The organism is Pseudomonas fluorescens (assembly GCF_001902145.1).
GTDB lineage: Bacteria > Pseudomonadota > Gammaproteobacteria > Pseudomonadales > Pseudomonadaceae > Aquipseudomonas > Aquipseudomonas fluorescens_BV.
Genome location: NZ_MRST01000027.1, coordinates 786,819 through 900,187 on the forward strand (window position 1 = coordinate 786,819; position 113,369 = coordinate 900,187).

General features: G+C 60.9%; 109 protein-coding genes and 1 riboswitch (2 of these 110 cut by a window edge). Of the genes, 54 read left to right on the forward strand and 55 right to left on the reverse strand.

The window, feature by feature from the left end; genetic code table 11:
- Positions 1-778: the 5' portion of a UDP-2,3-diacylglucosamine diphosphatase gene (locus BUE92_RS26750; protein ID WP_073527120.1), read on the reverse strand. 32 nt of this gene lie to the left of the window's left edge; the window shows 778 of its 810 coding nt (coding positions 1-778); it begins with the start codon at positions 776-778; the stop codon falls past the left edge of the window.
- A gap of 142 nt (positions 779-920) precedes the next feature.
- On the opposite strand from BUE92_RS26750, the gene BUE92_RS26755 reads away from it, so the two are divergent.
- Positions 921-1,805 carry a DMT family transporter gene (locus BUE92_RS26755; protein WP_073527121.1) on the forward strand — a complete coding sequence of 295 codons (885 nt, stop codon included), beginning with the start codon at positions 921-923 and terminating at the stop codon, positions 1,803-1,805.
- Between the two features lie 130 nt (positions 1,806-1,935).
- Complete coding sequence (locus BUE92_RS26760) at positions 1,936-2,217, forward strand: hypothetical protein (protein ID WP_073527122.1); 282 nt, start codon at positions 1,936-1,938, stop codon at positions 2,215-2,217.
- Positions 2,218-2,249: 32 nt separating this feature from the next.
- Here the strand turns inward: BUE92_RS26760 and BUE92_RS26765 are convergent, their stop codons facing one another.
- A complete protein-coding gene (locus BUE92_RS26765; protein ID WP_073527233.1) occupies positions 2,250-2,537 on the reverse strand; it encodes a SelT/SelW/SelH family protein in 288 nt (95 codons plus the stop codon).
- An 83-nt stretch (positions 2,538-2,620) separates the two neighbouring features.
- Here BUE92_RS26765 and BUE92_RS26770 point away from each other — a divergent pair, with 83 nt between their 5' ends.
- The gene (locus tag BUE92_RS26770; RefSeq protein ID WP_073527123.1) at positions 2,621-4,810 is read left to right on the forward strand and encodes a patatin-like phospholipase family protein; all 2,190 of its coding nucleotides are present in this window, start codon (positions 2,621-2,623) and stop codon (positions 4,808-4,810) included.
- A gap of 132 nt (positions 4,811-4,942) precedes the next feature.
- Here the strand turns inward: BUE92_RS26770 and BUE92_RS26775 are convergent, their stop codons facing one another.
- Positions 4,943-5,377 carry a MarR family transcriptional regulator gene (locus BUE92_RS26775; protein WP_003193007.1) on the reverse strand — a complete coding sequence of 145 codons (435 nt, stop codon included), beginning with the start codon at positions 5,375-5,377 and terminating at the stop codon, positions 4,943-4,945.
- A gap of 121 nt (positions 5,378-5,498) precedes the next feature.
- Complete coding sequence (recQ, locus tag BUE92_RS26780) at positions 5,499-7,628, reverse strand: DNA helicase RecQ (protein ID WP_073527124.1); 2,130 nt, start codon at positions 7,626-7,628, stop codon at positions 5,499-5,501.
- A gap of 276 nt (positions 7,629-7,904) precedes the next feature.
- Between recQ and BUE92_RS26785 the strand changes: the two genes are divergently transcribed.
- The 3 genes from BUE92_RS26785 to BUE92_RS26795 all read left to right on the forward strand — a co-directional run bounded on the left by BUE92_RS26785 (position 7,905) and on the right by BUE92_RS26795 (position 12,486).
- Positions 7,905-8,492: a UPF0149 family protein gene (locus BUE92_RS26785; protein ID WP_044268462.1), complete on the forward strand. Its 588-nt coding sequence runs from the start codon at positions 7,905-7,907 to the stop codon at positions 8,490-8,492.
- Positions 8,493-8,512: 20 nt separating this feature from the next.
- Positions 8,513-8,896 (forward strand): YbaN family protein, encoded by a 384-nt coding sequence (locus BUE92_RS26790; protein WP_019818414.1) that lies wholly within the window; start codon positions 8,513-8,515, stop codon positions 8,894-8,896.
- A gap of 119 nt (positions 8,897-9,015) precedes the next feature.
- Positions 9,016-12,486 (forward strand): hybrid sensor histidine kinase/response regulator, encoded by a 3,471-nt coding sequence (locus BUE92_RS26795; protein ID WP_073527125.1) that lies wholly within the window; start codon positions 9,016-9,018, stop codon positions 12,484-12,486.
- A 109-nt stretch (positions 12,487-12,595) separates the two neighbouring features.
- Here the strand turns inward: BUE92_RS26795 and rmuC are convergent, their stop codons facing one another.
- On the reverse strand, positions 12,596-13,960 hold the full coding sequence (gene rmuC / locus BUE92_RS26800; RefSeq protein WP_169918249.1) for a DNA recombination protein RmuC: 1,365 nt from the start codon (positions 13,958-13,960) through the stop codon (positions 12,596-12,598).
- A gap of 175 nt (positions 13,961-14,135) precedes the next feature.
- Positions 14,136-14,459, reverse strand: coding sequence for a hypothetical protein (locus BUE92_RS26805; protein WP_073527126.1), 324 nt, complete (start codon positions 14,457-14,459; stop codon positions 14,136-14,138).
- 458 nt (positions 14,460-14,917) lie between these two features.
- On the opposite strand from BUE92_RS26805, the gene BUE92_RS26810 reads away from it, so the two are divergent.
- The 4 genes from BUE92_RS26810 (at position 14,918) to BUE92_RS26830 (ending at position 18,076) form a co-directional block, all read left to right on the forward strand.
- Positions 14,918-15,223: a hypothetical protein gene (locus BUE92_RS26810; protein ID WP_073527127.1), complete on the forward strand. Its 306-nt coding sequence runs from the start codon at positions 14,918-14,920 to the stop codon at positions 15,221-15,223.
- A gap of 443 nt (positions 15,224-15,666) precedes the next feature.
- The gene (locus tag BUE92_RS26820) at positions 15,667-15,891 is read left to right on the forward strand and encodes a hypothetical protein (RefSeq protein WP_003193022.1); all 225 of its coding nucleotides are present in this window, start codon (positions 15,667-15,669) and stop codon (positions 15,889-15,891) included.
- Between the two features lie 279 nt (positions 15,892-16,170).
- Positions 16,171-16,653, forward strand: coding sequence for a hypothetical protein (locus tag BUE92_RS26825; protein WP_073527128.1), 483 nt, complete (start codon positions 16,171-16,173; stop codon positions 16,651-16,653).
- A 145-nt stretch (positions 16,654-16,798) separates the two neighbouring features.
- Positions 16,799-18,076 (forward strand): OmpP1/FadL family transporter, encoded by a 1,278-nt coding sequence (locus tag BUE92_RS26830; RefSeq protein ID WP_073527129.1) that lies wholly within the window; start codon positions 16,799-16,801, stop codon positions 18,074-18,076.
- Between the two features lie 65 nt (positions 18,077-18,141).
- On the opposite strand, the gene BUE92_RS26835 is transcribed toward BUE92_RS26830, so the two are convergent.
- The 13 genes from BUE92_RS26835 to cobO form a co-directional block, all read right to left on the reverse strand.
- Complete coding sequence (locus tag BUE92_RS26835; protein WP_073527130.1) at positions 18,142-18,690, reverse strand: glutathione peroxidase; 549 nt, start codon at positions 18,688-18,690, stop codon at positions 18,142-18,144.
- 150 nt (positions 18,691-18,840) lie between these two features.
- Positions 18,841-20,049 (reverse strand): MFS transporter, encoded by a 1,209-nt coding sequence (locus BUE92_RS26840; protein WP_014719382.1) that lies wholly within the window; start codon positions 20,047-20,049, stop codon positions 18,841-18,843.
- Positions 20,050-20,103: 54 nt separating this feature from the next.
- Positions 20,104-20,508 carry a MarR family winged helix-turn-helix transcriptional regulator gene (locus tag BUE92_RS26845; RefSeq protein WP_034128336.1) on the reverse strand — a complete coding sequence of 135 codons (405 nt, stop codon included), beginning with the start codon at positions 20,506-20,508 and terminating at the stop codon, positions 20,104-20,106.
- 42 nt (positions 20,509-20,550) lie between these two features.
- Positions 20,551-21,279 carry an adenosylcobinamide-GDP ribazoletransferase gene (locus BUE92_RS26850; protein ID WP_073527131.1) on the reverse strand — a complete coding sequence of 243 codons (729 nt, stop codon included), beginning with the start codon at positions 21,277-21,279 and terminating at the stop codon, positions 20,551-20,553.
- Positions 21,280-21,281: 2 nt separating this feature from the next.
- Complete coding sequence (gene cobC / locus BUE92_RS26855; RefSeq protein ID WP_073527132.1) at positions 21,282-21,857, reverse strand: alpha-ribazole phosphatase family protein; 576 nt, start codon at positions 21,855-21,857, stop codon at positions 21,282-21,284.
- A complete protein-coding gene (gene cobT / locus BUE92_RS26860; protein ID WP_073527133.1) occupies positions 21,854-22,909 on the reverse strand; it encodes a nicotinate-nucleotide--dimethylbenzimidazole phosphoribosyltransferase in 1,056 nt (351 codons plus the stop codon). Before cobT ends, cobC begins: the two co-directional genes overlap by 4 nt.
- Positions 22,906-23,427: a bifunctional adenosylcobinamide kinase/adenosylcobinamide-phosphate guanylyltransferase gene (gene cobU, locus BUE92_RS26865; RefSeq protein WP_073527134.1), complete on the reverse strand. Its 522-nt coding sequence runs from the start codon at positions 23,425-23,427 to the stop codon at positions 22,906-22,908. Before cobU ends, cobT begins: the two co-directional genes overlap by 4 nt.
- A 544-nt stretch (positions 23,428-23,971) precedes the next feature.
- Positions 23,972-25,423, reverse strand: coding sequence for a cobyric acid synthase (locus tag BUE92_RS26875; protein ID WP_073527135.1), 1,452 nt, complete (start codon positions 25,421-25,423; stop codon positions 23,972-23,974).
- Complete coding sequence (cobD, locus tag BUE92_RS26880) at positions 25,420-26,409, reverse strand: threonine-phosphate decarboxylase CobD (RefSeq protein WP_073527136.1); 990 nt, start codon at positions 26,407-26,409, stop codon at positions 25,420-25,422. The genes BUE92_RS26875 and cobD overlap by 4 nt, the downstream gene beginning before the upstream one ends.
- Positions 26,402-27,310 carry an adenosylcobinamide-phosphate synthase CbiB gene (cbiB, locus tag BUE92_RS26885; RefSeq protein ID WP_072447489.1) on the reverse strand — a complete coding sequence of 303 codons (909 nt, stop codon included), beginning with the start codon at positions 27,308-27,310 and terminating at the stop codon, positions 26,402-26,404. Before cbiB ends, cobD begins: the two co-directional genes overlap by 8 nt.
- Positions 27,307-27,957: a 5,6-dimethylbenzimidazole synthase gene (bluB, locus tag BUE92_RS26890; protein ID WP_073527137.1), complete on the reverse strand. Its 651-nt coding sequence runs from the start codon at positions 27,955-27,957 to the stop codon at positions 27,307-27,309. The genes cbiB and bluB overlap by 4 nt, the downstream gene beginning before the upstream one ends.
- On the reverse strand, positions 27,954-29,336 hold the full coding sequence (locus BUE92_RS26895) for a cobyrinate a,c-diamide synthase (RefSeq protein WP_073527138.1): 1,383 nt from the start codon (positions 29,334-29,336) through the stop codon (positions 27,954-27,956). Before BUE92_RS26895 ends, bluB begins: the two co-directional genes overlap by 4 nt.
- A complete protein-coding gene (gene cobO, locus BUE92_RS26900; RefSeq protein ID WP_073527139.1) occupies positions 29,333-29,944 on the reverse strand; it encodes a cob(I)yrinic acid a,c-diamide adenosyltransferase in 612 nt (203 codons plus the stop codon). The genes BUE92_RS26895 and cobO overlap by 4 nt, the downstream gene beginning before the upstream one ends.
- Before the next feature lie 79 nt (positions 29,945-30,023).
- A riboswitch (cobalamin riboswitch) is annotated at positions 30,024-30,270 on the reverse strand.
- A gap of 99 nt (positions 30,271-30,369) precedes the next feature.
- Here cobO and BUE92_RS26905 point away from each other — a divergent pair.
- On the forward strand, positions 30,370-31,683 hold the full coding sequence (locus BUE92_RS26905) for a PQQ-dependent sugar dehydrogenase (protein WP_073527140.1): 1,314 nt from the start codon (positions 30,370-30,372) through the stop codon (positions 31,681-31,683).
- 134 nt (positions 31,684-31,817) lie between these two features.
- Here BUE92_RS26905 and BUE92_RS26910 read toward each other — a convergent pair whose 3' ends face one another.
- The 5 genes from BUE92_RS26910 to BUE92_RS26930 all read right to left on the reverse strand — a co-directional run bounded on the left by BUE92_RS26910 (position 31,818) and on the right by BUE92_RS26930 (position 36,418).
- Entirely contained in the window at positions 31,818-32,357 is a 540-nt protein-coding gene (locus BUE92_RS26910; protein WP_073527141.1) for a C40 family peptidase, read from the reverse strand.
- Positions 32,358-32,501: 144 nt separating this feature from the next.
- Positions 32,502-33,131: a C40 family peptidase gene (locus tag BUE92_RS26915; RefSeq protein ID WP_073527142.1), complete on the reverse strand. Its 630-nt coding sequence runs from the start codon at positions 33,129-33,131 to the stop codon at positions 32,502-32,504.
- A 209-nt stretch (positions 33,132-33,340) separates the two neighbouring features.
- Entirely contained in the window at positions 33,341-34,045 is a 705-nt protein-coding gene (gene hda, locus BUE92_RS26920) for a DnaA regulatory inactivator Hda (RefSeq protein WP_073527143.1), read from the reverse strand.
- A gap of 204 nt (positions 34,046-34,249) precedes the next feature.
- Entirely contained in the window at positions 34,250-35,323 is a 1,074-nt protein-coding gene (locus tag BUE92_RS26925) for an AI-2E family transporter (RefSeq protein ID WP_003193054.1), read from the reverse strand.
- Between the two features lie 54 nt (positions 35,324-35,377).
- On the reverse strand, positions 35,378-36,418 hold the full coding sequence (locus BUE92_RS26930) for a DUF2066 domain-containing protein (protein WP_073527144.1): 1,041 nt from the start codon (positions 36,416-36,418) through the stop codon (positions 35,378-35,380).
- Between the two features lie 341 nt (positions 36,419-36,759).
- Here BUE92_RS26930 and purM point away from each other — a divergent pair, with 341 nt between their 5' ends.
- From purM to BUE92_RS26965, 7 genes are all read left to right on the forward strand, one after another.
- The gene (gene purM, locus BUE92_RS26935) at positions 36,760-37,818 is read left to right on the forward strand and encodes a phosphoribosylformylglycinamidine cyclo-ligase (RefSeq protein WP_014719398.1); all 1,059 of its coding nucleotides are present in this window, start codon (positions 36,760-36,762) and stop codon (positions 37,816-37,818) included.
- Positions 37,818-38,468 (forward strand): phosphoribosylglycinamide formyltransferase, encoded by a 651-nt coding sequence (gene purN, locus BUE92_RS26940; RefSeq protein WP_073527145.1) that lies wholly within the window; start codon positions 37,818-37,820, stop codon positions 38,466-38,468. The genes purM and purN overlap by 1 nt, the downstream gene beginning before the upstream one ends.
- A gap of 8 nt (positions 38,469-38,476) precedes the next feature.
- Entirely contained in the window at positions 38,477-39,190 is a 714-nt protein-coding gene (locus BUE92_RS26945) for a DUF3108 domain-containing protein (protein ID WP_014719399.1), read from the forward strand.
- A gap of 365 nt (positions 39,191-39,555) precedes the next feature.
- Entirely contained in the window at positions 39,556-39,744 is a 189-nt protein-coding gene (locus BUE92_RS26950) for a hypothetical protein (protein ID WP_003193064.1), read from the forward strand.
- 189 nt (positions 39,745-39,933) lie between these two features.
- Positions 39,934-41,859, forward strand: coding sequence for an IucA/IucC family protein (locus BUE92_RS26955; protein WP_073527146.1), 1,926 nt, complete (start codon positions 39,934-39,936; stop codon positions 41,857-41,859).
- Positions 41,849-43,069, forward strand: coding sequence for an MFS transporter (locus BUE92_RS26960; protein ID WP_073527147.1), 1,221 nt, complete (start codon positions 41,849-41,851; stop codon positions 43,067-43,069). Before BUE92_RS26955 ends, BUE92_RS26960 begins: the two co-directional genes overlap by 11 nt.
- A 2-nt stretch (positions 43,070-43,071) precedes the next feature.
- Positions 43,072-45,192 carry a TonB-dependent receptor gene (locus tag BUE92_RS26965; RefSeq protein WP_073527148.1) on the forward strand — a complete coding sequence of 707 codons (2,121 nt, stop codon included), beginning with the start codon at positions 43,072-43,074 and terminating at the stop codon, positions 45,190-45,192.
- A gap of 66 nt (positions 45,193-45,258) precedes the next feature.
- Here BUE92_RS26965 and BUE92_RS26970 read toward each other — a convergent pair whose 3' ends face one another.
- The 7 genes from BUE92_RS26970 to BUE92_RS27000 form a co-directional block, all read right to left on the reverse strand.
- On the reverse strand, positions 45,259-45,804 hold the full coding sequence (locus BUE92_RS26970) for a DUF2058 domain-containing protein (RefSeq protein ID WP_003193073.1): 546 nt from the start codon (positions 45,802-45,804) through the stop codon (positions 45,259-45,261).
- A gap of 25 nt (positions 45,805-45,829) precedes the next feature.
- Positions 45,830-46,663, reverse strand: coding sequence for a nucleoside triphosphate pyrophosphohydrolase (mazG, locus tag BUE92_RS26975; protein WP_073527149.1), 834 nt, complete (start codon positions 46,661-46,663; stop codon positions 45,830-45,832).
- Positions 46,664-46,816: 153 nt separating this feature from the next.
- Entirely contained in the window at positions 46,817-49,060 is a 2,244-nt protein-coding gene (gene relA / locus BUE92_RS26980) for a GTP diphosphokinase (RefSeq protein WP_005790193.1), read from the reverse strand.
- A 121-nt stretch (positions 49,061-49,181) separates the two neighbouring features.
- A complete protein-coding gene (rlmD, locus tag BUE92_RS26985) occupies positions 49,182-50,534 on the reverse strand; it encodes a 23S rRNA (uracil(1939)-C(5))-methyltransferase RlmD (protein WP_073527150.1) in 1,353 nt (450 codons plus the stop codon).
- Positions 50,534-51,436, reverse strand: a complete 903-nt coding sequence (gene cysM / locus BUE92_RS26990; RefSeq protein WP_003193080.1) for a cysteine synthase CysM — start codon at positions 51,434-51,436, stop codon at positions 50,534-50,536. Before cysM ends, rlmD begins: the two co-directional genes overlap by 1 nt.
- A 105-nt stretch (positions 51,437-51,541) precedes the next feature.
- Entirely contained in the window at positions 51,542-52,141 is a 600-nt protein-coding gene (locus BUE92_RS26995) for a tRNA-uridine aminocarboxypropyltransferase (protein WP_073527151.1), read from the reverse strand.
- 7 nt (positions 52,142-52,148) lie between these two features.
- Positions 52,149-53,042, reverse strand: a complete 894-nt coding sequence (locus BUE92_RS27000; protein ID WP_032895879.1) for a LysR family transcriptional regulator — start codon at positions 53,040-53,042, stop codon at positions 52,149-52,151.
- Between the two features lie 258 nt (positions 53,043-53,300).
- Here BUE92_RS27000 and speB point away from each other — a divergent pair, with 258 nt between their 5' ends.
- Both speB and BUE92_RS27010 read left to right on the forward strand, forming a co-directional pair.
- Positions 53,301-54,251, forward strand: coding sequence for an agmatinase (gene speB, locus BUE92_RS27005; protein WP_021490873.1), 951 nt, complete (start codon positions 53,301-53,303; stop codon positions 54,249-54,251).
- A gap of 162 nt (positions 54,252-54,413) precedes the next feature.
- Positions 54,414-55,796, forward strand: coding sequence for a sodium:solute symporter (locus BUE92_RS27010; protein ID WP_073527152.1), 1,383 nt, complete (start codon positions 54,414-54,416; stop codon positions 55,794-55,796).
- Positions 55,797-55,924: 128 nt separating this feature from the next.
- Here BUE92_RS27010 and BUE92_RS29160 read toward each other — a convergent pair whose 3' ends face one another.
- The gene (locus tag BUE92_RS29160; RefSeq protein WP_003193089.1) at positions 55,925-56,047 is read right to left on the reverse strand and encodes a PA1414 family protein; all 123 of its coding nucleotides are present in this window, start codon (positions 56,045-56,047) and stop codon (positions 55,925-55,927) included.
- A gap of 142 nt (positions 56,048-56,189) precedes the next feature.
- On the reverse strand, positions 56,190-57,083 hold the full coding sequence (gene ptrR / locus BUE92_RS27015) for a putrescine utilization regulator PtrR (protein WP_073527153.1): 894 nt from the start codon (positions 57,081-57,083) through the stop codon (positions 56,190-56,192).
- Positions 57,084-57,187: 104 nt separating this feature from the next.
- On the opposite strand from ptrR, the gene BUE92_RS27020 reads away from it, so the two are divergent.
- On the forward strand, positions 57,188-58,366 hold the full coding sequence (locus BUE92_RS27020; RefSeq protein WP_073527154.1) for an MFS transporter: 1,179 nt from the start codon (positions 57,188-57,190) through the stop codon (positions 58,364-58,366).
- A 95-nt stretch (positions 58,367-58,461) separates the two neighbouring features.
- On the opposite strand, the gene BUE92_RS27025 is transcribed toward BUE92_RS27020, so the two are convergent.
- Positions 58,462-59,298 (reverse strand): CvfB family protein, encoded by an 837-nt coding sequence (locus BUE92_RS27025; RefSeq protein ID WP_054897831.1) that lies wholly within the window; start codon positions 59,296-59,298, stop codon positions 58,462-58,464.
- A gap of 324 nt (positions 59,299-59,622) precedes the next feature.
- Here BUE92_RS27025 and BUE92_RS27030 point away from each other — a divergent pair, with 324 nt between their 5' ends.
- The 3 genes from BUE92_RS27030 (at position 59,623) to BUE92_RS27040 (ending at position 61,670) form a co-directional block, all read left to right on the forward strand.
- On the forward strand, positions 59,623-59,802 hold the full coding sequence (locus BUE92_RS27030; protein ID WP_003193095.1) for a hypothetical protein: 180 nt from the start codon (positions 59,623-59,625) through the stop codon (positions 59,800-59,802).
- A gap of 212 nt (positions 59,803-60,014) precedes the next feature.
- The gene (locus tag BUE92_RS27035) at positions 60,015-60,737 is read left to right on the forward strand and encodes a TorF family putative porin (RefSeq protein ID WP_073527155.1); all 723 of its coding nucleotides are present in this window, start codon (positions 60,015-60,017) and stop codon (positions 60,735-60,737) included.
- A 66-nt stretch (positions 60,738-60,803) separates the two neighbouring features.
- Positions 60,804-61,670: a DUF6279 family lipoprotein gene (locus BUE92_RS27040; RefSeq protein WP_073527156.1), complete on the forward strand. Its 867-nt coding sequence runs from the start codon at positions 60,804-60,806 to the stop codon at positions 61,668-61,670.
- A 13-nt stretch (positions 61,671-61,683) separates the two neighbouring features.
- Here the strand turns inward: BUE92_RS27040 and BUE92_RS27045 are convergent, their stop codons facing one another.
- From BUE92_RS27045 to BUE92_RS27055, 3 genes are all read right to left on the reverse strand, one after another.
- Positions 61,684-62,511, reverse strand: coding sequence for a copper resistance protein B (locus BUE92_RS27045; RefSeq protein WP_073527157.1), 828 nt, complete (start codon positions 62,509-62,511; stop codon positions 61,684-61,686).
- A gap of 10 nt (positions 62,512-62,521) precedes the next feature.
- Positions 62,522-64,279: a copper resistance system multicopper oxidase gene (locus BUE92_RS27050; RefSeq protein ID WP_073527158.1), complete on the reverse strand. Its 1,758-nt coding sequence runs from the start codon at positions 64,277-64,279 to the stop codon at positions 62,522-62,524.
- 126 nt (positions 64,280-64,405) lie between these two features.
- Complete coding sequence (locus BUE92_RS27055; RefSeq protein WP_073527159.1) at positions 64,406-64,795, reverse strand: transcriptional regulator; 390 nt, start codon at positions 64,793-64,795, stop codon at positions 64,406-64,408.
- A gap of 153 nt (positions 64,796-64,948) precedes the next feature.
- Here BUE92_RS27055 and BUE92_RS27060 point away from each other — a divergent pair, with 153 nt between their 5' ends.
- Positions 64,949-65,218: a hypothetical protein gene (locus tag BUE92_RS27060; protein WP_073527160.1), complete on the forward strand. Its 270-nt coding sequence runs from the start codon at positions 64,949-64,951 to the stop codon at positions 65,216-65,218.
- Between the two features lie 105 nt (positions 65,219-65,323).
- Here the strand turns inward: BUE92_RS27060 and BUE92_RS27065 are convergent, their stop codons facing one another.
- Entirely contained in the window at positions 65,324-66,670 is a 1,347-nt protein-coding gene (locus tag BUE92_RS27065; protein WP_003193110.1) for a DEAD/DEAH box helicase, read from the reverse strand.
- 192 nt (positions 66,671-66,862) lie between these two features.
- Between BUE92_RS27065 and BUE92_RS27070 the strand changes: the two genes are divergently transcribed.
- Positions 66,863-68,155 (forward strand): mechanosensitive ion channel family protein, encoded by a 1,293-nt coding sequence (locus BUE92_RS27070; RefSeq protein WP_073527161.1) that lies wholly within the window; start codon positions 66,863-66,865, stop codon positions 68,153-68,155.
- A gap of 16 nt (positions 68,156-68,171) precedes the next feature.
- On the opposite strand, the gene BUE92_RS27075 is transcribed toward BUE92_RS27070, so the two are convergent.
- On the reverse strand, positions 68,172-68,738 hold the full coding sequence (locus BUE92_RS27075; RefSeq protein WP_073527162.1) for a TetR/AcrR family transcriptional regulator: 567 nt from the start codon (positions 68,736-68,738) through the stop codon (positions 68,172-68,174).
- 125 nt (positions 68,739-68,863) lie between these two features.
- Between BUE92_RS27075 and BUE92_RS27080 the strand changes: the two genes are divergently transcribed.
- Together BUE92_RS27080 and BUE92_RS27085 are read left to right on the forward strand one after the other, a co-directional pair.
- Positions 68,864-69,652: an SDR family NAD(P)-dependent oxidoreductase gene (locus BUE92_RS27080; RefSeq protein WP_073527163.1), complete on the forward strand. Its 789-nt coding sequence runs from the start codon at positions 68,864-68,866 to the stop codon at positions 69,650-69,652.
- 62 nt (positions 69,653-69,714) lie between these two features.
- The gene (locus BUE92_RS27085) at positions 69,715-70,743 is read left to right on the forward strand and encodes an NADP-dependent oxidoreductase (protein WP_073527164.1); all 1,029 of its coding nucleotides are present in this window, start codon (positions 69,715-69,717) and stop codon (positions 70,741-70,743) included.
- Here BUE92_RS27085 and BUE92_RS27090 read toward each other — a convergent pair.
- The 3 genes from BUE92_RS27090 to BUE92_RS27100 all read right to left on the reverse strand — a co-directional run bounded on the left by BUE92_RS27090 (position 70,700) and on the right by BUE92_RS27100 (position 72,838).
- Positions 70,700-71,569 (reverse strand): carboxylate/amino acid/amine transporter, encoded by an 870-nt coding sequence (locus BUE92_RS27090; protein WP_073527165.1) that lies wholly within the window; start codon positions 71,567-71,569, stop codon positions 70,700-70,702. The two genes, BUE92_RS27085 and BUE92_RS27090, sit on opposite strands and share 44 nt — an antisense overlap.
- A 203-nt stretch (positions 71,570-71,772) precedes the next feature.
- Positions 71,773-72,372 (reverse strand): FMN-dependent NADH-azoreductase, encoded by a 600-nt coding sequence (locus tag BUE92_RS27095; protein WP_073527166.1) that lies wholly within the window; start codon positions 72,370-72,372, stop codon positions 71,773-71,775.
- A gap of 151 nt (positions 72,373-72,523) precedes the next feature.
- Positions 72,524-72,838: a 3-phosphoglycerate kinase gene (locus BUE92_RS27100; RefSeq protein WP_073527167.1), complete on the reverse strand. Its 315-nt coding sequence runs from the start codon at positions 72,836-72,838 to the stop codon at positions 72,524-72,526.
- Positions 72,839-72,887: 49 nt separating this feature from the next.
- Between BUE92_RS27100 and BUE92_RS27105 the strand changes: the two genes are divergently transcribed.
- The 5 genes from BUE92_RS27105 (at position 72,888) to aqpZ (ending at position 77,987) form a co-directional block, all read left to right on the forward strand.
- Positions 72,888-73,811: a LysR family transcriptional regulator gene (locus BUE92_RS27105; protein WP_003193120.1), complete on the forward strand. Its 924-nt coding sequence runs from the start codon at positions 72,888-72,890 to the stop codon at positions 73,809-73,811.
- Positions 73,812-73,825: 14 nt separating this feature from the next.
- Positions 73,826-74,638, forward strand: coding sequence for an alpha/beta fold hydrolase (locus BUE92_RS27110; RefSeq protein WP_073527168.1), 813 nt, complete (start codon positions 73,826-73,828; stop codon positions 74,636-74,638).
- On the forward strand, positions 74,632-75,195 hold the full coding sequence (locus BUE92_RS27115; RefSeq protein WP_014719428.1) for a peptidylprolyl isomerase A: 564 nt from the start codon (positions 74,632-74,634) through the stop codon (positions 75,193-75,195). Before BUE92_RS27110 ends, BUE92_RS27115 begins: the two co-directional genes overlap by 7 nt.
- 82 nt (positions 75,196-75,277) lie before the next feature.
- Positions 75,278-77,110, forward strand: a complete 1,833-nt coding sequence (locus BUE92_RS27120) for an ABC transporter ATP-binding protein (RefSeq protein ID WP_073527169.1) — start codon at positions 75,278-75,280, stop codon at positions 77,108-77,110.
- 175 nt (positions 77,111-77,285) lie between these two features.
- Complete coding sequence (gene aqpZ / locus BUE92_RS27125; protein ID WP_073527170.1) at positions 77,286-77,987, forward strand: aquaporin Z; 702 nt, start codon at positions 77,286-77,288, stop codon at positions 77,985-77,987.
- 124 nt (positions 77,988-78,111) lie between these two features.
- Here aqpZ and BUE92_RS27130 read toward each other — a convergent pair whose 3' ends face one another.
- The 3 genes from BUE92_RS27130 to BUE92_RS27140 all read right to left on the reverse strand — a co-directional run bounded on the left by BUE92_RS27130 (position 78,112) and on the right by BUE92_RS27140 (position 79,818).
- Complete coding sequence (locus BUE92_RS27130) at positions 78,112-78,360, reverse strand: BrnA antitoxin family protein (protein ID WP_073527171.1); 249 nt, start codon at positions 78,358-78,360, stop codon at positions 78,112-78,114.
- Positions 78,338-78,616, reverse strand: a complete 279-nt coding sequence (locus BUE92_RS27135; RefSeq protein WP_003193132.1) for a BrnT family toxin — start codon at positions 78,614-78,616, stop codon at positions 78,338-78,340. The genes BUE92_RS27130 and BUE92_RS27135 overlap by 23 nt, the downstream gene beginning before the upstream one ends.
- Before the next feature lie 77 nt (positions 78,617-78,693).
- Positions 78,694-79,818 carry a GNAT family N-acetyltransferase gene (locus BUE92_RS27140; protein WP_073527172.1) on the reverse strand — a complete coding sequence of 375 codons (1,125 nt, stop codon included), beginning with the start codon at positions 79,816-79,818 and terminating at the stop codon, positions 78,694-78,696.
- Positions 79,819-80,104: 286 nt separating this feature from the next.
- Between BUE92_RS27140 and BUE92_RS27145 the strand changes: the two genes are divergently transcribed.
- On the forward strand, positions 80,105-81,427 hold the full coding sequence (locus tag BUE92_RS27145) for a putative porin (protein WP_073527173.1): 1,323 nt from the start codon (positions 80,105-80,107) through the stop codon (positions 81,425-81,427).
- Between the two features lie 103 nt (positions 81,428-81,530).
- On the opposite strand, the gene BUE92_RS27150 is transcribed toward BUE92_RS27145, so the two are convergent.
- The 5 genes from BUE92_RS27150 to aceK form a co-directional block, all read right to left on the reverse strand.
- Positions 81,531-81,767, reverse strand: a complete 237-nt coding sequence (locus tag BUE92_RS27150) for an anti-sigma factor family protein (RefSeq protein ID WP_014719432.1) — start codon at positions 81,765-81,767, stop codon at positions 81,531-81,533.
- On the reverse strand, positions 81,761-82,375 hold the full coding sequence (locus BUE92_RS27155; protein ID WP_073527174.1) for an RNA polymerase sigma factor: 615 nt from the start codon (positions 82,373-82,375) through the stop codon (positions 81,761-81,763). The genes BUE92_RS27150 and BUE92_RS27155 overlap by 7 nt, the downstream gene beginning before the upstream one ends.
- A gap of 39 nt (positions 82,376-82,414) precedes the next feature.
- The gene (locus BUE92_RS27160; protein WP_034128411.1) at positions 82,415-83,536 is read right to left on the reverse strand and encodes a beta-ketoacyl-ACP synthase III; all 1,122 of its coding nucleotides are present in this window, start codon (positions 83,534-83,536) and stop codon (positions 82,415-82,417) included.
- Between the two features lie 287 nt (positions 83,537-83,823).
- On the reverse strand, positions 83,824-87,735 hold the full coding sequence (gene hrpA, locus BUE92_RS27165) for an ATP-dependent RNA helicase HrpA (protein ID WP_073527175.1): 3,912 nt from the start codon (positions 87,733-87,735) through the stop codon (positions 83,824-83,826).
- 205 nt (positions 87,736-87,940) lie between these two features.
- The gene (gene aceK, locus BUE92_RS27170) at positions 87,941-89,650 is read right to left on the reverse strand and encodes a bifunctional isocitrate dehydrogenase kinase/phosphatase (RefSeq protein WP_073527176.1); all 1,710 of its coding nucleotides are present in this window, start codon (positions 89,648-89,650) and stop codon (positions 87,941-87,943) included.
- Between the two features lie 161 nt (positions 89,651-89,811).
- On the opposite strand from aceK, the gene BUE92_RS27175 reads away from it, so the two are divergent.
- Positions 89,812-90,693, forward strand: coding sequence for a DMT family transporter (locus tag BUE92_RS27175; protein ID WP_073527177.1), 882 nt, complete (start codon positions 89,812-89,814; stop codon positions 90,691-90,693).
- A gap of 120 nt (positions 90,694-90,813) precedes the next feature.
- On the opposite strand, the gene BUE92_RS27180 is transcribed toward BUE92_RS27175, so the two are convergent.
- Positions 90,814-91,674 (reverse strand): DMT family transporter, encoded by an 861-nt coding sequence (locus BUE92_RS27180; protein WP_073527178.1) that lies wholly within the window; start codon positions 91,672-91,674, stop codon positions 90,814-90,816.
- Positions 91,675-92,404: 730 nt separating this feature from the next.
- On the opposite strand from BUE92_RS27180, the gene BUE92_RS27185 reads away from it, so the two are divergent.
- A complete protein-coding gene (locus tag BUE92_RS27185) occupies positions 92,405-93,970 on the forward strand; it encodes a methyl-accepting chemotaxis protein (RefSeq protein ID WP_073527179.1) in 1,566 nt (521 codons plus the stop codon).
- Positions 93,971-94,075: 105 nt separating this feature from the next.
- Here the strand turns inward: BUE92_RS27185 and BUE92_RS27190 are convergent, their stop codons facing one another.
- Positions 94,076-94,768 (reverse strand): alpha/beta family hydrolase, encoded by a 693-nt coding sequence (locus tag BUE92_RS27190; protein WP_073527180.1) that lies wholly within the window; start codon positions 94,766-94,768, stop codon positions 94,076-94,078.
- 79 nt (positions 94,769-94,847) lie between these two features.
- On the opposite strand from BUE92_RS27190, the gene ccoN (BUE92_RS27195) reads away from it, so the two are divergent.
- The 16 genes from ccoN (BUE92_RS27195) (at position 94,848) to hemN (ending at position 109,676) form a co-directional block, all read left to right on the forward strand.
- Complete coding sequence (gene ccoN, locus BUE92_RS27195; RefSeq protein WP_073527181.1) at positions 94,848-96,281, forward strand: cytochrome-c oxidase, cbb3-type subunit I; 1,434 nt, start codon at positions 94,848-94,850, stop codon at positions 96,279-96,281.
- A gap of 10 nt (positions 96,282-96,291) precedes the next feature.
- Positions 96,292-96,900, forward strand: coding sequence for a cytochrome-c oxidase, cbb3-type subunit II (ccoO, locus tag BUE92_RS27200; RefSeq protein ID WP_003193159.1), 609 nt, complete (start codon positions 96,292-96,294; stop codon positions 96,898-96,900).
- A 3-nt stretch (positions 96,901-96,903) separates the two neighbouring features.
- Positions 96,904-97,104: a cbb3-type cytochrome oxidase subunit 3 gene (locus tag BUE92_RS27205; protein ID WP_003193161.1), complete on the forward strand. Its 201-nt coding sequence runs from the start codon at positions 96,904-96,906 to the stop codon at positions 97,102-97,104.
- Positions 97,101-98,048, forward strand: a complete 948-nt coding sequence (ccoP, locus tag BUE92_RS27210) for a cytochrome-c oxidase, cbb3-type subunit III (RefSeq protein ID WP_073527182.1) — start codon at positions 97,101-97,103, stop codon at positions 98,046-98,048. The genes BUE92_RS27205 and ccoP (BUE92_RS27210) overlap by 4 nt, the downstream gene beginning before the upstream one ends.
- Positions 98,049-98,510: 462 nt before the next feature.
- Positions 98,511-99,953 (forward strand): cytochrome-c oxidase, cbb3-type subunit I, encoded by a 1,443-nt coding sequence (gene ccoN, locus BUE92_RS27215; RefSeq protein ID WP_014719443.1) that lies wholly within the window; start codon positions 98,511-98,513, stop codon positions 99,951-99,953.
- On the forward strand, positions 99,953-100,561 hold the full coding sequence (gene ccoO / locus BUE92_RS27220) for a cytochrome-c oxidase, cbb3-type subunit II (protein ID WP_025854274.1): 609 nt from the start codon (positions 99,953-99,955) through the stop codon (positions 100,559-100,561). The genes ccoN (BUE92_RS27215) and ccoO (BUE92_RS27220) overlap by 1 nt, the downstream gene beginning before the upstream one ends.
- A 5-nt stretch (positions 100,562-100,566) precedes the next feature.
- Positions 100,567-100,752 (forward strand): CcoQ/FixQ family Cbb3-type cytochrome c oxidase assembly chaperone, encoded by a 186-nt coding sequence (locus BUE92_RS27225; RefSeq protein ID WP_003193169.1) that lies wholly within the window; start codon positions 100,567-100,569, stop codon positions 100,750-100,752.
- Positions 100,749-101,726, forward strand: a complete 978-nt coding sequence (gene ccoP, locus BUE92_RS27230; protein ID WP_073527183.1) for a cytochrome-c oxidase, cbb3-type subunit III — start codon at positions 100,749-100,751, stop codon at positions 101,724-101,726. The genes BUE92_RS27225 and ccoP (BUE92_RS27230) overlap by 4 nt, the downstream gene beginning before the upstream one ends.
- Positions 101,727-101,892: 166 nt before the next feature.
- Positions 101,893-102,147, forward strand: coding sequence for a type II toxin-antitoxin system Phd/YefM family antitoxin (locus tag BUE92_RS27235; protein ID WP_073527184.1), 255 nt, complete (start codon positions 101,893-101,895; stop codon positions 102,145-102,147).
- Positions 102,147-102,557, forward strand: a complete 411-nt coding sequence (locus BUE92_RS27240) for a type II toxin-antitoxin system VapC family toxin (RefSeq protein ID WP_073527185.1) — start codon at positions 102,147-102,149, stop codon at positions 102,555-102,557. The genes BUE92_RS27235 and BUE92_RS27240 overlap by 1 nt, the downstream gene beginning before the upstream one ends.
- A 207-nt stretch (positions 102,558-102,764) precedes the next feature.
- The gene (gene ccoG, locus BUE92_RS27245) at positions 102,765-104,168 is read left to right on the forward strand and encodes a cytochrome c oxidase accessory protein CcoG (RefSeq protein ID WP_073527186.1); all 1,404 of its coding nucleotides are present in this window, start codon (positions 102,765-102,767) and stop codon (positions 104,166-104,168) included.
- A 14-nt stretch (positions 104,169-104,182) separates the two neighbouring features.
- A complete protein-coding gene (locus BUE92_RS27250; protein WP_073452575.1) occupies positions 104,183-104,722 on the forward strand; it encodes a FixH family protein in 540 nt (179 codons plus the stop codon).
- Between the two features lie 115 nt (positions 104,723-104,837).
- Positions 104,838-107,279 (forward strand): heavy metal translocating P-type ATPase, encoded by a 2,442-nt coding sequence (locus BUE92_RS27255; protein WP_073527187.1) that lies wholly within the window; start codon positions 104,838-104,840, stop codon positions 107,277-107,279.
- A 22-nt stretch (positions 107,280-107,301) separates the two neighbouring features.
- The gene (gene ccoS / locus BUE92_RS27260) at positions 107,302-107,514 is read left to right on the forward strand and encodes a cbb3-type cytochrome oxidase assembly protein CcoS (RefSeq protein WP_003193184.1); all 213 of its coding nucleotides are present in this window, start codon (positions 107,302-107,304) and stop codon (positions 107,512-107,514) included.
- Positions 107,507-108,190, forward strand: coding sequence for a sulfite exporter TauE/SafE family protein (locus tag BUE92_RS27265; protein WP_073527188.1), 684 nt, complete (start codon positions 107,507-107,509; stop codon positions 108,188-108,190). Before ccoS ends, BUE92_RS27265 begins: the two co-directional genes overlap by 8 nt.
- 103 nt (positions 108,191-108,293) lie before the next feature.
- The gene (gene hemN, locus BUE92_RS27270) at positions 108,294-109,676 is read left to right on the forward strand and encodes an oxygen-independent coproporphyrinogen III oxidase (RefSeq protein ID WP_073527189.1); all 1,383 of its coding nucleotides are present in this window, start codon (positions 108,294-108,296) and stop codon (positions 109,674-109,676) included.
- Between the two features lie 7 nt (positions 109,677-109,683).
- On the opposite strand, the gene BUE92_RS27275 is transcribed toward hemN, so the two are convergent.
- A complete protein-coding gene (locus BUE92_RS27275; RefSeq protein WP_073527190.1) occupies positions 109,684-110,145 on the reverse strand; it encodes a hypothetical protein in 462 nt (153 codons plus the stop codon).
- Positions 110,146-110,300: 155 nt separating this feature from the next.
- On the opposite strand from BUE92_RS27275, the gene fnr reads away from it, so the two are divergent.
- Both fnr and BUE92_RS27285 read left to right on the forward strand, forming a co-directional pair.
- Positions 110,301-111,035 carry a fumarate/nitrate reduction transcriptional regulator Fnr gene (gene fnr, locus BUE92_RS27280; RefSeq protein ID WP_003193190.1) on the forward strand — a complete coding sequence of 245 codons (735 nt, stop codon included), beginning with the start codon at positions 110,301-110,303 and terminating at the stop codon, positions 111,033-111,035.
- Between the two features lie 76 nt (positions 111,036-111,111).
- Complete coding sequence (locus BUE92_RS27285) at positions 111,112-111,660, forward strand: adenine phosphoribosyltransferase (RefSeq protein WP_073527191.1); 549 nt, start codon at positions 111,112-111,114, stop codon at positions 111,658-111,660.
- Between the two features lie 109 nt (positions 111,661-111,769).
- On the opposite strand, the gene BUE92_RS27290 is transcribed toward BUE92_RS27285, so the two are convergent.
- Complete coding sequence (locus BUE92_RS27290) at positions 111,770-112,918, reverse strand: acyl-CoA dehydrogenase family protein (RefSeq protein ID WP_073527192.1); 1,149 nt, start codon at positions 112,916-112,918, stop codon at positions 111,770-111,772.
- A gap of 196 nt (positions 112,919-113,114) precedes the next feature.
- Positions 113,115-113,369, reverse strand: partial view of a recombination mediator RecR gene (recR, locus tag BUE92_RS27295; protein ID WP_073527193.1) — the end only. Its footprint extends 348 nt past the window's final position; the window shows 255 of its 603 coding nt (coding positions 349-603); the start codon falls outside the window, past its right edge — the gene reads right to left on this strand; its stop codon occupies positions 113,115-113,117.

A 113,369-nucleotide genomic window follows, 5' to 3' on the forward strand; every position in this document is an offset into this window, starting at 1 on the left:
CTTCCCTGGCCTGCGCATCCGCCAACCGATACAACTCGATATGCCCATCCCAGTGCTCGATCAGGGCCGTGCACGACTCCACCCAATCCCCACAGTTGAGGTAATCCACCTCGCCCACCTTGCGAATCTCGGCATGATGAATATGCCCGCACACCACCCCGTGCAATTCCCGCTTGGTCACTTCGTGGGCAATCGCCTCTTCGAAATCGCTGATAAAACTCACCGCCGTCTTGACCTTGTGCTTCAGGTACGCCGACAGCGACCAGTAACCGTAGCCATACCGCGCACGCCAGTGGTTCAGCCAGCGGTTCAACGTGAGGGTGAACTCGTAGGCCGAGTCGCCAAGGAAAGCGAGCCAGCGGTGATAGCGCGTGATCACATCAAACTGGTCGCCATGAATCACCAGCAAATGGCGGCCATCGGCGGTGACGTGTACAGCCTCATCGACCAACTGGATATTGCCCAGGATCAGCTTTGAATAGCGACGCAGGAACTCGTCATGGTTGCCGGTGACATAGATCACCTCGGTGCCACGCTTGGCCATGGTCAGCAAGCGGCGGATCACGTTGGTATGGGCTTGAGGCCAATACATGCCACCGCGCATTTTCCAACCGTCGATGATGTCACCGACCAGGTAGACCTTGTCGGCGTGGTAGCCCTTGAGAAAGTGCGACAGGTGTTCGGCCTGGCAGTCCCGAGTGCCCAGGTGTACGTCGGAAATCCACAGGGTTCGCACCCGTTGCTTGCGGCTGGGCTTGGTGAACTCGGCACGGGTCATGGGCATCCCTCGACGCTGTTTTGGCGAGCTTGCGCCTTGGCGATTAATAGCCCATGACAACTGTGAGTCAGACTGATGACAGCGCACTCGCCGACAAGCGTTGTAGACTACCGCCCTGCCCCCCCTGCTGCTAAGGATCGCAATGACTCCCCGCTCAGCCCTCGGCGCCCTGCATATCGGCGCACTGATGTTTGGCCTTACCGGCGTATTCGGCAAACTCGCAGCCGCCTCCCCCGCCATCATCGTGTTTGGTCGCGCCGCTTTCGCTGTGCTCGCCCTGACGGTATTTGCCCGCTTTGCGAGTAATGCGCCCTGGAAGAAACTGCAGATGCGCGACTGGCGTCGCCTGCTGGTCAGCGGCGTCTTGCTGGCCGCCCATTGGGTGACGTTCTTTATCGCCGTCAAAGTCGCCGGCGTGGCCGTGGCGACCCTGGGGTTCACCGCCTTTCCGGCCTTTACCGTGATCCTTGAAGGGCTGATCTTCCGCGAGCGCATTCGCGCCAATGAAGTGCTGCTGGTGGTGCTGGTCACCGTTGGCCTGGTGCTTGTGACCCCGGATTTCAATCTCGCCAGCGAGGCCACGGGCGGCCTGCTGTGGGGCATCGCCTCGGGGCTGTTGTTCTCGTTGTTGTCGCTGAACAATCGCGCCAGTTCCGGGCGCATTCCTGCGGTACAGGCCGCGCTGTGCCAGAACGTCGTAGTTGCCGCCTGCCTGCTGCCCGTGGCCGCGCCGGGGCTGGCGGATGTGCGTGCAATCGACTGGCTGTGGATCGGGCTGCTGGGGGTGTTTTGTACCGGCCTGGCCCACAGCCTGTTTGTCGCCAGCCTCGCCGTGATCAAGGCACGCACCGCCTCGGTGGTGTTTGCCATGGAACCGGTCTACGGCATCACCGTGGCCTGGCTGCTGTTTGCCGAAACCCCAACCTTGCGCATGCTGCTGGGCGGCGCCTTGATCATTGTCGCCATCGTGCTTTCCGGCCTGATGGGCAGTGCCAGCCAGGCCAAACAGCCGGCAGCCACAGCCTGATCTATACTTTAAACGTCCGCAACAGTCTGTAGTCGTTCAACGGATAAAGACTCCTCGACGACAGCCATGGTGTTTTCTGAAGTTGCTGCAAGCGAGTGGTCATCCCTCAATGCGATGCAGGAGCTTTATCATGGAAATGCTCATCAGCGTGCTGGTCCAGATTATCAGCGGTGCCGTCGGCGGTAACATCGCCGGCATGACCAAACAAGGCCAGGGAGCTGGGCTCAATACTGTTCTCGGCGGGGTCGGTGGCCTGGTGCTGGGCCAGATTGTCGCCGCACTCACCGGCACCACCGGCGGCGAAGCACTGGATGTGGCCGCAGTCGGCAGCAATATTGTCGGCGGTGGTGTCGGTGGGCTGGTATTGACCTGGGTCGTCGGCTTTATCAAGCAAAAGCTCGCCGCCAAATAGCGATAGAGGTCACCGCCCAGCGGCGGTGGCCCTCATTGCGTACGATCGTTATGGCCCAGGTCGCGCTCGGGATCAATCTGGTCGCGCACTCGCTGCTTGAGCACCTTGGCCTCGGGAAAACCGCCATCGGCCTTGCGCTCCCAAATCTGCACGCCATCGCAGGTGATGCGAAAGGCCCCGCCGGTTGCCGGCTCCAGCGCCACGCGCCCCAGGTCATCGGCAAACGTACTAAGCAATTCCTGGGCCAGCCACGCTGCGCGCAGCAACCATTGGCACTGGGTGCAATAGGTGATCACGATCTCGGGTTTGCATGCAGACATCATTAAGCGGCTCCTGGCGTAACAGGCTCAGCGAATCGGGTGGCTATAATAGCGGCCTTTGTCGCCCAGCCACGAGATTGATGATGCGCCGCCTGCTGTCTTGCCTGTTCCTGTGCCTTGTTCCCCTACTTGCCGACGCGGTAGAAGCCTCCCGCCCAAAAATCGGCCTGGTGCTGTCCGGTGGTGCCGCCCGTGGCCTGGCGCATATCGGTGTGCTCAAGGCACTTGAAGAGCAAGGTATTCATATCGATGCGATTGCCGGCACCAGCATGGGCGCGGTGATTGGCGGGTTGTACGCGTCGGGCTACAAGATCGACGAGTTGGAAAAGCTGGCGCTGGGGATCGACTGGCAGCAGGCCCTGTCCGACGCGCCACCGCGTGAAGACGTACCGTTTCGGCGCAAACAGGATGACCGGGATTTCCTGGTCAAACAAAAACTCAGTTTCCGCGACGATGGCAGCCTCGGCCTGCCGCTGGGCGTGATCCAGGGCCAGAACCTGGCGCTGCTGCTGGAGAGCATGTTCGCCCACAGCAGCAACACGCGTAACTTCGACAAGCTGCCGATCCCCTTCCGTGCCGTGGCCACCGACATCACCACCGGCGAAAAAGTGGTGTTCAGCAAAGGCCACCTGCCCCAGGTGATACGCGCCAGCATGTCGATCCCCGCGGTGTTCGCCCCCGTGGAGCTGGATGGCCGCCTGCTGGTGGACGGCGGCATGACCGACAATATCCCGCTGGACGTGGCGCGGGAGATGGGCGTCGATATCGCCATTGTGGTCGACATCGGCACCCCGCTGCGCTCGCGCAAGCAACTGGCCACCGTGGTGGACGTGCTCAACCAGTCCATCACCCTGATGACCCGGCGCAACTCCGAGGAGCAACTCAAAGCCCTGTACCCCAAGGACGTGTTGATCCAACCGCCGCTGGCGGCTTATGGCGTCACCGATTTCGGCCGCGCCAAGGACATGATCGACGCCGGCTACCGCGCCACCCGCGCCCTCGACGTACGCCTGGCACACCTGCGCCCTGCCGAACCCATCGACGCCGACCTGATAGCCGCACGCACGCCGGGCGAACGCACCCCGGTGATCACTGCGATCCAGGTGGAGAACGACTCCAAGGTCAGCGATGACGTTATCCGCTACTACATTCGCCAAGGGTTGGGAGAACCGTTGAACCTGGGCCGCCTGCAATCGGACATGGGCACCCTGTACGGCCTGGATTACTTCGAGCAGGTGCAATACCGCGTGGTTAAAAAAGGCCAGGACAACACCCTGGTGATCAGCGCACGCGGCAAGCGCAGCGGCACCGATTACCTGCGCCTGGGCTTGAACCTGTCGGACGACATGCGCGGCGACAGCGCCTTCAACCTCGGCGCCAGTTATCGCGTGAACGGTATCAACCGCCTCGGCGCAGAGTGGCTCACGCGGGTACAGATCGGTGATCGGCAAGAGCTGTACAGCGAGTTCTACCAACCGATGGACACCGGCTCGCGCTACTTCGTCGCCCCCTACATCAGGGCCGAGGCACAGAACGTCGAGTTGATCCTGGACAACGACCCCATCTCCGAATACCGCCTGGAACGCTATGGCTTTGGTCTGAATGTGGGCCGACAGATCGGCAACAGCGGCGAGATCCGCTTTGGCGTAGGTGAGGCGTGGGGCAAGGCGGATGTGCGGATCGGCGACCGCGACCTGCCGAGCGTAAGCTTCAGCGAAGGCTTCTATGAGCTTAAATATTCCTTCGACTCCCTCGACAACGTGTACTTCCCCCACAGCGGTGAGGACATCGGCCTGGCCTTTCGCGAGTTCGAACCTGGCCTGGGTTCGGACCAGCGCTATCGTCAGTGGGAGTTCAAACTGGACAAGGCCATGAGCCATGGCCCGGACACCCTCATACTCGGCGGTCGTTATGGACGCACCCTGGATAACTCGGATGTGGTGATCTCCAGCTTCCTGCTGGGTGGGGCGCGGCAATTGTCGGGCTTTCGCCAGGATGCGATTTCGGGACAGAACATCAGCCTGATGCGCGCGGTGTACTTCCGCAGGCTCACCCCGCGCTCCTACCTGCCGCTGGACTTCCCGTTGTACCTGGGTGCATCCCTGGAACGGGGCCGGGCGTGGAACAACGATAACGAGTTCGACAGCGGCTATATCAACGCCGCGAGTATTTTCCTGGGGTTTGATACACCACTGGGGCCGCTGAATTTCAGCTATGGGTTCAATGATGATAATCAGAAGGCGGTGTACTTGAACCTGGGCCAGACGTTCTAAAACTCTGCGCAAATCAAATGTGGGAGCGGGCTTGCTCGCGAATACGGTATACCAATCAATGAATGTGCTGACTGACACACCGCATTCGCGAGCAAGCCCGCTCCCACATTTTGATCCTCGGCGAATTGCAGATCAGGACTTTTCCAGGTTCGCCAAAATGTGCTCATGCACCCGCATGCACACCCGCAGGTCTTCTTCATTCACGCCCACGAACAATTCATGGCGCAACGCCGTGGCGATGGTTTCGATCTGGTCGATCAGCGGTTGGGCGGTATCGCACAGCAGGATACGTTTGGCCCGGCGGTCTTCCACCACGGCTTGGCGTTGCACCAGGCCCTGGCCTTCCAGGCTGTCGAGCAGACGGGCCAGGGTAGGCCCTTCCACGCCGACACTTTGGGCCAATTCACGCTGGGTGGGTGCTTCCACAAAACGGGCCAAGTGCAGCAGCACCAACCAGCGCGCCTGGGACAAGCCTAGCCCCGCCAGGCGGCGGTCCAGTTCGGCGCGCCAACCTCGCGACATTTGCGCCAACTGCATGCCAAAACGGTGTTGATCGGTTAACGGCATAAAAAACTCATGTTTAAGACTGAAAATAAAGTATGGCTAATTATTAGTCAGCTAAGCATGAGCCCTGCCTGTAGGCAAGGCCCGGTATGTACTGATTCGTTACATTGTCGTAATTGGCACACTAAATTTCGAATTCAGACTGCAAAGCGGCACGCACGCAGTACAAAACGCCTTCCGGAACACGCCCGGTAAACAACGGCGCAATTTCGGTGACGGCCGGCAATTGGCCTTCTCCATCGAGAAAGGCATCCTGGATTTCACCGAGCAAATCCTCAGGCAAATCAAGGGCCTGCTCCAGGGACAATTGCTGCTTGCCAATGGCTTCGGCGAGCAAGGTATACACGTTTTTTTCCGAGCATTGCAGTTGGCCAGCGATCTGGATCGGGGTCATGCCGGCACGGGCCAGGCTGATCAGTTCGTGGCGAATATCGGCGATTTCCTTCGGCGCTTCGGCCTGGCCACCGAGCACTTCCAGGAAGGCCTGGCCGTAGCGCTCCAGTTTGCGTGCGCCCACGCCGCTGACCCGGGCCATCTCGGCCATGGTGGTGGGCTGCTCGCGGAGCATCTCCAGCAAGGTGGAGTCGGGGAAGATAACGTAGGGTGGCACGCTGTGCTCCTGCGCCAGTTTGCGCCGCAGGGTGCGCAAGGCTTCCCATTGTTCGCGCTCTTCACCCCGCACCAGTTGGCTGGCCTGGCTGGTGCTGCTACTTTTGGCGGTGGTCTGCGGCTTGAGGTCACGGCGCAGCTGGAGGCTCACTTCGCCCTTGAGCAACGGCCGGCAACTGTCATTCAGGCGCAGCCCGCCGTAGCCTTCGATATCGATGTCGACAAGCCCACGGGCAACCATCTGGCGAAACAACGAACGCCACTCACCTTCGGCGCGGGCTTTGCCGACACCGTACACCGACAGTTTTTCGTGGCCGAAGCTGCGGACTTTCTCGTTGTCCTTGCCCAGCAACACATCCACCAGATGGCCCACGCCGTAACGCTGACCGGTGCGATAGATCGTCGACAACGCCTGGCGCGCCGGCTCGGTGGCGTCCCAGGTTTGCACGCCATCGATGCAGTTATCGCAGTGGCCGCAGGGCTCAGGCATGTCTTCGTCGAAATACGCCAGCAGGGTCTGGCGGCGGCAGCGGGTCTCTTCGCACAACGAGAGCATGGCGTCGAGCTTGTGCTGTTCCAGACGCTTGTGGCGCTCGTCGCCCTCGGAGTTCTGCAGCATCTGCTTGAGCATCACCACGTCTTGCAGGCCGTAGACCATCCAGGCATCCGCTGGCAGGCCATCGCGGCCGGCACGCCCGGTTTCCTGGTAATAGGCCTCAAGGGACTTGGGCAGGTCCATGTGCGCCACGAAACGCACGTTGGATTTGTCGATACCCATGCCAAAGGCAATGGTCGCCACCATGATCAGGCCTTCCTCGTTCAGGAAGCGCTTCTGGTGCGCTGATCGCGTTTCATTGGGCAGGCCGGCATGGTAAGGCAGTGCCGGGTAGCCTTGTTCACAGAGGAACGCCGCGACCTCGTCGACCTTCTTGCGCGACAGGCAATACACGATGCCCGCGTCACTGCGCCGCTCGGACAGGAACGCCAGCAACTGCTTGCGCGGCTGCTCCTTGGGCACGATTCGGTAGAAAATATTGGGCCGGTCAAAACTCGACAGGAAGCGCTCGGCGTTCTGCAAATGCAGGCGCTCGACGATCTCTTCGCGGGTCCGCTTGTCGGCGGTGGCGGTCAGAGCGATACGCGGTACATCGGGAAACAGTTCTGCCAATTGGCCAAGCTGCAGGTATTCGCGGCGGAAATCGTGACCCCATTGCGACACACAGTGGGCTTCGTCGATGGCGAACAGAGCGATCTCAAGGCTCTGCAAAAAGGCCAGCATGCGTGGCTGCACGAGGCGCTCCGGCGCCAGGTAAAGCATTTTCACCTCGCCACGCTTGATGCGTGCGGCCAGGTCGCGCTGCTGCTCGGCACTGAGGGTGGAGTTCAACGACGCGGCGGCGACACCGAGTTCTTCAAGGGTGGCGACCTGGTCGTCCATCAACGCAATCAGCGGCGACACCACCACGGCCAGGCCATTGCGCAACAGCGCCGGCACCTGGAAGCACAGCGACTTGCCGCCACCGGTAGGCATCAGCACCAGGGCATCGCCGCCACTGGCCACGCGCTCAATGATCGCACCCTGACGGCCACGAAAACTGTCGTAGCCGAAGATGTCCTTGAGGACGCGTTGAGCCTGCTCGAGCATGTAAAACTCCAAAATGGTGCCGAAATCCCTCTATACAGGCTGGCCGAAAAAATCCGCGTTCACGAAAAATAATCCGTAAGCGAAGTTTTCCCGGATTGGCGGTGGGCCTGCAGGGGCATCACAAAACGCGGCAGTATACCCGAGCGTTATCCGCCAAAGGGCGCGACTGACGAATAGACGCACCAGGCTAAAACCGGGCAAATGTGCGGTGCGGCTGGCCTGGGCGCTCAAGAAAGCCTAGAATTCAGCATCGTTTATTCCCAAGGTAGCCCTTCAATGTCCTTCGCTGAGCAACTAACCCGCCTGCAAGCCTTCCTCGACGCCGATGAGCTGCATGACGAGGCGCTGGACTACGTGGCCGCCCACGGCTACCTGACCGCCCTGTCGATCTGCTCCGACCCCGTCCCGGACCGTGAATGGATCGACGCGCTGTTCGCTGAAGAGCCTCATTACAGCGACGACGCCCAGCGCGAAGAAATCGAATCCACCCTGCTCGCCCTCAAGGCGCACATCGCGCGCCAACTGGCCTCCGACGAAGAGTTCGAGCTGCCGTGTGAGCTGGACCTGGGCGACGATCCGGATGACTCCGACCTGCGCGGCTGGTGCATCGGCTTCATGGAAGGCGTGTTCCTGCGCGAAGCCGCCTGGTTCGAAACCGCCGAAGAAGAAGTCAGCGAAATGCTGCTGCCGATCATGGTCGGTTCGGGCCTGTTCGAAGAGGAGGCAGAGTTCTCCGACATCGCCGCCGACGCCAACCTGATGGACGACATGATCGTGCAGATCCCGGAAGCCCTGACCGCGCTGTACCTGCTGTGCAACGCGCCTGACGAAAAACCGGCGATCCTCAAGCCACGCCACCACTGAGTCGCTTGCCCGTGGCACCCATGGGCAACCGTCCACTGCTCCTGCGCTATGCGCTGCTGGCCATCGGCTGGCTAAGCGTAGCGCTGGGAGTCATCGGTATTTTCCTGCCGGTATTGCCGACCACACCCTTCCTGCTACTCGCCGCCGCCTGCTTCGCTCGCAGCTCCCCGCGCTTCTACCACTGGCTGGTGGAACACCCCCGCCTGGGACCCTGGGTGCGCGATTACCTGGACGGCAATGGCATCCCGCTCAAAGGCAAGGTCTACGCCATCGGCTTGATGTGGCTGAGCATCTCGATTTCCTGCTACCTGGTACCACTGCCATGGGCCCGGGGCTTTATGCTGACCAGTGCGGTGCTGGTGACGATCTACATCCTGCGCCAGAAAACCCTGCCGCCACGCTGAGCGCCACCTGCGACATTCGATCCCACACGACCTTGGTCGACACTGACTAACTCCAGGCATCATGCGAGACTGTCCAACCGGGCCTGGAATGCCCGGGTGTTCTTATGCTCGGAGTTACCATGACGCTGTCCAGCGGGCTGATCGCCGCCGTTGCCCTGGCCTATATGGCCACTATGTTTGCCATCGCCTTTTACGGTGACCGCCGCCATGCGCCGCTGCCGCCGCGCGTGCGTGCCTGGGTGTATAGCCTGTCGCTGGCGGTGTACTGCACCAGTTGGACCTTCTTCGGCGCCGTAGGCCAAGCGGCCGAACAACTGTGGGCATTCTTGCCGATCTACCTGGGACCTGTGCTGTTGCTGGTGCTGGCACCCTGGGTGCTGCAAAAGATGATCCTGATCAGCAAGCAGGAAAACATCACCTCCATCGCCGACTTTATCGCCGCCCGCTACGGCAAGTCCCAGTCCCTGGCGGTGGTAGTGGCGCTGATCTGCCTGGTCGGCGTGCTGCCCTATATCGCGCTGCAGCTCAAAGGCATCGTGCTGGGCGTGAACCTGCTGATCGGCGCCGGCCCCGACACCACCGGCACCCGCGCCCAGGACACGGCCTTGATCGTGTCGCTGGTATTGGCGCTGTTTACCATCGTGTTCGGTACACGCAACCTCGACGCCACCGAACACCATCGCGGCATGGTGCTGGCGATTGCCTTTGAGTCGCTGGTCAAGCTGTTCGCTTTTCTCGCCGTCGGTGCGTTTGTCACCTACGGCTTGTACGACGGTTTCGGCGATCTGTTCAGCCAGGCGATGCTCGCCCCGCGCCTGGAGGAATACTGGAAAGAGACCATCAACTGGCCTTCGATGGTGGTACAGACCGGCGTCGCCATGATGGCGATCATCTGCCTGCCGCGACAATTTCATGTGACGGTGGTGGAGAACATCGACCCCCAGGATTTGCGCCTGGCCAAGTGGGTGTTCCCGGCTTACTTGATCCTCGCGGCACTGTTCGTGGTGCCCATCGCCCTGGGCGGCAAGATGCTGCTGCCAAGCTCAGTGTTGCCGGACTCCTATGTGATCAGCCTGCCGATGGCCGAGGCCCATCCGGCCCTCGCCGTGCTGGCATTCATTGGCGGTGCTTCAGCGGCCACCGGCATGGTCATCGTGGCGAGCATCGCCTTGTCGACCATGGTCTCCAACGACATGCTGCTGCCCTGGCTGTTGCGCCGTTCCAGCGCCGAGCGGCCATTCGAAGTCTTCCGCCACTGGATGCTGTCGGTTCGCCGGGTAAGCATTGTGATCATCCTGCTGCTGGCGTACGTGAGCTACCGCCTGCTGGGCTCCACCGCCAGCCTGGCGACCATCGGCCAGATCGCCTTTGCCGCTGTGACCCAACTGGCCCCGGCGATGCTCGGTGCGCTCTATTGGAAGCAGGCCAACCGGCGCGGGGTGTTTGCCGGCTTGGCAGCCGGCACCTTCCTGTGGTTCTACACCTTGGTACTGCCGGTGACGGCGAAAAGTCTGGGCTGGTCGCTCAGCCTTTTCCCCGGCCTGACCTGGATGCACTCCCACCCGTTCGGGCTGTCGGTCACCTCGCTGACCTTGGGCACCGTGTTTTCATTGGCAGGTAACTTCACCCTCTTTGTGTGGGTGTCGATGCTGTCGCGCACACGGGTTTCCGAGCACTGGCAGGCAGGCCGTTTTATCGGCCAGGAAATCAGCCAGCGTGCGAGTGCGCGCTCCATGCTGTCGGTGCAGATCAGCGACCTGCTCAGCCTGGCGGCACGCTTCGTCGGGGAAGAACGGGCCCAGCAGAGTTTTATTCGCTTCGCCTATCGCCAGGGCAAAGGCTTCAACCCCAACCAGAATGCCGATAACGATTGGATCGCCCACACCGAACGCTTGCTGGCCGGCGTACTCGGGGCCTCCTCGACGCGGGCAGTGGTGAAAGCGGCGATTGAAGGGCGGGAAATGCAACTGGAGGACGTGGTCCGTATCGCCGACGAAGCCTCGGAAGTGCTGCAGTTCAACCGCGCCCTGTTGCAAGGTGCCATTGAGAACATCACCCAGGGCATCAGCGTGGTGGACCAGTCGCTCAAGCTGGTGGCCTGGAACCGGCGCTACCTGGAATTGTTCAACTATCCGGACGGCTTGATCAGCGTCGGCCGGCCGATTGCAGACATCATTCGCTACAACGCCGAACGCGGCCTGTGTGGCCCCGGCGAAGCGCAAGTGCACGTGGCGCGTCGCCTGCACTGGATGCGCCAGGGGCGTGCGCACACCTCCGAGCGCCTGTTCCCCAATGGCCGGGTGATCGAGTTGATCGGCAACCCGATGCCCGGCGGCGGGTTTGTCATGAGCTTCACCGACATCACCGCGTTCCGCGAAGCCGAACAAGCGCTGACCGAGGCCAACGAGGGCCTTGAGCAGCGGGTGACCGAGCGCACCCATGAACTGTCGCAACTGAACGTGGCCCTCACCGACGCCAAGGGCGTGGCCGAATCCGCCAGCCAGTCGAAGACGCGGTTTCTGGCGGCAGTGAGCCATGACCTGATGCAACCGCTGAACGCTGCGCGGCTGTTTTCCGCCGCCCTCTCCCACCAGACCGATGGCCTGTCCGGCGAGGCTCGGCAGTTGGTGCAACACCTGGACAGCTCGCTGCGCTCGGCTGAAGACTTGATCAGTGATTTGCTGGATATTTCGCGCCTGGAAAACGGCAAGATCAATCCACAACGCCAGCCTTTTGTCCTCAACGAGTTGTTCGACACCCTGGGCGCAGAATTCAAGGCACTGGCCCAGGAGCAACACTTGCGCTTCCGCTGGCGCGGCAGCCGTTTGCGAATGGACAGCGACATCAAGCTGCTGCGGCGTATTTTGCAGAACTTTCTGACCAATGCATTCCGTTATGCCGACGGCCCGGTGCTGCTGGGCGTACGTCGTCGCAAGGGCGAACTCTGCCTGGAGGTCTGGGATCGCGGTCCTGGTATTGCGCCCGATAAACAAAAGGTGATCTTCGAAGAGTTCAAGCGCCTGGACAGCCACCAGACCCGTGCCGAAAAGGGCCTGGGCCTGGGCCTGGCGATTGCCGACGGCCTGTGCCGCGTGCTGGGCCATCGCCTGAGCGTGCGCTCCTGGCCGGGCAAAGGCAGCGTCTTCAGCGTGTGCGTGCCGCTCGCCCGTAACCAGGCCAGCGTGCAACCCAAGGCGCCGGCAGAAACCGGCCTGCCCTTGAGTGGCGCACGAGTGCTGTGTGTGGATAACGAAGACAGCATCCTGATCGGCATGCGCAGCCTGCTCACGCGCTGGGGCTGTGAAGTCTGGACGGCTGCCAACCAGGCCGAATGCGCGGCATTGCTGGCCGAGGGTATCCGCCCGCAACTGGCGTTGGTGGATTACCACCTGGACCACGGCGAAACCGGTACCGAGTTGATGGGCTGGCTGCGTGCGCAACTGGCCGAGCCGATTCCCGGCGTAGTGATCAGCGCCGATGGGCGACCGGAGATGGTGGCCGAGGTGCATGGGGCGGGGTTGGATTACTTGGCCAAACCGGTGAAGCCGGCGGCGTTGCGGGCGCTATTGAGCAGACACCTGCCCCTGTAGGAGCGAGCTTGCTCGCGAAAAACGTCAACGATAACGCGTGTTTCCTGAATAAACGCGGCGCCTATGAGTTTTTCGCGAGCAAGCTCGCTCCTACAATTTAGCCCCGTATTTATTCCGGGAGATGCGCCACGCCATCCGAATCGGTCATCGCCCGCTCCAGCAGATCCGCCGGCAAGCTCTTACTGGCGCGGGCGCCGAGCAACCTTAATTGCTCGGTACGGCTGACCAGGTTCCCACGCCCATCCGTCAGCTTGTTGCGCGCCGCGCTGTAGGCCTTGTCCAACTGTTGTAGCCGGTTGCCCACTTCGTCCAGGTCCTGGATAAACAGCACGAACTTGTCATACAGCCAACCGGCACGCTCGGCAATTTCCCGTGCGTTCTGGCTCTGGCGCTCCTGCTTCCACAGGCTGTCGATCACGCGCAGGGTGGCGAGCAGAGTCGTAGGGCTGACGATCACGATATGGCGGTCAAAGGCTTCCTGGAACAGGTTGGGCTCGGCCTGCAATGCGGCAGAAAAGGCGGCCTCGATCGGTACGAACAGCAGCACGAAATCCAGGCTGTGCAAACCCTCCAGGCGCTTGTAGTCCTTGCCGGCCAAGCCTTTGACATGATTGCGCAGGGACAGCACGTGTTGCTTCAAGGCGGCCTGGCCAATCACTTCGTCATCCGCCGCGACGTACTGTTGATAGGCGGTCAAGCTGACCTTGGAGTCGACCACCACCTGCTTGTCGCCCGGCAACATAATCAGCACGTCAGGCTGGAAACGCTCGCCATCCGGGCCTTTGAGGCTGACCTGGGTCTGGTACTCACGGCCCTTCTCCAGGCCCGCATGCTCCAGCACCCGTTCAAGAATCAGCTCACCCCAGTTACCCTGGGTTTTCTGGCCCTTTAGGGCGCGGGTCAGGTTGGTGGCTTCGTCCGACAAACGCAGGTTCAATTGCTGCAGGCGCTCAAGCTCTTTGGCCAGGGAAAAGCGCTCACGGGCTTCGTTCTGGTAGCTTTCTTCGACACGTTTCTCGAACGACTGGATACGTTCCTTGAGCGGGTCCAGAAGTTGACCAAGGCGTTCTTGGCTGGTTTCGGCAAAGCGTTGCTCACGCTCGTCGAAGATCTTGCCGGCCAACTCGGCAAATTGCGCACGCAGTTCGTCTCGTGAGCCTTGCAGGTCGGTGAGGCGTTGCTGATGGCTCTCTTGCTGCTCGCGCAATTCGGCGCTCAGGGCCGCGGCCAAGGCGTCGAGGCGACGCAGTTCGGTTTCTTTGGCGCTGCGGTCGAGGTTCCAGGCGTGCGCGGCATCGCGGGCGTTATCGCGGTCGATCTGCAACAACTCGACTTCACGGCGCAGCGCCGCCAGGTCGGCTTGTTTGGCAGCATTGGCCTGGCTCAGGTCACTGATCTCATCGCGGCTGGCGTCCAGTTGGGCGGCGAGCCCTTCCTGGGCCAGTTGTGCGGTCGCCAGGCGTTCCTCCAGCAGCTCCCAGCCGGTGGTGCGTGCGGTCAGGCGCCGCTGGAGTTGCCAGCACAATGCCAGTAGCGGCACGGCTGCGCCCACAAGACCCAAGGCGATACTGGTCCAGTCAAACACCATAACCATTTCTGCCATCACCGAAAAAGATCAAGGGTAACCAAGCCCAGCGCCGGAGGACAGCTCAGTCTTCGACCTGGCCCAGTTCGCGCTGGGCGCAACGGTCGCCGGCGCGAGCGGCCGAACGCAACAAATCATGGCCAATGCGCCGATCACGGGCGTTTCCGCACTCACGGCACATCAGTTGGCCAAGGCGACTCTGGGCGGCCACCACGCCTTCCCGGGCGGGCTGCTTGAGCAAGCGTCCGGCAAGATGCTTGATATTAGTGCTCTGCCCCAAGCGGGGGCTATCGAGCAGCCACAAAGCGACCTTCAAGGAAAAACGCTTGGGGGCGGTAACAGTTTGGGGCGTGTCGGTAACAGAAGGTGATACTGAGCGAAACTTCATATAGCACTGTGGGGCAGAACGGAAGGCGCGCCACTCTACTCTTTTTTTCGTACAGGTAAAGCTGAAAAAACCGTGCACGCCCGTCCTAGAGCAAGCGCTCGGGACAATCCACAGAAGCTGTGGATAACTCAGTGGACAACCCCCCATGAACAGGCGCAAAGCCCCATGGAACGGGGGCCGCAGTCAAACTGACGATTTTTTCACCAATAAATAAAAGCGAGATTTTTCATTGACTTAAATTTTGATTACAGGCAAATGGGCGCACTTGCACATCAGTGGCGGCAGGGTTACACCCTTGGCCACAAATGTGCACAAGTCCCGATCGACTGGTTATATCGTCGGCGTTTTTTGATTCAACTCCGGTTAAACATGTTACTGACCGGGCAAACCCGAGGGCTTTTCAAATCCGCCTCGGCTCGCCACACTGCGCCACCGACAATGCAAACCAGGTAGGGCCGATGAAAGGAATTCTGATATTCGCCGGGCTGCTACTGGCCATCTGCGCGATCTCCCTGGGAATCAATGCCGCGCTCCCCTCTCCAGACGGCGCACTGTTCGCCATTGCTATCTTGCTGTCAGCCGCCTTTACCGCTGTGATCCTGTGTATCGAACTCAGTGACGGAAGGATCAATGACATGCGCGAGGTGATCCATATGGTCGAGACCGGCCAGTCCTTGCGACTGACGCTCGCCGCCTACGGGCTGGGGTGCGCACTGGCCGCGTCCATGACCGTGCTGGTCTATCGCGAGTTGCTCGGCGGCTGATCGAAGTTTTTTTGCAATCGGCCTTCCCTTCCCTGTTTCAATCCGTTACTATCCGCGGCGTTAGTACCAAGCTGAAAGTCAATTCTGGTCGAACACGTCCCCTGAACCACATGGGATCGGCCACCTCGATGGTTTCCAGGTATTCCTTGCGACGACACTGCCTTTGAACAAGCAAAGGGTGTCGCGAAGTTCCAATACTCTGACCGAACCAACCTGCAAATTGATCAGGATCTTCACCCCGGGCCCAGAACCTTTGCCCCTGTTGTGTTGCCTGCCCTCCTAAGTACCTACCTGCCAGCCCAAGCGCGCCTAATTCAATAGCGCTTCAAACTGGCTGCTTTGTTCCAGTCGGGTTCTTCGTTTGATCAATGGTGATCAGCGTTACTGGAACGTTTTAACGTTGCACGGTTCTTATCCGTGTCATTTGTAGGAACACCAATAATATGAACGCTCAAATCCACACTCAGGATGCCATTCGCACCCTCACCAACGCTTTTGCCCCAATGAACTGCCTGATCATGGCCGCTCGCAAAGGCTGCTTCAGCTTCACCCTGGTCAACGAACACGGCATCGCTCGTCACAGCGAACGCCTGTACCCCGATCAATACTCCAGCGCAGAACCGCTGCAGGCCGTGATCGATCGTACCCGTCAGGCACTCACCGCCTGATCGACCCGCGTCGCTGAAACCTCAAAAAACCCTGTTTGAATAACAGGGTTTTTTATTGCCTGGAATTTGGGCTTGAGTCCGTGGCGCTAAGTACAAATCGATATAAACGTTATAACCGATTGCAGAAGATGTTTTAAAAACAGTCCTTTACATCGGGAATATGACACTACACTTCAACTCAAGCGGCATGATCCGCTTACGACGGGCCTGAGATCCGATTCATTGCTGCCAAGCTCCCCTTCTCAGGCTCGTCCACTCTTTGCAAGGACTGAGGCTCGTATGGGTATTGCCGCCAGTGAATTGTGTCGTTATGTGATCCGGCCGACGCTGATGTACCTCGGCCGTCACAGCTCGACAGCCGAATCCCTGCTGCTGGGCATTGCCGCCAGCCAGTCAGAACTGGGCTCGGCGCTGCATGACCGGCGCGGCCATGGCCTCTACAGCATCACCGAACCACGCCACCGCGCCCTCTGGGATGACTACCTGGCCCTGGACCCGGAACGCGCCAGCCTGGTGCGCGGGCTGGCCAGCCAACATGCGTTCCTCAGCGCGCCTCAGTTGGAGTTGACGGTGAACCTGCGCTACGCCACGGCCATCGCCTGGTTGCTGGTGGAACAACAGCGCCCTGCCCTACCCCCACCCGGCGATGTGCTGGCCATGGCGCGTATCTGGAAAGAAATATTCCATCCACAAGGCCGCCTGCGAGATTTCACCCAAGCGTGGCAAACCTGTGTAAGCCCCATGAAACAGGCAGCTTGCTGACCGGGCAAATTGCAAGATTCGGCAAAAACCGGCAATCTTGGTCGGATTGTCCTACAAAACCGCTCTATCTCCCGCATTACAGCCTATAGCGCGATGTGAAATTTATTGATACTTTCCGCAGCGGTGATCACACGGAGTTCTAATAATGAAAAAAGTAATGCTCAAGACCACACTTAGCCTCGCCGTTGCCATGGCATCCTCCCAACTGTTCGCCAGCGGCTTTGCCCTCAACGAACAGAGCGTCAGCGGGATGGGTACCGGTTTCGCAGGTCGCTCTTCTTCTGCCGATGATGCGAGCACTGTGTTCGGTAACCCTGCCGGTATGGCACGCCTGGAAGGCCAACAGATCACCGGTGGCGTTGCAGCCATTGATGCCTCCACCGATATCAGCAATGTCAGCGGCCGCTCCGCTGGCAGCAACAAAGGCGATATGGTGCCGTTCACTGCCGTGCCTTTCGGTTTCTACACCAATAAACTCAACGACCAGTGGGCTGTCGGCTTCGGCGTCTATGCGCCGTTCGGCCTGGTGACCGACTACGAAAGCGGCTTCCAGGGCCGTGGCTTTGGCAGCAAGAGCGAAGTGAAAGTCATCACCTTGCAACCGACCGTCAGCTACGCCTTCAACGATCGCGTTTCCGTGGGTTTTGGCCCGACTATCAACCGCATCGCTGGCACCCTGGAATCGGACCTGACGCTGAACCCTCGCGCGCCAGACACCAATATCAAGATCAAGGGTGACGACACCGCGCTGGGCTTCAACATCGGCGTGCTGGTCCAGGCCACCGATACCACCCGTGTCGGCCTGACCTACCACTCCAAGGTCAGCTACAAGCTGGACGGCCACACGGAAGTCACCGCACCGACAGCGACCTCGCCGTTCCTGCGCAGCAACCGCTATGACGCCTCGCTGAAAATCGACACACCTGAGTCCTACGACCTGTCCGTCACTCAAGACCTGACCGACGCATGGAAACTCTATGCCGGTGCGACCTGGACACGCTGGAGCCGCCTGAAAGACATCACCGTCAAGAACGAAGGCGTCAGCGCCGCTACCGGAGGCGCGCTTGCCCCAGGCCTGGTCGGCACGATCAAGGAAGACCAGAACTGGCACGACACCTGGGCCTACGCCGTGGGTACTTCGTACCAGCTCACCAAACAAGTGGTACTGCGTACCGGCCTGACATTCGACCAGTCGCCTACCAACAACACGGATCGCTCGCCGCGCATCCCGACCGGCGACCGTACTATCTTCAGCCTGGGCCTGGGCTACCAGGTCATGGATAACATGACCATCGACCTGGCCTACTCCTACCTGAAGGAAGAGGACGTCAAGATTTCGCGCTCCAACCAATTGGCCAGCTACAACGCCAAGTATGAAAACAGCGCCAACGGTTTCGGCTTGGGCATGACCTACAAGTTCTAACCCGCACGCGTAAAAAAAAGCCCCGCGCTCCTGTGAAGGAGGCGGGGCTTTTGTTTGGCTGGCGATCAGGGTTTGGAAGCCAATGCCTGTTCCACCGCCTTGATCAGCTCCGGACTGTCCGGCTTGGTCAGGCTGGAAAAACTGGCAACCAGATTGCCCTGGCGATCCACCACATACTTGTAGAAGTTCCACTTCGGCGCAGCGGCCTGCTGCGCAAGCATCTTGAACAGATGCACCGCATCCGGCCCCTTGACCTTCTGCGGCTCGGTCATGGTGAAGGTCACGCCATAATTCACGTAGCAGACCTTGGCGGTTTCTTCCCCGGTCTTGGCTTCCTGCTTGAAGTCATCGGACGGCACGCCGATCACTTCCAGGCCTTCGCCCTTGTAGCGCTGATACAACGCTTCCAGGCCTTTGAATTGCGGGGCAAAGCCGCAGAAGCTCGCCGTGTTGACGATCACCAAGGGTTTGCCAGCGAATTGCTGGCACAGGTCGATGGATTCCTTGGCCCGCAGCTTGGGCAATTGGCCCTCCAGCAACGGTGGGCAACTGGCGGCCATCGCCACGCTACCAATAGCCATCAGGACGGGTACAGCGAGCCAGCGCATCTGCATGTCAAAAGTCCTTGAGTCAGTTCAGACCCACAACTTAGCAGATCGCCATGCCCAGTTGCATCAATGCCAGGCCGCCCCGCTGCCAGCCCCACCAGGCCAGCAGCAACAGCCCCAGCGCCGCCGCCAACAGCATAAGACGCGCTGTCATGCTCATGCCGCCTCCATCTGCGCCTGAATACGTGCCACCGGCCGCTCACGCACCGGCCAATTCAGCGCGGCGGCGAGCAGGCTGAGTAAAATTGCCACCTGCCAGATCAAATCGTAGCTGCCGGTTCGATCATAGACCACCCCGCCCAGCCACCCGCCGAGGAACGAGCCAAGCTGGTGGAACAGAAACACAATCCCGCCGAGCATCGAGAGGTTACGCACTCCAAACAGGGTCGCGACGGTGCCATTGGTCAGCGGCACCGTGGACAACCACAGGAATCCCATCGCCATGCCAAACAGATACGCCGTGACTTCGGTGACCGGCGCCCACAGGAACAACACAATCACTACCGCCCGCAACAGGTACAAGCCGGTGAGCAGACGCGGCTTGGACATGCGGCCACCGAGCCAACCCGCCGTGTAGGTGCCAAATACGTTGAACAGGCCAATCAAGGCCAGCACCGTGGTGCCCACCGTGGCTGGCAGGTGCTGGTCGACCAGGTACGCCGGCAAGTGCACACCGATAAACACCACTTGGAAACCGCACACAAAAAAGCCGAACGACAGCAGCCAGAAGCCGGAGTGAGAACAGGCCTCTTTCAGCGCTTCGCCCAGGGTTTGCTGGCCCACCGTGACCGCCAGCGGCCGGTCCTTGAGCATGGCGACCAGCGGCAGGATCAACGCCACCATCAAGCCCAGCGCCAGCAACGCTGCCGACCAGCCGAGCCAACCAATCAAGCCGAGGGTGCCGGGCACCATGGCGAACTGGCCGAACGACCCTGCCGCACTGGCAATGCCCATGGCCATGCTGCGTTTTTCGGGCGCTACGGCGCGGCCGACCACGCCGAGGATCACCGAGAACGAGGTGCCGGACAGGCCAATGCCAATCAGCAAGCCTGCGCTCAACGACAGTGACCAGGCAGAGTCAGACATGCCCATCAGCACCAGGCCGACGGCGTACAACACCCCGCCGACAAACACCGCCTTGGTCGCGCCGAAACGGTCGGCCAAGGCCCCGGTAAACGGCTGCGCCAAGCCCCAGATCAGATTCTGCAAGGCGATGGCAAAGGCAAAGGTTTCACGCCCCCAACCGAATTCGCTGCTCATCGGCGCCAGGAACAGGCCAAAGCCATGCCGTACGCCCAAGGACAACGCCAGGATCAGCGCACTCCCTAAAAGGACCCAACCACTGGTGCGCCACATCGAGGTCATTTCTTATTCTCCGTTCGCGGGTATATACCCGCTTGTAGTCGAACAAACCGCCGTTCAGGCGAGTTCATCCAGCAAGGCCAACAACATTTCGCGCTTTTCGGCGCCGAGCTTATCAATCAATTTCTGTTGCGCCGCTTCCCAGGCCGGTAACGCGGCAGTCAGCCGCTCTTGCCCCGTGGCAGTCAACACTACCAGGCGATTGCGTAAATCGTCGCCCTCCACCAACTGCACCAGCCCCTCACCTTCCAGGACGCGCAGGTTGCGCCCCAGGGTGCTGCGATCCAGGCCCATGGCGTCCGCCAGGCTGGAAATGCTCGGTTGATCGAGGCGCTGCAGGTTGCACAGCAAAGAATACTGGGCAACGTTGATCCCGAAGCCGTCGAGAGCGCCGTCGTAGTGCCTGCTGACGCCACGAGCGGCACGTCGCAGGTTGGTGCATAAACATTGGGAGGCAAGCATAGAGCGTGTATATACCCGGAGTTAACCAATTGCAAGAAAGGGTTACAGCGCCAGCCCGACCAGCACCGCGACTTCAAGCAGCTCCAGCAGTGCGCCAGCAGTGTCGCCCGTGGTGCCGCCCAGACGCTTGACCATCAACTGGCGCAGCCATACGAAACACAGGGCGGCCAGCAACACCGCGATGCCGCCGCTGAAACCGCCGATCAGAATGCAGGCCAACCCGCTGAGGATCAGCACCTGTTGGCCGACAATTCGCGGCAGATGGTCTGACAGTGCCTGGCCCAATCCGCCCGCCCGCACATAGCGCGTGGTGAGAAACAGCGCCAGCATCGAAGCGCGTCCGATCAGGGGCGCCAGGATCAAGGCGGCGCCATTGTGTTGCTCGATCAACGCCACCAAGGCACTGAACTTGAGCAGCAGCACCAGCCCCAGGGTGACCACCGCAATGGGGCCGCTGCGCGGGTCTTTCATGATGCTGAGGGTGCGCTCGCGATCGCCAAAACCGCCCAGCCAGGCATCGGCGCTGTCGGCCAGGCCGTCCAGGTGCAGGCCACCGCTGAGCAACACCCAGGCCGTGAGCAGCAATGCGGCGTGCAACAGCAACGGGGCACCCTGCAACACCTGGTTGAGGCCCCATAACAGCACGCCGAACAGCAACCCTACCAACGGATAAAACAGCAACGAACGGCCCAGCTCTTGAGGCTGCGGCATGCCCGGCAAGCGAATGGGCAGGCTGCTGAGAAATTGCAGGGCGATCCAGAACGGCAGCATCGTCAGCGTCCTTCCTTCAACACGCCATCGGCTTCAACCTGCAGGCCGAACAAGGCGCCGTGACCCACTTCGACATTCAGCAGTTGCTCACGAGGCAACCTTCGCGCCTGAGCCAGCAGCAGGCGCATCACACCGCCATGACTGATCAACAGCACCCGCTGACCCGCATAGGCCTGATGCAGCCGGGCGACAGCGCCAAGCACGCGCTCGGAAAACTGGATGACAGGCTCACCCTCCGGTGGCGTGAAGCCATAGGGGTTGGCCCAGAACAAGCCCAGCCCTTCGGCATCCGTGTTCATCAACGCGGCTGCGCTCTGCCCTTCCCAGGTGCCGAAGTGAAGCTCCTGCAAGTCAGGCTCCAGACTCACCGGCAAAGCAAGTTGCGTCCCCAGCTCCTGGGCGAACAGAGCGCAGCGTTGCAGCGGCGAGCTGATCAGCCGATCCCACGGCCCTTGCCCCACCACTGCGTCGCGCATCTGCTGCCAGCCGTTGGCTGTCAGCGCATCGTCCAGGCTGCCACGCAGGCCGCCGCCCAGTTCGGTTTCACCGTGGCGCAGCAGGTCCAGGCGCAAGGTCATGCGGGGCGGTCCGCCACAGCGGCTTCGGCGAAGGTCGCCATCTGCCCGTGCAGCGCACACGCCAGGCGCAACAAGGGCACCGCCAACGCCGCGCCGCTGCCTTCGCCCAGGCGCAGGCCCAGTTCCAGCAACGGTTGCGCATCGAGGCTGTGCAGCACATGGCGATGGCCCGGCTCGGCCCCCCGATGGCCGAACACCAGCCATTGGCGGCACGCCGGGTTCAAGCGCACCGCCACCAGCGCGGCCACGCTGCAGATGAACCCATCCACCAGCACCACGATGCCTTCCTGGGCGCAGGCCAGGTAGGCGCCAACCAAGGCAGCAATTTCAAAACCGCCGAGATTGAACAGGGTTTGCAACGCATCGCCGCGCTGACCGGCGTGCAACGCCAAGGCGCGCTCGATGACCGCGACCTTATGGCTGACCCCTGCGGCGTTCAAACCGGTACCAGGGCCTGTCAGGTCAGTGACCTGGCAATCCAGCAATGCGCAGGCCAAGGCACTGGCCGCGGTGGTGTTGCCGATGCCCATCTCGCCGCCGATAAACAGCTGCGCGCCGCCTTCCAGGGCGCGGTGTGCGCTGTCTCGCCCGGCTTGCAGGGCCAGTTGCCCCTGGGACTGGGTCATCGCCGGGCCATGGACAAAGTTAGCCGTGCCCGCGCCGATATTCAGGTGACGAACGCCGGGCAAATCCAGGGACGGCGTGACCGTGCCGAGGTCAACTACTTCCAATTGCGCTTCCAGCTGCCGCGCCAACACGCTGATTGCCGCACCACCGGTGACGAAGTTTTGCAGCATCTGCCCGGTCACCGCCTGGGGAAATGCCGACACGCCTTCAGCGACCACGCCGTGATCGCCGGCAAAAATCGCGATCCACAGGTGATCCACCGACGGTTTGACCTGGCCCTGCAAACTCGCCAACTGCACCGCCAGGGCCTCCAACTGGCCGAGGGAGCCGGCGGGCTTGGTCAACTGCTGCTGGCGCGCCAGCGCCTGTTCGTGGGCCGTGGTATCCACCGCCTTGCAGGGGTTGAGCCACCAGGAATCGGTCATAACGCAGTACCTTTCAAAGTCAGGGGCAGGCCGGCAACCGTCAGCACAACGCGCTGACATCGCTCGGCCAAGGCTTGATGCAGCCAACCGGCTTCATCCACATAACGGCGAGTCAATTCGCCCAGCGGCACGACACCCAGGCCGGTCTCGTTGCTGACAAAAATGATTTCCCCCGGCAGCGAGGCCAGGGTTTGCAGCAGTTGATCACGCTCGCACGCAAGACGCGCCGAGTCTTCGAGCATCAGAAGATTGGTGAGCCATAAGGTCAGGCAATCCACCAGCAGGCAGCGATCAGTGGCGGCGTTTTCGCGCAGCACACGCGCCAGCTCGATGGGCTCCTCAACCAGGCCCCAATGGTCGGGGCGACGCTGGCGGTGCAGCGCCACGCGCTCGTTCATCTCACCGTCGAGCGGCTGGCTGGTGGCGATATAAATGACGGCAAGCCCGCTCTCTGCGGCAAGCTTTTCGGCCAAGCGGCTCTTGCCCGAACGGGCGCCGCCGAGGATTAATTGATACATGCAAAGGCCCCTGGCAAACGATGTGGGAGCGGGTTTGCTCGCCAATAGGGTGCATCAGTGAATGCACCTATGGCTGACCCACCGCATTCGCGAGCAAGCCCGCTCCCACAGTTAAGTTGTGGCGTGCCAGGTGGACACGAGGCGGTCGCCAGAGCGCTATCGCAGGCAAGCCAGCTCCCACAGGAAACCTGATCGGCTTTTGCGCAGGCTTTTGATTTTGATCTCAGGCGCCCCGTTAAACCACGCTGGCCGAACGCAGGCTTGAATCCGTGGGTAACCCGGCAGGACGCCGGGTTAGCCGCACTGGGCCAGGGATGGCCCATTGCGGCGGCCCACGGATTCAAGCCGGAGAGAGGGCACACCGAGCCTAGGCGAGGTGCCGAGTGGTGGGGCGAGGACCTTTTGGTTACTTTTGGGTCCTTCCAAAAGTGACCCGCTGTAAGAGCGGAACCATAAGTGGTCGTTGCCGCAGCAATGGATATGTACACCGATCCACCGCTATCGCCGGCAAGCCAGCTCCCACAACTGGATCGCGTGAACACCGTCAGATCCCACATAGCTTGCGCAACAAATCGGTGTCCAAGTGGTGCTCCACCAAGTCCGCCAACCGCTCGATATCGCGCTCGCGCAAGCCGTGATAATCCACCTCTTGCACATCCTGCAACCCGGCCCAACGCAGCAACGCGCTGCACGCAGCCGGGGTCTCGAACAGGCCGTGCAGGTAGGTGCCTAGAATTTGCCCATCGGGGCTCTGCGCGCCATCGCTGCGGCCATCGTCCAGCAGTACCGCAGCGCTTGCCAAGGCAGCGCCGCAGGTCACCCCCGCATGGATTTCATAGCCGCTGACGTCGGCATCTTCCAATACCAGACGCCCACGCACATTGCGCAGTTGTTTCTCTTGCTCCAGGGTGGTGCTGAACGCCAGCAACCCAAGGCCGGCACTGGAGCCCGCAAGCCCCTCCAGGCCCAATGGGTCATGGACTTGCTCGCCGAGCATCTGCAAGCCGCCGCAGATCCCCAGCACCTTGCCGCCATAACGCAGATGCCGCACCACGGCGGTGTCCCAGCCGTTGGCACGCAGATAGGCCAGGTCACTGCGCACGCTTTTCGAGCCCGGCAGAATGATCAGGTCAGCGGCAGGTATCGCCTGGCCCGGCCCGACGAACTGCAAGTCCACCTGGAGATGCAAGCGCAGCGGGTCGAAGTCGGTATGGTTGCTGATGCGCGGCAGCACCGGCACCACCACCTTGAGCACCTGGGCGGCCTTGTTGATCTGGCGCTGGTCGATGCCGTCTTCCGCCTCCAGGTGCAGGTCCATCACGTAGGGCAGCACGCCGACTACCGGTTTGCCGGTGCGCGCCTCGAGCCAGTCCAGGCCTGGTTGCAGCAACGCGATATCGCCGCGAAAACGGTTGATGATGAAGCCCTTGACCCGCGCCTGCTCACTGGGCGACAGCAGCTCCAGGGTGCCGACCAGATGGGCAAACACGCCGCCGCGATTGATGTCCGCGATCAACAGCACCGGGCAGTCCACCGCTTCGGCGAAGCCCATGTTGGCAATGTCATTGGCGCGCAGGTTGATCTCGGCCGGTGAGCCCGCGCCTTCGACCATCACTACCGGGTAGGCCTGGCTCAAACGCGCGTGGGAGGCCAGCACCGCTTGCATCGCAATGGCTTTGTAGTCGTGATAGGCCACGGCATTCATGCTGGTGACCGCACGGCCATGGATGATCACTTGGGAGCCGGTGTCGCTGTTGGGCTTGAGCAATACCGGGTTCATGTCGGTGTGGGGTGCCAGGTTGGCTGCCTGGGCCTGCACCGCCTGGGCACGGCCGATCTCGCCGCCTTCGGCGGTCACCGCGCTGTTGAGCGCCATGTTCTGTGGCTTGAATGGCGCCACCGCGACGCCCTGGCGTACCAGCCAGCGACACAGCGCAGTCACCAGGGTACTTTTACCGGCGTCGGACGTGGTGCCCTGCACCATCAACGTGGTCATGTGGCTTCCTTGTAGGCGGCCAGGGCTTCGTCAAGGCGCAGCCAGTCGGCTTCGGTGTCGGGCAGGCCCAAGCGCACGCTGCTGTTGTGCACAAACAGGCGCAGCAGGATGCCGCGCTGGGCCATGAACTCGTACAGCCGTTCAGCGTGGGGGGTAATCAACCACTGGAACAATGCGCAGCCACCGTGGGGTTGAAGGCCGCGGCGCTCAAGCAACTCGCAAAGACGCTCGCCGGCCTGGATGCAACGATTGCGCTGGCGGGCATGCCCGGCGGTATCGCGCAGGCACACTTGACCCAGCACCCGCGTCGGCCCGCTGACGGCCCAGGGTCCGACCTGTTCGGCCAACAGCTTGAGCAACTTGCGCTCGGCCAGCACAAAGCCCAGGCGCACGCCGGCCAGGCCGAAGAACTTGCCGAATGAGCGCAGCACGATCAAGCCGACCTGATGGGCATGGCTGGCCAGGCTCAAGTCCGGGGTCACGTCAATGAATGCCTCGTCCACCACCAGCCAGCCGCCGCGTTGGGCCAGCCGCGCATGCCAGTCCAGCAGGCGTTGGGGGCTCAGGCTCAAGCCCGTGGGGTTGTTGGGGTTGACCACCACCAGCACGTCGAGGCTGTCGAGAAAGAAGTCGACTTCCTGCTCCTGCACTTCACGCACCACATAACCGGCGCGACGCCAGGCTTCGGCGTGCTCGGCATAACAGGGCGAAAGCACGCCGACCTTGCCGGAACGACGCAGGCGCGGCAGCAGTTGGATCGCCGCCTGGGAGCCCGGCACCGGCAGCAATGGGGCGGCGCCGTAGTACTCGCTGGCAGCCTTCTCCAGACCGTCATCGGTTTCCGGCAAACGCGCCCAGGCACGCAAGGGAATCTCGGGAATCGGCCACGGCCAAGGCGCCAGGCCGCTGGACAGGTCGAGCCAATCCGCTTCGGCAATGCCGTACTCAATCGCGGCCTTACGCAGCCGACCACCATGTTCAAGCATAGATTTGCGCCCCCACGCACAGAACCAGCAGCCACAGCCATACGCCGCGCTGCACCAGTTGCCAGCCGCGATCAATGGAATCGGCGTCGGCCGGCGGGCCTTCGCCCAATGGCGGGCGCTGATGCACCTCGCCGTGATAAATCGCCGCGCCGCCCAGCTCAACACCCAAGGCACCGGCCCCCGCCGCCATCACCGGGCCGGCGTTGGGGCTGTCCCAGGTCGGGCCCTGGGTGCGCCAGCATTTGAGCGCCAGGCGGGTTTTACCCAATAGCGCGTAGGTTAAAGCCACTAAACGCGCAGGAATATAGTTGAGCACATCATCGATCCTGGCGGCTGCCCAGCCGAAGCGCTCAAAGCGCTCATTGCGATAGCCCCACATGGCATCCAGGGTGTTGCTCAGACGATAGAGCACCACGCCCGGCACACCGGCCACCACGAACCAGAACAACGCGGCGAATACCGCATCGCTGCCGTTCTCCAGCACCGATTCGGTGGCTGCGCGCGCGACTTCAGTGCGGTCCAGTTCGCTGGTCTGGCGGCTGACCAGGTAACTCACACGCGTGCGCGCTTCGTCCAGGTCGTCACTGCGCAGGGCCTGGGCCACTGGCATCACGTGCTCGCCCAGGCTGCGCATGCCCAAGGCGCAGTACAGCGCCAGGATCTCCAGCAGCCAGCCAATATAAGGCGCCCACGACAACGCCGTGGCCAGCAGGGTCAGCGGCACCACCGCGATAAACCACGCGGTCACACCATGGCTGCGCCAGCCACGCCCGCCAGTATTGAAACGTTGCTCGATGCGCCCGGCGAAATTGCCGAACGCCACCAGCGGATGCCAGCGCCTGGGCTCACCCAGCAGCGCATCCAGCGCCACCGCAGCGACACACAGCAAGGCCACACTCATTGACTCACTCCCCACTTGTTTTCATACAGCATGTCACTGAGCGGTCGCGGCTCGGCCCAGCCCTCAAGCTGCAACATCGGTGCCGGGTAAAACTCGGCCACCGGGCCCAGGCACAACACTGCGAGGGGTTTTGCCCCAGGTGGCAAACCCAGCAACTCGGCCAGGGCCTGGGGGTCGAACAGCGAAACCCAGCCCATGCCCAACCCTTCCACACGCGCCGCCAGCCACAGGTTCTGGATGGCGCAGGAGAGCGAGGCCATGTCCATTTCCGGCAAGGTGCGGCGCCCGAAGATGTGGCGCTCGCGATCGTCCATCAAGGCGGCGACCAGTACCTCAGCGCAGTCGTTGATGCCTTCGACCTTGAGCTTCATGAACGCATCGGAGCGCTCGCCCATAGCCTGGGCGGTGCGCACGCGCTCTTCTTCCACCAACTGTTGAATCTGGCTGCGCAACGAGCGGTCGCTGATGCGGATAAAACGCCACGGTTGCATCAGGCCGACGCTGGGCGCCTGGTGCGCGGCCTGGAGCAGGCGCTGCAGCAGTTCAGGCGCGACGTTGCCGCCAGTGAAGTGGCGCATGTCGCGGCGTTCGGCGATGGCGCGGTAGACGGCCTCGCGATCGGCTTGGGGGAAAGCGTTGTCAGTCATGGCCTCATCGGGGGCAAGCCCCCTCCCACATTTGGAATGCATTCCCCTGTGGGAGCTGGCTTGCCTGCGATAGCGGTCTCAAGGTCTGGCGCGAACAACGCGGCCACCGCGCCAGGATTCGACGGAAAATAAAAGTGCACATAGGACGCGGTCATGCGCCCCTGCCGATAGACCGCTTCGGCACCGCGCCCGCCGTTAGGGCTAAGTCCACGGGCAATCGGCGCCCATTCGGTACTGGTCAGGGAATGATGATAGGTATGCCCACGCAAGGCCCCCTCCGGCAGCTCGACGCTTTGCAGCGCCAGGGCCGCGAGTTTCTTCTGCATCACCGCATCGCCCTGCAACAAGCCAACCAGTTCGGCGCGTGTACCCTCCACATCGGTCAAGGAGTCGAGCAGATAGAGCATGCCGCCACATTCGGCGAGCAGTGGCTTGCCAGCGGCGTGATGAGCACGAATGGCGTGCAGCATCGAGGTATTGGCCGACAATGCCTGGTGATGCAGTTCCGGATACCCGCCGGGCAGATAGAGGCTGTCAGCTTCAGGCAGTTGCCGATCATGAATCGGTGAGAAGAACTTCAGCTCGGCGCCCATCGCCCGCAACAGATCCAGGCTGGCGCCGTAGGTAAAGGCAAAGGCTTCGTCACGAGCGACGGCAATACGCACACCGGCAAGCAAGGGCTGGGCCTCGACCACTTGCGGCGCGGCAAAGGTCACCGGCGGCGGCAGGGCCACTTCGCAGCTGCTGCCCAACGCCTGGGCGGCGGCATCCAGGCGTATATCAAGGTCATTCAGTTCGCTGGCTTGCACCAGGCCCAGGTGGCGGCTGGGCAGTTCGATGCCGGTCTCGCGGGACAATGCGCCGTACCAACGCAAGCCCTCGGTGAGGCTGCCTTCAAGCAATTGCGCATGGCGCAGGGTGCCGACGCGGTTGGCCAGCACGCCTGCGAACGGCAGGTCGGGCTGATAGCGCGCCAGTCCCAGGGCCAGGGCGCCGAACGTCTGGGCCATGGCGGTGCCATCGATCACGCCCAGCACCGGTACGCCAAAGTGCCGCGCCAGGTCAGCGCTGGAAGGCGTGCCGTCGAACAGGCCCATCACGCCTTCGATGAGGATCAGGTCAGCCTCCCCCGCTGCCTCCCAGAGCAGGCGGCGGCTTTCCTGCTCGCCCACCATCCACATGTCCAACTGGTACACCGGCGCGCCACTGGCACGCTCGTGGATCATCGGGTCGAGAAAGTCCGGCCCGCATTTGAACACGCGCACCTTGCGTCCCAGGTTGCGGTGCAAACGCGCCAGCGCGGCGGTGACCGTGGTTTTGCCCTGGCCGGACGCCGGAGCGGCGATCAATACGGCCGGGCAATGACGGGGCTGATTCAAAGTTCGACGCCTTTCTGTGCCTTGATACCGGCCTGGAACGCGTGCTTGAGCATGCCCATTTCGGTGACGGTGTCGCCCATTTCGATCAGCTCAGGCTTGGCGCCACGGCCGGTGACCACCACATGCTGCATGGGCGGGCGGGCTTGCAGGTCGCTGAGTACCTGATCCAGGTCAAGGTAACCGTGCTTGAGGGCGATGTTCAGTTCGTCCAGCACCACCAAGCCGATGGAGGAGTCATTCAACATGGCCCGGGACACCGCCCAAGCCGCTTGGGCAGCGGCGATATCGCGCTGGCGATCCTGGGTTTCCCAGGTGAAGCCTTCGCCCATCACATGGAACCGCACCTGCTCGGGGAAGCGGCGGAAGAACAATTCTTCGCCGGTGCTGTTACGCCCCTTGATGAACTGCACCACACCGCATTGCATGCCATGGCCCATGGCCCGGGCCAACATGCCGAACGCCGAACTGCTCTTGCCTTTGCCGTTACCGGTCAGCACCAGCAGCAGGCCGCACTCGTTGGGGGAATTGGCGATGCGCTCGTCAATCACGGCTTTTTTGCGCAGCATGCGCGCCAGGTGGCGTTCGTCGCGGTCGGGGGAATCAGTCATGGCAGCTCTCCGTTGGGGCTGGACAAAAACGGCGGGCAGGAAAAAGAAAAAACAGACAGCCAAGCATCGCCCACCGTGATGCTGTTGAATGTTCAAGGCCGGTCTCCGGGCTCATGAGTGGCGCTTTTGATAGCAAGCAGCCGAGGGTGCGCCTTCCCATATCGCACGCGATACAGTGGCAAACAGCACCGTCTTGACTCATTTACCGTTGCGGGGGCAGCGCCGGAATCGCGGCGGCACTGTGTACAAGTGCGCTCACTCACCGGCTTCCCTGTTTCACTCTGTCGACGCGCGCGCCACAGAGCACCTGGAACAAGCCGCGAAGGTTAGTGGGTTGGGGGTGGAGCGTCAATTAAAGCTGGCCTTGTACTTGAACCATCTGCCGTTCGTGCTTCTCTACCCCTACAGGTATCAAGGAGAAAACCATGCCTAAAAGCCGACTTGCCCTACTGATCATGCTTGCAGGCAGCCTCGCCGCGTGCGGCGAAAGCTCGACCCTGCAGGTCGCCGATGGCACCGGTCCCTCGCCCAGGCTGCCGGAGCCGAACAAGACGCTGATCCCAACCGTCAATATCGCCCCGGCCGTCGGCTGGCCCGAAGGCGCCAAGCCCGTCGCCGCCGCCGGCACCCAAGTGGCCGCGTTCGCCGAAGGCCTGGATCACCCTCGTTGGCTCTACGTGCTGCCCAACGGTGACGTGCTGGTGGCCGAGACCAATGCACCGCCCAAGCCGGACGATGCCAAAGGCCTGCGCGGCTGGGTGATGGAAAAAGTCATGGATCGCGCTGGCGCCGGGGTGCCGAGCCCGAACCGTATTACCTTGCTGCGCGATGCCGACCATGACGGTGTGGCAGAAACTCGCACGGTGTTCCTGGAGAACCTCAATTCGCCGTTTGGCATGACCTTGGTGGGCAACGATCTGTATGTGGCCGATTCGGATAAGTTGCTGCGCTTCCCCTATCAACCGGGTGAAACCGCAATCACCTCCCCAGGCACCAAGGTGGTGGATTTACCCGGTGGCCCCTTGAACCACCATTGGACCAAAAATGTGGTGGCCAACCAGGACGGCAGCAAGCTGTACGTGAGCGTCGGCTCAAACAGCAATGTCGGCGAAAACGGCCTGGAAGCCGAACAGGGTCGCGCCGCCATTTGGGAAGTCGACCGCGCCAGCGGCCAACACCGCATTTTTGCCTCCGGCCTGCGCAACCCCAACGGCATGGCTTGGGAACCACAGAGCGGCAAGCTGTGGACGGCAGTCAACGAGCGCGATGAAATCGGCAGTGATCTAGTGCCGGATTACATCACCTCGATCAAGGATGGCGGCTTCTACGGCTGGCCATTCAGCTATTACGGCCAGCATGTGGATGTGCGTGTCACCCCGCAGAACCTGGACATGGTCGCCAAGGCCATCGCTCCCGATTACGCGGTTGGCCCTCATACTGCGTCGCTGGGGCTGACCTTCGCCGAAGGCAGCAAACTTCCCGCCCCCTTCAGTAATGGCGCATTTATCGGCCAGCATGGTTCCTGGAACCGCAAACCGCACAGTGGCTACAAGGTGATTTTCGTTCCGTTCGAAGGGGGCCAGCCGAAAGGGCAACCTGTGGATGTGCTGACGGGGTTTCTTGATAGCGATGAGAAAGCCATGGGCCGGCCGGTCGGCGTGGTGATTGACCGGCAGGGGGATTTGCTGGTGGCCGATGATGTGGGCAATAAGGTTTGGCGGGTTTCAGCTGCCAAATAGTCCATTTGAACAGCGCCACAAAAACAATGTGGGAGCGGGCTTGCTCGCGAAAGCGGTGGTTCAGTCAGAAAATTTATCGACTGATACTCCCCCTTCGCGAGCAAGCCCGCTCCCACATCGGGTGCTGTATTCGGCTAGGGGTTACGCGCCAGATTCCCTGGCAACACGCGCTTGGCACTCAGGTAGGCATTCTGCCAATACGCTTTGGACAGCGTATCCAGCTTCACTGTACCGCCGGTCTGCGGCGCGTGTACGAAGCGGCCCTCCCCCACATAGATGCCCGCATGGCTGACCCGCGAACCACCACCGGTGGCGAAGAACAGCAGGTCGCCGGTTTGCAGGTTTTGTTCGCTGACGTCCTGGGCACGCATCACGATCAATTCACGGGTGGTGCGCGGCAATGAGATGCCGGCAGCGTCGCGGAATACAAAGCCGATCAGGCCACTGCAATCAAATCCCGAGTCCGGTGTGTTGCCGCCCCAGCGATAAGGCGTGCCGACCAGGCCCAGCGCACGGAAGAGCACGTCTTCGGCAGCCGGCGAGAAATTCTGGGTGGTGTAGTTGAACACCGGCTTGGGCTTGACCGCGACAGGCGCGGGCGGCGGTGTACGACTGGCGCAGGCGCTGAGCAGCGCGGCGCAAACAATAAGCATCAGGCGGGCCGAGGTCGACATGTGCAGAACAATCCTGGTCTGGATGCGGCTTTCGCTGCCGAACGTTGAAAACCAGAACGCGCAAGCAAAGCTCGCGCGAACGGATGACAACAATGTCCAGGGATTCTAGCGCTTACACGTCAAACTTCAAGTATCACTTTAACTTTACTTACTAGCGGTAACCGTAGTCGGGGCCATGGCGAGTGCGCGCTTGGCTTCGATGAAGGTTTTGCTCCAGTAGCTGTCACCCAGGTTATCGACCCGAACACCACCACTGCGGCGGCTGCTGGAGTGGATAAACTGGTTATCGCCCAGGTAGATACCGGCGTGGCTGACACGACCGCGGCCACTGGTACTAAAGAAAAGCAGATCACCGGGCTTGAGGTTGTTGCGTGCGACCAACGGTGCATTCACGTTGATCATTTCGCGCGTGGAGCGCGGCAGGTTCATACCGGCCTCTTCACGAAACAGGTAGCCAATGAACCCGCTGCAATCAAAACCGGCTTCCGAGGTGCCGCCGAAACGATAACGGGTACCGATCAAGGACATGCCGCGCTCAAGGATGCTGTCGGCCAGAAGAGGCAACTGGTATGGCTTGTTATCGGAAAGTTCGGCGAGTTCTTTTTCGGTTGCCACCTCTTCTTCATAAACAGAAGCAGACTGTGCAGCAACGAACTTTGCCTGATTTTGAACCTGTGGTTTTTGCTGTTCTGCCACCTGTTGAGGGTGGGAGGCGCAACCAAACAACAGGGTAACGAGTGCGAGAGGCACGAGGGGTGCGAAGCGATTTAGCATGGGCACGACCGTGGCTGATGTGTAAAGAAGCCGAGACTATGCCCTCTATCACATCGATTTGCAAATTCAATCGCGATCTATGTGACTTATCGTTTCGACTATGCCATCTAAGCCGTGATCCCGTTTATCGCTTCAGTTGCGTAGCCCTTCAGGCTCAAACGCAGGTTTTCTGACGCCTTGAAAATGCCGAAATATGGAAAATCAAGACCTTACCAACCCAAGGTTTCTTTCAGGAAAGGGATCGTCAATTTTCTTTGCGCCTGCAAGGAAGCCTGGTCGAGTTGCTCAAGCAAATCGAACAGCGCGCTCATGCTACGGGTGCCGCGGGTGAGGATAAAGTGCCCGACTTCATCGGTCAGGTGCAGGCCACGCCGGGAAGCACGCAGTTGCAGCGCGCGCAGCTTGTCCTCGTCGGACAACGGGCGCATCTGGAAGATCAACGCCAGGGTCAGGCGCGACTTGAGGTCAGCCAGCTTCACCGGCAGTTCACGCGGCGAGGTGGACGCGGCGATCAGCAAGCGCCGGCCGCTGTCACGCAGGCGGTTGAACAGATGAAACAGCGCCTCTTCCCACTCCGCCTTGCCGGCCACTGCCTGCAGGTCGTCGAGACACACCAGTTCATATTGCTCAAGGTTATCGAAGATGCCGATCCCGCGGTCCATCAACTCGGCCAAGGGCAGGTAGACTGCCGGCTCCCCCGTCTGCTCGAAACGCAGGCAAGCGGCTTGCAGCAGGTGGGTACGCCCCACGCCATGCTTGCCCCACAGATAGATCAGGCTTTCAGTCCACCCGGCGTCGGCTTCGCAAAGCCGCTCCACATAGCCGAGTGCAGCGGCATTGGCGCCTGGGTAGTAGTTGATAAAGGTAGCGTCATCACGCAGACGCACACCTAGGGGCAGCTGAATCGGTTTCATGCTGACTGAACGGCTCCCATCGAACCGTTAGTGGCCTCTATGTAAAGTTTGCAAAGTTTATACCCGTGACGCCGGGCGCACAATGCAGCAGACCACAAGCAAAATCAAAGGTTTGCGTTAACCCGGCGGTTTTACGCAGATTGTTTGACGCACCCGGCGCCAGAAACAACAAACCCGGCCAGGGCCGGGTTTGTGACGCCGCGATTACAATTCGGGCTCATCCACCCCTGTATACACGTCCGAATCCTTGTACAGGTCGTGCACATGGCGCACCAGCACCATGATCACCGCCGCCACCGGCAGCGCCAACAGGATGCCGGTAAAGCCGAACAGCTCGCCACCCGCCAGGATCGCAAAGATCACTGCCACCGGGTGCAGGCCGATCCGATCGCCCACCAGCAGCGGTGTCAGCACCATGCCTTCCAACGCCTGGCCCACCATGAACACTGCGACAATCCCCAGCATCGGATACAGGTCGCCACCGAACTGGAACAGCCCGGCCACCAGCGCCGCACCAATGCCGATCACAAAGCCCATGTACGGCACGATGGCCGCCAGGCCCGCGATCAAGCCGATCAACAGTCCCAGCTCCAGGCCGATCGCCATCAGGCCGGCAGCGTAAATCACCCCCAGGGCCAGCATCACCAACAACTGGCCACGCACGAACGCGCCCAGCACCTCATGACACTCCGCAGCCAGGGAAACAACGCGCTCTTCCCGGTCGCGGGGCAGCAAGCTGCGGATCTTGGCCATCATGATGTCCCAGTCTCGCAGCAGGTAGAACGCCACCACCGGGATCAGCACCAGGTTGGTCAACCAGCCGATCAGCGCCAGGCTCGACGCAGTCGCCTGGCTGAGCACCACCGTAACGATATCGGTGGTCTTGTCCATGTGCTCGCTGATAGCTGCCTTGACCTTGTCGAACTTCCAGAAGCCATCCGCCAGCCCGAACTTGGACTGGGCCCACGGCATTGCCGTGTGCTGCAACCAGTCGAGCATCTGCGGCGCCAGTTCATAGAGACGAAACAGCTGCTTGGCCAACATCGGCACCAATATCAACACCAGCGCCGTGATGATCAACGTGAACAGCGCAAACACCGTGATCACGCCCCATGTACGCGACATGCCGACTTTTTCCAGGCGATCCACCACGGGATCGAACAGATAGGCGAGCAGCAGCGCCACCAGGAACGGCGTCAGGATCGAATGCAGCAAGAACACAAAAACGCACAGCAGGACAATCCCGCCAAGCCACACCCAACGACGCGTATCCGCCATAAACCACTCCATCTGTTTTTACGCCCTTCTTCTATATAGAAGGAGGAACACTATTTACCAACGAAAACGCAGTTGTGCCTGGGGCTCAGGTGCAACAGCCGGTTGCGTGCCATCGATCACCACTGGCTGGGCCGGGGCTTCGCCAGCAGGGATCTCCTGCAGCTTGGCCAGGCTCAATTGGGTGCGCAGTTGTTCGGCGCTGCCATTGACGCGATACACAATCCGGTTGCCATCCACCCACTGCGGCTGGCCGCCAAAGGGCTCCAGCAAACGACCCAGGGCGGCGTAGCGCTCCAGGTTCATGCCTTGCACTTCAAGCAGTTGCTCACTGCTCACCCCTGGCTTGACCGCAAAGCGCGGCGCCAGCTTTTGGCTGACCGCCAGCAATACCGCGTCGGCGAGCGCGGCAGTGTCAGCGCCTTGGGCGGTACCCTCTTCAGCCTTGTCGCCTAGCCACAGGCGCCATTTGGCCTGCCATTGACTGCCTTCCTGGCGCGCATGCACCGCCAGCAAAGCATCGGCACCGTAACGCTCGGAGGCTGCGCGCAAAGGCGTGGCGTCCGGGCTTTCAAGATTCGGCGCGGTGGCGACTACCTGTTCATCCAGGTCTCCGAGCGGCAAGCGCAGCGGCAGACCCCGGTGTTGCGCGGCCCGGCGCAAGGCCTGGGCAACGGCCTGGCCATCGCCGACCAGGCTGCTGCCTTCAGTTGAATCGTTCAGCCACCAACCCAGGATCGGCGGCCGGTTGCTGCCCCAGATCGACAGGCCCGCATCACGCAAGGCGCGGTCGGTGCTGACCGGGTCGAAGTCCACTTGCAGGCTTTCCGGCGGGCCGGCGTCGTAGCCGTACTGGCTGATGATTTGTTGCGGGTCTTTGCGGATCGCCGCCAGGCCAGGACCATCGGCGGCCTTGGCGTCGCCGGTCAGGCGGATCACCAGGGTCTGCACGGCACGCTGGGTGGCCTGGTCGCGCTCTTGGGGCGACTGGCTGCTGACCGGTTCAAGTACTTGATAGAGGCCATTGAGGGTTTCGGCATGACTCGCCAGGCTGACCAACGACAAGCAGCCTACAAAGAAGAATTTACACAGACGCATGGAAGATTCCCGAACGACAATTTTAGCGGTTGGAACAGACCGCGTGATCTCGGCTTGGCAAGGCTGTGACACAGCGACCGGTAAAACATTCACAGGGTCCCGGTAAGTTTTCATACTGTCATAACGCTAGCGAGTTCAAGGCTATACCTTAATACGCGCGATTACCGGCCCGATTTGCATTTTTTTGAGCTCATATGCCCTGCCCGTCGGCCCGAGGATGGCCGCTGCCCCTCAAGCCTGATAAAATCGCGCGCCTTCGCAGACCGTCAACGGCAGGGCCCTTTCCAAAAGCCCCCGCCCGCCCGGTCGTTACCCAGAAATCCCCCCTAAAGGCCTGGATCATGAGCAAGCAACCCTCCCTGAGCTACAAGGACGCCGGTGTAGACATCGACGCCGGTGAAGCATTGGTCGAACGCATCAAGAGCGTCGCCAAGCGCACTGCGCGCCCTGAAGTCATGGGTGGCCTGGGCGGTTTTGGCGCCCTCTGCGAAATCCCGGCCGGCTACAAGCAGCCTGTACTGGTGTCCGGCACCGACGGCGTGGGCACCAAGCTGCGCCTGGCCCTGAACCTGAACAAGCACGACAGCATCGGCATCGACCTGGTCGCCATGTGCGTCAACGACCTGGTGGTGTGCGGCGCCGAGCCGCTGTTCTTTCTCGACTACTACGCCACCGGCAAGCTCAATGTCGAGACCGCGACCCAGGTCGTGACCGGCATCGGCGCCGGCTGCGAATTGTCGGGTTGCTCCCTGGTCGGCGGTGAAACCGCTGAAATGCCAGGCATGTACGAAGGCGAAGACTACGACCTGGCCGGCTTCTGCGTGGGTGTGGTGGAAAAAGCCGAGATCATCGACGGCTCCAAAGTAGCTGCTGGTGACGCCCTGCTCGCCCTGCCATCGTCCGGCCCGCACTCCAACGGCTACTCGCTGATCCGCAAGATCATCGAAGTGTCCGGCGCCGACATCGAGAACATCCAGCTCGACGGCAAGCCACTGACCGACCTGCTGATGGCCCCGACCCGCATCTACGTCAAGCCACTGCTCAAGCTGATCAAGGATACCGGCGCCGTCAAGGCCATGGCCCACATTACTGGCGGCGGCCTGCTGGACAACATCCCACGCGTACTGCCAAAAGGCGCCCAGGCGATTGTCGACGTGGCCAGCTGGCAGCGCCCGGCAGTCTTCGATTGGCTGCAGGAAAAAGGCAACGTCAACGAAACCGAAATGCACCGCGTGCTGAACTGCGGCGTGGGCATGGTGATCTGCGTCGCGCAGGAACACGTTGAAACCGCGCTGAACGTACTGCGTGAAGCCGGCGAGCAACCTTGGGTCATTGGCCAGATCGCCACTGCTGCCGAAGGTGCAGCCCAGGTTGAACTGAAGAACCTCAAGGCTCACTGATGCCCCAGACCTGTGATGTCGTGGTGCTGCTTTCCGGCACCGGCAGTAACTTGCAGGCCCTGATCGACAGCACGCGCACCGGCGACAGCCCGGTGCGCATCGCTGCGGTGATTTCCAACCGCAGCGACGCCTACGGTCTGCAACGCGCCCGGGACGCGGGTATCGACACCCGCGCCCTGGATCACAAGGCGTTCGAAGGTCGCGAGGCCTTCGACAGCGCCTTGGTCGAACTGATCGACGCCTTCAACCCCAAACTCGTGGTCCTTGCCGGTTTCATGCGCATCCTCAGCGCAGATTTCGTCCGGCACTACGAAGGGCGCCTGCTCAATATCCACCCCTCCCTGCTGCCCAAATACAAAGGCATGCACACCCACCAGCGCGCTCTCGACGCCGGCGACCGTGAGCATGGCTGCAGCGTGCATTTTGTGACCGAGGAACTCGATGGCGGGCCTCTGGTCGTACAGGCAGTGGTTCCGGTAGAGTCAGGCGACTCGGCGCAGACGCTTGCGCAACGGGTTCATACCCAGGAACACAGGATTTACCCGCTGGCTGTTCGCTGGTTTGCCGAAGGACGGTTGATTCTTGGCGACCAGGGTGCATTATTGGACGACCAGTTACTCGCGGCCAGCGGCCACTTGATTCGAACCTAGGAGATTTTATGCGTCGCGCCCTGCTTTTCGCTTTTGCGCTGTTCGCTTTGCCTGCCGTACAAGCGGCAGACCTTCACCCCTTCTCCGTCAGCTACACCGCCGACTGGAAACAACTGCCCATGAGCGGTTCGGCGGAACGCAGCCTGAGCAAGAATGGCGACGGTACCTGGACCTTGAATTTCAAGGCCTCGATGATGATTGCCAGCCTGACCGAAACCAGTGTGATCCTGTTCGACAAGGACACCCTGCAACCCAAGAGCTACAGCTTCGAACGTGGCGGCCTGGGCAAGGCGAAGAAGATCAACCTGGACTTCGACCAGAGCGCCAAGAAAGTCACCGGCTTTGAAAACAAAGACCCGGTCAACGTCACTCTCGAAAGCGGCATGCTCGACAAGTCCACCTACCAGCTTGCTCTGCAACGCGATGTTGCCGCTGGCAAAAAGAGCATGAGCTACCGCGTGGTTGAGGGTACCGATACCGATACCTACGACTTCCGCGTGATCGGCTCGGAAAAGGTCCAGACCAAGGTCGGTTCGATCGACGCGATCAAGGTCGAGCGCGTGCGCGACCCGTCGCAGAGCAAGCGCATCACGCAGATGTGGTTTGCCAAGGACCAGGGCGGCATCCTGGTTGCCCTGCGTCAGGTCGAGACTGACGGCAAGGAATACAACATCATGCTGCAGGATGGCACCGTTGACGGTAAGGCCGTCAAAGGCAGCTGATTGCGCTGATGAGTTGAATAAGAGCCTCGCTGAATGCGGGGCTTTTTTTTGCCTGGGATTTTTAAGAGAGGCGACTACCGCTATCGCAGGCAAGCCAGCTCTCACATTGGAATGCGTTTCAAGGTGGGAGCTGGCTTGCCTGCGATAGCGATGCCGAGGACACCCAGCCGACCCGAACATGAAACTTTTGTCATAAACCCCCTGCAGCTGCGACGCAATGTCGCGGTTTACGCGGCCTGCAGCATTGTTGCGTTTCCTGCAATGAATTATTTCGCGCAAAATCGGTTTACTTAGCAAGCTAACAAATCATATAACAGAGGCCTGCGACGACTTGCCGCAGATCAACCAGAGATTGGAGCAAGCAGATGACTGTAAAAGTAACTGAACGCGACGATGAACATATGTCCCATGAAGCCGTAGGCCACGGGATTCACATCTGGGATGTCCATCAGCAAGACGTATTGGTCGGCATGTTTCACAACGAGAGCGACGCCCACAATTATAAAAACGAGCTCGAAACTCTCGAACTGCAACGCCAGGCAAAAAGCTCCTGAAGCTCTGAAATCATGTTGACGCCCGGCCCACGCAGCCGGGCCGTCCACATCAAAAACCGCGCCATTCGAGCGCGGTTTTTTTTGTCAAAGATTCGGTATAAATTAATGTAACAAAAGCACACACAAATAATGATTCTCGATATCATTCGTGCGCCTTTCATTCAGGCTCACGATTAGGGAATCAATTTGATGCACGGAAATAGCAGGAAGCCGGAAAACACGTTGCAGGAACGCTGGAGCGAAGCGCTTGCCACCACGCAATTTCAGGCCAGCCACATCGGCCTCAACGCCTTGATCAATACGCTGGCCCCCGCCGCCGAACGTAGCTTCCAACGCCTGATCCAAGCATTGTTTCGTGAAAGCCTGCTGGACCCCAGCACTCTCATTTATGACGAACATGGGCAATGCTCGCTGACACTGCCCTGCCAGGCTCACCTACGTTTTGATCATTTGCGTCCTGGCCGCATGGCAAGCTGGGACCTGCGTGGCAACGTCATCCTGTTGCGCGAAGGTCAGCCCGACCAGAAGATCCAGTTCCCATCACAGTTGTTGACGTTGCTTAACGCCAGCCTCACGTCACCTGCCGACCGGGAAGTGCTCAACCGCCTCAATGTCGAGATCGACGACAGCTTCATCAACGACACCTTGTGCCTCGCCTTCCATGAGCAATGGACGCTCAAGCTGCATGCGTCCATGGACCCGGAGCATCAAGGCAACCTGCTGAGTCATCTCAAGAACAGCCCGAGCGTTATCAACCCGACTTCCGTGCTTGAACAGTGGGGAACATTGGGTCACCCATGGCACCCCAACTACAAGACCAAGCTGGGCCTGAATACCGCACAAGTCATCGACTATTCGCCAGAGTTCGAAGCACGCTTCCCGGTGCTGCTGTGCGCGCTGCATCGCCAGTTTGCCCATGTCGAAACGTTGGCCGGGACGGCAGATTACTGGCAGTGGTGGAGCGGGCACTTTGCGCAAGCAGCACAGCAATTGACCGCAGCACTGCAAGCGCAGGGCCTTCAGGCAGACGATTATCTGCCGTTGCCTGCTCACCCTTGGCAGGCACGCCAGGAGTTGCCTCAACTGTTCGCCAACGAAATCGGCGACAAACTGCTGGTGCTGACCGATATCGTCGCGTTTACCGCCCACCCCACCATGTCATTCAGAACCGTGTTGCCTGAAGGCCGTCGCGATGCACCGATGGTCAAACTGCCCGTGTCGCTGCGACTGACCAGCGTGCAGCGCACCGTCTCACCGCGCTCGGCGCGCATGGGCCCACGGATCAGCCACCTGCTGCTGACCATCCTGGAGCGCGAGCCTGCGATCCAGAAAATCCTCAGCATCGTTCCCGAGCGGATCGGTGTGCATTTCAAGCCACAACCGGCCAATGACGAGCACTCCCGTCACCTGGCGGTGCTCTATCGCGACAATCCCCAGAGCCAGCTCCAGCCGGACGAAATGGCCGTGCCGGTGGGCAGCCTGTTTGCCATTGATCAACACGGCCAGCCGCTGCTGCGCCAATGGGTGCGCCTGAGCCAAGGCAAGGATGACGCGGCGGCCATGCTCGCCTTCTTTCATGATTACGCGGCGATCAGTGTGCCGGCGCTGCTGGGTATGTATTTGCGCTACGGCATCGCTTTTGAGGCCCATCAACAGAACTCCTTCATGGTGATGGCCGCAGACGGACAATTGAGCCGCCTGCTGTTGCGCGACTTCGGCGATATCCGAATCGACCGCAAGACCTTGCACGCCCACGGCCTGGACATTGAACTGCACGACCCGAAGATGACGCTGTACGACGACGCGGGTTTCGTACGGGACAAGCTGCTGCACACCGTATTCATGTGCCATCTGGGCGAGCTCATCCTGCTTGCCGCGCGCCACTTCGACATCCCCCAGGCGCTGCTCTGGAATGAACTGTCGGCTCAGGTCAGCCAGTGTTTTGACGACCTGCGCTCGCAGGTTGATCCGCAACGCTGGGCCACCGAGCGCGAAGCACTGCTGGAGCAAGCGTGGCCGGCCAAGTCGTTCATGCGCATGCGCCTGCTGGAGAGTCATGCCGATATCGTCGGGCGGTTGCCTAACCCGTTGAGCGCAGCCGCCAATGCCGACTAACAACACAGCGCTGCGGCTGCTGGTGGTGATTCAGTTGGTGTCGATGGGGGCGATGGAAATGAGCGGCCCGTTCTGGCCGCTGCAAATCCAGAAGTTGCTGGGCACTGCAAATGCCCAGTACACCGGCCTGCTGTCTTCGCTGGTGTATGCCGGGCCGATGATGGCAGCGATGATTCTCACGCCCCTGTGGGGAAGACTCGGCGACCGTACCGGCCATAAGCTCATGATTATCCGCGCGCTGCTGGCGTTGGCGGTGTGCCAGGCGCTGGCTGCGATTACGCCTGACCCATGGTGGTTGGTGGCCATCCGCGTGGTACAGGGCGCATTGGCCGGTTTCATCGCCGCAGCCCAAGCCTACGCACTGGCCTGCTGCGGCGACGGTGGTCGCGGGCACATTCTTGCGCGGCTGCAATCAGCCACTGCCGTAGGCTCCCTGGCCGGACCGGTGTTGGGCGGCTGGTTGATGGACATATCCGGTTTCGCATTGCTGTGCTACAGCGCCACCGCCGTCTGCCTGTTGTGCGCGATAATCAGCGCGTTTTTACCCAGCGACTCACCACGATCGAGACCTGCCCGCACGTCCAAGCCTGCCGCACTCCCCAGAGGCTGGATTGGCGCGATGTTGGGAATCATCGTATTGATCCAGGCAGCCAGGATGATGCCGCAACCGTTTTACGCGTTATATGTCGCCGAGGTTTTGCAGGCGCCCGCGTGGCTGATCGGCGCCAGCTATGGCGCCAGCGCCTTGACCCTGGCGCTGTCCGCGCCGTTGTGGGGCCGCCTGTTCGATCGACATCAGCCAGCACATACGTTGCGCATCATCGAGTGGGTCACATGGGCCTGCGCCTTCACGCTGGCCTGCACGGCGCTGGCCAGTGAATGGTCGGGGTTTATCGCCAGCCGGCTGCTGTGGGGCGTGTGGCAGGGTGCTTTGTTGCCCGTGGCCTACACACTGATCGCCACTACCGTAGCGCACAGCCAGCAGGGTTTTGCCCTGGGCATGGGCAACAGCGCCGCGAAAGCCGGTGCGCTGTGCGGCGCATTGTTGGGCGGTATCGGCATGGGGTGGGTGGGCCTGGCGCACAGCTTCTGGCTGGTCGCACTGACCTATGCCTTGGCCGCCGTGAGTATCCGCGCCATCCGCGCATTTGCGCGAGCGCCTGAGACATCCGATTTTTCTGTCAATACTTCTAATAACTCTGAGACATGATCATGAACAAATCGCAATTGGCAGTACTGCTGCCACTTCTTGGGTCGATAAGTGCTCCTGCCTGGGCCGATCAGACAGAACAGACACAGGCAGCGCCGACCAGCCTGCAACTACAGGCGACAGTGGTATCGGCCACGCGCAGCGAAACCAGCATTGCGCAGATTCCAGGCTCAGTGCAGGTGATCAATGAAGCGCAAATCCGCCAGCAGACCGGGGCAGGACGTCGGGTCGCCGATATCCTCGGCCAACTGGTGCCGGGCATTGCCCCTTCCAGCGGCGGCATGAGCAACTTCGGCCAGACGCTACGCGGGCGTAATACCCTGATCCTGATCGACGGGGTTTCGCAAAACGCCACGCGCGATAACTTCCGCCAGCTCAACAGCGTGGCACCGGAAAGCATCGAGCGCATCGAAGTGATCTCGGGCGCCAGCAGTGTCTACGGCGCAGGCGCATCGGGCGGCATCATCAACATCATCACCAAACGCAACCAAGGTGAGGACCTGGCCTTCAGCAGCAAGATCGGCATGACCGCCGGCAACAACTTCAGCCACAAGGGGTTCGCTTACCAGGCGTTCCAAAGCGCCACCGGGCGCAAGGGCCCGGTGGACTGGTACCTCTCGGCCAACACCGTGCAGCGCAACGATCAGTTCGACGGTAATGGCAAGCGCATTCCCCAGGACACGTCCCAGGGCAGCAACATGGACACCGATACCTACGACCTGCAAGGTCGCTTCGGCTATGAGCTTGATGACGACAAGAAGATCAGCCTGTCGCTGCAAGACTACAAGGACGAACAAGACACCCGCTACACCAAGAACCCCCGCGTCACCAGCAACGCAGTCGCCGTAAAAGGCCTGGACCTGGGCGACCAACCCTACACCCACAACCAGGCGGTCAACCTCAACTACGCCGACAAGGATTTCTATGGCCAGGGCCTGCAGATCGAAAGCTACTGGCGGCGGGCCGACGCCCTGTTCTTTCCAGACCTGTCCCGAGGCCGGGCAGGCGTGTCAGATAACAACAGCGTGCAGGACGTCTACGGCCTGCGTGCGGCGATCGATACCCAGATGCCGGACATCGGCCCGGCAACGGGCAACCTGGTATGGGGCGCGGACTACGACCATGAAACCTCACGCCAGCGTGGCGACCAATACCGGGTCAATGGCCTGACCTACACGAAAACCGGTACCACGTTCGAACTGGGTCCAGATATCGAGACCACCACCAAAGCCATCTTTGGGCAGCTGTCCTACGACATCGACAACTGGACCTTGCGCGGTGGCGTACGTCGCGAATGGATTGAGAGCAAAGTCTCCGACAGCATCGCGTACGGCGAAATCGTCCAGACCGGCAACCGCGCGACACTGCCCGGTGGCACGCTCAAATACGATGACACGCTGTATAACCTCGGTGCGGTGTACCACCTGACCGACAACCAGGATGTGTTCGTCAACTTCAGCCAGGGCTTTTCCCTACCGGATATCCAGCGCTTCCTGCGTGACGTGAACAGCAAATACGATATTCAGGACCTCAATGCCCAGGCCTTGAAGGTCGACAGTTACGAGCTGGGCTGGCGTGGCGACTGGGACAAGTGGCAGGCCAGTGTCACCGCGTACGAAAACACCTCGGATGTCACGCAGTTCTATGATGCCAATGATCGTGTGCTGCGCCTGATCAATCAGAAAGAACGCGTGCGTGGCGTCGAAACCGGCCTGACCTATAACATCACCGACCAATGGTCCGTCGGCGGTACTTACGCTTACGCCAAAGGCGAGACCCAGCAGAACGGCAAGTGGATCGACCTGCCCGCCACCCGCATCTCCCCCGCCAAGACCACCGCCTTTGTCGGCTATGAGCGTGACGACTACAGCCTGCGCTTGCAGGGTATGCGCCTGGCCGATTATGACGCTGCGGCCAAGGACAACAACGGTCGCGATATCCAGGGCTACACCCTGGTCGACCTGCTGGGCTCGGTAAGGCTGCCGGTAGGCCGCCTTGAAGGTGCGGTGTACAACCTCACCAACCGCAACTACCAGAACATGTTCGCCCAGGCCAATGCCCGCGCACCGTACCCGAATGCCGAGGGTCGTACCTTCAGCCTGAGTTACGCAGTGGATTGGTAACCGGCTGACATTGCACGCTTAAAACACAAACCCCGCCTTTTGGCGGGGTTTGTCATTTCCAGCGGCTTACCACATCAGATCATCAGGGATCTGGTAGGCGGCGTACGGATCATCCTCATCCGGCACCTGGCTTTCGGTAAGGATGTTGAGCTGCACGATGCGCTCCGGAGCGCGCTCCTGAATCTTCAGCGCCGCTTCCCGTGGGATCACCTCGTAGCCGCCACCGTGGTGCACGATGGCCAGGGAGCCGTTGCTCAGCTTGTTGCGCATCAGCGTGTTGACCGACAGGCGCTTGACCTTCTTGTCATCCACGAAGTTGTAGTAGTCCTCGGTGGTCAGCTTGGGCAGACGCGAGGTCTCGATCAGTTGCTTGACCTGGGCGGTACGCGCCTTGGCCTCGGCTTTTTCCTGCTGCTGACGGTTCAGCTCCTGGTCACGCTTGACCTTCTCGGCCTGGGCCTCGGCAGCCAGGCGCGCCTGGGTGTCATCGACTTCGGCCTGGCCTTTGTGGACCAGGCGCTGCTGTTTCTGTTTCTCTTTGCCGACCTGCTTGGCCTGCTTTTGGTTGACCAGACCTGCTTTGAGCAACTGGTCGCGAAGGGAAAGGCTCATGGTGCTTACTCACTTAGGCAACTGCTCAACCGCAGCTGGACACATTCTTTTCCTGACGTTTGGCTTCACCCCAGAGGGCGTCCAACACTTCGAGGGTGCAATCTTCTATGGGTTGGTGTGTTTCGCGCAATGCCTGTTCGATAAATCGGAAACGTCGTTCGAACTTGGCATTGGCGCCGCGCAATGCGGTTTCCGGGTCGACCTTGAGGTGACGCGCCAGGTTGACCGCGGCAAACAGCAGGTCACCGACTTCATCGGCGATAGCTTGCGGATCGTTATCGGCCATGGCTTCGAGCACTTCGTCCAGCTCTTCGCGCACGTTGTCCACCACCGGTAAAGCGGATGGCCAGTCGAATCCGACTTGGCTGGCACGCTTTTGCAATTTGGCCGCGCGGGACAGTGAAGGCAAGGCCGTTGGCACATCATCCAGAAGGGAAAGTTGCTCGGGAGCGTCGGACTTTTCTGCGCGCTCCTCGGCTTTGATCTGTTCCCAGCGTTCCTTGACCTGTTCTTCGCTTAACTGCGGGATATCCAGCGGTGCGTACAGGTCGCCAGTGGGGAACACATGGGGATGGCGTCTAATCAGCTTGCGCGTGATGCTATCGACCACGCCGGCAAATTCGAAGCGCCCTTCTTCACGCGCCAACTGGCTGTAATACACCACCTGGAACAGCAGGTCGCCCAGCTCACCTTGCAAGTGATCAAAGTCGCCACGCTCGATGGCGTCGGCCACTTCGTAGGCTTCTTCCAGGGTGTGCGGGACGATGGTGGCGTAGGTTTGCTTGATGTCCCACGGGCAGCCGTATTGCGGGTCGCGCAGGCGGTTCATCAGGTGCAGCAGGTCTTCGAGTGAATACATCAGTCTCTTTCCGCTGGAGTGAAAATACTGAAAATCCAATGTGGGAGCGGGCTTGCTCGCGAAAGCGGTGGGCCAGTCAACACATCCGGCACTGACAAACCGCATTCGCGAGCAAGCCCGCTCCCACAGGTTACTGCGCGTTCATTCAGATTTTCACGGGGTGCGGTTGCGCCGGGTTTCGATGATGTTCGGCAATTGGGAAATCCGCCCCAGCAACCGCCCCAGCGCATCCAACCCCGGAATCTCGATGGTCAGGGACATCAACGCCGTGTTGTCTTCCTTGTTCGAGCGGGTATTGACCGCCAGCACGTTGATCCGCTCATTGAGCAGCACTTGCGAGACGTCACGCAGCAAGCCGGAACGGTCATAGGCGCGGATGATGATGTCCACCGGGTAAGTGAGCACCGGCACCGGGCCCCAGCTGACCTGGATGATCCGCTCCGGTTCGCGCCCGCCCAGTTGCAGCACCGAGGCGCAATCCTGACGGTGAATGCTCACGCCACGGCCCTGGGTGATGTAGCCGACAATGGCGTCGCCCGGCAGTGGCTGGCAGCAGCCGGCCATTTGCGTCATCAGGTTGCCCACGCCCTGGATCTGGATATCGCCACGCTTGCCCGGTTTGTAGCCAGTGGCTTTGCGCGGGATCAGCTCCAGCTGTTCGTTGCCGCGCTCCGGCTCGACCAGTTGCTGGGCCAGGTTGACCAGTTGCGCCAGGCGCAGGTCTCCAGCACCGAGGGCGGCGAACATGTCTTCGGCGATCTTCATGTTGGCCTTTTCGGCCAGCTTGTCGAAGTCCACCTGAGGCAGGCCCAGGCGCGCCAGTTCGCGTTCAAGCAAGGTCTTGCCGGCGGCGACGTTCTGGTCGCGCGCCTGCAGCTTGAACCAGTGGACGATCTTCGCCCGCGCCCGCGAGGTGGTGATGTAGCCCAGGTTCGGGTTCAGCCAGTCGCGGCTCGGCGTGCCGTGCTTGCTGGTGATGATCTCGACCTGTTCACCGGTTTGCAGGCTGTAGTTGAGCGGCACGATGCGCCCGTTGATCTTGGCGCCGCGGCAGTTATGCCCGATTTCGGTGTGCACGCGATAGGCGAAGTCCAGCGGCGTGGCGCCCTTGGGCAAGTCGATGGCGTGGCCGTCAGGCGTGAAGATATAGACCCGGTCCGGCTCGATATCCACCCGCAGTTGCTCGGCCAGGCCACCGATGTCGCCGAGCTCCTCGTGCCATTCCAGCACTTGGCGCAGCCAGGAAATTTTCTCTTCGTACTGGTTAGACCCGGCCTTGACGTCGGTGCCCTTGTAGCGCCAATGCGCACACACACCCAGCTCGGCCTCTTCGTGCATGGCGTGGGTGCGGATCTGCACTTCCAGCACCTTGCCTTCAGGGCCGATTACCGCCGTGTGCAGCGAGCGGTAGCCGTTTTCCTTGGGGTTGGCGATATAGTCGTCGAATTCCTTGGGAATGTGCCGCCACAGGGTGTGGACGATACCCAGCGCGGTGTAGCAGTCGCGCATTTCCGGCACCAGCACGCGCACCGCACGCACGTCGTAGATCTGGCTGAAGGCCAGGCCCTTGCGCTGCATTTTGCGCCAGATGGAATAGATGTGCTTGGCGCGGCCGCTGATATCGGCGTCCACGCCGGTGGCCTGCAACTCCGAACGCAACTGGCCCATCACGTCGCTGATAAAGCGCTCGCGGTCCAGGCGCCGCTCATGCAGCAGCGTGGCGATCTGTTTGTACTGGTCGGGTTCCAGGTAGCGGAAGGACAAATCCTCCAGCTCCCACTTGATGTGGCCGATGCCCAGGCGATGGGCCAGCGGCGCGTAGATATCGAAGACTTCGCGGGCCACACGGTTGCGTTTTTCGTCATCGGCGGTCTTCACCGCACGGATCGCGCAGGTACGCTCGGCCAGCTTGATCAGGGCAACGCGCACGTCGTCGACCATCGCTACCAGCATTTTGCGCAGGTTTTCTACCTGGCCCTGGGTGCCCAGCACCATGGACTGACGCGGGCTGAGGCTGGCACTGATGGCGGCCATGCGCAGCACGCCGTCGATCAGCTTGGCCACCACCGAACCGAAACGCTGGCCAACGGTGGCCAACGGAATATGCCCTTCGCGCACGCCGCGATAGAGCACGGCGGCGATCAGCGAATCCTGGTCCAACTTGAGATCGGCGAGGATCTCGGCGATTTCCAGGCCAGTGCGAAAACTTGAAGTGCCTTCGGCCCACAGGTTCTTGGCCGCATTGTCTTGCTGCTCAGACTCACGAGCGAACTCGCAGGCTGCTTTCAAGGCTTCACGGTCCAGTGCCGGGTCGACACTGACGGCATGATCCAGCCATGCCTCGAGATTGATACTGCCGTCGGTGTTGATCGGCTGGTGTGCTCTCACCTGTACCATCTTGCTTACCTTCCCTACGACGCACCTTCGATGCGCCAAAATCATCGCCGACTTTTACTGCGAGCTCCGTGGCAGTGTTCAGGCCCTGGAGAACGCAGGCCAGTCGGATTAAACGGGCATCCTAGCCCGCTTCAAATAACGCCATGGCCTCGACATGCGCGGTCTGCGGAAACATGTCGAGGATCCCGGCACGCTTTAGCCGGTAGCCTTGCTTGACCAACTCAACCGTGTCCCGCGCCAGCGTGGCTGGGTTGCAGGACACATACACCAGGCGCTTGGCCCCTAAGGCTGCAAGTTTGCGCACAACCTCCAGGGCACCATCGCGGGGTGGGTCCAAGAGTACCGCAGAAAAGCCCTGTTTGGCCCATTCTGCGTCGGTCAAAGGCTGGGACAAATCGGCCTGAAAAAACTGTGCGTTATGCACATGGTTGCTGACGGCATTGAGCGCCGCACGGTCCACCATGGCCTGTACGCCCTCCACCGCCACCACTTCGCGTACGTCGCGAGCCAGTGGCAGGGCAAAGTTGCCCAGGCCGCAAAACAGGTCCAGTACCCGTTCGTCGGCTTGTGGCGCCAGCCATTGCAACGCTTGGGCGACCATCGCCTGGTTGACCCCGGCGTTGACCTGCACAAAGTCGCCCGGCCGGTACGCCAGCTCCAGATCCCACGCATCCAAACGGAAGCCCAGGGCCTGACCTGGCTCGACGGGCTCCGGCTGCCCTTCCCCGTGCAGCCACAATTGGGCGTCATGGAAGGCGCAGAATTCCTTGAGGATCTGCAGGTCAGCCTCGGACAACGGTGCCATATGCCGCAGCAACACGGCGATGGACGAACCGCTGAACAACTCGACATGCCCCAACGCCTGCGGTTTGCTCAGGCGACGCAGCATCGTTGGCAAACGCTGCATGATCGGTTGCAAGGCCTGTACCAGCACTGGGCAATCATCGATAGCGACGATGTCCTGGCTGGCCACGGCGCGAAAACCCACTTCAAGCTGTTTGGCCTTTGCATCCCAGCGCACCGCCACGCGGGCGCGGCGCCGATAACCGAACTCCGGCCCGCTCAGCGGCGCTGCCCACTCCTGTGGCTCGACACCGGCCACCCGGGACAATTGCTCGGCAAGCATGCGCTGTTTCAGGGCAAGCTGTTCTTCATGGGGCAGGTGCTGCACGCTGCAACCGCCGCAGCGGCCAACATGGGCGCAGGGTGCCGGGCGACGCAATTCGCTGGCCTGGAACACCCGCTCGGTGCGCGCCTCGACCACTTTGCCATGGGCGCCCAACACCCGTGCTTCCACCTCTTCGCCGGCCAACGCACCATTTACAAACCAGGTGCGGCCTTCAAAGAACACGATGCCCCGGCCATCATTGGCCAGGCGCTCGATGGTCAGGCGCTGTTTCTTGCCCACGGGTATCTGTGGGGCCCGGCTGCCGCCCGTCGGTTGGAAGCGCAGCCCTCTCTCGTGCTTGGCCATCAGTTGGGTTCGTCGAAAATGCCGGTCGACAGGTAACGGTCGCCTCGGTCACAGATGATCGCGACGATCACCGCGTTTTCCACTTCTTTGGACAAGCGCAACATACCGGCCACGGCGCCACCGGAGGACACGCCGCAGAAGATGCCTTCTTCACGCGCCAGACGGCGGGTGGTGTCTTCGGCTTCGCGCTGGGCCATGTCAATGATGCGGTCTACCCGCGTGGCGTTGTAGATCTTCGGCAAATACTCTTCGGGCCAACGACGAATACCCGGGATGGCCGCGCCTTCCATCGGTTGCAGGCCGACGATCTGGATCGCCGGGTTCTGCTCCTTGAGGTAGCGCGAGTTGCCCATGATGGTACCGGTGGTGCCCATGGAGCTGACGAAGTGGGTGATGGTGCCCTGGGTCTGGCGCCAGATCTCCGGGCCGGTGCTGGTGTAGTGCGCCTCGGGGTTATCGCCGTTGGCGAACTGGTCGAGCACCACGCCACGGCCTTCGGCGGCCATGCGCTCGGCAAGATCGCGGGCGCCTTCCATGCCTTCTTCCTGGGTAACCAGGATCAGCTGGGCGCCATAGGCGGTCATCGCCGCCTTGCGCTCGGCGCTGCCGTTGTCGGGCATGATCAGCACCATCTTGTAACCCTTGATCGCTGCGGCCATGGCCAGGGCGATTCCGGTATTACCCGAGGTGGCTTCGATCAGGGTGTCGCCGGGTTTGATCTGCCCACGCAACTCGGCGCGGGCGATCATCGACAGCGCCGGGCGGTCTTTGACCGAGCCGGCCGGGTTATTGCCCTCGAGCTTGAGCAACAGGGTATTGCTGGTTTCACCCGCCATGCGTTGCAAGCGGACCAGGGGCGTGTTGCCGACACAATCGGCGATTGTTGGGTACTGCAAGGTCATGGCGTATTCGCAATCCAGACTGCGGGGCGCACATCATACCGGGAAAGGCCGGCGGGCCATATCACGCAAAGTGTGGTGCTTATGGCTTAAAGGCATAAGCCGGGTTTATGTCGGGTCGCCATGGTTGCGCTGGAATACTTCATCGCCCATCGCAGCAATCTGCCCTTCGATCAGCGCTTCAAAGGGTTTGAGCAGTGGCTCAAACGACGTCGGCGCTTCCAATACCTGCAACGCCTGCGTGATCGCTTCGACCGTCGACAAGGCGCCAGGCCCCGGCGCCTTGCGCAAGCGATAGCGGGAAACGCCACCTTCGGCCAATGTCACCCGGGGCAACGCCGCCAGCAAGGGGTTGAGGTGCAACAGTTTGCGCGCCTTGCGCCAGGTGCCATCGGGAACCACCAACAGCAGTGGCTGATCGTCAGGTGCATAGGCATGCAGCGGCTCGGCGTCATCCGCCGGAAACAACAGGCGTACCCGATAGCCAGGCGGGTTCAATAGCCTCGCAAGGTCATCAAACACCTCCCCAACCACCAACTGCGCATTGTTCAGGCCCAACGCCGCCAACCGAGCGGTATTGAGCGCATGGCCGACCTCGCTCGGGTGCTGCAACAGCAACACGCGGGTGCGGCTGTCGAGGTGGGGGATCAGCGCACAAAGGCAGTGCGTGGTCGGGCGCAGGCAGCGCGGGCAATGGGGTCGGGACATGGTGTTTTCAGGCCTGGTTGAGCTGGGTCTTGAGCAAATCGCGGAAGGTCTGGATCAGTGGCTCGCGGCTGCGGCCACGGCGCATGATCATCGAAAACGGCGCCTGGTAGCCGAAGGTGGCCGGCAGCAAAACGCGCAGGTCGCCCTTGTCAGCCCAGGCCTGGGCGTAGTGCTCTGGCAGGTAGCCAATATAAGCGCCCGACAACACCAGAATCAGTTGCGCCTCCATACTTTCCACCGTGGCAGCGCTGTGCTTGAAGCCATGGCGCGCCAGCTCGGCCTGGCTCCAGTAACCTCGCCCGACCATGCGTTGCTGGGTGATCACTTGTTCCGGAATGCGCCGTTCGTTGAACAGCGGGTGCCGGGTGCTGCAATACAACCAGTGCTGTTCGCGGTACAGCGGCATGTAGACCAGCCCGCTCATGCGGTTGGAAAACGCACCGATGGCCAGGTCAAGGCGGTTGTCCTGCACCCCCAATTGCAATTCGTAGGGGCTCATCACCGACAGGTGCAAATGCACTGCCGGGTGCTCCAGGCTGTAGGCGCCAATCACTTCGGCGAACGGCAAGGCCTTGTCGCTGACGGTGGAGTCGAGCACGCCGAGCTTGAGGGTGCCGCGCAACTCGCCTTTCAACGCGGCGGCGTATTGCTCGAAACCTTCGAGTTCGCCCAACAGGCGCAGGGTTTCCTGATGAAACAGCTCGCCCTTGCTGGTCAGGCTGAAGCCGCCACGGCCGCGATGGCATAGCACCAGGCCCAAGGCCGATTCGAGTTGGCTCATGTAGGTGCTGATGGCCGAAGTCGACAGGTTCAGTTCGTGCTGGGCGTTGGCGAACCCCTGGTGACGCACGACGCTGACGAAGATGCGCAGGAGTTTCAGGTCGGGCAAGGCGTTGGCCATGGGGGCTCCAAGCGTGGGAACGATAACTGTAGGAGCGAGCTTGCTCGCGAAAAACCTGATGACGCCGCGTACATCTGGGCGTACGCATCATCGTTGACGTTTTTCGCGAGCAAGCTCGCTCCTACAGGGTCCAGGGAGTTTACCCCAGGCTTTAGTTTAGAAAAATCTGAACTAAGTATTTGCCCCTGCCGATTCTTCCTGCCCCAGGCTTTTCGCAGAATCGGCCATCAATAAACAAAACAACGATGAGGCAATCCCGTGGACAAGATTTTCCACCAACCACTGGGCGGCAACGAAATGCCGCGCTTCGCCGGCATCGCCACCATGATGCGTCTTCCCCACCTGCAGACGGCCAAGGGCCTGGACGCCGCCTTTATCGGTGTGCCCCTGGATATCGGCACCTCGCTGCGCGCCGGTACACGCTTTGGCCCTCGGGAAATCCGCGCCGAGTCGGTGATGATCCGGCCCTACAACATGGCCACCGGCGCCGCACCGTTCGACTCACTGTCGGTGGCCGATATCGGCGACGTGGCGATCAATACCTTTAACCTGCTCGACGCGGTGCGCATCATCGAAGAGGCCTACGACGAGATCCTCGAGCACGACGTCATTCCCCTGACCCTGGGTGGCGACCACACCATCACTCTGCCGATCCTGCGGGCGATCCACAAAAAACATGGCAAGGTCGGGCTGGTACACATCGACGCCCACGCCGACGTCAACGATCATATGTTCGGCGAGAAAATTGCCCACGGCACCACCTTCCGCCGCGCCGTGGAAGAAGGCTTGCTCGATTGCGACCGCGTAGTGCAGATCGGCCTGCGTGCCCAGGGGTATACCGCCGAAGACTTCAACTGGAGCCGCAAGCAAGGCTTCCGTGTGGTCCAGGCCGAAGAATGCTGGCATCACTCCCTCGCGCCGCTAATGGCCGAAGTGCGAGAAAAAGTCGGCGGTGGCCCGGTGTACCTGAGTTTCGACATCGACGGCATCGACCCCGCCTGGGCGCCCGGCACCGGCACCCCGGAAATCGGCGGGCTGACCACCATCCAAGCCATCGAAATCATCCGTGGCTGCCAGGGTCTCGATCTGATTGGTTGCGACCTGGTAGAAGTTTCGCCGCCTTACGACACCACCGGCAATACCTCGCTGCTGGGCGCCAACTTGCTGTACGAAATGCTCTGCGTATTGCCTGGCGTCGCGCATCGCTGATAAGGCGAACGCGCTGAGAACAATAAAAACCGCGTCTTCACACTCGCAACCAAGGGGATCGCACAGATCCCCGACAACGATGTACCTGACTTTCGCTCGCGTGTTTACCGAGCCAGCTGCCGCCTGATCGCCCATAAAAAATATAATTGGAGAACCGCCGTCATGGCTTTGGATTTATTCGTCGTACTCATCTACGCCGCCGGCATGCTGGTGCTCGGCTACTACGGCATGCGTCGCGCCAAGACCCACGAAGACTACCTGGTCGCCGGCCGCAACCTCGGCCCATCGCTTTACATGGGCACCATGGCCGCCACGGTGCTGGGCGGTGCGTCCACCGTCGGCACCGTGCGCCTGGGGTATGTGCATGGTATTTCGGGTTTCTGGCTATGCGCCGCGCTCGGCGCGGGCATCATTGCCCTGAACCTGTTCCTGGCCAAGCCCCTGTTGAAGCTGAAAATCTTCACCGTCACCCAGGTCCTGGAAAAACGCTACAACCCCATGGCCCGCCAGGCCAGCGCGGTGATCATGCTGGCCTACGCGCTGATGATCGGCGTGACCTCGATCCTGGCCATCGGCACCGTGCTGCAAGTGCTGTTTGACCTGCCGTTCTGGATGTCAGTACTGGTTGGCGGCGGCGTGGTGGTGGTGTATTCGACCATCGGTGGCATGTGGTCGCTGACCCTCACCGATATTGTGCAATTCGTGATCAAGACCGTCGGCCTGATGTTCATTCTGCTGCCGATCTGCCTGTACCGCGTCGGTGGCTGGGATGAGCTGGTGGCCAAACTGCCGGCGTCTAGCTTCAGCTTCACCGCTATCGGCTGGGACACGATCATCACTTACTTCATGATCTACTTCTTCGGCATCCTGATCGGCCAGGATATCTGGCAACGGGTCTTCACCGCCCGTGACGAAAAGGTCGCCCAGTACGCAGGCACTTTTGCCGGCTTCTATTGCATCTTGTACGGCCTGGCCTGTGCACTGATCGGCATGGCTGCCCATGTGCTGATCCCGGACCTGGACAACGTCAACAATGCCTTCGCCGCGATCGTCAAAGCTTCGCTGCCGGACGGCATTCGCGGCCTGGTCATCGCCGCCGCGCTGGCCGCCATGATGTCCACCGCCAGCGCCGGCCTGCTCGCCGCCTCCACTGTGTTGACCGAAGACCTGCTGCCCCGGCTGCGCGGCGGCAAGGCGTCGAGCCTGCGTATCAACCGCCTGTTTACCCTGTTGACCGGCGTTGCCGTGCTGGGTATCGCCTTGGTGGTGAACGATGTGATCAGCGCCCTGACCCTGGCCTATAACCTGCTGGTGGGCGGTATGTTGGTGCCCTTGATCGGCGCGATCTTCTGGAAGCGCGCGACAACCTCGGGCGCAATCACGTCCATGAGCCTGGGCTTTGTGACCGCGCTGGTGTTTATGTTCAAGGATGGGTTGGATGCAAACACGCCGATCTACTACAGCCTGGCGGTGGCGATGGTGAGCTTTGTGCTGGTGAGCTTGCTGTCGCGTCGGCCGGCCAAGGTGGCGACGGCGGTGGTTTGAGCTATAACAAGGACGGGGATATTTTCTTCAACGGGCGCGACGTCGGAGGTCGCGCCCGTTTTTTTCGCCTTGTACAAAATAATTGTGGGAGCGGGCTGGCCCGCTCCCACATTTTTTGGACCGCGTGATTAGCGACGACGTGGCCGACGTTGCTCGTCATCCGTGCGAATCGGCACCGGTTGCAGCGGAGGCTCGATCAAGCCCAACGCAACGCCAAGGTCGTGGAGCCAGTTTTGGATTTTCTCTTTCATGATTGCCCCCTTTGAGGGTAGTGCTGGCCGGCGTGGGTTCTGTCGCCGTTTCCTACAATGATAGTAGCCCTAAGTCCTAGGTAATGCTTGAAGGAAACCACAACGAACTATTACTGAATTGATCCAAATCCTGACGGATCGTTCAAGCAATGGCGCGTGTGTCTTGCATGCATCGTGGGTTGCCGTCTTGCTGCAGGTCGATCCATGCATTGAGGTTAGCGCCGAGCATGCCCTTTCGCCACATCAGCCAGGTGGTCGCAGTGGCAAAAGGCCCAGTCAGCGGATGAACGGACACGCTGTCCTTGCCGGGCAGGCTGTCGAGCATGGACTCAGACATCAACGCCACGCCGGAACCTGCGATCACGCAGGCGAGCATGCCTTGGTAGGACTCGATCTCGATCGCCCGCCCCATCGCCACACGCGCATGGGAAAACCAGGTTTCCAGGCGCGTGCGGTAGGCGCAGCTGCGCCGGAAAGTGAACACTGCACGGCCCGCCACATCCTGGGGGCCACGCACCGGCGGATGATCGGCCTCGCAAATCAGCACCAGGTGCTCTTCGCACAGCGGTACGCCATCCAGAGTGGCGATGGTCAGCGGGCCGTCGACGAAGGCTGCGTCCAGGCGACCGGTAATGAGCCCTTCCAGCAACTCCCCACTGGGCGCCGACTGCACCTGCAGGTTCACCATGGGGTAAGTCTTGTGATAGCGCGCCAGCAGCTTCGGCAAATGAACCGCGGCGGTGCTGTACATGCTGCCCAATACGAAATCACCGGCCGGTTGCCCGCCTTGTACGGCGCCGTGGGCTTCATCGTGCAGCGCCAGCAGGCGGGTGCTGTAGTCCAGCAATACCTTGCCTGCCGGAGAAAGCTGCAAACGCTGGCGCTCGCGCACGAACAGGTCGACGCCCAGTTGCTCTTCCATTTGTTTAAGCCGGGTCGACAGGTTTGAGGGCACGCGGTGCAGACGCTCGGCGGCGCGAGTAATGGAGCCCTCTTCCGCCACGGCCTGGAAAATGCGCAATTGACTGAACTCCATTACTTTCTCCAAAACTGAACAAGTTACTCACTATTATTCAATTTTACAGAAAGTCAATCCGTCTTAGCCTGCAGAGCATTCGCTTCTTTGCAGGAAACCTGAACATGTCCCCGCTGATTCGCTTACTCGCCAGCTTCGTCGCCCTGATGATGGCCATGGGCATTGGCCGCTTCGCCCTGACTCCGCAAATGCCGCATTTGCTCAGTGAAGGCCAGATCGACCTGACCGGCGCCGGCCTGATCGCAGCCGCCAATTACCTGGGCTATTTTGTCGGCGCGGTGGACTCGATCTTTGCCCGTAGCCATCAGCATGTGCGCGGGCGCCTCTACGGCGGGTTGTGGCTGTGCGTATTGCTGACCCTGGCGTCCTACTGTGCCCACGGGTTCTGGCCACACGTGTTGCTGCGCTTCGGCACCGGGGTCGCCAGCGCCTGGGCCCTGGTGATGATTACTAGCCTGAGCCAGCCGCTGGCGATTGCCGCCGGCCGCCCGCGCCTGGGTGCGTTGGTGTTTGCAGGGCCGGGGTTGGGGATTGTGCTGACGGGGCTGCTGGCGCTGGTGTCGAACCTGTTGGGGCAAAGTTCTGCCACGCTGTGGCTGCTCTATGGGACGGTGGCGCTGGTGATGTTGCTGGCGATCCTGCCGTTTTTACCCAAGCCGGCCATCACTGTTACACAGGCCACCAGAGCAGGGAGCAACGGCAGCATCGCGCACCTGTGCTGGATTTATTTCCTGTACGGCCTGGGCTATATCATCCCGGCGACCTTTCTGTCGCAGATGGCCAGCGCACAATTCCATGGGGCCTGGCAGGCCGACTTGTTCTGGCCCTGCTTTGGCCTGGCTGCCGCGCTGGGAGTGGGGGTTGCAAGCCTGCGTCGCAAGCACCCGAACACCACCCGTCGCTGGCTGATGGCGACTTTATGGCTGCAAGCGGCCGGGGTGTTCGCCTGCCTGCTTGGCAATGGCTGGGGCTTGGCGCTGGGCGTGTTGCTGTGCGGTGCGCCATTTCTGGCTTGCATGCAACTGGTGATGGCGCGGCTGAGAGAAGTCGCGCCCCACGGCTACCAACGCAGCACGGGGTTGCTGACCGCCAGCTTCGCCGTCGGTCAATTGAGCGGGCCCCTGTTGGCGTCGGTCAGCAGCCATCTCAGTGGCGGCCTGCAACCGGCGTTGGTCGTTGCCGGCACCGGGTTGCTATTAGCGGGCTCAGTGTTGATCAACCGCCCGCTACCGGCGCAGCTGATGTGCACACAAATGGCCGACGGTGCAGCACATCGCGGTTAGGCACGTGCGAAGTGGTGGCGAGCAAGCTTGCTTGCGCTAGGGTGCCAAGCTCCCTCGCCACAACATGCACGCATCCATAGAAAAGCGAAGCGTACTCAGCTTAGTTCAATGCGATCCGCATGAATCACGATCTGGCCCTGCTTGTAGAGCGCACCAATGGCCTTCTTGAAGTTGCCCTTGCTCACGCCGAACAAGTTGCTGATCACCGCCGGGTCGCTTTTGTCGCTGACCGGCAGGCTGCCGTTGTTGTCGCGCAACTTGGCGAGGATCTTCGAGTTCAGGCTGGAGGCCGCTTCCTGGCCCACCGGCTGCAGGCTCAGGCTGATGTTGCCATCGGCGCGGATCTCTTTGATAAAGCCCTTCTCTTCCTTGCCCGGGCGCAGGAACTTGAACACTTCGTTCTTGTGGATCAGGCCCCAGTGCTTGTTGTTGATGATCGCCTTGAAGCCCATGTCGGTGGCTTCGGCCACCAGCAGGTCGACTTCCTGGCCCACCTGGTAGTTGGCTGGCGTCTTGTCCAGGTAGCGGTCAAGGCGTGCGGTGGCGGTGATGCGCTTGGTGTGCTTGTCGAGGTAGACGTGCACCACGCAATATTCACCCGCGGTCATCTGGCGTTTTTCTTCCGAGTACGGCAGCAGCAGATCCTTGGGCAAACCCCAATCAAGGAACACGCCAATGCTGTTGACTTCCACAACTTTCAAACTGGCGAATTCACCGACTTGAACTTTGGGCTTTTCGGTGGTGGCGATAAGTTTGTCATCGCTGTCCAGATAAATGAAAACGTTGAGCCAGTCTTCATCTTCACTGGGAATATCTTTAGGGATATACCGATTAGGCAAGAGGATTTCCCCATCTTGCGCACCATCGAGGTACAAACCAAAGTTAGTGTGCTTGACCACTTGCAAGCTGTTGTAGCGCCCGACTAAAGCCATTTCCAATACCCTCATTGCGTGGGTGGCATTCTACCCGAGTTGTGCCCTGCACGCGCACACGCCTGAAAAATCGCGGGCTGGCATGGCGTTCCAGTGGCAGCGCCCCACTCGTCTGATCGTTCGGTTCACTTTGAGCAGGCCATCAGCGTGTCACCCAGCCTGTGGTTTCCAGCTAAAACAGTAAGTTAGCGCATTATTTCAGCGCTGAACTTCGGCTATTTCCAGCCGCGAGCACTTATTCTTGAGGGATATTTGCCAAGCAATTGTCAAGTATTTCCTGTACGATGCCTGGCCAAGTTAATTTTCTACAGGTTAGTGGCCGCCATGCGTGTAAAAGCATCCAACAGCAAAGCAAAGCCAGCTCCCGCCGTTGAAACCAGCGAATCGATCAACAGCCAGATCGCTGCGTTCCTCAAGTCCGGCGGCGAAATCCAGCAAATTGCCAAGGGCGTGAGCGGCCAGACTTTCGGCCCGTCCAAGCAGATCAGCCTGGGCAAGAAGTAATAGTCATACCCGCGCACTGCATCTGGTCCCTGAGCGTCTTGCCTTCAAGGCGCTAGGACTAGAGTTGCCACCCTCTCCCCACACCCTCAATACGCAGCTAATCGACGAACGGGCCTCAATGCCTGGCATTCGCCGGTATCCTTGCACACGTCTAGCACGGGCATCTGCCTGAATCTTTCCGTTACTGCTCCTCGCTTTTCATGGAGTGAAGCATGCTTAAACGCTGTATTTTCGTGGTCAGCATCCTGGTCGCCAGCCCTTTGGCCCAAGCGCATATCTTCCAGCGCGAATTGGGTGACTTCGACCTGAAATTAGGTACAACCCCCAGCCGCACCATGGCCCAGGGCCTGGTCAAGCCGACCGCCCCTGGCAGCGACTCGTTCCACGGAGGCCTGGACCTTAGCCATGACAGCGGCCTGTATTTTGGCCAGTTTTCCCCGAACATGGGTCTGTCGTCGGCCAATAACCTTGAAGTCGACTCCTACATGGGCTTCAAGCGTCCGTTCGACCAGACCCTGGGCTATGAAGTCGGTTTGATCCACTACAGCTACCCCAAGCTCAGCCCCCTCGACAGCCAGGAGTTCTACGGCGGGCTGAACTTGTTGGGCAACCGCTTTGGCGTGTCTTTCAGCAACGATCCCGACCGCCAGGACAGCACCCTGTTTGCAGACCTGGGCGGCACCCAGCCTTTCGGTATCGGCGTCAGTATGAAGTACACCACCCATCAACTGGGCACCCCGGTCTCGGTAGAGAACGGCGCCATCAGCAGTTTCAGCGATTGGTCGGTGCAATTTTCCCGGGCCTGGAAAGGCATCGACCTGGACCTGATCTACAGCGGCTCCAGCCTCAGCGGCAGTGACTGCTCGGCCTACTCCGGACACAACTCGCAATGTGATGGGCTGTTGACCTTGAAGGCCGCGCGGTCGTTTTATTGATGGGCTGAACTGTCGCACCCCGCGCAGGTTCACATGCATTAATGCCCTCCATGCAAGGACCTGCCCATGTTGCGCCGGCTCAAATTCCTGATGGTACTGCTGACCCTGAGCCTGGTGCTCGCCGGCTGCAATCGCGTGGGCCTGGCCTACCGTAACCTCGACGTGATCATCCCCTGGACCCTCAACGACTACCTGGACATGAATGCCGGGCAAAAGAGCTGGTTCAACGATACCCTCAAGGAACACCTGGCCTGGCACTGCACCACGCAATTGCCTGGCTACCTGGACTGGCTCGACCGCCTGCAGCAGATGGTCGACAGCAACCAGATCACCGACGCCGCGTTGCAAACCCGTACTGTCGAAGCCAAACAGGCAATTGCCGAGATTGCGCGGGAAATCACCCCCTCAGCCGTGCAATTGCTGCAAGGCCTGGACAATCAGCAGGTCAAGGACATGAGCGACGCCCTGGCCAAGGACCTGCGCAAACGCCAGGACGAATACCTCAAGCCGCCGCTGGCCCAACAAATCAAGGAACGCGCCCAGCGCATGAGCAAGCGCCTGGACGCCTGGATCGGCCCATTGAGCCCCGGCCAGCGAAACCGCGTGACGGCCTGGTCTGCCGAGCTGGGCGCGCAAAACCAAGCATGGATCGGCAACCGCGCCCATTGGCAGGCGCAATTTATCGACGCGCTGCAACAACGCCACAGTGCCGATTTCCCGCAGAAAATCCAGCAACTGCTGGCGGATCGCGAAAGCCTGTGGACCCCGCAATACCGCGCCGCCTACGCACAGACCGAAGCCGCCGCGCGCAGCTTGCTCGTCGATGTGATGGCCCAAAGCTCCCCAGCGCAGCGCCTGAAACTCACCCAGAAAATCGACAAGGTCCGCGGCGACTTCCAGGCGCTCAAATGCCTGAAAGGCGCACAGTCTTGATGCATGCTTGCGGTCAGAACCATAGGCGCACGCCGACCACCCAGCGCAGTTGATGGATGTCTTCGCCTTCGTCCCGTGCGTATTGCGCGGTCTGGCCATAAGTGCGGTTCCAGCTCAGACCGACATAAGGCGCAAACTCGCGACGAACTTCGTAGCGCAAGCGCAGGCCCAGCTCACTTTCCGCCAAGCCCGAACCAACGCCGCGTTGCGGATCGTTCTGCGCATAAAAATTGAGTTCGGCGGTGGGCTGCAGGATCAGACGATTGGTGAGCAGAATGTCGTAGTCACCCTCAAGGCGTGCGGCGGTATGCCCCGATTCGCCGACAAACAACGTGGCTTCGGCCTCGAAGTTGTAAAGCGCCATGCCTTGTACGCCAAAAGCCGCCCAGGTCTGGCTGTCACCGGGCTTGAAGTCCTGGCGCACGCCGCCGACCACGTCCCACCAAGCGCTGATGGCATGCCCCCATAAGGCTTGGGCTTCGGCGCTTTCGGTGCGGCCGGCGCTGCGTTCGCCTTCACTGCGTAGCCACAACCGGTCGATGTCACCGCCGACCCAACCCTTGATGTCCCAACTCTGCGCGTTGCCATCGCCCCCCTGCCATTCCAACTGGTTGACCAGCAGCATCGAGTTGACGCCGCTGTCGTGCACCTGATGCCCTCCCGGCGCGTTGTAGACCGCTGCGCGGTCTGCGTCGGTCAGCGCCGGAATCGGCGTGCGGCTTTGCGTCAGCGCTGGCGTCGCCGGGCTCATGCCCTGAAATTCATCCTCGGCCGCCAACGCCCATGGGGCGAACCCCAGCGTGGCGAAAGCGATGCAAAGGGACGAGACGCAACGGTTCATGCTCGCTTCCTTATTCATGCACGCGCACCTCACGGAACATGCCCATTTCCATGTGGTACAGCAGGTGGCAGTGATAGGCCCAGCGCCCCAAGGCATCGGCGGTGACGCGGTAACTGCGCCGGGAGCCCGGTGGCATGTCGATGGTGTGTTTGCGCACCTGGAACTGGCCGTTTTCGTCTTCCAGGTCGCTCCATAAGCCATGCAGGTGAATCGGATGGGCCATCATGGTGTCGTTGACCAGCACCACCCGCACGCGCTCCCCATAGGTCAGTTGCAGAGGCTCGGCATCGGAAAACTTCACGCCGTTGAACGACCAGGCGAACTTTTCCATATGCCCGGTGAGATGCAATTCGACGGTGCGCGAGGGATCGCGGCCATCGGGGTCTTCGAAGGTACTGCGCAGGTCTGCATAGGTGAGCACCCGGCGGCCATTGTTGCGCAGGCCGATTCCAGGGTCGTCGAGCTTGGGCACCGGGTTCATCGCCTGCATGTCTACCAACGGGTTGTTCTGCTCGCTGGCGGGGTGTTTCTGCATCGCCATCGCGCCCATGGCGCTGTGATCCATGCCTTCCATGCCCGGCATATCGGCCATGGCACCATGGTCCATGCCCTCCATTTCTGGCATATCGGTCATAGCGCCATGGTCCATGCCGCCCATGCCCATGTCCTCCATGGTCAGCCACGGGCGCGGATCAAGCGGCGGTACCAACGCCGTCGCCCCCACCTGCCGGGCGAGGGTGCCACGGGCAAACCCTGTGCGGTCCATGGACTGGGCAAACAGGGTGTAGGCCTCTGCCACGGGCTCGACCAGCACATCGTAGGTTTCCGCCACGGCGATACGGAACTCGTCGACGCTTACCGGCTTCACCGGCTGGCCATCCGCGGCGATGACGGTCATCTTCAACCCGGGAATGCGCACATCGAAATAGGTCATCGCCGAGCCATTGATAAAGCGCAGGCGAATCGTTTCCCCCGCCTTGAACACCCCGGTCCAGTTCTGCCCAGGCGGCTGGCCGTTGAGCAAGTAGGTGTAGGTCTCGCCGCTGACGTCCGCAAGGTCGGTGGGATTCATCTTCATTTGCGCCCACATCAGCCGGTCGGCAGCCGTGGCCGACCAGCCCTGCTTGCCCACATCCCGGATAAAATCGCCCAGGGTGGGTTTGTGCAGGTTGTAGTAATCAGACTGCTTTTTGAGGGTTTTCATCAGGGCGACGGGGTCTTCGTCGGTCCAGTCCGACAGCATCACCACGTAATCGCGCTGGTAGGTATACGGCTCGGGTTCCTTGGGGTCGATGACCAGCGGGCCGTATACGCCCTGCTGCTCCTGAAGCCCGGAATGGCTGTGATACCAGTAGGTGCCATGCTGCTTGACCTTGAACTGATAGACGTAAAGGCCACCCGGTTCGATGCCCTTGAAGCTCAGGCCGGGCACGCCGTCCATGGTCGATGGCAGCAGGATGCCGTGCCAGTGGATCGAGGTGGGTTCACTAAGGCGGTTTTTCACGCGTAGGGTCACGGTGTCGCCTTCCCGCCAGCGCAACAGCGGGCCGGGCAGGCTGCCATTGACGGTCAAGGTGGTGCGTGGGCGGCCTGTCAGGTTGACGGGGGTCTGGTCAATAAACAGGTCAAATTCGGTGCCGGCGAGCACCGTGGGCTGGCCGGGGCTGGCCAATGCCCATACCGGGGGGCGCCAAAGCCCAAGCCCGCCCAGCAGGCCGCCAGCGGCCAGGCCTTTGACGAATGTGCGTCTGGAGGTTGAGGAATGCATGCCGATTCAAGTCCGTGAGTTGAATGGCAGCAGATTAGGACTCGCCGGCTGTCAGCAACCTTAGCGCAAGATTACCTATTCGACAGGTTCACCCGGCGCCCTCGGGGGCGCCGGGGCATAAGAAGATCAGGCGATCTGGGCTTTGGAAGCCACTTCAGCGAACGTTGCCGGATCAAGCGCGTCCTCCTGCTCATCCAACACCTGACGTGGATGATCATTACCCGGAATCGAACTGTCGATCAGCGCGAGCAATTGCGCACCCAGCGCCGTCAGGACGAAGTTCTCGCCATTGCCGCCCTCTTCTTCGGGCCGCGACTCAATAAAGCCACGCTTGAACAGCAGCGCCTCGTAGTCGGCAGCAGTCTTCTTCAGCGCATCCAGATTGCCAGTGTTCTCGCCCGCCGTCGCCTTCTCGGCCGCTTCCTGCTCGGCGTATTTGCGCGGGGCAAAGCTGCCTTCGCCGTTCTGCACTTCATGCAGCAAACGTTCGATCAGATCCCAGTTGTAAGTCGTCATCCTGATTCCTCCTGCAGGCCGATGGAGTTAGCCCGTCTAAGTGAGTGACACGTCCAGGCATTAGCCGTTCACCCGAACGGACGGGCGTCATTTCTCTGAACTTTCCCAAGGTTTTCCGCCTCAACTGCACATCACTGCCAAGGAAGTCCGACCATGAAAACCTTGATGACACTGACCCTCGCCGCCACGCTGTTAAGCGCCCTGCCCGCCTGGGCCTGCACGCCCGATGAGGCCGCCGCCAAGCGAGAAGAGCTGGCCAAGGAAGTGGCCAAGCTCACAGAGCAGGACCCGACCAGGGCCAAGAAGATGAATGCAGAGTTGCAGAAGATGGACCTGGATACCGAAAGCGCCGAGTTCCCCGACAAATGCCAGCTGATCGATGCGCGGCTCAAGGAGCTGAGAGAAGCTGCGGGAAAAAGTTGAGCACAGCGGGACGCAGAGCGCCCCTGGAAGCATCCCCACCCTGAGCATGGAAAGATCGTGGCGAAAAAAAACCGGACATCGTCCGGTTTTTTTATGCCCGCCTGCTTATTCGGCAGCCGGAGCTTCTGGCTTGCGGCGCTTGAGCGGCGCCATGCCGTCCTTGCTGACGAGCGACAGGTTGTCGGTCTTCGGCCGGTTGGCGATCTTGCGCTTGGTCGGCGACTTGGCGCCGGTTTTCTTCTTGTCGCCCTTGGCGTCGGTCTTTTTCTTCTTCACGCCAACGGCCTTGCCCGACGCCTTGACCTTCTTCGGCCCGGTGTACGTGCCTTTGACTTCCTTGATGGTGCGGCGCTCGAACGACTGCTTCAGGTAGCGTTCGATGCTCGACATCAGGTTCCAGTCGCCGTGGCAGATCAGCGAAATGGCCAGGCCATCGTTGCCCGCCCGTCCGGTACGGCCGATACGGTGCACGTATTCGTCGCCGCTACGTGGCATGTCGAAGTTGATCACCAGGTCCAGGCCGTCCACGTCGAGGCCGCGTGCGGCGACGTCGGTGGCCACCAGGATCTTCACGCCGCCCGCCTTGAGACGGTCGATGGCCAGCTTGCGGTCCTTCTGGTCCTTCTCGCCGTGCAGCACGAACGCCTTGTATTCCTGCGCAACCAGGCGCCCGTAGATACGGTCGGCGGCGGCACGGGTGTTGGTGAATACGATGGCCTTCTGGTAGGTCTCGTTGGCCAACAACCAGTTCAGGATCTGCTCTTTGTGCACGTTATGGTCAGCGGTGACGATCTGCTGACGCGTGGTGGCGTTCAGGTCGCTGACGTTGTTGACCTGCAAGTGCTCAGGGTTGTTCAGCACCTTGGCGACCATGTCGCGCAGGGTCGAACCACCAGTGGTGGCGGAGAACAGCATGGTCTGCTGACGGTTGACGCACTCGCCGACCAGACGTTGCACATCATCGGCAAAGCCCATGTCGAGCATGCGGTCGGCTTCGTCGAGCACCAGCACTTCGACTTCCTTGAGGTCGAGGTTGCCAGCGTTGAGCTGCTCGATCATGCGCCCTGGGGTGCCGATCAGAATATCCGGTACCTTGCGCAGCATCGCGGCCTGGACCTTGAAGTCTTCGCCACCGGTAATAATGCCTGACTTGATGAAGGTGAACTGCGAGAAGCGCTCGACTTCCTTCAGGGTCTGCTGGGCCAGCTCGCGGGTCGGCAGCAGGATCAGGGTCTTGATGCTGACGCGCACTTTGGCCGGGCCGATCAGGCGGTTAAGTACCGGAAGGACGAAAGCGGCGGTCTTGCCGCTGCCGGTTTGCGCCGTCACCCGCAGGTCACGCCCTTGCAGCGCGAGCGGGATGGCCGCTGCTTGCACAGGCGTAGGCTCGACAAATTTAAGCTCGGCCACGGCTTTGAGCAGGCGTTCGTGCAGGGCGAATTGGGAAAACACGGGTGCTACCTCGAAGAAATACAAAATATCAGCTGCATAGGTTACCGGTTTCGGGCGCCCAAACCGAGTTTCTTTACGCGAACGGGGCTAATCAGCCGCTTTTTTGTCAGCGATTTTGTCCAGAGCGTCAACTTTGTTGCACTTAAATGCTCTAATCGCCCCGTGTTGTCTTAAAGAAGAATCGGTTCACTCATGGATATCAAACAGCTCTGGCTCAACGTCCAAGACCTTTGGGGCGCCCTCGATGAACACCCGGTCCTGCATTCCAGCCTCGGCTTGCTGGTGTTGCTGGTGGTGGCATTGGTGGTGGGACGGATAGCCCGTTACCTCATCCTGCACGCCGTCAAATTGCTCGGCCGGCAACCGGCCCTGCACTGGCTGAACGACTTGCGGCATAACAAAGTCTTCCATCGCCTGGCCCAAATGACGCCGTCCCTGGTGGTCCAGTTCGGCCTGTACCTGGTGCCGGACCTGAGCAAGACCGCCATCCTGTTCATCGGCAACGTAGCCCTGGCGATCAGCATTCTGTTCATGGTGCTGGCCATGAGCGCCCTGCTCAATGCGCTGCTGGATATCTACGCACGCACCGAACACGCACGCACCCGCTCGATCAAGGGCTATGTGCAGCTGGCGAAAATGGTGCTGTTCGTGTTTGGCGCGATCATCATCGTCGCCACCCTGATCGACCGCTCGCCGCTGCTGCTGCTATCGGGCCTGGGTGCGATGTCGGCGGTGATTCTGTTGGTGTACAAGGACACGCTGCTGTCGTTCGTCGCCAGCGTGCAATTGACCAGCAACGATATGCTGCGCGTCGGTGACTGGATCGAAATGCCCCAGGTCGGTGCCGATGGCGATGTGGTGGATATCACCCTGCACACGGTGAAGGTGCAGAACTTCGACAAGACCATCGTTTCCATCCCCACCTGGCGCCTGATGTCCGAGTCGTTCAAGAACTGGCGTGGCATGCAGGCCTCCGGTGGGCGCCGTATCAAGCGCAGCTTGTACATCGACGCCAGCGGCGTACGCTTCCTGAACGATGAGGAAGAAGTGCGCATGACCCAGGTGCACTTGCTCAGCGGCTATATCAGCCGCAAGCAGGCCGAACTCAAGGCCTGGAACGAGGCCCAGGGCCACAGCGCGCAACTGTCGGCCAACCGTCGGCGCATGACCAACCTCGGCACCTTCCGCGCCTACGCACTGGCGTACCTGCAAAGCCACCCGGACATCCAGCCGAACATGACCTGCATGGTGCGCCAGATGCAAACCACCGCCCAGGGCGTGCCGCTGGAGATCTACTGCTTTACCCGCACCACGGCGTGGGGCGATTACGAGCGGATCCAGGGCGATATCTTCGATTATCTACTGGCGGTGTTGCCGGAGTTCGGGCTGAGCCTGTATCAGCAGCCGAGCGGCAACGACCTGCGTGCCGGCGTGCTGCCGGCATTGGCTGGGGCCATGCCGGTGTCCGTCGCCGAAACGGCATGATGTGATGCGAACGGGATTACGGCAGTGATGCCGTAATCTCCTTGCGGCACACCTCAAGCACTTCATCGGCCAGGGCAGAATCATCCGGGCACGCGCGCGACAGCATGATTGCGCCGATGGCATGGGCCATGCTGTCGAGCATTTTCGCGCGCACACCTTCTTGTGGCGTCTCATGAGCCGCGTTGTACTTTGCTTCCAAGGCCTGCAGGGTGTTTTCCAAGCCGTTGGCAAAGGTCGCCTTCAGCGTGTCCGATTGACGGGCAGCATCGGCACACAACGCCGCCAATGTGCATCCGCCGCCGCGATGATCGCGGTGCAGCCTGGACAGGTAAACCTCGAAAAACTGCTCCACCTCCATCTCCGCGCTGTCGGCCAGTGACTGCGCCAGGCTGTTGGCGGCTGCTTCCGCCATCAAGTCCGCCTTGGAACCGAAGTGCTTGTAAAAACCGCCTTGGGTAAAACCGGCTGCAGCCATCAACTCGGCCACGCCCACCCCATCGAAACCCCGCTCGCGGAACAGCTCGGAAGCTGTCGCGACGATATGGGCCCGATTGCTCTGTGACTGCGCCTTGGTGATCTTCATGTGTGTGGTCCTGCCAGCTTGCGAGATAGGCATATTACTATGATGTCGATCATAATCAAAACCGTTGACAGCTTTGATTATGATCGACATCATAAAATCTCCTCGCACCCACAGAGCATCACACCATGAGCACTTCCACTACCGTTCTGATCACTGGCGCTTCGACCGGCATTGGCGCCGCCTACGCCGAACGCTTTGCCGCACGCGGCCACGACCTCGTACTGGTCGCCCGTGACATCACGCGCCTGGAAGCGCTCGCCGCCCGGCTGCGTGAACAGCATGCCGTCAGCGTTGATATCCTCCCGGCCGACCTGACCCAGAACGCTGACCTGGCCGCAGTTGAAGCGCGCCTGCGCGATGACGCCAGCATTGGCACGCTAGTCAATAATGCAGGCGCCGCGCAGTCCGGCAGTTTTATTGAACAGTCCACCGACAGCGTTGCGCAATTGGTCGCCCTCAACACCACGGCGCTGGTGCGCCTGGCCAGTGCCATCGCCCCACGCCTGGCGGCAGCCGGCAACGGCGCTATCATCAACATTGGCTCGGTAGTCGGCCTGGCCCCGGAATTCGGCATGACGGTGTACGGCGCGACCAAGGCGTTCGTGCTGTTCCTGTCCCAGGGCATGAGCCTGGAACTGGCGCCCAAAGGCGTGTACGTGCAAGCCGTGCTGCCCGCTGCCACGCGTACCGAGATCTGGGAGCGTGCGGGCATTGACATCAACACCCTCACGGACGTGATGGAAGTGGGTGATCTGGTGGACGCGGCGCTGGTTGGTTTTGATCGCCGCGAGCCGGTGACCATTCCGCCGTTGCAGGACGGCGCCCGTTGGGACGCGTTGCAGGCTGCGCGACAGGGCTTGCTGGCGCAGATCAAGCAGTCCCAGGTTGCCGAGCGTTACCTGGCCAACGCCTGATCAACCGGTAGCAGGCGCGCTCCGCGCCTGCCCCTTCTCATCGAAGCAACGAGCGTTGAACCATGAAGGCATTTTCCATCGAACGGTACGGCAAGCAGCCCGGCCGCCTCACCGAAGCCCCCGCACCCGTCGTGGGTGAGCACGACGTGCTGGTTCAGGTGCGAGCCAGCAGCGTCAATGTGCTGGATGCAAAGATCGCCAAGGGCGAATTCAAACTGATCCTGCCCTATGCGTTGCCGTTGACACTGGGAAACGACCTGGCCGGCGTGGTGCTCAGCGTGGGCGCTGCGGTGCGGCGCTTCAAGCCGGGTGACGAAGTCTACGCCCGCCCGCCCCAGCAACGTATCGGCACCTTCGCCGAGCTGATTGCCGTGCACGAAGACGCACTGGCGCGCAAACCCGCGAACATCAGCATGGAGCAAGCCGCCTCCCTGCCCCTGGTCGCGCTGACGGCGTGGCAGGTGCTGGTGGAAACAGCAAAGCTGAAGAAAGGCCAGAAGGTGTTCATTCATGCGGGCTCAGGCGGGGTGGGCAGTATCGCCATCCAACTGGCCAAGCATTTGGGCGCTTTTGTCGCGACCTCCACCAGCACCGTCAATGTGGAGTGGGTCAAGGCGCTGGGGGCGGATGTGGTGATCGACTACAAACAGCAAGCCTTCGAGGCCGTGCTGCGGGACTACGATGTAGTGTTGAACAGCCTGGGCGCGGATGCGCTGGCCAATTCACTGAAGATTCTCAAGCCCGGCGGTCAGCTCATCTCCATCTCCGGGCCGCCGACGCCCGCCTTCGCCCGCGCACAGAACCTGCCCTGGTTACTGGGCCTGGTCATGGGGGTCTTGAGCAGCGGTATCCGCAGGAAAGCGCGCAAGCAAGGCGTGAGCTATGAGTTTGTCTTCATGCGTGCCAGCGGCGCCCAGCTGGATGAAATCACCGCGCTGGTCGAAGCAGGGAGTATCCGACCAGTGATCGACCGTACCTTCCCTTTCGAATCGACAGCGGCGGCCCTGGATTATGTCGAACAAGGCCGCGCCAAAGGCAAGGTGGTGATCACGATGGGGACGGCACCGCCCGACGCACTCCCAACCGGCTGATCCACACCGCCCCCAGGATCACCAGACCGCCCAGGGCCAAACGGCCCAGCGGTTCGTGCTGGTTCCAGATCAGCAGGTTCAGCAGCAACCCCACCGGCACATGCAGGTTGTTCATCACCGCCAGGGTGCCGCCATTGACCAGGCAGGCGCCCTTGTTCCACCAGTACATGCCCAGCGCGGTGCTGACCAACCCGAGGAACACCAGCACGCCCCATTGCAGCGGCGCTTGCGGCAAAAAGTCAGCCTTGCCGAACAGCAGGAACGCCGGCAACACCACCAACAAGGCGCCCAGGTAGAAATAACCGAAACGCCGGAAGTGCGGCTGGTCACTGGGGTAACGCGCCACCAGGTGTTTGTACATGACTTGCCCGGCGGCGTAGGTGAAGTTGGCCAATTGCAGCAGCAAGAACCCCATCAGGAAGTGCGGGGTGATCTGATCGAAACGAATCACCGCAGCACCGCCCACCGCCACCAGGGCCGCCACCAGCGCCCAGGGATTGAAGCGGCGATTAAGCGCGTCCTCGATCAGGGTCACATGCAGCGGTGTGAGGATGGTGAACAGCAGCACTTCCGGCACCGTCAACACACGAAAGCTCAGGTACAGGCAGACGTAGGTCACGCCGAACTGCAATGCACCGATCACCAACATGCCGCGCATGAACGCAGGCTCCACAGCGCGCCAGCGCGTCAGCGGAATAAAGATCAGCCCGGCCAGCACCACGCGCACCAGCACTGCGAAGTAGCTGTCGACGTGACCGGCGAGGTATTCGCCGATCAAGCTGAAGGAAAATGCCTGAATCAGGGTGACAACCAGTAGATAGCCCATGCGCGCCTCGTTTCGAATGGGCGCGACATTAAAGCTTTTTGGGGGTTGAAGAAACTCGGCACAAAAAAAACCCGACCTCGCTAAAGCGGCAGTCGGGCAGGAGCACTCAGGAGCAAAAAGTGCAAAGGGAGGTTCGATACGCGTACTTGAAGGGTTTGCGTGGGGCTATCTAAACAGCACGGGATTATCTGACGATTAACGCCTCAAGCCACCTGGGCCAGCAGTGCCTTGGCGTGATTGATGCCCTTCTCCTGGAAGTCGCCGCCCAGGTTGACGCCTTCAGCGTGAATGAAGGTGACGTCATGAATGCCGATAAATGCCATGACCTGGCGCAGGTACGGTTCCTGATGATCCGAGGTGGCGCCGGTGTGAATACCACCGCGCGCGGTGAGCACGATGGCGCGCTTGCCGGTCAACAAACCCTGGGGCCCGGTAGCGGTGTACTTGAAGGTCACACCGGCCCGCAACACGTGATCCAACCAGGCTTTGAGGGTGCTGGGGATGGCGAAGTTGTACATCGGCGCGGCCATCACCAACACGTCGGCGGCCAGCAGTTCGTCAGTCAACTCGTTGGAGCGGTCCAGGGAAACCTGTTCGTCGTCGTTGCGCTGCTCTGCCGGTTTCATCCAGCCGCCCAGCAGGTTGGCATCCAGATGGGGTACCGGATCGAGCGCGACGTCGCGCACGGTGATGCGGTCTGCCGGATGGGCGACTTGCCATTGGCTGATGAACTGTTGGGTGAGCTGGCGGGAAATGGAATCCTGCTGGCGCGCACTGCTTTCGATGATCAGAACATTGGACATGGCTTCGTAGGCTCCATCGGTAATTGCTGTAAGTCGATGGAGAGAAGATTAACCAGGGCCCATTCGATAAAAAAGCGCAAAAAACTGCTACAACCCATCTAGAAATTTGTTTATAAGCGGAGTATTCCTGTGGACATGCTCCGCCGCTGCTTTATTTTGGAGCGCAGTTGAGGGCAATACGCATCTTGATGATGGCGCGGTTGAACTTGACTGTGGTGTTGGTGCTTTTGCCGGCTGGCACGGTCACGGTGCGACGGCGTGGCGATTCCGGGCCGTTGGTGAAAATTACCGAACACACAGCATCCTGGGTGCCGTAGTTGTTTAGCTGAATCGAGCTGATGTCAGCGTCCACGTCGGACGCGGTGTAATCAATGCTTACGCCATCGATCTTTTTCGTCACGTCGATAGGATAGGCAAACGCGCTCATCGGCAGCAGCGCCAGCAGCACACAACACAATTTTCTCATTCGGCAGTCTCCAATAAGGACCGCCAGCTTAGGACAAGAGGAGCTCATCTTGAAAGCGCCCCGCGTTACCCTCGATCAATGGCGCACCTTGCAAGCCGTGGTCGACCATGGTGGCTTCGCCCAAGCCGCCGAAGCGCTGCACCGTTCGCAATCTTCAGTGAGCTACACCGTGGCGCGCATGCAGGACCAACTCGGCGTACCGCTGCTGCGCATTGATGGCCGCAAGGCGGTGCTGACCGAGGCCGGTGAAGTACTGCTGCGCCGCTCCCGCCAACTGGTGAAAAACGCCAGCCAACTGGAAGACCTCGCCCATCACATGGAGCAAGGCTGGGAAGCCGAAGTGCGCCTGGTGGTGGATGCCGCCTACCCCAGCGCACGCCTCGTTCGCGCATTAACCGCCTTTATGCCGCAAAGCCGTGGCTGCCGGGTGCGCCTGCGCGAAGAAGTACTGTCCGGCGTCGAAGAATTACTGCTCGACGGCATGGCGGACCTGGCCATTTGCGGGTTTATCATCCCAGGCTACCTGGGCACGGAAATGAGTGACGTGGAGTTCGTCGCCGTGGCCCACCCCGATCACTCGCTGCATCGCCTCAACCGTGAGCTGAGTTTCCACGACCTGGAGAGCCAGATGCAGGTGGTGATCCGTGACTCCGGCCGCCAGCAACCTCGCGACGTCGGCTGGCTCGGCGCCGAACAGCGCTGGACCGTCGGCAGCCTCGCTACCGCGGCCACCTTCGTCGGCAGCGGCCTGGGCTTTGCCTGGCTGCCCCGGCACATGATCGAGCGCGAACTCAAGGAAGGCGTGCTCAAGCAGCTTCCCCTGGAAAAAGGCGGCAGTCGCAACCCGACGTTTTACCTGTACTCCAACAAAGACAAACCCTTGGGGCCCGCCACGCAGATCCTCGTGGAATTGCTGCGCACCTTTGACACCGCTCCCCTGGACGCGCCCTTCGCCGCTCCCCAACAAGCCTGAAACGGAGTTCATCCATGGCCTGGTTCGACCATGAAGGCTGCAGCCTGCATTACGAGGAATACGGCCATGGCAACCCGCTGATCCTGATCCACGGCCTGGGCTCCAGCAGCCAGGATTGGGAACTGCAAGTACCGGTACTCGCCCGGCACTACCGCCTGATCGTGGTTGACGTGCGCGGCCATGGTCGCTCGGACAAACCCCGGGAGCGCTACAGCATCAAAGGGTTTACCTTCGACCTGGTCGCCCTGATCGAACACCTGGACCTGCCAGCGGCCCACGTGGTGGGTTTATCCATGGGCGGCATGATCGCCTTCCAACTGGCGGTGGATGAACCCCTGCGGGTCAAGAGCCTGTGCATCGTCAACAGCGCGCCCGAGGTCAAGGTGCGCAGTGCCGATGACTACTGGCAGTGGGCCAAACGCTGGACCCTGGCCCGCATGCTCAGCCTGGGCACCATCGGCAAGGCCTTGGGCGATCGGCTGTTCCCCAAACCTGAGCAGGCCGACCTGCGCCGCAAGATGGCCGAACGCTGGGCAAGAAACGACAAACGTGCTTATCTCGCCAGCTTCGACGCCATTGTGGGCTGGGGCGTGCAGGAACAACTGTCGAGAATTGCCTGTCCAACCCTGGTCATCAGCGCCGACCATGACTACACCCCCGTGGCGCAGAAAGAAATCTATGTAAAACTGCTGCCCGATGCGCGGCTGGTGGTCATCGAAGATTCCCGCCATGCCACGCCCTTGGATCAACCCGAGGTCTTTAACGCGACCTTGCTCGAGTTTCTAAAGACCGTCGAAACCACTACCAGGATCACTGACCCATGCTGAAAAAAATCGCCTTCTTTGCCGGTTCCGCCTTGTTCGCTGCCAACCTGATGGCGGCCGAGCCGGCCAAGGCGCCACACGTGTTGCTCGACACCACCAACGGCCAGATTGAAATCGAACTGGACCCGGTCAAGGCTCCGATCAGCACCAAGAACTTCCTGGCCTATGTCGACAAGGGCTTCTACACCAACACTATCTTTCACCGCGTGATCCCAGGCTTCATGGTTCAGGGCGGCGGGTTCACCCAGCAAATGTCGCAAAAGCCGACCGAAGCGCCGATCAAGAACGAAGCCAGCAATGGCCTGCATAACGTGCGTGGCACCTTGTCCATGGCTCGCACCAATGACCCGAACTCGGCCACCAGCCAATTCTTCATCAACGTGGCCGACAATGCCTTCCTCGACCCGGGCCGCGATGCCGGTTATGCCGTGTTCGCCAAAGTGGTCAAGGGCATGGACGTGGTCGACATCATCGTCAACTCCCAGACCACCACCAAGCAAGGCATGCAGAACGTGCCTATCGATCCTGTGATCATCAAGTCGGCCAAGCGCATCGACTGAGGTCCGCAGGCAGCTTTGCACGGTGCCCGCATGGCACCGTGCACCTTTGAAAGGAGAGCCCGCCCGGCGGGCGTCAAACCTAATGCTCTATCGTCGTTTTGAACAACTGATCGATATTTTCCGCGACGCCCCCAGCGCGGCCCCTCCCGAAAAAGTCCTGCCCTTCTATCTCTATTACCTGCGCCAGGTGTGGCCGTGCTTTGCCGCGTTGCTGGTGGTGGGGCTGGTCGGCGCCCTGATCGAAGTCGCGCTGTTCAGCTATTTGAGCCGCATCATCGACCTGGCCCAGGGCACGCCGCCGGCGAACTTCTTCCAGATCCATAGCGCCGAGCTGATCTGGATGGCCGTGGTCGCCCTATTGTTGCGCCCGCTCTTCAACGGCCTGCATGACTTGCTGGTGCACCAGACCATCAACCCTGGCATGACCAGCCTGATTCGCTGGCAGAACCACAGCTACGTGCTCAAGCAGAGCCTGAATTTCTTTCAAAACGATTTCGCCGGGCGCATCGCCCAGCGGATCATGCAAACCGGCAACTCCTTGCGTGACTCGGCGGTGGCGACCGCAGAGGCTATCTGGCACGTGTCGATCTATGCCATCAGTGCCCTGGTGTTGTTTGCCGAGGCCGACTGGCGGCTGATGATTCCGCTGATTACCTGGATCGTTTGCTACAGCCTGGCCCTGCGTTACTTCGTACCTCGCGTGAAAGAACGCTCGGTGGTCTCCTCGGAGGCGCGCTCCAAGTTGATGGGCCGAATTGTTGACGGCTATACCAATATCACCACCTTGAAGCTGTTCGCCCATACCCAGAATGAACAGGAATACGCCAAGCAAGCGATCATCGAGCAGACCGAAAAAACCCAACTGGCCGCCCGTGTGCTCACCAGCATGGACACCGTGATCTGTATTTTGAATGGCCTGCTGATCGTCACCACTACTGGCCTGGCCCTGTGGCTGTGGACACAGTCGCTGATTTCCGTGGGCGCGATTGCCCTGGCCACCGGTCTGGTGATCCGCATCGTCAACATGTCCGGCTGGATCATGTGGGTGGTCAACGGCATCTTCGAAAACATCGGCATTGTGCAGGACGGCCTGAAGACCATCGCCCAGCCACTGGCCGTTATTGATCGTGAAAACGCTCCGCGCCTGACTGTGCCCCACGGCCAAGTGCGTTTTGAGCAAGTGGACTTCCACTACGGCAAGAAGAGCGGAATCATTGGCGGCCTCAACCTTGAGATCAAGGCCGGGGAAAAAATCGGCTTGATCGGCCCGTCCGGCGCGGGCAAGTCGACGCTGGTCAACCTGCTGCTGCGCCTTTACGACCTGCAGGGCGGGCGCATCCTCATCGACGGCCAGGACATCGCCGAGGTCGCCCAGGAGAGCCTGCGCGCACAAATCGGCATGATCACCCAAGACACCTCGTTGCTGCACCGCTCGATCCGCGACAACCTGCTGTATGGCAAGCCCGACGCGACTGACGAAGAACTGTGGGCGGCGGTGCACAAGGCCCGCGCCGATGAGTTCATCCCGCTGCTGTCGGATTCCGAGGGCCGCACCGGGCTGGATGCCCATGTGGGTGAGCGCGGGGTGAAACTCTCCGGCGGGCAACGCCAGCGTATCGCTATTGCCCGCGTGCTGCTCAAGGACGCGCCGATCCTGATCATGGACGAAGCCACCTCCGCGCTGGACTCGGAAGTGGAAGCGGCGATCCAGGAGAGCCTGGAAACCCTGATGCAGGGCAAGACGGTGATTGCGATTGCACACCGGTTGTCGACCATCGCACGAATGGACCGCCTGGTGGTGCTGGAAAAAGGCCAGATTGCCGAAAGCGGCAGCCATTCCGAGTTGCTGGCATACGGCGGGCTTTATTCACGGTTATGGCAGCATCAGACCGGGGGGTTTGTCGGCATAGACTGATTTTGCTGGGTAAAGCCCCGCTCAATTCCGAACAATTCTGACAGCTTCCCCTATCTGGCTGGTCTTGCGACACAATCCTGCTGTACTGCAATCAGGCCCCAGGAGGGCCCTGATTCAAGGCGGCAGGGAAGCCACACAGACCGTTAATCAGATAGAGCAATCTAAGGAAGTGTTCATGTCACTGTTCAAACGTTCCGTAACGGAAGGATTGGGTACGTTTTGGCTGGTGTTGGGCGGCTGCGGGAGTGCGGTGTTGGCCGCAGCGTTCCCCAACGTTGGCATAGGCCTGCTCGGTGTGTCCCTGGCCTTCGGGCTCACGGTGCTGACCATGGCGTTTGCCATCGGGCATATCAGCGGCTGCCACCTTAACCCAGCCGTCTCGGTGGGGCTGGTGGTGGGCGGGAGATTCCCGGCCAAGGAATTGCCGGCCTACATCGTGTCCCAAGTGATCGGTGGCGCCATCGCCGCTGCACTGCTGTACTTCATCGCCAGCGGCAAACCTGGGTTCGAACTGGCCTCCGGGCTGGCAAGCAATGGTTATGGCGAGCATTCACCCGGTGGTTATTCAATGGCGGCAGGCTTTGTCTGTGAGCTGGTGATGACGGCGATGTTCGTGCTGATCATCCTTGGCGCCACCGACCGTCGAGCCCCGGCAGGCTTCGCGCCCATCGCCATTGGCCTGGGGCTGACGCTGATCCACCTTATCTCCATCCCGGTGACCAACACCTCGGTCAACCCGGCCCGCAGCACGGGGCCTGCGTTGATTGTCGGCGGCTGGGCGCTGCAGCAGTTGTGGTTGTTCTGGCTCGCGCCGATCCTGGGCGCGGTGATCGGCGGCATTACCTATCGATGGTTGGGTGCAGAAAAGCAAGCTTGACCCAATCCCTGCAGGAGCGAGCTTGCTCGCGAAAAACGCCAACGATGACGCAGCGCTTGCAGCTGTAAACCCGCGTCGTCTGTACGTTCTTCGCGAGCAAGCTCGCTCCTACATTGAATGCGCGTCAACCCTGATGGGCTTGCATGTACTGACGCAACAATTGATTAATGCGTGTCTGGTAACCGGTGCCTTGACCTTTGAACCACTCCAGAACATCGGCATCCAGTCGAATGGTCACCGCCTGCTTCACCGGAACACGTAATTCGGCGCGTCGGAAAAATTCGGCGTCCAGCTCAGGAATCTCGCTGGTGTCGATTTCTTTATCATTCATCTTGGCCAGGCGCTCCCAATCAGTTTTCGATGTTTGCGTCATAGTATTTGGCCTCCTTCTTGGTTGCTTTTCGCGCGGAGATGATACGAATCACATCACCACACCGCTCGGTATATACGACCACACCCATTAACAATTTGATCCAGCCAATACTGATCCAACGCTCTTCGCCATAATCTGCCCGATCATCGCGCAAGGCCAGCATTGGATGCCGAAAAATATCTGGGACGTCGTTAAAGTCGATGCCGTGCTTAGAAATATTGGCTTTGTTCTTGGATTCATCCCACTCAAAATGCATGGCACATCATGTATGTACTTTTGTACATACAGAATAGCGATTTTATTGTCGGTCGGCAGTGTTGCCAGACCGATGGTTCAACCCTGCCGATAAGGCAAAGCCGCCCTCGCCTCTTCGGCATACGCCAGAACCCCCACCCGTTCGCGCTCAAGAAAATCCTCCACAGCACTCTTCAACCCCGGGTGACGCAGGTAGTGCCAGGACCGCGTAATCACTGGCTCAAACCCGCGAATCAATTTGTGCTCACCCTGGGCACCTGCATCGAAGCGTTGCAGACCGTGGGCGATGGCGTAGTCCATGCCTTGGTAGAAACAGGTTTCGAAATGCAGGCGGTCGAATTCCGCCAGGCAACCCCAGTAGCGGCCATAGAAGCTATCCCCACTAAGCAGGCTGAAGGCCATCGCCACCGGGCGTGTGCCTTGTTTGGCCAAGACTACGCGGATGGCTGCGGGCATGCGTTCAGCCAGCAGGCTGAAAAAAGCGCGGGTCAGGTAGGGCGACTGCCGACGCACCGCGTAGGTGTTGGCATAGCAGGCATAGACAAAGTCCCATTGGGCTTCGCTCAGCTCATGGCCTTGCAACCACTCGAACTCGATACCCTGCCCTGCCACTTGCTCACGCTCTTTGCGCATCTGCTTGCGCTTGCGTGAACTCAGGGCGTCGAGGAAATCCTGAAAGTCGCGGTAGCCTCGGTTCTGCCAATGAAACTGACAACCCAGGCGTTGCAACCAGCCGGGGTGTTGGGCCATGGCTTCATCGGCCAGGGCATCGGTAAAGTTGATATGGGCGCTCGACAGGCCTTCGATCTCCAGATACCCCGGCAGGCTATTGAGCAACTCAAATGCGTCTGCGGCACTGGCAGCCAACACACGCGGCCCACCGACCGGGCTGAACGGCACGGCCGTCAGCAACTTGGGGTAATAGTCGATGCCGGCGCGCTCGCAGGCGTCGGCCCAGCCGTGATCGAACACGTACTCGCCATACGAATGCCATTTGCGATAACCCGGCAATGCCGCCATCAACCGGTCGCCTTTCCAGTGCAGCAAGTGCTCCGTCTGCCAGCCCGAATGCGGGCCGACGCTGGCGCTGTCTTCCAGCGCACTGAGAAACCCATGCTGCATAAACGGCTGGGCCTGTGGCATCAGGGCATCCCACGTGTGCGCAGCGATATCGGACAGGCTGTCCAGGCGTTGCAGCGGCATCGGCATCCTCATTGGTTCTTGGCATGAAAACCTGGCGAGTATCGCTGATCACAGACGCGCGCACATCCTCAAAACACGCGGACAGGCCTCAAAACCCTTAGTTCCATAGCGTAACGATTTGTCATCTAGATGAAATCACTTAGCCACTACTCCGTCATAAACGGTCGCGATACTGACGCCAGTTTTTCAGAGCACCCGGGTTTACCGGGTGACATTTTTTCCGTCCGTCATGGGTCGGTTGTGTCCTGGAGGGTGTTGCCATCCCTCCTCACTTTCGGAGATTGATATGCGTCTTGCTTCCACTAAAACTGCGGCGGTCCTGTGTGGCGGCCTTTTGCTGGCACTGAGCGTTCCGGCCAGCGCTGCAGTCGACGCTAAGTTGCTCGACATGCTCAAGGCCAACGGCCAGATCACCGCGGCGCAGTACACCGAACTGCAAATGGAACTGGCCAGGGATCAGAAAGAACAGCAGATCGCACGCCAGGCTCAACAAGAGACCAACGAGCAGATCGCGGCCACGGCCAAAAAAACCAACGAGCTGAGCAGCTTCGACCAGAAATTGGCCTGGGCAGCCAAGACCCAGTTCAAGGGCGATGTGCGCTTCCGCCAGGAAACCATCAAGATCGACGGCGAGCCCAACAACGGTGGGCGTGACAAGGACCGTCAACGTATCCGCGCTCGCCTGGGTGCCTACACCGAAATCAACCCGCAGGTGGACACCGGTATCCGTATCGCCACCGGCGGCGGCGATGATGCACGCTCCACCAACCAGGACCAGGATGGTTACTTCGATAAGAAGTCGATCTGGCTGGACCTCGGCTACATCGACTACCACCCGGACCAGATCAAGAACCTGCACGTGATCGGCGGCAAGATGCTGCAGCCGTGGGTGAACATGGGCGACGTGATCTGGGATAGCGACATCAACCCGGAAGGCCTGGCCGTCACCTACAAATACCCACTGGGTGGCAGCGCAGAACTGTTCGGCAGCCTCGGCAACTACAACCTCAAGGACAACGTGGACGGTGACGGCGTGCAATTTCGCCACGACCTGCGCTTGACGTCCGGCCAGTTGGGCACGCGTTTCTCGGTTACCGACAACCTGAAAATGACCTTGGGCGGCAGCATCTACGCCTACAAGAATGACGAAGACAGCCGCTGCACAACCACCACCACGCCTTGCGCACTGGCGGTCAACGGCAACTCGGCCAACAATGAATTCCGCCTGTATGAGGGCTTTGCCCAGGCCGACATCGGTGGCCTGGCCGTGCCGCTGTCGTTCTACGGCCAGTACGTGAAAAACAACGATGCGGTGACCGACCAGGACACCGCCTGGTTGCTGGGTGCCAAGTCCAAGGTGTTCGGTTTGAACCTGGACTACAACTACCGCGACGTTCAACGTAATGCCGTCGTAGGCGCCTTCACCGATTCGGACTTCGCCAACGGCACCACCGGTTCGCGCGGTCACAAGATGAAAGTCAGCTACGACATCGACAAGAACTTCGCCATCGGCGCCACCTACTTCCTGACCAAGGCTGACTTCGCCAGCCGGACTCAGCGGGATGCCGACACCAACACCTTGCAGCTGGATGCTGAAGCCAAGTTCTAATGCCTGACTTGTAGGAGCGAGCTTGCTCGCGAAGAGCCCACAGGCAACGCGTTTATCCAGGATACCGCGTTATCGTTGACGTCTTTCGCGAGCAAGCTCGCTCCTACATGATGTCTTTACGCCGCTCGGCCGCCAGTTGTTCAGCCAGTGCATCAACACCTTCCACCGGCTCCTGCGGCATACGCTTGAGCGTTGCCTGCATCAGGCGCATCTGACGGATAAAGCGCCGGCAGTTCGGGCAAAACATCAAGTGATGACGCACCAGCAGACGCTCCCGAAAGGTCAATTGCCCATCGAGATAGTCACTGGAACGCGCTACTTGCTCTTTACAGGTCAACATTCGCCCGTTTCCTCAAAATGCTCCACCGTGGCGAAGACTTTAAGCCGCGCTCGATGCAACAGCACACGGACGTTGGAGAGTGAAAGGGTCAGAAGATTACAGATTTCTTCCAGTTCCAGGCCCTGGCGTTCACGCAGTACCAGCACACTGCTTTGCAATTGGGACAAACTCAGAATCGTATGCTCCAGGCATTTGCGCAATTCATCTTCGGTCAGCAGCGCTTCCGGGGTGTCCTGGTGCCAAGCGTAAGGGGCGACAGCCCAATGGCCATCATCCGGGCTGAAGCGGTCATCGCCAATGGTGCCGTGGGGTGAGGGCAAATCGTCGAGAAGGACTTCCCGACGATTTTGTTTGTAACGGCTCTTTGCGGAGTTGGCGGTGATCGTCAATAACCATGTCTTGAGGCTCGATCGCCCTTCGAACTTGGCCAGGTTGCGCACCACCGAGAGCCAGGCATCTTGCACCACCTCATCGGCGTGGCGCTGGCCGACGATGGCATAGGCCACTGCTCGCATCGCACTCTGGTAAGTGTTGACCAAATCCTTATAAGCGCGCTGCTCGCCCTTGAGCAGGCGTTCAAGCAGGTGCGCGTCGTCCGCTGCTGCCATTCAAACCTCTATTTAAAAGTGCACCCAGCTCCCACATACTCAGCGTTTGCGCAGGATCACACTGCCAATCGAATACCCGGCGCCAAAGGAGCTGAGTACGGCAACCGCGCCCTTGGGCAGGTCATCCTGATAAGTGTGAAACGCAATCACCGAGCCGGCCGAGCTGGTATTGGCGTAAGTATCGAGGATCACCGGCGCTTCTTCCACCGATGCCTCGCGCCCCAGCAGTTTTTTCACGATCAAGTGATTCATGCTCAGGTTGGCCTGGTGCAGCCAGAAACGCTTCACATCAGTGACACTCAGCTGGTTTTCTGCCAAGTGCTCGCCGATCAATTCGGCCACCATCGGGCAGACATCACGGAATACCTTGCGACCTTCCTGCACGAACAGCTTGTCGGGGGCGCCGATGCCCTCTTCCGCCGTGCGGTTGAGGAAGCCGAAGTTATTGCGAATGTTGTTGGAAAACTTGGTCAGCAGCTTGGTGCTCACCACATCGAACTGATGTTCGGACGTCGCCAGGTCAGCACGCTCCAGGATCACCGCCGTGGCGGCATCGCCGAAGATGAAGTGGCTGTCACGGTCACGAAAGTTCAGGTGGCCGGTGCAGACTTCCGGGTTGACCATCAGGATCGCCCGGGCCTGGCCCAACTGGATGCTGTTGGCCGCGTTCTGAATGCCGAAGGTGGCCGAGGAACACGCCACGTTCATGTCGAAACCGAAGCCCTGGATACCCAAGGCTTCCTGGACTTCGATGGCGATCGCCGGGTAGGCGCGTTGCAGGTTGGAGCAGGCGACAATCACGCCATCAATGTCGGCGGCAGTCTTGCCGGCGCGCTGCAGGGCTTGTTCGGCGGCACCGATGGCCATCTGGCAAAGCACCGACCATTCATCGTTGCTGCGCTCGGGCAGGCGAGGCGCCATGCGCTGCGGATCGAGGATGCCGTCCTTGTCCATCACAAAACGGCTCTTGATGCCGGATGCTTTTTCGATGAATGCCGCGCTCGACTCGGTCAGCGCCTGCACCTCGCCACGTTCGATAGCGGCGGCGTTGTCGGCGTTGAACTGTTGTACGTAGGCATTGAAAGACTGCACCAGCTCTTCGTTGGAGATGCTGTTGGCCGGGGTGTACAGGCCGGTGCCGCTGATGACGACGTTATGCACGGTCGTTCCTCTAAATCTGTCAGGCAGAAGATATTGGTACCGTCGTACCAAACTTAAAGTGGTTTGATGTCATCCAGCGGGCATCAAACTGGCAATGCTTTCTTGCGTCTTATAACCGCGAAGTTTGCCACAACCCCGGGGATTTGGCGCTATAGGCCAAACAAACATCCAGCTGTAGGAGCGAGCTCGCTCGCGAAAAACTCATAGGCGCCGCGTTTATTCAGGAAACTCGCGTTATCGTTGACGTTTTTCGCGAGCACGCTCGCTCCTACAGTTGGGCCAGGGGTTCAGGGCTCTACCTGACTCCACTGCTTGCTCAAGCGCTTATCGGAAATCGGCACTTTGGTGCCCAGTTGTTGGGCAAACAGGGACACCCGGTATTCCTCCAGCCACCAGCGGTACAGCTCCAACTGCGGGTCGCGCTTGCCTTCCTGGGTGTGTTTGTTCAGGCGGTTCTGGTACTGCGCCCACAGGCCAGCCAATTCGCTGCTCCACACGCGGTCCTTTTGCATCTGGCTCGGCAGTTTTTCCAGGCGCAGTTCGATGGCCTTGAGCAAACGCGGCAGTTCCTTGAACCACTGGGCCGGGGTTTCCCGCACAAAACCTGGGTACACCAGATTGCTCAGTTGCAGCTTGATATCGTTCAAGGCCACGGCCTGGGCCAGGTCGATCTTGCCTTTGAAGCGTTTTTGCAGGCCGTGCCAGAGCTTCAGCACTTGCAGGGTCAGGCGCGCCAAGCGTTCGGCGTGCTCAGTCCAACTGCCGCGCTTGCGTTCAGCCAAGGCTGCCAGGCCAGCGCCGTCCCGTGGCAGGCTATCTTCGCCTTCAAGTACACAGGTATCGAGGCTGGCCAGCAGGATGTCTTCCACCAGCGCGTCGATACGCCCCAGTTCACGGTACATCAAGCCCAACTCGGTCAAGCCCGGCAATTTGCCGCGCAGGAATTTCGCCGGTTCCGCCAATTGCTGCATCAGCAGGCGCTGCAAGGCGCGACGGTGCTGGAACTCGGCTTCGGCGGCAGTCGAGAAGCGCCCCTCCTTGACCGTGCCGTTCTCTTCCACCAGTGCCGGGTACACCGTCATCGATAGGCCGGCGATGTTCTGCTGAGTTTTTTCCGCCACCGCCGCAAACACCTTGGCCTCCACCGGCTGCTGGCTTTTCGCGGTTTGCGGCACGGCCAAGGCAGCCTGGCTGGCTTGCGCGAACCGTGCGGTGAGTTCGGCCAGGTCACGGCCTTCGCCGAGGAACTTGCCCTGGCCGTCGACCACTTCCAGGTTCATCTTCAGGTGGTTATCCACCTGTTGCGCCGCCTCGGCCCACGCCTCATCGCTGACCCGCGCACCGGTCATGCGCAGCAATTCACGCCCCAGCGCCTGGGGCAGCGAGCCCTGGCCGAATTCGATGCGTTGCAGCGCGGCCTTGACGAAGTCCGGCACCGGCACGAAGTTTTTGCGCAGCGCCTTGGGCAAGTTGCGCACCAGGGCGATGCACTTGGCCTCGATCAAGCCCGGCACCAGCCACTCCAGGCGCTCGGCCGGCAACGCCGGCAACAAAGGCGCCGGCACCCGCAGGGTCACGCCGTCACGGGGGTGGTTGGGTTCGAAGTGGTAACTCAAGGCCAGGGCCAGGTCGCCCAAGTGCAAGGTGTCCGGGTAATGCGCGGCAGTGACTTCACTGGCCTCGCGGGCCAGTACGTCTTCTTCGCGCATGATCAGCAGTTGCGGGTCTTTCTGGCTGTTGACCTTGTACCAACTGTCAAAGGTGGCGGTCTGGTGAATCTCTGCAGGCAGGCGCGCATCGTAAAAGGCGTACAGGGTTTCTTCGTCGGCCAGGATGTCGCGACGGCGAGCCTTGGCTTCCAGCTCGTCGAGTTGCTCAAGCAGTTTCTGGTTGGCCGTCAGGCACTTGGCACGGGACTGAATCTCGCCGCGCACCAGGCCTTCACGGATAAACAACTCACGGGACGCCACCGGGTCAATCGGCCCGTAATGCACCGGCCGGCGCCCGACCACGATCAGCCCGAACAGGGTGATCTGCTCAAAGGCCACCACCTGGCCGCGCTTCTTCTCCCAATGGGGTTCGAAGTGGTTTTTCTTGATCAGGTGCCCGGCCAGCGGCTCGATCCAGTCGGCATCGATTTTCGCCACCATGCGTGCATAGAGCTTGGTGGTTTCCACCAGTTCGGCGGTCATCAGCCATTGCGGGCGCTTCTTGCCGATGCCCGAAGACGGGTGAATCCAGAAGCGACGCTGGCGCGCTCCGAGGTAATCGCCGTCTTCGGTCTTCTGGCCGATCTGGCTGAGCAGGCCGGACAGTACCGCTTTATGCAGCTTCGGATAGTCGGCGGGCTCTTTGTTGAGGCTCAGCTGCATATCGCGGCAGATCAGGCTCAATTGGCGATGGGAGTCGCGCCACTCGCGCAGGCGCAGATAGTTGAGGAAATTTTTGCGGCACCAGTTGCGTAACGGGCTGGCGGTCAGTTCCTGGCGCTGCTCCTCGAAGCCGCGCCACAGGTTGACCAACCCGGCGAAGTCCGAATCCGGATCTTTCCACTGCGCGTGGGCCTGGTCGGCCGCTTGTTGACGCTCCGGCGGCCGCTCGCGCGGGTCCTGAATCGACATGGCGCTGGCGACGATCAACACTTCCTGCAAGCTGCCGAGCTTGGCCGCTTCCAGCAACATGCGGCCCATGCGCGGGTCCACCGGCAAGCGGGCGAGCTGGCGGCCCAACGGCGTGAGCTGGCTGTTGCGGTCTACCGCCGAGAGTTCTTGCAGCAGGTTGAAACCGTCGCTGATGGCCTTGCCATCCGGCGGCTCGATAAACGGAAAATCGGTGATCTCACCCAGGCGCAGGTGCAGCATCTGCAGGATCACGGCAGCGAGGTTGGTGCGCAGGATTTCCGGGTCGGTAAATTCCGGGCGGCCGATAAAATCTTCTTCGCTGTACAGGCGCACGCAGATGCCCGGCTCAACCCGGCCGCAACGGCCTTTACGCTGGTTGGCGCTGGCCTGGGAAATCGCCTCGATCGGCAAACGCTGCACCTTGGCGCGGTAGCTGTAGCGGCTGATGCGCGCCGTACCGCTGTCGATCACATAGCGAATGCCCGGCACGGTCAGTGAGGTTTCCGCCACGTTGGTCGCCAGTACCACGCGCCGGCCCGGGTGGGACTGGAAAATGCGCTGCTGCTCGGCCGGCGATAGCCGTGCGTACAACGGCAAAATCTCGGTGTGCTTGAGTTGGGCCTTGCGCAGCATGTCAGCCGCGTCACGAATCTCGCGCTCGCCGGGCAGGAACACCAGCACATCGCCAGGGCTGCGCCGTTCGCTGCGCTCATAGGCGGCGATTTCGTCGAGGGTGGCGAGGATCGCCTGGTCGACGGTCAAGTCATCCTCGACGCGGTTGCCCTCTTCGTCCTGTTCCAGGGTGAGCGGGCGATACCAGGTGTCCACCGGGAAGGTACGGCCCGAGACCTCGACAATCGGCGCATCGTCGAAGTGCTTGGAAAAGCGCTCCAGGTCGATGGTGGCCGAGGTGATGATGACTTTCAGGTCGGGACGACGCGGCAACAGGGTCTTGAGGTAGCCGAGCAGGAAGTCGATGTTCAGGCTGCGTTCGTGGGCTTCGTCGACGATGATCGTGTCGTAGCGTTCCAGGTAACGGTCGTTCTGGGTTTCGGCCAGCAGGATGCCGTCGGTCATCAGCTTGATCAGGGTGTTGGCATCGCTCTGGTCTTCAAAGCGCACTTGATAGCCGACCAACGCGCCCAGTGGCGTGGCCAGTTCTTCGGCGACGCGGCTGGCGACACTGCGCGCCGCAATCCGGCGCGGCTGGGTATGGCCGATCAGGCCGTACTGGCCGCGACCGATTTCCAGGCAGATTTTTGGCAACTGGGTGGTTTTACCCGAGCCGGTCTCACCGGCGATGATCAGCACCTGGTGCTTGTTCAGCGCGTCCTTGATCTCATCGCGCTTGGCAGCAATCGGCAGGCTGTCGTCATAGCGAATCACCGGCAGGCTGGCGCGTCGCGCCGTGACCTGGGCGCAGGAAGCCTGCATACGCGCTACCCACTGCGCCAGCTTTTCCTCGTCGGGCTTCTTGCGCAGCTCAAGCAACTGGCGCCGCAAGCGGTGGCGGTCGGCGAGCATGGCGTGATCGAGGGTTTTGAGCAGTTGGTCGATGGTGGGTGCTTGGTCAGTCATCAGCTACTTCGACGGTTATCTATTTATGCACGGCCGGCAAGTGTGGCAGAAAAGCAGCCGAGCTGGCAGACGGTTGAGCTTCATCGGGCGCAAACCGAACCAAATGTGGGAGCGGGCTTGCTCGCGAAAGCGGTGGTTCAGCTGATACATCTGTGACTGACACACCGCATTCGCGAGCAAGCCCGCTCCCACAGGGGGGAATGCGTTACAGGGGGTCTTTTCTGCGGTAGGGGAATACGTCAATAACCTTGCCAGCAAGTATCGCGTCCTGCAGGCCCTTCCAGTAATCGGCGTTGTACAACTCGCCATGCAGTTGATCGAACAGCTTGCGTTGGCCGGCATCGGCGAACAGGAACGGCGGGAACTCTTCGGGGAACACATCCAGCGGGCCGATGGAGTACCAGGGCTCGGAGGCCATTTCATCCTCGGGGGTGCGCGGCGCAGGGATATGGCGGAAGTTGGCTTCGGTGAGAAAGCAGATTTCGTCGTAGTCGTAGAACACCACGCGTCCGTGGCGGGTGACGCCAAAGTTTTTCAACAGCATGTCGCCGGGGAAGATATTCGCTGCCGCCAGTTGCTTGATCGCCAGGCCGTAATCCTCCAGGGCTTCGCGCACCTGGGCGGGGTTGGCGTTGTCGAGGTAGAGGTTGAGCGGGGTCATGCGTCGCTCGGTCCAGCAGTGGCGGATGAGCACGGTGTCGCCCTCCACTTCGACAGTGCCTGCGGCGACTTCCAGCAACTCGGCCAGGCACTCGGGCTCGAACTTGCTCAAGGGGAAGCGGAAGTCGGCGAATTCCTGGGTATCGGCCATGCGCCCTACCCGGTCGACGCTTTTCACCAGGCGGTACTTTTCGATCACCGTGGCGCGGTTGACGTTTTTCGACGGCGAGAAGCGATCCTTGATGATCTTGAACACAGTGTTAAAGCCCGGCAACGTGAACACGCTCATGACCATGCCGCGCACGCCGGGGGCCATGATGAACTGGTCATCGGTGGTTGCCAGGTGGTTGATCAGCGCACGGTAGAACTCGGATTTGCCGTGTTTGTAGAAACCGATGGAAGTGTACAGCTCGGCAATGTGCTTGCCCGGCAGGATGCGCTTGAGAAAGCCGATGAATTCCGCTGGCACGGGCACGTCGACCATGAAATAGGAACGGGTGAACGAGAAAATGATCGACACATCGGCTTCGTCGGTGATCAGCGCATCGATCTGGATACCATGCCCTTCGCGGTGCAGCAGCGGAATCACCAGCGGCCATTGTTCGTCGCGGGTGTAGATGCGCCCCACGAGGTAGGCGCCTTTGTTGCGGTACAGCACCGAGGAAAACAACTCGACCTTGAGGTCCGGGTCCTTGCACACCCAATCCGGCAGGTTTTCCCGCAACTGGGCTTCGAGGCGGCGCAGGTCGGCGGGCAGGTCGGCGTAGGGCTCGCTGAAGCTGTAGTCAGAGAATACCTGCGCCAGCATGTCCGCTATGTTGCCGGCCGGCGTGTAGATACGGGTTTGCGCCGCCCGCGCCCGGCGCAGGCTAGGCCGGGTGGTGTGAATGAACATGCAGCCGTCACTGATCAGGTCATGGCTGAACAGGCCGCAGAAGATCGAGTTGTACCAGGTCTCGGACAGCTCATCGTCAAAGCGCAGGTCGATCAGGCCGATATAGGCGCTTTTCACCAGAGGCCACTGGTCGATGTCCTGCAACGCCGCAGCGTCAAAACTGGCGCGCAGGCGGGTAGTCACCTCAGCGACTTTCTCCTCATAGAGGTTGATGCGTGCCGACGACGCGGCCTGCCCCTGCTGCCACTGGGCCTTCTCGAAACGCTCACGGGCGCCATCGGTGATCTGGCGGAAGTGCTCACGGTAATCGTCGAAACCGTCGAGAATCATCCGGGCGATAGCGAGGGCAGACTGCGACATGCGGGAAACCTCGAACGGGTATCTGGAAGCCCAGAGCTTAGCCAGTGAACCGAGGCAGGAGAAGAATGATTTTGCACGCGGGCAAACCGACTGCAATTAGCCATTGTGCCGACCTGCCCGCTGGGCAACACTTCTGCGCCCGATTGGCATAGGAGTTTTCCGTGAGACCTGTTGACACCCTGTATCTGCTGGGGCTGGCTGCCATCTGGGGCGCGAGTTTCCTGTTCATGCGCATGATCGCGCCGGAAATCGGCACGGTACCCACCGCGTTTTTCCGCGTGTCGATTGCCGCCGCGGGTTTATTGGTGATCCTGGCGATGATGCGCGTGAGCTGGGATTTCCAGGGCAAGTTCAAGACGGTCCTGCTGCTGGGCGTGATCAACTCGGGGATTCCCGCGACTATGTACTCGGTGGCGGCGCAGGTACTGCCGGCGGGTTATTCGGCGATTTTCAACGCCACCACGCCACTGATGGGCGTGCTGATTGGCGGATTGTTTTTCAGCGAGCGTCTGACACCGTCGAAAATAGCGGGTGTGGCCTTGGGTCTGCTTGGTGTTGCCGTGCTCACCCGCGCGGGGCCGGTGGCATTTGATCTGGAACTGTTAATGGGCGCATTGGCGTGCCTGCTGGCGACCACTTGCTATGGCTTCGCCGGTTTCCTGGCGCGACGCTGGCTGGATCAGCGCGGCGGGTTGGACAGTCGCCTCTCAGCCTTGGGCAGTATGTTGGGTGCTACCTTGTTTTTGCTGCCGTTCTTTGCCTACAGCGCCATCAGCCATCCACCAGCGAGCTGGGGCGGCTGGCAAGTGTGGTCGTCGCTGCTGGGATTGGGGCTGGTATGTACGGCGTTCGCCTACATCCTGTACTTCCGCCTGCTGTCATCCATCGGCCCGGTCAAGTCGATGACCGTGACCTTCATGATTCCGCCGTTCGGCGTGTTGTGGGGGGCGTTGCTGTTGGATGAGCCGCTGTCCATGGCTCATCTGTATGGGGGTGTATTGATTGCCGGGGCGTTGTGGTTGGTGCTGCGCCGGTCCAAATGACAACCTTACTGTAGGAGCGAGCTTGCTCGCGAAAAACCCGAGGGCATCTCGTTCATTCAGGATGCCCTCGTTATCGTTGACGTTCTTCGCGAGCAAGCTCGCTCCTACAGGGGGTGGTTTTTAGTTCTTCCGGAACACGAAGACCAAGCCGACGATGATCAACGCCATTCCCAGCACGCTCAACAGTGCCAGGCGGTTGCCGAAGATCAGGTAGTCCATCACCGCGGTCACCGCCGGCACCAGGTAGAACAGACTGGTGACATTCACCAGGTTGCCCCGAGCGATCAGGCGGTACAGCAACAGCGTCGCCAGCACGGACACCACCAGCCCCATCCACAGTACCGGCAGGTAAAAACGTGCACTGTGTTCAAAGTGGAACGGCTGGAACGGCACGAACACCGCGCACAGCAGCAACCCGGCCAGGTATTGCAGTGGCAACGTGCCCAAGGGGTTGTCGGTGATGCGCTTTTGCATGATCGAGCCAAACGTCATGCTCGCCAGCGCCAGCAGCCCGAACAGCATCCCCGCCAGGGACATGCCCGCCAGCCCGATGCCCTGGTACACCACCATGATCAAGCCCGCCAGCCCCAACCCCAGGCCGAACAGCCGGCGCCAGGAGCGTTGACGCTCCATCAGCACCACGGTGAGGATCGGCTGCACGCCCATGATGGTCGCCATCACCCCGGGGGTGACGTTGAGCTCCAGGGCCAGCAGATAGAAAATCTGGTAGGCCCCCAGCAAAACCAGGCCCGTCGCCGCTGCATACAGCATGGGTTTGCCAGGACGTGGCAGCTTCAACTTGAGGATCGGTACCAGCACCACCAACCCCATCAGGGCGATGGCAAACCGGATCAGCAGAAAGGCAAAGGGCGAAGCATGGGCCAGGCCCAACTTGGAGAAGATCGCCCCGCTGCTCCACAGCAAGACAAACACGCTCGTCGAGGCCGCCGCGGCCACGGATTGTTTCGAAAGCACAGACATGGTTACCACCTGTAATCAGGCAAAAAAGCCGACTCAGTAAAAAACTGAATTCCAGTAGGTTTTTTTCAGGCAGGCACGGGGCAACAGCGAATCGCTGATCAGCCCGAAATGCCAACACCCGGCGGTGATACGACTGCGTACACCGGCGTGCTACTGACAGGTGGGGGGTAGTGACTGATCTGCGCAGGCTGCTTGCCACGGCACGGCACGACCACAGCGATGACCGCTGAATCGACTACCGCTATGCGCTGGGAAGCTGGCATGTGCTGATCTTTTAGAAGGGATAAAGACGCGACGACTATAACCAGCCGCAAACATATTTTGCAATCCTTTCCCTTCATCCTGTGCGTGGAGGCGTTTTCATGCCATCCATGCACACCGCTCGGTATTAAGCTCCGTCCTGGCCTTGATCTACGGCCAACTGGGCGTCCTGGCCCTGGGCCCGGCGATGCACTGGCTGCCGAGGTTCTACAAATGGCCGCGCCATCGCGCCTCAGCGCTTCACCCCTGTCGCTGTGCCGTTCTCGATGTAACTGTAGGAGCGAGCTTGCTCGCGAAGAACTTCAACGCTAAGGCGGGCATCCTGAATGAACGCGTTGCCCTTGAGTGCTTCGCGAGCAAGCTCGCTCCTACAAAGGGGCAACGCCGCTCGCAGGATTGTTGCAAAAATAAGTTAAATAAATACCCCGCATGGCCGATACCCCCTGAAAGCCTTGCGGATTGAACAATCATGCGTAATAACCAACCCGTTACCCAGCGCGAACGTACCTTCCCCGCTCAGCAACGGTTGATCTCCACCACAGATGCCAAGGGTGTCATCACCTACTGCAACGACGCCTTCGTCGAAATCAGTGGGTTCACCCGCGACGAACTGATCCGTGCACCGCACAACCTGGTGCGTCACCCGGATGTGCCGTCGGCCGTCTTCGCACACATGTGGACCACGCTCAAACAAGGCTTGCCATGGATGGGCATTGTCAAGAATCGCTGCAAGACCGGTGACCACTATTGGGTTAACGCCTATGTGACGCCGGTCTTCGACGGTAACCAGGTGGTCGGCTACGAATCGGTGCGCATCAAGCCCACCGCCGAGCAGATACGCCGGGCCGAAGCGCTCTATCAACGCATCAACCAGGGCAAGTCGGCCATTCCCCAGCGTGACAAATGGTTGCCGGTGCTGCAGGACTGGCTGCCGTTTATCCTGGTCAGCCAGTTAAGCTTCATGATCGGCGCCACCCTCACCTCCCAATGGGGCTTTGCCCTGGCTGCGGCGCTGTCGGTGCCGTTGGGCCTGCTGGGCCTGAGCTGGCAACAACGCGGCCTCAAGCGCTTGCTGCGCCTGGCCGAACAGACCACGTCCGACCCGTTGATCGCGCAGATGTACACCGACAGCCGTGGCGCACAAGCGCGCCTGGAGATGTCGATCCTCAGCCAGGAAGCACGCCTGAAGACCTGTCTTACGCGCCTGCAGGACACTGCCGAACACCTGAACGACCAGGCGGCGCAGTCCAACACCCTGGCGCACAACAGCTCTAGCGGCCTGGAACGCCAGCGCGTGGAAACCGAACAGGTGGCCACTGCGGTGAACCAGATGGCGGCGACCACCCAGGAAGTCGCCAGCCATGTGCAGCGCACTGCCGATGCCACCCAGGAAGCCAACCGCCTGACCGGCCGCGGCCGCGATATCGCCGGGGAAACCCGCGAGGCGATTCAGCGGCTGTCGGTTGCGGTGGGCGAGACGGGTGTGACGGTCACTCAACTGGCCAAGGACAGCGATGAGATCGGCGGCGTGGTCGACGTGATCAAGGGCATTGCCGACCAGACCAACCTGCTCGCATTGAACGCCGCCATCGAAGCCGCGCGTGCCGGTGAGATGGGCCGTGGCTTTGCGGTGGTGGCTGACGAAGTACGTCAACTGGCCCAGCGTACGGCCGAATCCACCGGGCAGATCCATACGCTGATCGCCAAGTTGCAGCACACTGCGGCCGCCGCCGTGCAAACCATGGACGCCGGGCACCGCCAGGCCGAAGAGGGTGTGGCGCGAGTGATGGAAGCGGACCAGGCGTTGGTGGGTATCAGTGAGGCGGTGGCCAATATCACCGACATGACTACTCAGATCGCAGCCGCAACCGAGGAGCAAAGTGCGGTGGCCGAGGAGATCAGCCGCAACATCAGCACCATTGCGCTGTTGGCGGACCAGACCTCGGAGCAGGCGATGAACTCGGCGCAACTGAGTGAAGAGCTGACGCATACCGCCAATACCCAGTATTCGCTGGTAGAGCGTTTTAACCGATAAACCGCCCTCCTGTAGGAGCGAGCTTGCTCGCGAAAAACTCAGGACCGGCGCGGGTTAACTTCAGACCCGCGTTATCGTTGACGATCTTCGCGAGCAAGCTCGCTCCTACAGTTTCCTGAGAAACTCAGCCACCTGCACCGCTGCCGCCTCCAAGTGCTGCTCATGGCTGAACCCTGAAACCTTCAGCGGCTTCAAGTCATGATCCCCCGCCACCAGCCACATCACCTCGATGCTCGGCGACAACGCATACCCCTCAACCGCCGCTCGATTGCCTAGCGCGTCGCGCTCACCCTGCACAATCAACGTCGGCGTCTTCAATCCCGCCAAATGTTCCACTCGAGGCTTTTCCGGCTTGCCCACCGCATAGAACGGATACCCCAGGCACACCAGCCCATCGGCGCCCAGCTCATCGGCCAACAGACTGGCCATGCGCCCGCCCATGGACTTGCCGCCAATCGCCAGTTTCCCAGCGACATGACGTCGCACCTGGGCATACACCTCGCGCCACGCCTCCAGCAGTTTCGGCGCCGGATTTGGCGGACGTTTGCCCCCGTCCAAGCGGCGCTGGGCCATGTACGGGAACTCGAAGCGCAACACGCTCACCCCATGCCCGGCGAGGCGTGCAGCCATGTCGTTCATGAACGCCGAGTCCATCGGTGCACCGGCGCCGTGGGCCAGGATCAGCGTGGCCGGCTCACCCGACGTCGTGCCCGTCGCGACATCCCACAACCAGCCATGTTCCCGTACACACTGCGCCCATTGATCCCCGTCAATACTGGCCTTGTGCTCTTTGCCCATGCTTGCCTCGCTTTTTAGTCTGCCTATAACTCCAGCCCAAGTGCCGCACTGGCTTGGGTTGAACCGTGGATGGGGAACCATGAACACTACTTTAAGTACCGCCTATAACTACAAGGTGGTCCGCCAATTCGCCATTATGACGGTGGTGTGGGGCATCGTCGGCATGGGGCTCGGGGTTTTTCTCGCCGCCCAATTGGTTTGGCCTGCGCTCAACTTCGATTTGCCCTGGACCAGCTTCGGCCGCCTGCGCCCTTTGCACACCAACGCGGTGATCTTCGCGTTCGGTGGCTGTGCGCTGTTCGCCAGCTCTTTTTACTCGGTGCAACGCACCTGCCAGACGCAGCTGTTTGCGCCGAAAATCGCCGCGTTCTGCTTCTGGGGCTGGCAACTGGTGATCCTGCTGGCGGCGATCAGCCTGCCGCTGGGCTACACCAGCTCCAAGGAATACGCCGAGCTGGAATGGCCGATCGACATCCTGATCACCATCGTCTGGGTCGCCTACGCCATCGTGTTCTTCGGCACGATCATGAAACGCAGGACCAAGCACATCTATGTGGGCAACTGGTTCTTCGGTGCGTTCATCATCACCGTGGCCATCTTGCATATCGTCAATAACCTGGAAATTCCGGTCAGCCTGACCAAGTCCTACTCGCTGTACGGCGGTGCGACGGATGCCATGGTGCAGTGGTGGTATGGGCATAACGCGGTAGGCTTTTTCCTGACTGCGGGCTTCCTCGGCATGATGTACTACTTCGTGCCCAAGCAGGCCGAACGCCCGGTGTACTCCTATCGCTTGTCCATCGTGCACTTCTGGGCTCTGATCACCCTGTACATCTGGGCCGGCCCTCACCACTTGCACTACACCGCTTTGCCGGACTGGGCGCAGTCCCTGGGCATGGTGATGTCGCTGGTGCTGCTGGCGCCAAGCTGGGGCGGCATGATCAACGGCATGATGACCCTCTCGGGCGCCTGGCATAAGCTGCGCAGCGACCCGATCCTGCGCTTTTTGGTGGTCTCCCTGGCCTTCTACGGCATGTCGACCTTCGAAGGCCCGATGATGGCGATCAAGACCGTCAACGCCCTCTCCCACTACACCGACTGGACCATCGGCCACGTCCACGCCGGCGCGCTGGGTTGGGTGGCGATGATCTCCATCGGCGCGCTGTACCACATGATCCCGAAAGTCTTCGGTCGCGAGCAGATGTACAGCCTCGGCCTGATCAACGCGCACTTCTGGCTGGCAACCATCGGCACCGTGCTCTACATCGCGTCGATGTGGGTCAACGGCATCGCTCAGGGCCTGATGTGGCGTGCGGTCAACGAAGACGGCACCCTCACCTACTCCTTCGTCGAAACTCTGGTGGCCAGCCACCCAGGCTTCATCGTGCGTTTGGTGGGCGGTGCGATCTTCCTCAGCGGCATGTTGCTGATGGCTTACAACACATGGCGCACCGTGCGTTCGGCGCCACCCCTCCAAGCCGCCGAACACACCGCTGCCGCGCAGATGGCCTGAGGAGTCGATGATGAAACACGAAACGATTGAAAAGAACGTCGGCCTGTTGATGCTGCTGATGGTACTCGCCGTGAGCATCGGTGGCCTGACCCAGATCGTCCCGCTGTTCTTCCAGGACGTGACCAACAAACCGGTCGAAGGCATGAAGCCCTACACCGCGCTACAACTGGAAGGCCGCGACATCTACATCCGCGAAGGCTGCGTACAGTGCCACTCGCAGATGATCCGCCCGTTCCGCGCCGAGACCGAGCGCTACGGCCACTATTCGGTGGCCGGCGAAAGCGTGTGGGACCACCCGTTCCTGTGGGGTTCCAAGCGTACCGGCCCGGACCTGGCCCGCGTCGGCGCGCGCTACTCGGACGACTGGCACCGCGCGCACTTGTACAACCCGCGCAACGTGGTGCCAGAGTCGAAAATGCCGGCCTACCCATGGCTGGTCACCGCCGCCGTCGACAGCAGCCACACCGAGACCAAGTTGAAAGTGATGCGCACCCTCGGCGTGCCGTACACCGACGACGACATCAATGGCGCGGTCGCCAGCCTCAAGGGCAAGACCGAGATGGACGCGCTGGTTTCCTACCTGCAAGTGCTCGGCACTGCCATCAAGAGCAAGAGGTGAGCCATGGGATTTGAATTCGATGCGGGTACCATCCGCGGCCTTGGCACGCTGGTCGTCGCCATCGCCTTTATCGGCTTGTCGCTGTGGGTATTCAACAACCGCCGCAATGCGGAATTCGAGCAGGCGCGCCTGCTGCCGTTTGCCGATGAACCTTCCCCACCCGACGCTCAAGCAGAGCCAGCCACAAGGAGCACTCGGCCATGACTACGTTTTGGAGTACATGGATCTGCGTATTGACCCTGGGCAGCCTGATCGGCCTGACCTGGCTGTTGGTCGGCACCCGCAAGGGCGAGACCAAGGGCAGCGTCGACCAGACCATGGGCCATGCCTTCGACGGTATCGAGGAATATGACAACCCGCTGCCCCAGTGGTGGTTCATGTTGTTCGCCGGCACCCTGGTGTTTGCCGTCGGCTACCTGATCCTCTACCCTGGCCTGGGCAACTGGAAAGGCGTGCTGCCGGGCTATGAAGACGGCTGGACCCAGACCAAGGAATGGGACAAGGAAATGGCCAAGGCCGACGCCAGGTTCGGGCCGATCTTCGCCAAGTTCGCAGCCATGCCGGTGGAAGAAGTCGCCAAGGACCCGCAAGCGTTGAAGATGGGCGGTCGCCTGTTCGCCTCCAACTGTGCGGTGTGCCACGGCTCGGACGCCAAGGGCGCCTATGGCTTCCCCAATCTGGCGGACAGCAACTGGCGCTGGGGCGGTTCGGCCGAAGCAATCAAGGCCACCATCTTGAACGGTCGCCACGCGGCGATGCCGGCCTGGGGTGAAGTGCTGGGCGAGGACGGGGTGAAGAACGTCGCCGCTTACGTGCGCCACGACCTGGCCAAGTTGCCGTTGCCCGCCGACAACACCGCCGACCTGGCAGCCGGGCAAGCCGCGTTCAACACCACTTGCGTGGCTTGCCACGGCCCACAAGGCCACGGTGTGCAAGCCATGGGCGCGCCCAACCTGACCGAGCCTGCCGGGTTTATCTACGGCACCAGCCTGGCGCAGTTGCAGCAGACTATCCGCCATGGTCGCCAGGGCCAGATGCCGGCCCAGGACGTGCTGCAAGGCAATGACAAGGTGCACTTGCTGGCGGCTTACGTGTACAGCCTGTCCCACAGCGCTGAGGGTGCAACGCCAGACAGCGTGACCGAGTAACCGCTGCCCCGGCCCGGGGCGGCAACCCGCTTTACTGTAGGAGCGAGCTTGCTCGCGAAGAACCTGAGGATCCACGCTTATCCAGCATAAACGCGGCGCTCTGGAGTTCTTCGCGAGCAAGCTCGCTCCTACAGGGATCTGATGTTGTTTCTCACTTGCGCGACCAAGTGTCGCACCCTTGCAAAACCCAACTTTCCCCTCCTCCTATTCGCGGCTACGCTTGTTCCCACAGTGGAGCAATTCTGGCCCAGGCGACGGTATCCGTTGCGCCCTCCAAAATTCCTGTCCACTTGATCAGCTTTCTATTTCGATCCTTATCCTTACACCAAACATGGAAAGGGCGCAGAATCTGGCGTGGAACGCATTGATACAGGTCAGCCATTGCGTTGCAATGGCCCCTCGGTTTCTACATACTTGCGGCCGATTTTACCTATAAAAAAACCTAAACCGTGGAACCTTAGAATGAGCACAGCAATCAGTCCGACTGCTTATAACTATAAGGTAGTCCGCCAGTTCGCCATCATGACGGTGGTCTGGGGGATCCTTGGCATGGGGCTCGGGGTGTTCATCGCCTCGCAACTGGTTTGGCCGCAATTGAATTTCGACCTGCCCTGGACGACCTTCGGCCGCCTGCGCCCGCTGCACACCAACCTGGTGATCTTCGCCTTCGGCGGATGTGCACTGTTTGCCACCTCCTACTATGTCGTGCAGCGCACCTGCCAGACGCGACTGATTTCCGATGGCCTTGCCGCCTTCACCTTCTGGGGCTGGCAGGCGGTCATCGTCGGCGCCATCATCAGCCTGCCCCTGGGCTACACCACCACCAAGGAATACGCCGAGCTGGAATGGCCGATCGCCATTTTGCTTGCCATCGTGTGGGTGACCTACGGCCTGGTGTTCTTCGGCACCATCGTCAAGCGCAAGACCAAGCACATCTACGTAGGCAACTGGTTCTACGGGGCCTTTATCGTGGTCACGGCGATGCTGCACATCGTCAACCACGCCTCCCTGCCGGTGAACCTGTTCAAGTCCTATTCGGCCTACTCCGGCGCAACGGACGCGATGATCCAGTGGTGGTACGGCCACAACGCCGTAGGCTTCTTCCTCACCACCGGTTTCCTGGGGATGATGTACTACTTCGTGCCCAAGCAGGCCGAGCGTCCGATCTACTCTTATCGCCTGTCCATCGTGCACTTCTGGGCGCTGATCACCCTGTACATCTGGGCCGGCCCTCACCACTTGCACTACACCGCCTTGCCGGATTGGGCGCAGTCCCTGGGCATGGCGATGTCGATCATCCTGCTGGCGCCAAGCTGGGGTGGCATGATCAACGGCATGATGACCCTCTCGGGCGCCTGGCATAAGCTGCGCACTGATCCGATCCTGCGGTTTCTGGTGGTATCGCTGGCGTTCTACGGCATGTCGACCTTCGAAGGGCCGATGATGGCGATCAAGACCGTCAACTCGCTGTCCCACTACACCGACTGGACCATCGGCCACGTGCACGCCGGGGCGCTGGGCTGGGTGGCGATGATCTCCATCGGCGCGCTGTACCACATGATCCCCAAACTGTTCGGCCGCGTGCAGATGCACAGCGTCGGGCTGATCAATGCGCACTTCTGGCTGGCCACCATCGGCACCGTGCTCTACATCGCCTCGATGTGGGTCAACGGCATCACCCAGGGCCTGATGTGGCGTGCGATCAACGATGACGGCACCCTCACCTACTCCTTCGTCGAAGCGCTGCAAGCCAGCCACCCGGGCTTTATCGTGCGTGCCCTGGGCGGTGCGTTCTTTGCCAGCGGCATGCTGTTGATGGCCTACAACGTCTGGCGCACCGTGCGTGCCAGCGACCCTGTAGAAGCCGAAGCCGCCGCCAAGATCGCCGTTGTGGGAGCTCACTGATGAAGCATGAAGTAGTCGAGAAGAACATCGGCCTGCTGGCCTTCTTCATGGTCATCGCCGTGAGCATTGGCGGCCTGACCCAAATCGTCCCGCTGTTTTTCCAGGACGTGACCAACAAGCCGGTCGAAGGCATGAAGCCGCGCACCGCCCTTGAACTGGAAGGCCGCGACGTCTACATCGCCAATGGTTGCGTGGGCTGCCACTCGCAGATGATCCGCCCCTTCCGCGCCGAAACCGAACGCTACGGCCACTACTCGGTCGCGGGTGAAAGCGTGTGGGACCACCCATTCCTGTGGGGTTCCAAGCGCACCGGCCCGGACCTGGCCCGTGTGGGAGGGCGTTACTCCGATGACTGGCAGCGTGCGCACCTGTACAACCCGCGCAACGTCGTGCCTGAATCGAAAATGCCGGCGTACCCGTTCCTCGTGGAAAACAAGCTCGACGGCAAGGACACCGCGAAGAAGATGGAAGTCTTGCGCACCCTGGGCGTGCCCTACACCGACGAAGACATCGCCGGTGCGGCCGCCGCCGTGAAGGGCAAGACCGAAATGGACGCATTGGTGGCCTACCTGCAAGGCCTTGGCACCCTCATCAAAAGCAAACGGTGACCTTCATGGATATCGGGATGATTCGTGGCCTGGGCACCGTTGTGGTGATGGTGGCCTTTATCGGCCTGGCGTTGTGGGTGTTCAGCCCACGGCGCAAGTCGGAGTTTGACGACGCGACCATGCTGCCCTTCGCAGATGACCCCGAAGCCATCAAGCACGTCGAGCAAGCTTCTAGGAGTAACAAAGAATGACTACGTTCTGGAGTCTGTACGTCACAGTCCTCAGTCTGGGTACCATCTTCGCCCTGACCTGGCTGCTGCTGTCGACCCGCAAGGGCCAGCGCACCGAGCAGACGGACGAGACCGTCGGCCACTCGTTCGACGGCATCGAGGAGTACGACAACCCGCTGCCCAAGTGGTGGTTCATGCTGTTTGTCGGCACCATCGTCTTCGCCCTTGGTTACCTGGTGCTCTACCCTGGCCTCGGCAACTGGAAGGGCCTGCTGCCAGGCTACAACTACCTCGACAACGACAAGCAAACCCCGTTCGCCAACGGCCAGACCGGCTGGACCGGCGTGCACGAATGGGAAAAGGAAATGGCCAGGTCGGAGGCCAAGTTCGGGCCGATCTTCGCCAAGTTTGCGTCGATGCCGATTGAAGAAGTCGCCAAGGACCCGCAAGCCTTGAAGATGGGCGGCCGGCTGTTTGCCTCCAACTGCTCGGTGTGCCATGGCTCCGACGCCAAGGGCGCCTACGGTTTCCCCAACCTGACCGACGCCGACTGGCGCTGGGGTGGCGAACCCAACACCATCAAGGAAACCATCATGAAGGGCCGCCACGCGGTGATGCCCGGCTGGGCCGAAGTCATCGGCGAGCAAGGCGTGGCTGACGTAGCAGGCTTTGTGGTGATCCAACTCGATGGCCGCAAACTGCCGGAAGGCGCCAAGGCCGATGTGGCCAACGGCGAGAAACTCTTCGCCGCCAACTGCGTGGCCTGCCACGGCCCGGCCGGTAAAGGCACCCCAGCCATGGGCGCGCCCGACCTGACGCATCCGGGTGCATTCATCTACGGTTCAAGCTTCGCGCAACTGCAGCAGACCATCCGTTATGGCCGCCAGGGCCAGATGCCGGCGCAGGAGCAGTTGCAGGGCAATGACAAGGTGCACTTGCTTGCGGCGTATGTGTATAGCTTGTCTCATGGGGATAAGAAGGCTGAGGAGCAGTAAGACCTCTGAACAATGGAGCCCCGCGCAGCGAATGCTGGCGGGGCTTTTTTGTTCTAGCTCCGAACCTTTCAAAGCCAAATCTACCGTTCGTAGCCTCAACCTTGCCGCGCGCACTCACCAGGTAGTAACGTAACTACATTCAGTCCAGCGAAGGGGGACCTACCCCATGACCATCACGACCATTTCCAGCCGCGAATTCAATCAAGACACAAGTGGTGCCAAAAAAGCCGCCCGCAAAGGGCCGGTTTTTATCACTGATCGCGGCAAGCCTGCCCATGTACTGCTAAGCATTGAGGACTACCAGAAGCTGACAGGTCTGAATGCCCACATCGTTGACCTGTTGGTGATGCCGGAAGCGGCCGATATCGACTTCGAAACCGAACGTGCCGTGATCATTCATCGCCCCGTGGACTTTTCTTGATGTATTTACTCGACACGAATGTGATCTCTGAACTGCGTAAACCTCAGGCTGATGCAAATGTCGTGGCGTGGGCAAAAAGTGTGGTAGCGCCACGTATGTTTATTTCGGCGATCACGCTGAAGGAATTGGAAACCGGAGTCCTGCGAATTGAGCGGCGAGACCCGGCTCAGGGGAAGGTGTTGAGAGCCTGGCTCAAGCGTCATGTGATGCCCGCCTTTGATGCCAGAATCCTGCCCGTCGATGCAGCAGTCGCGTTGCGTTGCGCACACTTGCATGTACCCGACCGAGCCAACGAAAGTGATTCATTGATTGCCGCAACCGCGCTGGTTCACGGGCTCACTGTCGTCACGCGTAACATCAGCGACTTCAAATCGAGCGGCGTTGCACTGATCAATCCATGGGACGAATGACCGGCTTACCGACAAAAACCGTCCATACTTGCCAAGTCAATTGATCCAGGTCACGTACACCATCAATTGATTTCCCCCAACGCGACCAAAGGTCGCACCCTTTGCGCACCATCGGGGGCGTATCATTAGGCCACTGCAACACCCTTAATTTGACCCCGGTTGGCACGTACTGGCCGAGGCAAATCTCCACCGCCGTGGGATGCAATGATGAGCGACCAGATACCGGTACATAACGTTACCCCGCCTGCCAAAACCGTCGACCTCTACGCTTCGCGTGAGAAGATCTACACCCGCGCCTTCACTGGCTTGTTTCGCAACCTGCGCATGGTCGGCGGTGCCGCTCTGTTCCTGCTGTACTTCGGCACCGTGTGGCTGAACTGGGGCGGTCACCAGGCGGTGTGGTGGAACCTGCCGGAGCGTAAATTCTTTATTTTCGGCGCAACGTTCTGGCCCCAGGATTTCATCCTGCTCTCGGGCATTCTCATTGTGGCGGCATTTGGCCTGTTCTTTATCACCGTATACGCCGGGCGCGTGTGGTGCGGCTATACCTGCCCGCAAAGCGTATGGACGTGGATCTTCATGTGGTGCGAAAAAGTCACCGAAGGCGACCGCAACCAACGCATCAAGCTCGACAAGGCGCCCATGGGCGCCAACAAGTTCCTGCGCAAGTTCAGCAAACACAGCCTGTGGCTGCTGATCGGCTTTGCCACCGGCATCACCTTCGTCGGCTACTTCTCGCCGATTCGCGAACTGGTGTTCGAGTTCTTCACCGGTCAGGCCGATGGCTGGTCGTATTTCTGGGTGGGTTTCTTCACCCTCGCCACCTACGGCAACGCCGGCTGGCTACGCGAACAGGTGTGCATCTACATGTGCCCCTATGCGCGCTTCCAGAGCGTGATGTTCGACAAGGACACCTTGATCGTGTCCTATGACCCGCGCCGTGGCGAGGTGCGTGGCCCGCGTAAAAAGGGTACCGACTACAAGGCCCAGGGGCTGGGCGATTGCATCGACTGCACGATGTGCGTGCAGGTGTGCCCTACCGGTATCGATATCCGCGACGGGCTGCAAATCGAATGCATCGGCTGCGCCGCCTGTATCGATGCCTGCGACAACATCATGGACAAGATGGAGTACCCACGCGGCCTGATCAGCTACACCACCGAACACAACCTGTCGGGGCAGAAAACCCATAAGCTGCGCCCGCGCCTGATCGGTTACGCCCTGGTATTGCTGGCGATGATCAGCCTGTTGGTGGCCGCCTTCTTCATGCGCTCGCTGGTAGGTTTCGACGTCAGCAAGGACCGCGTGCTGTATCGCGAGAACGCCGAAGGGCGCATCGAAAACGTCTACAGCCTGAAGATCATGAACAAAGACCAGCGCGACCACACCTACGTGCTCGACGCCGCTGGCCTGCCGGACCTCAAGCTGCAAGGCCGGCGCGAAATCAAAGTGGCCGCCGGCGATATCGTCAGCATGCCGGTGGAGTTGTCGAGTGCGCCGGAGCAGTTGCCGTCGAGCACCAACGAGGTGACCTTCATCCTCGAAGACGCCGATGACACCAGCGTCCATATTGAAGCCAAGAGCCGATTCATCGGCCCACAAGTCCGTTAACAGGGAACATACGCATGCCCGCAACTACTGCCGCCAGCCCTTGGTACAAACACCTCTGGCCCTGGATCATCATCGCGATTCTGGCCTGCTCGGTGACCCTGACCTTGTCCATGGTGACCATCGCAGTGAACAACCCGGACAACCTGGTCAACGACAACTACTACGAGGCCGGCAAAGGCATCAACCGCTCCCTGGACCGCGAACGCCTGGCCCAGACCCTGCAACTGCGCGGCAAGCTGCACCTGGACGAACTGACCGGCGAGGTCGAGCTGCAACTTACTGGCTACAGCAATCCAAATACCCTGGAGCTGAACCTGATCTCCCCGACCCAGCCAGAGAAGGATCGCAAGATCAACCTCACCCGCAGCGACAGCGAGCCCGGCCGCTACATCGGCCAGGTCACCGACAAGGTCGAAGGCCGCCGTTTCGTTGAACTGCTTGGCGTGGAAGGCGGCAACACCTGGCGCCTGTTCGAAGAAGAAGAGGTCAGCCACGACAAGGACTTGCTGCTGGGTGACGAGCCGTTGCAGGGCGCCGAGGACCTGAGAAAATAAACAGCCAGCGCTCCGCGCTTCGCGAGCAAGCCCGCTCCCACAAGGACACCGCGCCCCCCTGTGGGAGCGGGCTTGCCCGCGAAGAGGCCCTCTCAGCCACCAAAGACCTTGAACCATGACCACCCCCTGCTACCACTGCGCCCTACCCGTCCCCTCCGGCAGCCGGTTCACCGCCCAGATCCTAGGCGAACGCCGCGAACTCTGCTGCCCGGGCTGCCAGGCCGTGGCCGAGGCCATCGTGGCCGGCGGGCTGGAAAGCTACTACCAACACCGCAGCGAAGCCTCGGCCAACCCCGAGGCGCTGCCCGTGCAGTTGGTGGACGAACTGGCGCTGTACGACCGCGCCGATGTGCAAGAACCCTTTGTGCGCCATCAAGGCGACCTGGCCGAAACCACCCTGTTGATGGAAGGCATCAGTTGCGCCGCCTGCGGCTGGCTGATCGAAAAACACTTGCGCAGCCTGCCCGCCGTAGCCGAAGCGCGACTGAACCTGTCCAACCACCGCCTGCACGTGCGCTGGGCCGATGGGCAATTGCCGTTGAGCCAACTGCTCAGCGAGCTGCGCCATATCGGTTACGCCGCCCATCCTTACCAGGCTGACCGCGCCGCCGAACAATTGGCCAGCGAGAATCGCCTGGCCCTGCGACAGCTGGGGGTCGCCGGCTTGCTGTGGTTCCAGGCCATGATGGCAACCATGGCCACCTGGCCGGAATTCAATATCGACCTGAGCCCGGAATTGCACGTCATCCTGCGTTGGGTCGCGATGTTTCTCACCACGCCCATCGTGTTCTACAGCTGCGCGCCCTTCTTCAAAGGCGCCCTGCGTGACTTGCGCACACGCCACCTGACCATGGACGTGTCGGTGTCCCTGGCGATTGGCGGCGCTTACCTGGCCGGCATCTGGACCGCGATCACTGGCGTAGGCGAGTTGTATTTCGATGCCGTGGGCATGTTTGCCCTGTTCCTGCTGGCCGGGCGCTACCTTGAGCGCCGCGCCCGGGAACGCACCGCCGCAGCCACCGCCCAACTGGTCAACCTGTTGCCCGCCTCCTGCCTGCGCCTCAAGGACGATGGACAGAGCGAACGCATCCTGCTCAGCGAGTTGGCGCTGGGTGATCGGGTGCTGGTGCATCCCGGTGCGGTGCTGCCGGCGGATGGGATGATTCTCGACGGCCAATCCAGCATCGATGAATCCCTGCTGACCGGCGAGTACCTGCCGCAACCTCGGCGCACGGGTGACAGCGTCACGGCCGGCACGCTGAATGTCGAAGGCGCGCTGACCGTCCAAGTGCGCGCCCTGGGGCATGACACGCGCTTGTCCGCCATCGTGCGCCTGCTGGAGCGCGCCCAGGCCGAGAAGCCACGCCTGGCGCAAATCGCCGACCGCGCTGCGCAGTGGTTCTTGTTGTGCTCGCTGCTCGCCGCCGCACTGATCGGCCTGCTGTGGTGGGAGCTGGACCCATCCCGGGCGTTCTGGATTGTGCTGGCGATGCTGGTGGCGACCTGCCCGTGCGCCCTGTCCCTGGCCACGCCCACCGCGCTCACCGCCGCCACCGGCACCTTGCACAGTCTCGGGTTGCTGCTGACCCGCGGCCATGTGCTCGAGGGCCTGAACCAGATTGATACGGTGATTTTCGACAAGACCGGCACCCTCACCGAAGGGCGCTTGGCGTTGCGCACCATTCGGCCCTTGAGAGCGCTGGACAGCGACCAATGCCTGGGCCTTGCCGCCGCCCTGGAGAACCGTTCCGAACACCCGATTGCCCGTGCCTTCGGCCGTGCGCCGCTGGCCGCCGATGAAGTGATGAGCACTCCAGGCCTGGGCCTGGAAGGTCGTGTGGGAGAACGTCTGTTGCGCATCGGCCAGCCGGGTTTTGTCTGTGAACTCAGTGGCTGCGCAATTCCCGCCTCACCGGACGAAGCCGGGCAATGGCTGCTGCTGGGCGACCGCAGCGGGGCGCTGGCCTGGTTCGTACTTGACGACCGTCTGCGCAGCGACGCCCCCGCCTTGCTGGCCGCATGCAAGGCGCGGGGCTGGCGCACGCTGTTGCTCTCGGGGGACAGTTCGCCGATGGTGGCCAGTGTCGCCTCTGAGCTGGGTATCGACGAAGCCCATGGCAGCTTGCGCCCTGACGACAAGCTGCAGGTACTGCAAAACCTGCACAAGGAAGGTCGCAAAGTGCTGATGCTGGGCGATGGGGTCAATGATGTGCCGGTGTTGGCTGCTGCCGATATCAGTGTGGCGATGGGCTCGGCCACGGACCTGGCGAAAACCAGCGCCGATGCGGTGCTGTTGTCCAACCGCCTGGATGCGCTGGTGCAAGCCTTCAGCCTCGCGCGGCGTACCCGCCGGGTGATCATCGAAAACCTGTTGTGGGCCGGGTTGTACAATGGCCTTATGCTGCCGTTTGCCGCCCTGGGTTGGATCACGCCGATCTGGGCGGCCATCGGCATGTCCATCAGTTCGTTGACCGTGGTACTCAACGCGTTGCGCCTGACTCGCCTGCCGAGCGCGCAAGCCCCGACCGCCCCAGCAACCCGCCCGCTGCCGGCCTGAGCCGCGTGGGCATGGAGTACAGATGCCAGCTCTCTATGTGATGATTCCGGCGGCACTGCTGTTAGTAGGTGTGGCCATCTACATCTTCTTCTGGGCCGTGGACAGCGGCCAGTACGAAGACCTCGATGGCCCGGCCCACAGCGTGCTGTTCGACGACCAGGACCCGAACCACCTGGCCGCCATCGACGAAGCCAACAGCCCCGAGCAACCGCCCAAAGAGCCCCCTCATGCTTGAGCTGGTGCCCTTGCTGGTCTCGGCGCTGATCCTCGGCCTGCTCGGTGGCGGCCACTGCCTGGGCATGTGCGGCGGATTGATGGGCGCGCTGACCCTGGCGATCCCCAAGGAACAACGCAGCCGCCGTTTTCGCCTGCTGCTGGCGTACAACCTGGGGCGCATCCTCAGCTATGCCACCGCTGGTTTATTGATCGGCCTGGCCGGCTGGGCGGTGGCCAACAGCCCGGCGGCGATGTTCATGCGTGTGCTCGCCGGCCTGCTGTTGATCTGCATGGGCCTGTACCTGGCCGGCTGGTGGAGCGGCCTCACCCGTATCGAAAGCCTGGGGCGTGGCCTGTGGCGGCATATCCAGCCGGTGGCCAACCGTTTGTTGCCGGTGTCCAGCCTGCCCCGCGCCTTGCTGCTGGGTGCGCTGTGGGGCTGGTTGCCGTGCGGGCTCGTCTACAGCACCCTGCTATGGGCGGCGAGCCAGGGCAATGCGCTGGACAGCGCCTTGCTGATGCTGGCGTTCGGGCTGGGCACCTGGCCGGTGCTGCTGGCCACCGGGCTGGCCGCCGAACGCGTGACTGCGTTATTGCGCAAACGCAGCGTGCGTGTGGCCGGCGGCCTGTTGGTGATGATCTTCGGTATCTGGACTCTGCCGGGCCCGCATCAGCACTGGCTAATGGGTCATTGAAAGCCCCTGTGGCATAGCGCCGCCCCCCGTTGATGCAAATCAAGATGGCTGCACCGCCCTGCCCCTAGACTCGGCCCACTAGCCAATCCGGGGGACCGCCCGCATGCTCGACGCCATTCGTTGGGACACAGATCTGATTCACCGCTACGACTTGGCGGGGCCGCGCTACACGTCCTACCCCACCGCCGTCCAATTGGACAGCCAGGTCGGCACCTTCGACCTGCTCCACGCCCTGCGCGAAAGCCGCAAGGCCGTACGGCCACTGTCGCTGTACGTGCACGTCCCCTTCTGCGCCAACATTTGCTACTACTGCGCCTGCAACAAGGTGATCACCAAGGACCGGGGGCGCGCCCAGGCCTACCTGCAGCGCCTGGAGCAGGAGATCCAATTGGTGGCCTGCCACCTCGACCCGCAGCAACCCGTGGAACAGTTGCATTTCGGCGGTGGTACGCCAACGTTTCTCAGCCACGATGAACTGCGCCAGGTGATGAAATGCCTGCGCCAGCATTTCAATTTGCTGGATGACGACTCGGGCGACTACGGCATCGAAATCGACCCGCGCGAAGCCGACTGGGCCACCATGGGCCTGTTGCGCGAGCTGGGCTTCAACCGCGTCAGCATCGGCCTGCAAGACCTTGACCCCGAGGTGCAACGGGCGGTCAATCGCCTGCAAAGCCTGGAGGAAACCCGCGCCGTGATCGATGCAGCGCGCACCTTGCAATTTCGCTCGATCAATATCGACCTGATCTACGGCCTGCCCAAGCAGTCGCCGTTGAACTTTGCGCGCACCGTGGAGGAAGTCATCCGCTTGCAGCCGGACCGCCTGTCGGTGTTCAACTACGCGCACCTGCCGGAACGCTTCATGCCCCAACGGCGGATCAACACCGACGACCTGCCCTCGCCGGCAGAAAAACTACTGATGCTGCAAACCACCATCGAACAACTGACCCAGGCCGGTTACCGCTACATCGGCATGGACCACTTTGCCCTGCCGGACGACGAACTGGCGGTGGCCCAGGAAGAAGGCAAGCTGCAGCGCAACTTCCAGGGTTACACCACCCACGGGCACTGCGACCTGATTGGGCTGGGGGTGTCGGCGATCAGCCAGATCGGCGACCTGTATTGCCAGAACAGCAGTGACCTGAACCAGTATCAAAACGCCTTGGCGGGCGCACAACTGGCGACCAGCCGTGGTTTGGTCTGCACCACGGACGATCGCCTGCGACGGGAGGTGATCCAGCAACTGATCTGCAATTTCAGCCTGAGCTTCGAGGCGATCGAACAGGCCTACAACATCGATTTTCGCGGCTACTTTGCCGAGCTATGGCCGCAGCTGGAGACGATGGCCACCGACGGCCTGATCGAGTTGGACGCCCAGGGCATTCGTGTACTGCCGGCCGGGCGCTTGCTGGTGCGCTCAGTGTGCATGGTGTTCGATGCCTACCTGGAGCACCAGAACAGGCAACGATTTTCCCGGGTCATCTAAAATGCACTTACTTCATGGCCAGGGTCGCGGCCTTGGCTGCATCACCGGCACTCATGTCTTTCATCGCCTTGGTCAGAGACGCCTGGGCGCTGGTCAAGCTGGCTTGCAGCGCACTCAAGGCCGATTGCAGCCCGGAAAGCCGGGCCCGAGCCTGTTCAGGGCTGAGGTTCGTGTCAGCCATTACGGCAGCCATCTCGGCTTGTTTCTCGGCAATCTGCTTTTTGATCTCACGAATCATCTTGAGCAAATTCTTGACGTTTTCCGCCAGGCCGCTTTCGTCGATATCACTGTTTGAGGTTTTCTCTGCCGCAGCAGCTTTCATCGCAGCGCCGGAAATGGTCACCGAAACGGCGGGCTTGGCTTCATCCGTCGTCGGGATAGCGTCAACATCGGAGTCAGCAGACTTCTTGGTTTCGGGCAGTGCCTGGATCTGAGTACGCGAAGCGAGTTGAGTGCTGAGGGCTAACATGGTTTGAGCCGCCGTATTTGTAGTCGATAGCAGTACTATCGACGGTTTTAGCCAAATCTTTAGATACCGGTAGGTTTTTTGTACACGCTGGCCTCCGCGCCCCTCAGTGCGTTACCCTTACGTCTTATGTGTGTTTTCCCACAAGGATTTAAGAAATGTCCGAGCCAGTCAAACTGCGCGCTCACAGCCAGGCCCATTGCAAGGATTGCAGCCTGGCCCCCCTCTGCCTGCCACTTTCGTTGAATCTGGAAGACATGGATGCGCTGGACGACATCGTCAAACGCGGTCGCCCGCTGAAAAAAGGCGAGTTTCTGTTTCGCCAGGGCGACAAGTTTGATTCCGTCTATGCAGTACGTTCGGGCGCGTTGAAAACCTTCAGCCTCAGCGACGGCGGCGAAGAGCAAATCACCGGCTTCCACCTGCCCAGCGAACTGGTCGGGTTGTCGGGGATGGACACCGAGATTCATCCCGTGTCGGCCCAGGCACTGGAGACGACGTCGGTGTGCGAAATTCCTTTCGAGCGCCTGGACGAATTGGCCCTGCAGTTGCCACAGTTGCGCCGCCAACTGATGCGCGTGATGAGCCGCGAGATTCGTGACGATCAACAAATGATGCTGCTGCTGTCGAAGAAAACCGCCGACGAGCGCATCGCGACGTTCCTGGTCAACCTGTCGGCGCGCTTCCGGGCCCGTGGCTTCTCGGCCAACCAGTTCCGCCTGAGCATGTCGCGCAACGAGATCGGTAATTACCTGGGCCTGGCAGTGGAGACCGTGTCACGCGTGTTTACCCGTTTTCAGCAAAACCAGCTGATTGCCGCCGAGGGCAAAGAAGTGCACATCCTCGACCCGATCCAGCTGTGTGCATTGGCGGGCGGTTCCCTGGAGATCTGATCCAGGCTGCGGCCGCGCCAATCGGCGAGGCCGCAGGTATACTTCGAGTCCGTTTTCCGCTCTGGACTCCTCGACGATGACTTTTGATTCGTTCGACATCAAATCCCTGATTCGCCCAGTCATCGACTTCCCCAAGCCGGGTGTGATCTTTCGTGATATCACGCCGCTGTTCCAATCGCCCCGCGCCCTGCGCCTGGTGGCCGACAGCTTTGCCCAACGCTATGTCGAAGCCGATTTCACCCATATCGGTGCGATGGATGCCCGTGGTTTCCTGATCGGCTCGATCATCGCCTACCAGCTCAACAAGCCGCTCATCCTGTTTCGCAAGCAAGGCAAGCTGCCGGCGGACGTGCTGGCCGAGGGTTACCAGACCGAGTACGGCGAAGCCTTCCTGGAAGTGCACGCCGACAGCTTGTGCGAAGGCGATTGCGTGCTGATGTTCGATGACCTGATCGCCACCGGCGGCACCCTGATTGCGGCGGCGAACCTGGTGCGGCGCATGGGGGCAAAGATCTTTGAAGCCGCGGCGATTATTGATTTGCCAGAACTGGGTGGCTCGCAGCGGTTGGCAGACATGGGAATTCCGACGTTTTGCCTGACGCAGTTTGGGCTGACCGAGAGATAAGCTTCGTCAGTACTGACGCCTTCGCGGGCAAGCCCGGCTCCCACCTTGGAACGCATTCCCCTGTGGGAGCCGGGCTTGCCCGCGATGAGGCCCGAAAGAACACCCCGGTTTACAACCCCATCTGCTTACTGATGATTTCATTCATCACTTCGCGCGTCCCGCCACCAATCGACAGAATCCGGTTATCGCGATAAAGCCGCTCCACCAGGCTGCCACGCATATACCCCTGCCCCCCCAGTATCTGCACCGCGCCATACGTCACCCGATCAGCGGTATCGGTAGCCAGGTTCTTGGCCATGGAAATCTCTTTGATCACACTCTTGCCGGCGGCCATCTTCGCGGCCTGACGATAGGTGAACTCGCGGGAAACCTCCACGGCGGTAGCCATTTCCGCCAGGCGATGCTTGATTACCTGGAATTTGCCGATGGGTTTGCCGAATGCTTCGCGCTGGGCGGCCCACTGGAGGCTTTCCTCCAAGGCCAGTTGCGCGGTCATGTTGGCCATCAGGGCCAAGGCCAGGCGCTCGCTCTGAAAGTTGCCCATGATGCAGGCAAAGCCCATGTTCTCGACACCGACAAGATTGCCCACGGGCACACGACAATCGTCGAAAAATAACTCGGCGGTGTCCGACGCCCACCAGCCCATCTTCTTCAGTGGCTGGCCGACGGTAAAACCAGGGGTGTCTTTTTCGATCAGCAGCAGGCTGATGCCGCCAAAGCCCGGCCCGCCCGTGCGTACGGCCACGGTGTAGAAATCAGCCCGAATGCCGCTGGTGATGAAGGTCTTGGCGCCGCTCACGCGGTAATGCTCGCCTTCACGTACGGCCCGGGTTTGCAGGTTGGCTACATCTGAGCCGCCGCTGGGCTCGGTGACCGCCAGGGCGATGATTTTCTCGCCTGCCAGCACTTGCGGTACCACCCGCTCACGCAGCGCTGGCGGCGCCCACTTCACCACGGGCGGCAAGCCGATATCCAGGGAGCCGAGCCCTGCCACCACGCCACCGGAGCCGCAGCGCATCAGCTCTTCGCTGGCGGCGACCTTGGCGAACAGATCGCCTTCGTGGCTGCCACCCAGCGTTTCGGGGTAGCCAATGCCCAGAATGCCCGCCGCACCAGCCTTGAGGTAGAGCTCGCGGGGAAAGCTTTCCGCTTCCTCCCACTGTTCGATGCCGGGCAACATCTCGCGCTCGACGAAACGGCGTACGCTGTCGCGGACCAATTGGTGGCTGGGATCGAAGTATTCCTGATAGGCAGACATCGGCAAGCTCCATGGCGGGATGGAGCGAACTTACCAAGCGCTTGCTTGGTTATCAAGCCGAATACATTTTTTGCCGTCACACAAAACCAATGTGGGAGCCGGGCTTGCCCGCGATGCCAGCGCCTCGGTCTTTCAGTTACACCGTGGTGATGCTATCGCAGGCAAGCCAGCTCCCACATTGGGACTGCAGTGAGTTTTAAAGCGCGATCGGTTTGCGACCGGCGAACGAGTGCGCCAGGGTGCCGCCGTCCACCAATTCCAGCTCGCCACCCAACGGCACGCCATGGGCAATCCGCGAGGTAATCAAGCCTTTGTTGATCAGCAGTTGGGCGATGTAGTGCGCCGTGGCTTCACCTTCCACCGTCGGGTTGGTCGCCAGGATCACTTCAGTAAAGGTGCCCTGCTCTTCGATCCGCGCCACCAGCTGTGGAATACCGATGGCTTCCGGCCC

Coding starts and splice junctions, on each gene's coding strand:
- BUE92_RS26755 (WP_073527121.1), top strand. CDS start 921: ATGACTCCCCGCTCAGCCCTCGGCGCCCTGCATATCGGCGCACTGATG.
- BUE92_RS26760 (WP_073527122.1), top strand. CDS start 1,936: ATGGAAATGCTCATCAGCGTGCTGGTCCAGATTATCAGCGGTGCCGTC.
- BUE92_RS26765 (WP_073527233.1), bottom strand. CDS start 2,537: ATGTCTGCATGCAAACCCGAGATCGTGATCACCTATTGCACCCAGTGC.
- BUE92_RS26770 (WP_073527123.1), top strand. CDS start 2,621: ATGCGCCGCCTGCTGTCTTGCCTGTTCCTGTGCCTTGTTCCCCTACTT.
- BUE92_RS26775 (WP_003193007.1), bottom strand. CDS start 5,377: ATGCCGTTAACCGATCAACACCGTTTTGGCATGCAGTTGGCGCAAATG.
- recQ (WP_073527124.1), bottom strand. CDS start 7,628: ATGCTCGAGCAGGCTCAACGCGTCCTCAAGGACATCTTCGGCTACGAC.
- BUE92_RS26785 (WP_044268462.1), top strand. CDS start 7,905: ATGTCCTTCGCTGAGCAACTAACCCGCCTGCAAGCCTTCCTCGACGCC.
- BUE92_RS26790 (WP_019818414.1), top strand. CDS start 8,513: ATGGGCAACCGTCCACTGCTCCTGCGCTATGCGCTGCTGGCCATCGGC.
- BUE92_RS26795 (WP_073527125.1), top strand. CDS start 9,016: ATGACGCTGTCCAGCGGGCTGATCGCCGCCGTTGCCCTGGCCTATATG.
- BUE92_RS26805 (WP_073527126.1), bottom strand. CDS start 14,459: ATGAAGTTTCGCTCAGTATCACCTTCTGTTACCGACACGCCCCAAACT.
- BUE92_RS26810 (WP_073527127.1), top strand. CDS start 14,918: ATGAAAGGAATTCTGATATTCGCCGGGCTGCTACTGGCCATCTGCGCG.
- BUE92_RS26820 (WP_003193022.1), top strand. CDS start 15,667: ATGAACGCTCAAATCCACACTCAGGATGCCATTCGCACCCTCACCAAC.
- BUE92_RS26825 (WP_073527128.1), top strand. CDS start 16,171: ATGGGTATTGCCGCCAGTGAATTGTGTCGTTATGTGATCCGGCCGACG.
- BUE92_RS26830 (WP_073527129.1), top strand. CDS start 16,799: ATGAAAAAAGTAATGCTCAAGACCACACTTAGCCTCGCCGTTGCCATG.
- BUE92_RS26835 (WP_073527130.1), bottom strand. CDS start 18,690: ATGCAGATGCGCTGGCTCGCTGTACCCGTCCTGATGGCTATTGGTAGC.
- BUE92_RS26840 (WP_014719382.1), bottom strand. CDS start 20,049: ATGACCTCGATGTGGCGCACCAGTGGTTGGGTCCTTTTAGGGAGTGCG.
- BUE92_RS26845 (WP_034128336.1), bottom strand. CDS start 20,508: ATGCTTGCCTCCCAATGTTTATGCACCAACCTGCGACGTGCCGCTCGT.
- BUE92_RS26850 (WP_073527131.1), bottom strand. CDS start 21,279: ATGCTGCCGTTCTGGATCGCCCTGCAATTTCTCAGCAGCCTGCCCATT.
- cobC (WP_073527132.1), bottom strand. CDS start 21,857: ATGACCTTGCGCCTGGACCTGCTGCGCCACGGTGAAACCGAACTGGGC.
- cobT (WP_073527133.1), bottom strand. CDS start 22,909: ATGACCGATTCCTGGTGGCTCAACCCCTGCAAGGCGGTGGATACCACG.
- cobU (WP_073527134.1), bottom strand. CDS start 23,427: ATGTATCAATTAATCCTCGGCGGCGCCCGTTCGGGCAAGAGCCGCTTG.
- BUE92_RS26875 (WP_073527135.1), bottom strand. CDS start 25,423: ATGACCACGTTGATGGTGCAGGGCACCACGTCCGACGCCGGTAAAAGT.
- cobD (WP_073527136.1), bottom strand. CDS start 26,409: ATGCTTGAACATGGTGGTCGGCTGCGTAAGGCCGCGATTGAGTACGGC.
- cbiB (WP_072447489.1), bottom strand. CDS start 27,310: ATGAGTGTGGCCTTGCTGTGTGTCGCTGCGGTGGCGCTGGATGCGCTG.
- bluB (WP_073527137.1), bottom strand. CDS start 27,957: ATGACTGACAACGCTTTCCCCCAAGCCGATCGCGAGGCCGTCTACCGC.
- cobO (WP_073527139.1), bottom strand. CDS start 29,944: ATGACTGATTCCCCCGACCGCGACGAACGCCACCTGGCGCGCATGCTG.
- BUE92_RS26905 (WP_073527140.1), top strand. CDS start 30,370: ATGCCTAAAAGCCGACTTGCCCTACTGATCATGCTTGCAGGCAGCCTC.
- BUE92_RS26910 (WP_073527141.1), bottom strand. CDS start 32,357: ATGTCGACCTCGGCCCGCCTGATGCTTATTGTTTGCGCCGCGCTGCTC.
- BUE92_RS26915 (WP_073527142.1), bottom strand. CDS start 33,131: ATGCTAAATCGCTTCGCACCCCTCGTGCCTCTCGCACTCGTTACCCTG.
- hda (WP_073527143.1), bottom strand. CDS start 34,045: ATGAAACCGATTCAGCTGCCCCTAGGTGTGCGTCTGCGTGATGACGCT.
- BUE92_RS26925 (WP_003193054.1), bottom strand. CDS start 35,323: ATGGCGGATACGCGTCGTTGGGTGTGGCTTGGCGGGATTGTCCTGCTG.
- BUE92_RS26930 (WP_073527144.1), bottom strand. CDS start 36,418: ATGCGTCTGTGTAAATTCTTCTTTGTAGGCTGCTTGTCGTTGGTCAGC.
- purM (WP_014719398.1), top strand. CDS start 36,760: ATGAGCAAGCAACCCTCCCTGAGCTACAAGGACGCCGGTGTAGACATC.
- purN (WP_073527145.1), top strand. CDS start 37,818: ATGCCCCAGACCTGTGATGTCGTGGTGCTGCTTTCCGGCACCGGCAGT.
- BUE92_RS26945 (WP_014719399.1), top strand. CDS start 38,477: ATGCGTCGCGCCCTGCTTTTCGCTTTTGCGCTGTTCGCTTTGCCTGCC.
- BUE92_RS26950 (WP_003193064.1), top strand. CDS start 39,556: ATGACTGTAAAAGTAACTGAACGCGACGATGAACATATGTCCCATGAA.
- BUE92_RS26955 (WP_073527146.1), top strand. CDS start 39,934: ATGCACGGAAATAGCAGGAAGCCGGAAAACACGTTGCAGGAACGCTGG.
- BUE92_RS26960 (WP_073527147.1), top strand. CDS start 41,849: ATGCCGACTAACAACACAGCGCTGCGGCTGCTGGTGGTGATTCAGTTG.
- BUE92_RS26965 (WP_073527148.1), top strand. CDS start 43,072: ATGAACAAATCGCAATTGGCAGTACTGCTGCCACTTCTTGGGTCGATA.
- BUE92_RS26970 (WP_003193073.1), bottom strand. CDS start 45,804: ATGAGCCTTTCCCTTCGCGACCAGTTGCTCAAAGCAGGTCTGGTCAAC.
- mazG (WP_073527149.1), bottom strand. CDS start 46,663: ATGTATTCACTCGAAGACCTGCTGCACCTGATGAACCGCCTGCGCGAC.
- relA (WP_005790193.1), bottom strand. CDS start 49,060: ATGGTACAGGTGAGAGCACACCAGCCGATCAACACCGACGGCAGTATC.
- rlmD (WP_073527150.1), bottom strand. CDS start 50,534: ATGGCCAAGCACGAGAGAGGGCTGCGCTTCCAACCGACGGGCGGCAGC.
- cysM (WP_003193080.1), bottom strand. CDS start 51,436: ATGACCTTGCAGTACCCAACAATCGCCGATTGTGTCGGCAACACGCCC.
- BUE92_RS26995 (WP_073527151.1), bottom strand. CDS start 52,141: ATGTCCCGACCCCATTGCCCGCGCTGCCTGCGCCCGACCACGCACTGC.
- BUE92_RS27000 (WP_032895879.1), bottom strand. CDS start 53,042: ATGGCCAACGCCTTGCCCGACCTGAAACTCCTGCGCATCTTCGTCAGC.
- BUE92_RS27010 (WP_073527152.1), top strand. CDS start 54,414: ATGGCTTTGGATTTATTCGTCGTACTCATCTACGCCGCCGGCATGCTG.
- BUE92_RS29160 (WP_003193089.1), bottom strand. CDS start 56,047: ATGAAAGAGAAAATCCAAAACTGGCTCCACGACCTTGGCGTTGCGTTG.
- ptrR (WP_073527153.1), bottom strand. CDS start 57,083: ATGGAGTTCAGTCAATTGCGCATTTTCCAGGCCGTGGCGGAAGAGGGC.
- BUE92_RS27020 (WP_073527154.1), top strand. CDS start 57,188: ATGTCCCCGCTGATTCGCTTACTCGCCAGCTTCGTCGCCCTGATGATG.
- BUE92_RS27025 (WP_054897831.1), bottom strand. CDS start 59,298: ATGGCTTTAGTCGGGCGCTACAACAGCTTGCAAGTGGTCAAGCACACT.
- BUE92_RS27030 (WP_003193095.1), top strand. CDS start 59,623: ATGCGTGTAAAAGCATCCAACAGCAAAGCAAAGCCAGCTCCCGCCGTT.
- BUE92_RS27035 (WP_073527155.1), top strand. CDS start 60,015: ATGCTTAAACGCTGTATTTTCGTGGTCAGCATCCTGGTCGCCAGCCCT.
- BUE92_RS27040 (WP_073527156.1), top strand. CDS start 60,804: ATGTTGCGCCGGCTCAAATTCCTGATGGTACTGCTGACCCTGAGCCTG.
- BUE92_RS27045 (WP_073527157.1), bottom strand. CDS start 62,511: ATGAACCGTTGCGTCTCGTCCCTTTGCATCGCTTTCGCCACGCTGGGG.
- BUE92_RS27050 (WP_073527158.1), bottom strand. CDS start 64,279: ATGCATTCCTCAACCTCCAGACGCACATTCGTCAAAGGCCTGGCCGCT.
- BUE92_RS27055 (WP_073527159.1), bottom strand. CDS start 64,795: ATGACGACTTACAACTGGGATCTGATCGAACGTTTGCTGCATGAAGTG.
- BUE92_RS27060 (WP_073527160.1), top strand. CDS start 64,949: ATGAAAACCTTGATGACACTGACCCTCGCCGCCACGCTGTTAAGCGCC.
- BUE92_RS27070 (WP_073527161.1), top strand. CDS start 66,863: ATGGATATCAAACAGCTCTGGCTCAACGTCCAAGACCTTTGGGGCGCC.
- BUE92_RS27075 (WP_073527162.1), bottom strand. CDS start 68,738: ATGAAGATCACCAAGGCGCAGTCACAGAGCAATCGGGCCCATATCGTC.
- BUE92_RS27080 (WP_073527163.1), top strand. CDS start 68,864: ATGAGCACTTCCACTACCGTTCTGATCACTGGCGCTTCGACCGGCATT.
- BUE92_RS27085 (WP_073527164.1), top strand. CDS start 69,715: ATGAAGGCATTTTCCATCGAACGGTACGGCAAGCAGCCCGGCCGCCTC.
- BUE92_RS27090 (WP_073527165.1), bottom strand. CDS start 71,569: ATGGGCTATCTACTGGTTGTCACCCTGATTCAGGCATTTTCCTTCAGC.
- BUE92_RS27095 (WP_073527166.1), bottom strand. CDS start 72,372: ATGTCCAATGTTCTGATCATCGAAAGCAGTGCGCGCCAGCAGGATTCC.
- BUE92_RS27100 (WP_073527167.1), bottom strand. CDS start 72,838: ATGAGAAAATTGTGTTGTGTGCTGCTGGCGCTGCTGCCGATGAGCGCG.
- BUE92_RS27110 (WP_073527168.1), top strand. CDS start 73,826: ATGGCCTGGTTCGACCATGAAGGCTGCAGCCTGCATTACGAGGAATAC.
- BUE92_RS27115 (WP_014719428.1), top strand. CDS start 74,632: ATGCTGAAAAAAATCGCCTTCTTTGCCGGTTCCGCCTTGTTCGCTGCC.
- BUE92_RS27120 (WP_073527169.1), top strand. CDS start 75,278: ATGCTCTATCGTCGTTTTGAACAACTGATCGATATTTTCCGCGACGCC.
- aqpZ (WP_073527170.1), top strand. CDS start 77,286: ATGTCACTGTTCAAACGTTCCGTAACGGAAGGATTGGGTACGTTTTGG.
- BUE92_RS27130 (WP_073527171.1), bottom strand. CDS start 78,360: ATGACGCAAACATCGAAAACTGATTGGGAGCGCCTGGCCAAGATGAAT.
- BUE92_RS27135 (WP_003193132.1), bottom strand. CDS start 78,616: ATGCATTTTGAGTGGGATGAATCCAAGAACAAAGCCAATATTTCTAAG.
- BUE92_RS27140 (WP_073527172.1), bottom strand. CDS start 79,818: ATGCCGCTGCAACGCCTGGACAGCCTGTCCGATATCGCTGCGCACACG.
- BUE92_RS27145 (WP_073527173.1), top strand. CDS start 80,105: ATGCGTCTTGCTTCCACTAAAACTGCGGCGGTCCTGTGTGGCGGCCTT.
- BUE92_RS27150 (WP_014719432.1), bottom strand. CDS start 81,767: ATGTTGACCTGTAAAGAGCAAGTAGCGCGTTCCAGTGACTATCTCGAT.
- BUE92_RS27155 (WP_073527174.1), bottom strand. CDS start 82,375: ATGGCAGCAGCGGACGACGCGCACCTGCTTGAACGCCTGCTCAAGGGC.
- hrpA (WP_073527175.1), bottom strand. CDS start 87,735: ATGACTGACCAAGCACCCACCATCGACCAACTGCTCAAAACCCTCGAT.
- aceK (WP_073527176.1), bottom strand. CDS start 89,650: ATGTCGCAGTCTGCCCTCGCTATCGCCCGGATGATTCTCGACGGTTTC.
- BUE92_RS27180 (WP_073527178.1), bottom strand. CDS start 91,674: ATGTCTGTGCTTTCGAAACAATCCGTGGCCGCGGCGGCCTCGACGAGC.
- BUE92_RS27185 (WP_073527179.1), top strand. CDS start 92,405: ATGCGTAATAACCAACCCGTTACCCAGCGCGAACGTACCTTCCCCGCT.
- BUE92_RS27190 (WP_073527180.1), bottom strand. CDS start 94,768: ATGGGCAAAGAGCACAAGGCCAGTATTGACGGGGATCAATGGGCGCAG.
- ccoN (WP_073527181.1), top strand. CDS start 94,848: ATGAACACTACTTTAAGTACCGCCTATAACTACAAGGTGGTCCGCCAA.
- ccoO (WP_003193159.1), top strand. CDS start 96,292: ATGAAACACGAAACGATTGAAAAGAACGTCGGCCTGTTGATGCTGCTG.
- BUE92_RS27205 (WP_003193161.1), top strand. CDS start 96,904: ATGGGATTTGAATTCGATGCGGGTACCATCCGCGGCCTTGGCACGCTG.
- ccoP (WP_073527182.1), top strand. CDS start 97,101: ATGACTACGTTTTGGAGTACATGGATCTGCGTATTGACCCTGGGCAGC.
- ccoN (WP_014719443.1), top strand. CDS start 98,511: ATGAGCACAGCAATCAGTCCGACTGCTTATAACTATAAGGTAGTCCGC.
- ccoO (WP_025854274.1), top strand. CDS start 99,953: ATGAAGCATGAAGTAGTCGAGAAGAACATCGGCCTGCTGGCCTTCTTC.
- BUE92_RS27225 (WP_003193169.1), top strand. CDS start 100,567: ATGGATATCGGGATGATTCGTGGCCTGGGCACCGTTGTGGTGATGGTG.
- ccoP (WP_073527183.1), top strand. CDS start 100,749: ATGACTACGTTCTGGAGTCTGTACGTCACAGTCCTCAGTCTGGGTACC.
- BUE92_RS27235 (WP_073527184.1), top strand. CDS start 101,893: ATGACCATCACGACCATTTCCAGCCGCGAATTCAATCAAGACACAAGT.
- BUE92_RS27240 (WP_073527185.1), top strand. CDS start 102,147: ATGTATTTACTCGACACGAATGTGATCTCTGAACTGCGTAAACCTCAG.
- ccoG (WP_073527186.1), top strand. CDS start 102,765: ATGAGCGACCAGATACCGGTACATAACGTTACCCCGCCTGCCAAAACC.
- BUE92_RS27250 (WP_073452575.1), top strand. CDS start 104,183: ATGCCCGCAACTACTGCCGCCAGCCCTTGGTACAAACACCTCTGGCCC.
- BUE92_RS27255 (WP_073527187.1), top strand. CDS start 104,838: ATGACCACCCCCTGCTACCACTGCGCCCTACCCGTCCCCTCCGGCAGC.
- ccoS (WP_003193184.1), top strand. CDS start 107,302: ATGCCAGCTCTCTATGTGATGATTCCGGCGGCACTGCTGTTAGTAGGT.
- BUE92_RS27265 (WP_073527188.1), top strand. CDS start 107,507: ATGCTTGAGCTGGTGCCCTTGCTGGTCTCGGCGCTGATCCTCGGCCTG.
- hemN (WP_073527189.1), top strand. CDS start 108,294: ATGCTCGACGCCATTCGTTGGGACACAGATCTGATTCACCGCTACGAC.
- BUE92_RS27275 (WP_073527190.1), bottom strand. CDS start 110,145: ATGTTAGCCCTCAGCACTCAACTCGCTTCGCGTACTCAGATCCAGGCA.
- fnr (WP_003193190.1), top strand. CDS start 110,301: ATGTCCGAGCCAGTCAAACTGCGCGCTCACAGCCAGGCCCATTGCAAG.
- BUE92_RS27285 (WP_073527191.1), top strand. CDS start 111,112: ATGACTTTTGATTCGTTCGACATCAAATCCCTGATTCGCCCAGTCATC.
- BUE92_RS27290 (WP_073527192.1), bottom strand. CDS start 112,918: ATGTCTGCCTATCAGGAATACTTCGATCCCAGCCACCAATTGGTCCGC.